The sequence below is a fragment of the Dokdonia sp. Asnod2-E02 genome, from assembly GCF_045063915.1.
In the GTDB taxonomy this organism is placed as follows: domain Bacteria; phylum Bacteroidota; class Bacteroidia; order Flavobacteriales; family Flavobacteriaceae; genus Dokdonia.
The window spans coordinates 1,770,757-1,886,099 of record NZ_JBEFNX010000005.1 but is presented as its reverse complement, the minus strand read 5'-3'; the positions used below and the strand labels follow the sequence as shown (position 1 = coordinate 1,886,099).

General features: G+C 39.0%; 98 protein-coding genes (2 of these 98 only partly in view). 48 read left to right on the top strand and 50 right to left on the bottom strand.

All coding sequences use genetic code 11. The features are described from left to right. Positions 1-721, bottom strand: the 5' portion of a protein-coding gene (locus tag ACJJVM_RS08565; RefSeq protein ID WP_405211416.1) for a DUF1501 domain-containing protein. The gene continues 932 nt to the left of window position 1, outside the view; the window shows 721 of its 1,653 coding nt (coding positions 1-721); its start codon is at positions 719-721; its stop codon lies beyond the left edge, outside the window. A 9-nt stretch (positions 722-730) separates the two neighbouring features. Further along, complete coding sequence (locus tag ACJJVM_RS08560; protein ID WP_405211415.1) at positions 731-2,188, bottom strand: DUF1800 family protein; 1,458 nt, start codon at positions 2,186-2,188, stop codon at positions 731-733. A 113-nt stretch (positions 2,189-2,301) separates the two neighbouring features. Between ACJJVM_RS08560 and ACJJVM_RS08555 the strand changes: the two genes are divergently transcribed. Together ACJJVM_RS08555 and ACJJVM_RS08550 are read left to right on the top strand one after the other, a co-directional pair. Further along, entirely contained in the window at positions 2,302-3,201 is a 900-nt protein-coding gene (locus ACJJVM_RS08555) for an LD-carboxypeptidase (protein WP_405211414.1), read from the top strand. A gap of 7 nt (positions 3,202-3,208) precedes the next feature. After that, positions 3,209-3,568 (top strand): YraN family protein, encoded by a 360-nt coding sequence (locus ACJJVM_RS08550; RefSeq protein WP_405211413.1) that lies wholly within the window; start codon positions 3,209-3,211, stop codon positions 3,566-3,568. Between the two features lie 14 nt (positions 3,569-3,582). On the opposite strand, the gene ACJJVM_RS08545 is transcribed toward ACJJVM_RS08550, so the two are convergent. Together ACJJVM_RS08545 and ACJJVM_RS08540 are read right to left on the bottom strand one after the other, a co-directional pair. After that, complete coding sequence (locus tag ACJJVM_RS08545) at positions 3,583-4,407, bottom strand: helix-turn-helix domain-containing protein (protein ID WP_405211412.1); 825 nt, start codon at positions 4,405-4,407, stop codon at positions 3,583-3,585. Between the two features lie 174 nt (positions 4,408-4,581). Then, complete coding sequence (locus ACJJVM_RS08540) at positions 4,582-5,505, bottom strand: LysR family transcriptional regulator (protein ID WP_013750505.1); 924 nt, start codon at positions 5,503-5,505, stop codon at positions 4,582-4,584. 89 nt (positions 5,506-5,594) lie between these two features. On the opposite strand from ACJJVM_RS08540, the gene ACJJVM_RS08535 reads away from it, so the two are divergent. The 5 genes from ACJJVM_RS08535 to ACJJVM_RS08515 are packed head-to-tail and all read left to right on the top strand — an operon-like array spanning position 5,595 to position 8,445. After that, the gene (locus ACJJVM_RS08535) at positions 5,595-5,843 is read left to right on the top strand and encodes a hypothetical protein (RefSeq protein ID WP_013750506.1); all 249 of its coding nucleotides are present in this window, start codon (positions 5,595-5,597) and stop codon (positions 5,841-5,843) included. A 30-nt stretch (positions 5,844-5,873) separates the two neighbouring features. Further along, the gene (locus tag ACJJVM_RS08530; protein ID WP_405211410.1) at positions 5,874-6,182 is read left to right on the top strand and encodes a hypothetical protein; all 309 of its coding nucleotides are present in this window, start codon (positions 5,874-5,876) and stop codon (positions 6,180-6,182) included. A gap of 30 nt (positions 6,183-6,212) precedes the next feature. After that, positions 6,213-7,175 carry a sodium-dependent bicarbonate transport family permease gene (locus ACJJVM_RS08525; protein ID WP_298349417.1) on the top strand — a complete coding sequence of 321 codons (963 nt, stop codon included), beginning with the start codon at positions 6,213-6,215 and terminating at the stop codon, positions 7,173-7,175. 48 nt (positions 7,176-7,223) lie between these two features. Continuing rightward, positions 7,224-7,535 carry a hypothetical protein gene (locus ACJJVM_RS08520; RefSeq protein ID WP_405211409.1) on the top strand — a complete coding sequence of 104 codons (312 nt, stop codon included), beginning with the start codon at positions 7,224-7,226 and terminating at the stop codon, positions 7,533-7,535. Between the two features lie 25 nt (positions 7,536-7,560). Beyond that, complete coding sequence (locus tag ACJJVM_RS08515; protein ID WP_298349422.1) at positions 7,561-8,445, top strand: YitT family protein; 885 nt, start codon at positions 7,561-7,563, stop codon at positions 8,443-8,445. A 51-nt stretch (positions 8,446-8,496) separates the two neighbouring features. Here ACJJVM_RS08515 and ACJJVM_RS08510 read toward each other — a convergent pair whose 3' ends face one another. From ACJJVM_RS08510 to mfd, 4 genes are read right to left on the bottom strand one after another with little or no spacing between them, the layout of a single operon-like run. Then, entirely contained in the window at positions 8,497-9,177 is a 681-nt protein-coding gene (locus ACJJVM_RS08510) for a DUF2490 domain-containing protein (protein ID WP_405211408.1), read from the bottom strand. A 2-nt stretch (positions 9,178-9,179) separates the two neighbouring features. Further along, positions 9,180-9,722, bottom strand: a complete 543-nt coding sequence (locus tag ACJJVM_RS08505) for a hypothetical protein (protein ID WP_405211407.1) — start codon at positions 9,720-9,722, stop codon at positions 9,180-9,182. 46 nt (positions 9,723-9,768) lie between these two features. Next, the gene (locus ACJJVM_RS08500; protein ID WP_298349430.1) at positions 9,769-9,915 is read right to left on the bottom strand and encodes a hypothetical protein; all 147 of its coding nucleotides are present in this window, start codon (positions 9,913-9,915) and stop codon (positions 9,769-9,771) included. Next, the gene (gene mfd / locus ACJJVM_RS08495; RefSeq protein WP_405211406.1) at positions 9,908-13,306 is read right to left on the bottom strand and encodes a transcription-repair coupling factor; all 3,399 of its coding nucleotides are present in this window, start codon (positions 13,304-13,306) and stop codon (positions 9,908-9,910) included. Before mfd ends, ACJJVM_RS08500 begins: the two co-directional genes overlap by 8 nt. A 120-nt stretch (positions 13,307-13,426) precedes the next feature. Between mfd and ACJJVM_RS08490 the strand changes: the two genes are divergently transcribed. The 3 genes from ACJJVM_RS08490 to ACJJVM_RS08480 all read left to right on the top strand — a co-directional run bounded on the left by ACJJVM_RS08490 (position 13,427) and on the right by ACJJVM_RS08480 (position 16,816). Beyond that, on the top strand, positions 13,427-14,635 hold the full coding sequence (locus ACJJVM_RS08490; protein ID WP_405211405.1) for a hypothetical protein: 1,209 nt from the start codon (positions 13,427-13,429) through the stop codon (positions 14,633-14,635). Positions 14,636-14,907: 272 nt separating this feature from the next. Next, a complete protein-coding gene (locus tag ACJJVM_RS08485) occupies positions 14,908-15,342 on the top strand; it encodes a DoxX family protein (protein ID WP_405211403.1) in 435 nt (144 codons plus the stop codon). Between the two features lie 124 nt (positions 15,343-15,466). Beyond that, complete coding sequence (locus ACJJVM_RS08480; RefSeq protein ID WP_405211402.1) at positions 15,467-16,816, top strand: dihydrolipoyl dehydrogenase family protein; 1,350 nt, start codon at positions 15,467-15,469, stop codon at positions 16,814-16,816. Here ACJJVM_RS08480 and ACJJVM_RS08475 read toward each other — a convergent pair. Next, positions 16,813-17,613, bottom strand: coding sequence for a tryptophan-rich sensory protein (locus ACJJVM_RS08475; protein WP_405211401.1), 801 nt, complete (start codon positions 17,611-17,613; stop codon positions 16,813-16,815). The genes ACJJVM_RS08480 and ACJJVM_RS08475 overlap by 4 nt on opposite strands. Positions 17,614-17,677: 64 nt before the next feature. Then, a complete protein-coding gene (gene pdeM, locus ACJJVM_RS08470) occupies positions 17,678-18,256 on the bottom strand; it encodes a ligase-associated DNA damage response endonuclease PdeM (RefSeq protein ID WP_405211399.1) in 579 nt (192 codons plus the stop codon). 33 nt (positions 18,257-18,289) lie between these two features. Between pdeM and ACJJVM_RS08465 the strand changes: the two genes are divergently transcribed. After that, the gene (locus tag ACJJVM_RS08465) at positions 18,290-19,501 is read left to right on the top strand and encodes a lycopene cyclase family protein (RefSeq protein ID WP_405211398.1); all 1,212 of its coding nucleotides are present in this window, start codon (positions 18,290-18,292) and stop codon (positions 19,499-19,501) included. 4 nt (positions 19,502-19,505) lie between these two features. On the opposite strand, the gene ACJJVM_RS08460 is transcribed toward ACJJVM_RS08465, so the two are convergent. Continuing rightward, positions 19,506-20,177, bottom strand: coding sequence for a haloacid dehalogenase type II (locus ACJJVM_RS08460; RefSeq protein WP_405211397.1), 672 nt, complete (start codon positions 20,175-20,177; stop codon positions 19,506-19,508). 62 nt (positions 20,178-20,239) lie between these two features. After that, the gene (locus ACJJVM_RS08455) at positions 20,240-21,007 is read right to left on the bottom strand and encodes a TerB family tellurite resistance protein (RefSeq protein ID WP_405211396.1); all 768 of its coding nucleotides are present in this window, start codon (positions 21,005-21,007) and stop codon (positions 20,240-20,242) included. 197 nt (positions 21,008-21,204) lie between these two features. Between ACJJVM_RS08455 and ACJJVM_RS08450 the strand changes: the two genes are divergently transcribed. After that, positions 21,205-21,618 carry a BrxA/BrxB family bacilliredoxin gene (locus ACJJVM_RS08450; protein WP_298349456.1) on the top strand — a complete coding sequence of 138 codons (414 nt, stop codon included), beginning with the start codon at positions 21,205-21,207 and terminating at the stop codon, positions 21,616-21,618. Between the two features lie 140 nt (positions 21,619-21,758). Next, positions 21,759-22,415, top strand: coding sequence for an HD domain-containing protein (locus ACJJVM_RS08445; RefSeq protein WP_405211395.1), 657 nt, complete (start codon positions 21,759-21,761; stop codon positions 22,413-22,415). 73 nt (positions 22,416-22,488) lie between these two features. Here the strand turns inward: ACJJVM_RS08445 and ACJJVM_RS08440 are convergent, their stop codons facing one another. The 4 genes from ACJJVM_RS08440 to ACJJVM_RS08425 form a co-directional block, all read right to left on the bottom strand. Continuing rightward, positions 22,489-24,417: a prolyl oligopeptidase family serine peptidase gene (locus ACJJVM_RS08440; RefSeq protein WP_405211394.1), complete on the bottom strand. Its 1,929-nt coding sequence runs from the start codon at positions 24,415-24,417 to the stop codon at positions 22,489-22,491. Between the two features lie 196 nt (positions 24,418-24,613). After that, positions 24,614-28,519, bottom strand: coding sequence for a carboxypeptidase-like regulatory domain-containing protein (locus ACJJVM_RS08435; RefSeq protein WP_405211392.1), 3,906 nt, complete (start codon positions 28,517-28,519; stop codon positions 24,614-24,616). After that, positions 28,509-31,562: a carboxypeptidase-like regulatory domain-containing protein gene (locus ACJJVM_RS08430; protein WP_405211391.1), complete on the bottom strand. Its 3,054-nt coding sequence runs from the start codon at positions 31,560-31,562 to the stop codon at positions 28,509-28,511. Before ACJJVM_RS08430 ends, ACJJVM_RS08435 begins: the two co-directional genes overlap by 11 nt. 141 nt (positions 31,563-31,703) lie before the next feature. Further along, the gene (locus tag ACJJVM_RS08425; protein ID WP_405211390.1) at positions 31,704-34,157 is read right to left on the bottom strand and encodes a TonB-dependent receptor plug domain-containing protein; all 2,454 of its coding nucleotides are present in this window, start codon (positions 34,155-34,157) and stop codon (positions 31,704-31,706) included. A 208-nt stretch (positions 34,158-34,365) separates the two neighbouring features. On the opposite strand from ACJJVM_RS08425, the gene ACJJVM_RS08420 reads away from it, so the two are divergent. Continuing rightward, entirely contained in the window at positions 34,366-35,778 is a 1,413-nt protein-coding gene (locus ACJJVM_RS08420) for a Gfo/Idh/MocA family protein (protein ID WP_405211389.1), read from the top strand. 64 nt (positions 35,779-35,842) lie between these two features. Here ACJJVM_RS08420 and ACJJVM_RS08415 read toward each other — a convergent pair whose 3' ends face one another. The 7 genes from ACJJVM_RS08415 to ACJJVM_RS08385 form a co-directional block, all read right to left on the bottom strand. After that, positions 35,843-36,613, bottom strand: a complete 771-nt coding sequence (locus ACJJVM_RS08415; protein ID WP_298349476.1) for an enoyl-CoA hydratase/isomerase family protein — start codon at positions 36,611-36,613, stop codon at positions 35,843-35,845. Between the two features lie 62 nt (positions 36,614-36,675). Then, positions 36,676-38,076, bottom strand: a complete 1,401-nt coding sequence (locus tag ACJJVM_RS08410) for a PAS domain-containing sensor histidine kinase (protein ID WP_298572858.1) — start codon at positions 38,074-38,076, stop codon at positions 36,676-36,678. Positions 38,077-38,123: 47 nt separating this feature from the next. Next, positions 38,124-38,675, bottom strand: coding sequence for a CopD family protein (locus tag ACJJVM_RS08405; protein WP_298349483.1), 552 nt, complete (start codon positions 38,673-38,675; stop codon positions 38,124-38,126). Positions 38,676-38,756: 81 nt separating this feature from the next. Then, on the bottom strand, positions 38,757-39,425 hold the full coding sequence (locus ACJJVM_RS08400; protein WP_299148684.1) for an outer membrane beta-barrel protein: 669 nt from the start codon (positions 39,423-39,425) through the stop codon (positions 38,757-38,759). A gap of 128 nt (positions 39,426-39,553) precedes the next feature. Further along, positions 39,554-42,655, bottom strand: coding sequence for a WD40/YVTN/BNR-like repeat-containing protein (locus tag ACJJVM_RS08395; RefSeq protein ID WP_405211387.1), 3,102 nt, complete (start codon positions 42,653-42,655; stop codon positions 39,554-39,556). A 107-nt stretch (positions 42,656-42,762) separates the two neighbouring features. Beyond that, positions 42,763-43,812 carry a T9SS type A sorting domain-containing protein gene (locus ACJJVM_RS08390; protein ID WP_298349491.1) on the bottom strand — a complete coding sequence of 350 codons (1,050 nt, stop codon included), beginning with the start codon at positions 43,810-43,812 and terminating at the stop codon, positions 42,763-42,765. Between the two features lie 112 nt (positions 43,813-43,924). Continuing rightward, on the bottom strand, positions 43,925-45,310 hold the full coding sequence (locus ACJJVM_RS08385; protein WP_405211385.1) for an MATE family efflux transporter: 1,386 nt from the start codon (positions 45,308-45,310) through the stop codon (positions 43,925-43,927). A 209-nt stretch (positions 45,311-45,519) separates the two neighbouring features. Between ACJJVM_RS08385 and ACJJVM_RS08380 the strand changes: the two genes are divergently transcribed. Continuing rightward, on the top strand, positions 45,520-45,891 hold the full coding sequence (locus tag ACJJVM_RS08380) for a hypothetical protein (RefSeq protein WP_405211384.1): 372 nt from the start codon (positions 45,520-45,522) through the stop codon (positions 45,889-45,891). Positions 45,892-45,900: 9 nt separating this feature from the next. Here the strand turns inward: ACJJVM_RS08380 and hemH are convergent, their stop codons facing one another. Together hemH and ACJJVM_RS08370 are read right to left on the bottom strand one after the other, a co-directional pair. Further along, positions 45,901-46,941, bottom strand: coding sequence for a ferrochelatase (gene hemH, locus ACJJVM_RS08375; protein WP_038597988.1), 1,041 nt, complete (start codon positions 46,939-46,941; stop codon positions 45,901-45,903). A gap of 113 nt (positions 46,942-47,054) precedes the next feature. Beyond that, entirely contained in the window at positions 47,055-47,945 is an 891-nt protein-coding gene (locus ACJJVM_RS08370) for a helix-turn-helix transcriptional regulator (RefSeq protein WP_405211383.1), read from the bottom strand. A gap of 217 nt (positions 47,946-48,162) precedes the next feature. Between ACJJVM_RS08370 and hemA the strand changes: the two genes are divergently transcribed. The 8 genes from hemA to hemF all read left to right on the top strand — a co-directional run bounded on the left by hemA (position 48,163) and on the right by hemF (position 55,712). Continuing rightward, positions 48,163-49,404, top strand: coding sequence for a glutamyl-tRNA reductase (gene hemA, locus ACJJVM_RS08365; RefSeq protein WP_225969333.1), 1,242 nt, complete (start codon positions 48,163-48,165; stop codon positions 49,402-49,404). Next, a complete protein-coding gene (gene hemC, locus ACJJVM_RS08360; RefSeq protein ID WP_035334965.1) occupies positions 49,397-50,311 on the top strand; it encodes a hydroxymethylbilane synthase in 915 nt (304 codons plus the stop codon). Before hemA ends, hemC begins: the two co-directional genes overlap by 8 nt. Next, complete coding sequence (locus tag ACJJVM_RS08355; RefSeq protein ID WP_405211382.1) at positions 50,308-50,988, top strand: uroporphyrinogen-III synthase; 681 nt, start codon at positions 50,308-50,310, stop codon at positions 50,986-50,988. The genes hemC and ACJJVM_RS08355 overlap by 4 nt, the downstream gene beginning before the upstream one ends. Before the next feature lie 100 nt (positions 50,989-51,088). Then, positions 51,089-52,117 (top strand): uroporphyrinogen decarboxylase, encoded by a 1,029-nt coding sequence (gene hemE, locus ACJJVM_RS08350; protein WP_035334967.1) that lies wholly within the window; start codon positions 51,089-51,091, stop codon positions 52,115-52,117. Positions 52,118-52,143: 26 nt separating this feature from the next. Then, positions 52,144-52,602: a DUF6973 domain-containing protein gene (locus tag ACJJVM_RS08345; RefSeq protein WP_405211381.1), complete on the top strand. Its 459-nt coding sequence runs from the start codon at positions 52,144-52,146 to the stop codon at positions 52,600-52,602. Positions 52,603-52,668: 66 nt separating this feature from the next. Further along, on the top strand, positions 52,669-54,024 hold the full coding sequence (locus ACJJVM_RS08340) for a TrkH family potassium uptake protein (protein WP_405211379.1): 1,356 nt from the start codon (positions 52,669-52,671) through the stop codon (positions 54,022-54,024). 1 nt (position 54,025) lies between these two features. Further along, the gene (locus ACJJVM_RS08335; RefSeq protein ID WP_013750544.1) at positions 54,026-54,784 is read left to right on the top strand and encodes an EI24 domain-containing protein; all 759 of its coding nucleotides are present in this window, start codon (positions 54,026-54,028) and stop codon (positions 54,782-54,784) included. Positions 54,785-54,806: 22 nt separating this feature from the next. After that, positions 54,807-55,712, top strand: coding sequence for an oxygen-dependent coproporphyrinogen oxidase (gene hemF / locus ACJJVM_RS08330; protein ID WP_405211378.1), 906 nt, complete (start codon positions 54,807-54,809; stop codon positions 55,710-55,712). A gap of 4 nt (positions 55,713-55,716) precedes the next feature. On the opposite strand, the gene ACJJVM_RS08325 is transcribed toward hemF, so the two are convergent. Then, on the bottom strand, positions 55,717-58,377 hold the full coding sequence (locus ACJJVM_RS08325; protein WP_405211377.1) for a DEAD/DEAH box helicase family protein: 2,661 nt from the start codon (positions 58,375-58,377) through the stop codon (positions 55,717-55,719). Positions 58,378-58,446: 69 nt separating this feature from the next. On the opposite strand from ACJJVM_RS08325, the gene hemB reads away from it, so the two are divergent. The 3 genes from hemB (at position 58,447) to ACJJVM_RS08310 (ending at position 61,114) form a co-directional block, all read left to right on the top strand. Then, positions 58,447-59,481 carry a porphobilinogen synthase gene (gene hemB, locus ACJJVM_RS08320; protein WP_405211376.1) on the top strand — a complete coding sequence of 345 codons (1,035 nt, stop codon included), beginning with the start codon at positions 58,447-58,449 and terminating at the stop codon, positions 59,479-59,481. Then, complete coding sequence (locus tag ACJJVM_RS08315; RefSeq protein ID WP_405211375.1) at positions 59,481-59,930, top strand: DUF3291 domain-containing protein; 450 nt, start codon at positions 59,481-59,483, stop codon at positions 59,928-59,930. Before hemB ends, ACJJVM_RS08315 begins: the two co-directional genes overlap by 1 nt. An 80-nt stretch (positions 59,931-60,010) precedes the next feature. Continuing rightward, complete coding sequence (locus ACJJVM_RS08310; RefSeq protein ID WP_038598006.1) at positions 60,011-61,114, top strand: CNNM domain-containing protein; 1,104 nt, start codon at positions 60,011-60,013, stop codon at positions 61,112-61,114. 10 nt (positions 61,115-61,124) lie between these two features. Here ACJJVM_RS08310 and ACJJVM_RS08305 read toward each other — a convergent pair whose 3' ends face one another. Next, positions 61,125-63,356 carry a response regulator gene (locus ACJJVM_RS08305; protein ID WP_405211374.1) on the bottom strand — a complete coding sequence of 744 codons (2,232 nt, stop codon included), beginning with the start codon at positions 63,354-63,356 and terminating at the stop codon, positions 61,125-61,127. Positions 63,357-63,432: 76 nt separating this feature from the next. Here ACJJVM_RS08305 and ACJJVM_RS08300 point away from each other — a divergent pair, with 76 nt between their 5' ends. The 5 genes from ACJJVM_RS08300 (at position 63,433) to ACJJVM_RS08280 (ending at position 67,864) form a co-directional block, all read left to right on the top strand. Next, positions 63,433-63,906 carry a methylated-DNA--[protein]-cysteine S-methyltransferase gene (locus ACJJVM_RS08300; RefSeq protein WP_405211372.1) on the top strand — a complete coding sequence of 158 codons (474 nt, stop codon included), beginning with the start codon at positions 63,433-63,435 and terminating at the stop codon, positions 63,904-63,906. Positions 63,907-63,984: 78 nt separating this feature from the next. Then, the gene (locus ACJJVM_RS08295) at positions 63,985-65,133 is read left to right on the top strand and encodes a serine hydrolase domain-containing protein (protein ID WP_405211371.1); all 1,149 of its coding nucleotides are present in this window, start codon (positions 63,985-63,987) and stop codon (positions 65,131-65,133) included. A gap of 52 nt (positions 65,134-65,185) precedes the next feature. Next, positions 65,186-66,940 (top strand): DUF4153 domain-containing protein, encoded by a 1,755-nt coding sequence (locus tag ACJJVM_RS08290; protein ID WP_405211370.1) that lies wholly within the window; start codon positions 65,186-65,188, stop codon positions 66,938-66,940. Next, positions 66,937-67,653, top strand: coding sequence for a 3'-5' exonuclease (locus tag ACJJVM_RS08285; protein WP_405211368.1), 717 nt, complete (start codon positions 66,937-66,939; stop codon positions 67,651-67,653). The genes ACJJVM_RS08290 and ACJJVM_RS08285 overlap by 4 nt, the downstream gene beginning before the upstream one ends. 13 nt (positions 67,654-67,666) lie before the next feature. Then, entirely contained in the window at positions 67,667-67,864 is a 198-nt protein-coding gene (locus ACJJVM_RS08280) for a GldL-related protein (protein ID WP_396597742.1), read from the top strand. Between the two features lie 97 nt (positions 67,865-67,961). Here ACJJVM_RS08280 and ACJJVM_RS08275 read toward each other — a convergent pair whose 3' ends face one another. Continuing rightward, complete coding sequence (locus tag ACJJVM_RS08275) at positions 67,962-71,915, bottom strand: M36 family metallopeptidase (protein ID WP_405211367.1); 3,954 nt, start codon at positions 71,913-71,915, stop codon at positions 67,962-67,964. 298 nt (positions 71,916-72,213) lie between these two features. On the opposite strand from ACJJVM_RS08275, the gene ACJJVM_RS08270 reads away from it, so the two are divergent. Next, entirely contained in the window at positions 72,214-73,902 is a 1,689-nt protein-coding gene (locus ACJJVM_RS08270; RefSeq protein ID WP_405211366.1) for an ABC transporter ATP-binding protein, read from the top strand. 451 nt (positions 73,903-74,353) lie between these two features. On the opposite strand, the gene ACJJVM_RS08265 is transcribed toward ACJJVM_RS08270, so the two are convergent. The 7 genes from ACJJVM_RS08265 to ACJJVM_RS08235 form a co-directional block, all read right to left on the bottom strand. Further along, on the bottom strand, positions 74,354-75,016 hold the full coding sequence (locus ACJJVM_RS08265) for a hypothetical protein (RefSeq protein WP_405211364.1): 663 nt from the start codon (positions 75,014-75,016) through the stop codon (positions 74,354-74,356). Between the two features lie 3 nt (positions 75,017-75,019). Then, positions 75,020-75,676 (bottom strand): CoA transferase subunit B, encoded by a 657-nt coding sequence (locus tag ACJJVM_RS08260; RefSeq protein WP_298349563.1) that lies wholly within the window; start codon positions 75,674-75,676, stop codon positions 75,020-75,022. A gap of 2 nt (positions 75,677-75,678) precedes the next feature. Then, positions 75,679-76,380: a CoA transferase subunit A gene (locus tag ACJJVM_RS08255; RefSeq protein ID WP_405211363.1), complete on the bottom strand. Its 702-nt coding sequence runs from the start codon at positions 76,378-76,380 to the stop codon at positions 75,679-75,681. 142 nt (positions 76,381-76,522) lie between these two features. Next, positions 76,523-78,853: a penicillin-binding protein 1A gene (locus ACJJVM_RS08250; RefSeq protein ID WP_405211362.1), complete on the bottom strand. Its 2,331-nt coding sequence runs from the start codon at positions 78,851-78,853 to the stop codon at positions 76,523-76,525. Between the two features lie 8 nt (positions 78,854-78,861). Beyond that, positions 78,862-79,338 carry a gliding motility lipoprotein GldH gene (locus ACJJVM_RS08245; protein ID WP_038598030.1) on the bottom strand — a complete coding sequence of 159 codons (477 nt, stop codon included), beginning with the start codon at positions 79,336-79,338 and terminating at the stop codon, positions 78,862-78,864. Further along, the gene (locus ACJJVM_RS08240; RefSeq protein ID WP_405211361.1) at positions 79,331-80,647 is read right to left on the bottom strand and encodes a stage 0 sporulation family protein; all 1,317 of its coding nucleotides are present in this window, start codon (positions 80,645-80,647) and stop codon (positions 79,331-79,333) included. The genes ACJJVM_RS08245 and ACJJVM_RS08240 overlap by 8 nt, the downstream gene beginning before the upstream one ends. A gap of 162 nt (positions 80,648-80,809) precedes the next feature. Then, the gene (locus tag ACJJVM_RS08235; RefSeq protein WP_405211360.1) at positions 80,810-81,841 is read right to left on the bottom strand and encodes a rhodanese-related sulfurtransferase; all 1,032 of its coding nucleotides are present in this window, start codon (positions 81,839-81,841) and stop codon (positions 80,810-80,812) included. Positions 81,842-82,447: 606 nt separating this feature from the next. On the opposite strand from ACJJVM_RS08235, the gene recA reads away from it, so the two are divergent. The 3 genes from recA (at position 82,448) to ACJJVM_RS08220 (ending at position 85,670) form a co-directional block, all read left to right on the top strand. After that, complete coding sequence (gene recA / locus ACJJVM_RS08230) at positions 82,448-83,455, top strand: recombinase RecA (RefSeq protein WP_298349576.1); 1,008 nt, start codon at positions 82,448-82,450, stop codon at positions 83,453-83,455. A 221-nt stretch (positions 83,456-83,676) separates the two neighbouring features. After that, entirely contained in the window at positions 83,677-84,225 is a 549-nt protein-coding gene (locus ACJJVM_RS08225; RefSeq protein ID WP_405211359.1) for an RNA polymerase sigma factor, read from the top strand. Then, complete coding sequence (locus ACJJVM_RS08220; RefSeq protein WP_405211358.1) at positions 84,225-85,670, top strand: hypothetical protein; 1,446 nt, start codon at positions 84,225-84,227, stop codon at positions 85,668-85,670. Before ACJJVM_RS08225 ends, ACJJVM_RS08220 begins: the two co-directional genes overlap by 1 nt. A 155-nt stretch (positions 85,671-85,825) precedes the next feature. Here the strand turns inward: ACJJVM_RS08220 and ACJJVM_RS08215 are convergent, their stop codons facing one another. Beyond that, on the bottom strand, positions 85,826-86,560 hold the full coding sequence (locus ACJJVM_RS08215) for a lysophospholipid acyltransferase family protein (protein WP_405211357.1): 735 nt from the start codon (positions 86,558-86,560) through the stop codon (positions 85,826-85,828). Positions 86,561-86,631: 71 nt separating this feature from the next. On the opposite strand from ACJJVM_RS08215, the gene trpS reads away from it, so the two are divergent. The 4 genes from trpS (at position 86,632) to ACJJVM_RS08195 (ending at position 89,982) form a co-directional block, all read left to right on the top strand. Then, positions 86,632-87,603 carry a tryptophan--tRNA ligase gene (gene trpS, locus ACJJVM_RS08210; protein ID WP_405211356.1) on the top strand — a complete coding sequence of 324 codons (972 nt, stop codon included), beginning with the start codon at positions 86,632-86,634 and terminating at the stop codon, positions 87,601-87,603. A 169-nt stretch (positions 87,604-87,772) separates the two neighbouring features. Next, on the top strand, positions 87,773-88,225 hold the full coding sequence (locus ACJJVM_RS08205) for a 6-carboxytetrahydropterin synthase (RefSeq protein WP_035326104.1): 453 nt from the start codon (positions 87,773-87,775) through the stop codon (positions 88,223-88,225). Positions 88,226-88,231: 6 nt separating this feature from the next. Next, on the top strand, positions 88,232-88,993 hold the full coding sequence (locus ACJJVM_RS08200; protein WP_035328878.1) for a UDP-2,3-diacylglucosamine diphosphatase: 762 nt from the start codon (positions 88,232-88,234) through the stop codon (positions 88,991-88,993). 53 nt (positions 88,994-89,046) lie between these two features. Then, positions 89,047-89,982, top strand: a complete 936-nt coding sequence (locus ACJJVM_RS08195) for an alpha/beta fold hydrolase (RefSeq protein WP_405211354.1) — start codon at positions 89,047-89,049, stop codon at positions 89,980-89,982. Between the two features lie 8 nt (positions 89,983-89,990). Here ACJJVM_RS08195 and recJ read toward each other — a convergent pair whose 3' ends face one another. Genes recJ through ACJJVM_RS08180 form a run of 3 tightly spaced genes read right to left on the bottom strand, consistent with a single transcriptional unit; the run spans position 89,991 to position 93,696 of the window. Beyond that, positions 89,991-91,682 carry a single-stranded-DNA-specific exonuclease RecJ gene (recJ, locus tag ACJJVM_RS08190; protein WP_405211353.1) on the bottom strand — a complete coding sequence of 564 codons (1,692 nt, stop codon included), beginning with the start codon at positions 91,680-91,682 and terminating at the stop codon, positions 89,991-89,993. Then, entirely contained in the window at positions 91,682-93,235 is a 1,554-nt protein-coding gene (locus ACJJVM_RS08185; protein WP_405211352.1) for an SPOR domain-containing protein, read from the bottom strand. Before ACJJVM_RS08185 ends, recJ begins: the two co-directional genes overlap by 1 nt. Positions 93,236-93,246: 11 nt before the next feature. After that, the gene (locus ACJJVM_RS08180; RefSeq protein ID WP_035326110.1) at positions 93,247-93,696 is read right to left on the bottom strand and encodes an OsmC family protein; all 450 of its coding nucleotides are present in this window, start codon (positions 93,694-93,696) and stop codon (positions 93,247-93,249) included. Positions 93,697-93,804: 108 nt separating this feature from the next. Between ACJJVM_RS08180 and ACJJVM_RS08175 the strand changes: the two genes are divergently transcribed. The 6 genes from ACJJVM_RS08175 to ACJJVM_RS08150 all read left to right on the top strand — a co-directional run bounded on the left by ACJJVM_RS08175 (position 93,805) and on the right by ACJJVM_RS08150 (position 100,311). After that, on the top strand, positions 93,805-94,395 hold the full coding sequence (locus ACJJVM_RS08175) for a carboxymuconolactone decarboxylase family protein (RefSeq protein WP_035326111.1): 591 nt from the start codon (positions 93,805-93,807) through the stop codon (positions 94,393-94,395). A 28-nt stretch (positions 94,396-94,423) separates the two neighbouring features. Then, positions 94,424-95,059, top strand: coding sequence for a porin family protein (locus tag ACJJVM_RS08170; protein ID WP_405211351.1), 636 nt, complete (start codon positions 94,424-94,426; stop codon positions 95,057-95,059). 96 nt (positions 95,060-95,155) lie between these two features. Beyond that, the gene (gene ileS / locus ACJJVM_RS08165; RefSeq protein WP_405211350.1) at positions 95,156-98,563 is read left to right on the top strand and encodes an isoleucine--tRNA ligase; all 3,408 of its coding nucleotides are present in this window, start codon (positions 95,156-95,158) and stop codon (positions 98,561-98,563) included. A gap of 2 nt (positions 98,564-98,565) precedes the next feature. Next, on the top strand, positions 98,566-98,949 hold the full coding sequence (locus tag ACJJVM_RS08160) for a TraR/DksA C4-type zinc finger protein (protein WP_035326112.1): 384 nt from the start codon (positions 98,566-98,568) through the stop codon (positions 98,947-98,949). A gap of 68 nt (positions 98,950-99,017) precedes the next feature. After that, the gene (locus tag ACJJVM_RS08155; protein ID WP_405211349.1) at positions 99,018-99,644 is read left to right on the top strand and encodes a hypothetical protein; all 627 of its coding nucleotides are present in this window, start codon (positions 99,018-99,020) and stop codon (positions 99,642-99,644) included. A 34-nt stretch (positions 99,645-99,678) separates the two neighbouring features. Continuing rightward, positions 99,679-100,311: a lipoprotein signal peptidase gene (locus ACJJVM_RS08150; RefSeq protein WP_298349615.1), complete on the top strand. Its 633-nt coding sequence runs from the start codon at positions 99,679-99,681 to the stop codon at positions 100,309-100,311. On the opposite strand, the gene ACJJVM_RS08145 is transcribed toward ACJJVM_RS08150, so the two are convergent. The 6 genes from ACJJVM_RS08145 to ACJJVM_RS08120 are packed head-to-tail and all read right to left on the bottom strand — an operon-like array spanning position 100,298 to position 104,792. After that, on the bottom strand, positions 100,298-100,717 hold the full coding sequence (locus ACJJVM_RS08145; RefSeq protein ID WP_038598066.1) for a response regulator: 420 nt from the start codon (positions 100,715-100,717) through the stop codon (positions 100,298-100,300). The two genes, ACJJVM_RS08150 and ACJJVM_RS08145, sit on opposite strands and share 14 nt — an antisense overlap. 28 nt (positions 100,718-100,745) lie before the next feature. Further along, positions 100,746-101,897 carry a PAS domain-containing sensor histidine kinase gene (locus ACJJVM_RS08140; RefSeq protein WP_298349622.1) on the bottom strand — a complete coding sequence of 384 codons (1,152 nt, stop codon included), beginning with the start codon at positions 101,895-101,897 and terminating at the stop codon, positions 100,746-100,748. 45 nt (positions 101,898-101,942) lie between these two features. Further along, positions 101,943-102,503, bottom strand: a complete 561-nt coding sequence (locus ACJJVM_RS08135) for a 5-formyltetrahydrofolate cyclo-ligase (RefSeq protein WP_405211348.1) — start codon at positions 102,501-102,503, stop codon at positions 101,943-101,945. After that, the gene (locus ACJJVM_RS08130; RefSeq protein ID WP_299148620.1) at positions 102,475-103,485 is read right to left on the bottom strand and encodes a succinylglutamate desuccinylase/aspartoacylase family protein; all 1,011 of its coding nucleotides are present in this window, start codon (positions 103,483-103,485) and stop codon (positions 102,475-102,477) included. Before ACJJVM_RS08130 ends, ACJJVM_RS08135 begins: the two co-directional genes overlap by 29 nt. 13 nt (positions 103,486-103,498) lie before the next feature. Further along, positions 103,499-104,371 (bottom strand): 30S ribosomal protein S6--L-glutamate ligase, encoded by an 873-nt coding sequence (gene rimK, locus ACJJVM_RS08125; RefSeq protein ID WP_298349629.1) that lies wholly within the window; start codon positions 104,369-104,371, stop codon positions 103,499-103,501. Beyond that, on the bottom strand, positions 104,346-104,792 hold the full coding sequence (locus ACJJVM_RS08120) for an ATP-dependent zinc protease (RefSeq protein WP_405211346.1): 447 nt from the start codon (positions 104,790-104,792) through the stop codon (positions 104,346-104,348). The genes rimK and ACJJVM_RS08120 overlap by 26 nt, the downstream gene beginning before the upstream one ends. A gap of 102 nt (positions 104,793-104,894) precedes the next feature. Here ACJJVM_RS08120 and uvrC point away from each other — a divergent pair, with 102 nt between their 5' ends. The 3 genes from uvrC to ACJJVM_RS08105 all read left to right on the top strand — a co-directional run bounded on the left by uvrC (position 104,895) and on the right by ACJJVM_RS08105 (position 109,818). Next, the gene (uvrC, locus tag ACJJVM_RS08115) at positions 104,895-106,691 is read left to right on the top strand and encodes an excinuclease ABC subunit UvrC (protein WP_298349634.1); all 1,797 of its coding nucleotides are present in this window, start codon (positions 104,895-104,897) and stop codon (positions 106,689-106,691) included. Further along, positions 106,688-108,919, top strand: coding sequence for a patatin-like phospholipase family protein (locus ACJJVM_RS08110; RefSeq protein ID WP_405211345.1), 2,232 nt, complete (start codon positions 106,688-106,690; stop codon positions 108,917-108,919). Before uvrC ends, ACJJVM_RS08110 begins: the two co-directional genes overlap by 4 nt. A 131-nt stretch (positions 108,920-109,050) precedes the next feature. Continuing rightward, a complete protein-coding gene (locus ACJJVM_RS08105; RefSeq protein WP_405211344.1) occupies positions 109,051-109,818 on the top strand; it encodes a hypothetical protein in 768 nt (255 codons plus the stop codon). A gap of 72 nt (positions 109,819-109,890) precedes the next feature. Here the strand turns inward: ACJJVM_RS08105 and pyk are convergent, their stop codons facing one another. The 5 genes from pyk to fabF all read right to left on the bottom strand — a co-directional run. Continuing rightward, entirely contained in the window at positions 109,891-111,318 is a 1,428-nt protein-coding gene (gene pyk / locus ACJJVM_RS08100; RefSeq protein WP_405211343.1) for a pyruvate kinase, read from the bottom strand. Then, the gene (locus ACJJVM_RS08095; RefSeq protein WP_405211342.1) at positions 111,318-111,800 is read right to left on the bottom strand and encodes an IPExxxVDY family protein; all 483 of its coding nucleotides are present in this window, start codon (positions 111,798-111,800) and stop codon (positions 111,318-111,320) included. The genes pyk and ACJJVM_RS08095 overlap by 1 nt, the downstream gene beginning before the upstream one ends. 99 nt (positions 111,801-111,899) lie before the next feature. Continuing rightward, positions 111,900-113,540 (bottom strand): sensor histidine kinase, encoded by a 1,641-nt coding sequence (locus tag ACJJVM_RS08090; protein ID WP_405211341.1) that lies wholly within the window; start codon positions 113,538-113,540, stop codon positions 111,900-111,902. Positions 113,541-113,629: 89 nt separating this feature from the next. After that, a complete protein-coding gene (gene rnc, locus ACJJVM_RS08085) occupies positions 113,630-114,367 on the bottom strand; it encodes a ribonuclease III (protein ID WP_299148616.1) in 738 nt (245 codons plus the stop codon). Between the two features lie 7 nt (positions 114,368-114,374). Next, positions 114,375-115,343: the 3' portion of a beta-ketoacyl-ACP synthase II gene (gene fabF, locus ACJJVM_RS08080; RefSeq protein ID WP_298349654.1), read on the bottom strand. Its footprint extends 285 nt past the window's final position; only the last 969 of its 1,254 coding nucleotides appear in the window; its start codon lies beyond the right edge, outside the window; it ends in the stop codon at positions 114,375-114,377.

The window sequence follows — 115,343 nt, the reverse complement described above, 5'->3', positions numbered from 1 at the left end:
GTAGTACCCCATTTTCGGCAATGCTAGATAGCTGCGCAGGATTGGCTACAGAAAATGCATAGCTATTATCTACCCCATCAAAAATGAGATTACCCTGGCTCCCTATCTGTATAGCTGCAGGGATTTCTGGAGGATTAATAAGAAAATCTGGATATAAATTTTCAAAATAACGCCCCAGTACGCCCGTCTCCTCATAGTTTACAGCATCTCCAGATGCCCAGATATCTGAACTTCTAAAGTGTGACAGATTTTGATCTGGATAGCCTACACCGTGCACCACACGCATTGCACCATCTCCCCATAATGACTGTAAGTCTGCCATAGATTGTGGTATCCCAAAATCTGCATTGAGATTGTATAAACTGTTTTCTGTGTGTCTTATAGACGGTCTATTATTTGCATAAAAATCATAATCATAAACCGGCACAATTGTATTGAGACCATCATTACCACCTTTAAGACGTACTAGAACGAGTACGCGGTCTTCATTTTCGGCAGTGGTGAGGGCTGTTGTTAATCTTGAGGGTACAGATGCTGTAAGATTTGTACCTCCTAGCATAATGCTTCCGCCGCCTACTAGACCTAGAGCCTGCATAAAACTTCTTCTATTCCAAGTGCTATGCTCATCATCGTGATGTGCGTCTTTAAGACTTGCTGTAGGTCCCGTTGCTGTTCTTTTTTTTGCTTTCGCGAAAGCGTGATTCTTATCGTGGGTACACATAGGGCGGGGTTATTTGAGTTGAAATTCTGGCATTCTGAAAATATGGTGAATAAGCAAGATGGTTTGATATGCCGCTGAATCAAAATTCCAGTTCCATATGCCATCTTCCCAGTAATTTTCTGGTGTTTCCCATTTAAAAATAGCCTCTGCTATCTCATAATCTGCCTCTGTATACAGTGGTCGTGATAAAAAGTAGTCTACTATTGTTTTTGTAATTACTACTGGGTCTGTACTTGAGTTTGTAAGGGCTTGCGCAAAATCTCGATATTGATAACCAGTCTCTAGCCAGAAATTCCAACTTAGGTTCTCAAGGCTTAGCCATCTCCCGGTAAGAGTGCTAGAGTTTATCCAGTCGTGGTTGCGCTGCCAGCCAGCTACATCTATAGGTTGAAATAAGTTTTGACCCAGCATATCTGAGATATAATTTGCATAACTAGCAAAGCCATCATCTGTATCATTATAGCTGAAATCTAGCTCGTTATAAAAGGTCATTATGAGATCATATGGACTTTTTACAATCATCCCTATCGCATCTTGATCAAAAAAATGCTCGCTCTTAAAAAGCATCTCTAGCACTGGCTCAACCTCCCAGTTTTGGTCCATAAATAGCGTTGCCATTTCTGCTACGATAGTATCATTTACGTCTGGACTTACAAAGTATGTATATAATTTAGTACAAATTGTAGTGGCTATAATACCCGCCTTTTGTTCAAAGAGAATATCTATCACATCATCATATCCCCAGGGACCTGTCTGACCAAAAATTGTCTTTTCTGAACTGTCAAAGGTGCTCTCATCAAATGTGATGGCGGCACCGTACTCTACCCAGTGGTTATATCCCGTGAGCGCTCTGGAGGTCTCTTCTATATCTTGCTGTGTGTAGCCATTACCTTCTCCTAGTGTAAAGAGCTCATAAAGTTCACGCGCATAATTTTCGTTTGGGTTTTGGCTAGAGTTTTCAAAACCGTTGAGAAAAAGAAGCATCGCAGGGTTAAGCCCTATCTCTCTTACGAAGGTTTTAAAATTACCTAAGCAATGCGTTTGCAGCATATCCCAGTATTGAAAAGTATAAGGCGCGTAGAAGTAGGTCTCTATTTGCGTCACAAAATGATTGAGCCAGAAAAATGTGAGACGCCCTTTTAAGTTTTTATCTCTTATATCTTTTGCCGCTTGTCTATACCACTGGCTTATAAACTCATTATTTTCTGTATCATAATCATTAAAGTCATTCAAATCCCAATAAGCCCAAGCAGGTGCAGTAGTGTTAGGCGTAGTTTGAGCATCTAGCAACAGTGCATCTACAACTTCTTGAGGCGTTTGTGACAAGGCCGCATCTAGCACTGTAGTCGTGGCACCGTATGCGAGTCTTTTATATAAGTGTTTTACCTTCATAACATCCCAAGGATTACCTGTGCTAGGTACATATGGGGTTATGGAAGCTGTGTTGCAAGAGGAGATAATTTCCATAAGGGGTTGATTTAGAGCACTTCAATATAACAAAAAGTGGGGACTTAGGTATATGATCATTATAAACCCAAAAAGTTTAAATGTTAGTATATTGAGGTGTGAAAAATAAATCAATGGTTACACCTCCATATCTTAAATACGGCGATAAAGTCGGAATAGTTGCCACGGCACGTAAAATTTCTAAAAAAGAACTTGAAGAAGGCATCGCGCTTCTTGAAAACTGGGGCTTAGTTCCCGTGTTAGGAAACACTATAGGCCTCGAGGACAACCAGTATGCTGGCACAGACTTTGAGAGAGCACAAGACTTTCAGCAAATGATGGATAATACGGAGATTAAAGCCATATGGTGCGCTCGTGGCGGCTACGGGACCGTGCGCATAGTAGATGATCTTGATTTTTACAAGTTTGTCAAATATCCTAAATGGGTAGTGGGTTACTCAGATGTGACAGTTTTACATAGTCACATTCATAAAATCGGATTTAAAACGATACACGCTACGATGCCGGTTTCTCTTGATGACAATACCGCTTTCGCGAAAGCGTCATTAAAACAATCGCTTTTTGGCGAGCAACCTAACTTTAGTTACAACACCACAAATAAACTTAATAGACTAGGCACTGCAAAAGGGACGCTTGTGGGCGGAAACCTCTCTATACTTTACAGTCTATGTGGTAGTAGCTCTGATCTAGATACAGCTGGTAAAATCTTATTTATTGAAGACCTCGATGAGTACCTCTATCACATAGATAGAATGGTAGTTAACCTAAAACGCAACGGGATGCTAGATCACTGTGCGGGTATGGTAGTAGGTGGTATGACAAAGATGCACGATAACAGAATCCCTTTTGGAAAAACGGCTCAAGAGATTGTGCTAGATGCTGTAAAGGAATGTGACTTCCCAGTAGCGTTTGACTTCCCAGCAGGTCACGTAGATAATAATAATGCGTTGAAGTTGGGGAGTGAGATTGAACTTGTTGTCACTCAAAATACCACAAAAATAACTTATCTCTAAACAACTGATGACCCCAAAAGAACTAGGAGAATACGGTGAAGAACTAGCAACCCTGCATTTAATAAAGCAGGGGTACACGATTCTTGAACGTAATTGGTTTTTTGGAAAAAATGAAGTCGACATTATCTGCCAGAAGGAGGAAGGCGTCCTGGTAGTGGTAGAAGTAAAAGCGCGTAACTCAGATTTCTTTGGCGATCCGCAAAGTTTTGTGAGTACTGGTAAGCAAAAGTCTATCGTAAAAGTGTCAAATGAATACGTACTAGAAAATGACCTAGATATCGAAGTACGTTTTGACATTATCGCAGTACTCAAAAACTCAAAACAAGAACGCCTTGAGCATTTTGAGGATGCGTTTTACTTTTTTTAAAATGATAGTTCTTATTAACCTACTTGCTTTTTGATCATATCAATCGCTTTTAAAATAATAAGGATATTAAACACTTGTGCCACGATACTTAATGGCAGTGCTACAATGGCCAATATTATGGTGCTAAAGAAAACACCTAGTATAATATACCCGATACCGGTGCCTTGAGATAAGGCTCCTAGCCCTTTAAGCTTATACAACGCATACCCAAAAACGAGAAAAGCTACACCATACAAAACTGAGGTTATAATACCATAAGCGATATCTGAGATATACGTGCCGTGCACATCTATAATGGTAATTAAGTTTGCAATAATCTCTACCGTGATAAAAACTAGTGCAGCCGCTTTTAATATACTCGCCTTAAAGAGGTTTCCTATTAAAATGAAAGCCCTCATATGAAATATGAAAAAGACGATTGCAAAAAGAGCTAGCAGTCTAAAACCTATATCTCCAGCAAAATATACATTTTCAGTCTCGTAGTGATAAGTGTCAAAAATCTGAAATATGAACACAATCATACTCAAAATACCAGCAACCCAGCCAATGTGAAGTTGTTTAAATAGATATGATACATCCTTACTTTCATCTATTTCAAAAAGCATTGCCTGTTTTACTTTGGCCTCAAAAATGGTGTCTTCTTGCAGGTCATCTAGATCTCTATCTAGCGCAGAGAGAATGGTTTTAATCGTATAAACACGTGGCATTGTTTCTCCAGCTTCTATGCGCTGTATGGTGCGCACAGAGATATTACATTGCGCTACAAGTTCTTCCTGCGTTAACCCCTTTTGCTGGCGCAGTTCTAAAATCTTTTGTCCTAATTCTGGTTGTTTCATCATAAATGTTTTGCCTTGTAATGATGCGCATCAAATGTACAAGAAGTTCTACACTGCAATAGTATGGCTCATTTATGATTTGTTTCATTTTTTGAGCAGTATTTAACCCGACATTTGCACGTCACTTCAGTAAAGACAACGTTTTGCACGTTTTACGCTTTCGCGAAAGCGTACCCATTAATACGTATCTAACCACCCAAAGTGCTTCTCATTAAGCGCTGTTTTATGCTCCTCGAGATAACTCACAAAGGCTTGTGCGGTGGGCGAAAGCTGCTTGCTTTTTTGCCAGATGAGATTCCAGTGTGTGGTGATAGGCAATCCTTTGCTCGGGATGATTTGAGCATCACCGCTCGTAAGTGCATTTTTAAGCCCCACTAGCGGGAGTATAGAAATCCCTATTCCAGAAATCACTGCTTGCTTTACCGCCTCGTTTGAGGTAAGCTCTATTTTTTTACGAGTAGGAAGTTGTCTGTCTGCAATATAATTTTCCATAGCTGCTCGTGTTGCAGATCCTTTTTCTCTATACACCACAGGTAGTTTATCAAAATCCTTTTTTGAAATGGTTTTACCTGAGTACGTGTGCTGCCTCCCTCCTACTAAAAATAGTTTGTTAGGTATGAGTCTCACTTTATCTATCGCGATATGATCTGGAACTACAGATACTAGTGCAAAATCTGTTTCGTTTTTTTCAAGATGACGTACCACTCTGGTCTTGTTTGTCACATCCATCTCTAGATCGACACCAGGATGCATATTCATAAAATCTGTGATGTAATAAGGCATCAAATATTTACCCGTAGAGACGATAGATATCTTTAATTTACCCGACAGCTGACCTTGATAAGCCATCGTTTTGTAATTAATTGCATCTACTTCGGCAATAATTTTACGTGCTGCAGCTGCAATTTCTTCACCAAAATCTGTTACAAATAATTGCCTCCCTACAACCTCCGTAAGCGGAATAGGAAACTGATTTTGAAAGTTTTTAATCTGTATCGAGACCGCTGGCTGCGTGAGATGTAGCTCCTCTGCAGCTTTTGTGATGCTCTTAAATTCTGTGACCTTCAGGAAGACTTGAAGCTGGTGCAATGTATAATGCATTAAAATTATTTATGTAATTCATTATAAATATAAATAAAAATATATGAACCCTAGCCCACATCTTTGCACCATCAAAACAATGAGAACCTATGTTACAAAAACTAAAAATTGACTCGTTTAGAAATGACAGGTACACACCTCAAGAGATCAAGACCAGTATAACCATAAACTGGACGGCTCTATTTTTTGTCTTAAAAAATTTGATGCTACTTGCTATCCCTATGGTAGCCATTACACTCTCCATTTTTTCAGACTACCTGTTTCTTACAGAAATTCTATCTGCTAGTTTTTTAATAACCCTTCTAGTGTTTATAAACATTGCTAGTAGAGCATCTTAATCTCTTATTCATTTAAAAAAATCATTTACTATGAAAACATTACAAACAGAAACTGCAACAATGACAGATCAAAAAATCAACCTTATAGATGGAGTATTTACAGCAACCGAAGCTGGAGATATCTTACACGCAATGCTTGATAAGAAGATCAACTTCCACAAATTACAACGCTTAAGCCGCACAGAAGGTAACATAGATGATGCCTGTGAGTATGATAGTGGACGTATTATAAAGTTACTAGATGAGAAAGGAAAATTAAAAAGCTTTTTAAGTGACGTGCGTGCAGATGGAGGTAAACTAGAAATAAAAAGCACTGTAGAGATACGCATCAAAAAGTAATTACCACACTAAGACACCTAACCCTCTTTTATGGACTTACATCTACTGGTTGATAACTTGACCAACCCTGCCCTCTTGTTTTTCTTTTTAGGATTACTAGCGGTACAACTCAAAAGTGACTTAGCCATACCGCCTAGTTCTTCAAAGTTTATTTCTCTTTACCTCCTACTTTCTATAGGTTTTAAAGGAGGACAAGAGCTTGCTCACTCAGCGTTTAATATGGAAATTGTCTGGTCATTAATTTTTGGAGTAGTCCTTGCTCTTTCAGTTCCCCTGTATGCGTTTTTTACGCTCAAAAAGCGCGTCGGAGTTCAAAATGCCGCGGCTATCGCCGCGGCATACGGCTCTGTAAGTGCTGTAACCTTTGTTACCACAGTCGCTTATCTAGATATGGAGCAAATTGCATATAGCGGGTATATGGTTGCAGTTATGGCCATTATGGAAGCGCCGTCTATTATAATAGGAGTGCTTCTTATGATGCTATTTACGGCAAACAGAGATAAGACTATCTCTATGGGCAGTATTATCAAGCACTCTGTGACTAATGGGAGTGTGCTATTAATTATAGGAAGTCTCGTCATAGGTTTTATGGCAAGCGATGCACAAGCACAAGGCATTGCTCCTTTTACCACAGATATTTTTAAAGGTTTTCTAGCTGTCTTTTTACTAGATATGGGAATCTCAAGTGGTAAAAAAATAGGAAGCCTGAAAGAGTATGGCGCTTTTCCTTATGTATTTGCAATTGCCGTCCCTATTGTAAATGGTATTATCGTAAGTTTACTAAGTGGTTTTATAACAGAATCTGTGGGTAACAGGTTGCTGTTTGCCATACTTGCAGCAAGTGCCTCTTATATTGCAGTCCCTGCCGCTATGAAACTCGCTGCGCCTAAAGCAAACGAAGGCCTATACTTACCTATGGCACTTGCCATTACCTTTCCCTTTAATATCACACTGGGAATGCCGCTTTACCTCTGCATTATCAACTGGAGCTAATATATTTTTAATCACGCTTTCGCGAAAGCGTACTCAAAACCTTACTTTATGATTCTCTCACAAAGCAACACCCTAACAGAAGATATAGCAGCAGCGAGAGTCGCAGGTTTTACGTCAGATTTTATGTATAGAGAGGGGCGTTTATTGTGTAGAACTAATAATCGCTGGTATCAAATAGAAGACCTCACACTTATAGAATATTGCAGGCACGAGGGAATGAATGACCCAGGGGATAGTTCGATTTTATTTTTGATAGAGACTAATGATTCAATAAAAGGTTGCCTTACGAGTGCCTATGGTAAAGATGCAGATACAGACCTCATAAATTTTGTAATGAGCTTAGAAAAGAAAGAGAAATAACTATCTTAACATAAAACCAAAAGGTATGGCAAAGATATTAAAATCACTTTCTGAGTATGTACAAATTGCTATAGGTATTGCCCTCGCGAGTATAGGCCTCAAGGCCTTCTTGCTACCTAATGGGTTTCTGGATGGTGGAGCAACGGGTATCGCTATTTTATTAAGTAAAAAGTTAGATCTAGACATCTCCTTACTGCTATTTATTGTGAGTATTCCGTTTCTAGTGTTGGGTTTTTATAAGCTTTCGCGAAATATTCTTTTGAAAAGTACAATGTCCATCTTGATACTAGCAGTCCTTATAGGTGTTGAGTCATTTCCTATTATCACTGAAGACAAATTGCTCATTGCGATTTTTGGCGGTATGTTTTTAGGAGCTGGTATTGGCATCAGTATACGCAACGGTGCGGTACTTGACGGATCTGAAATTCTAGGAATTTATGTCTTTGATCTTTTTGGAATAAGTATAGGTAAGACCATTTTGGCATTCAATATTGTTCTATTTATTATCACTGCATTAGTACTTAGTGTAGAGGTCGCTCTGTATTCCATACTTACCTATATCGTGACAGCAAAATTTATCGATTTTTTTATAGAGGGATTTGAAGACTTTATAGGTATTACTATCATATCACCGTCATCTGAAGAAATAGAACAAAAGATTCTTAACCAACTAGGCACTGGTATCACCGTCTACAAAGCGGCGGCAGGTTACGGCAGTACGGGTCAAAATAATGAACGCCGCGTGATACAAACCGTGATAAATCGTATACACCTGCGTAAAATACACAAGCTCATAGCCTCCTGCGATCCCGATGCTTTTATCGTAGAGTTTGACGTGAATAATGTAAAAGGAGGAGTTTTAAAAAGGTATCTGAATCCTCAAAGTTCAAAAAAGTTGGCTAGTCTTTAGAAGTTGTTTGATGATGCGTTGTGCTATTTACGCTTTCGCGAAAGCGCAACCCTACAAACTCAAGTAATACCCCAGATTTATCCAGAATCTATGATTTGCAGTAGCTTTAAGAAATGAATCCATACGGTAGTCTACGCCAACCTCTAGTTTATTTGCATCGTTTACATAATACCCCAAAGTAGGCACAAACCTGACCTCAAGATCTGTTGCATCTCCTTGAATGGAATATACATACTCGTTCCCTAGTTTTAAATACACTTCTCCTGGGTCTATAAACTCACCATTGAGCGATATATCTGAAGATAGTCTGTATCGCGCTCTAAACTCAACTTTTTGCCTAGCGTTAAATGTTTGATCTGTACGGAAGCGATGCCCCAAACGGAAACCAAAATAAGGTACAGTAAATGAGTACTGTTGTATCGCACGATGTATAAGGTCCTTATCACGAAAACGAGCTAAATATCCTATCCCCACTTTTGCATCTACTCCCACAGTGCGCGTGGCAACGGTGGTGACATCTAGCAAGGAGTAAAATACATCTGTATCATTAGTACCCTTAAAATCGCCTTCACTTACTTCAAAACGTGGCGCAAATTCTATATTGATGTTCCACAGCGCATTGATTTTTGTGCCAATATTTACTTCTGGAAATATACCCACTTCATAAAGCGATTGCCCGTAAAGTAACGTACTCGTAAAAAATATGAGTATAAAGGATGAGAATTTAAACATACTTAAAAGCGTAAAATATTATCACGTCGTATGCTTACTTGAGACCTACTTATGAAGGCTCCTTTCTCGTCAAAAAGAACTTCATAACGCATTGATTTTTTACCAGAATTACGTGTTTTTGCAACGACCTCATAATGCGGAATGAGTGTTGAGGCTACGAGCTTTTTTGCAGTTCTATTTATTATTTCTTTTACCGTATTATTATACTGCGCTTGTATTTTTTCTACCTTAAAATAATCAAATTCTTGGATGAAATAACTGATTATCTCTTGTCTAGTGCCTTCCGGCACATCTCCTATTCCAATGACAATTTCTACATCTTCTAGCACACCATCTGTTGTAAACTCTACACTGTGACGTTGTCCTTTGTATTTAAACTTTGCTTCAATACTAGCGCCATTATCACCTACTTCTTGTAACCATTTTACAGAACGATTTATCTCAAAGGTGGTAATAAAATCTATTGCGTTTTGTGGTACAAGCTCGGGTTTAATTCGGTATTCTCTTTCCGTTTTTTCGGCATCTTGTACTTGCGCACGACTCACTGATGTATGCAGTAAGACACAGATACACAATAAGAAAAAAGAATACTTAGTCCACACGATCTTCCTTTTTTGAGTTAAATAACCATCCCAAGGGTAACCAAATCACAAAGAAGAGAAACTTCCCAGTTACTAAACCTATGATGGTAATAATTGCAGCGATTACCGCAAGCGAATTTTTCCAAGATTTACTCATCACCTCCTGAGATCTTTGCGCTTACTTTTTGAGTACTCGCTGGCATCAATGGTCTTAATAATGCGACAACGTCATTTACAGTTTTTGCATCGTCAGATTTTAAGAGAAGTCTAAGTCCTTTCGACAGTTTCTTTTCTTTGATGCTCACGCGGTATGCGTTTTCTTGTACAAACTTAAGCACACGACCAAAGGTAGGACTCTGGTAAAAAGAGCTCTGCTGGTCTGCTATAAAGAAGCCTGTGAGTTTGCCGTTTTTCATTACTACTTTCTCTAGGCCTATCTTAGTTGCTACCCACTTAATGCGCACAGAGTCCAGCAAGTCTTCGGCCTCATCTGGTAAGGGTCCAAAACGATCTACAAGTTTTGCCTCAAAGGCATCTAGTTGTTCTTCGGTTTTTACATTATTCAGGTCAGTGTATAGACTAAGGCGCTCTGTGATGCTATTTACATAATCATCTGGGAAGAGAAGACTAAAGTCGGTATCAAGTACAGTGTCTTTTACGTATTCTCTTTCTTCTTTCGCGAAAGCGGGATCATCTTTATACAGCTCTGCAAACTCATCTTCTTTGAGTTCATCTATGGCCTCGTTGAGGATTTTTTGATAGGTGTCAAAACCTATTTCATTAATAAAGCCGCTCTGTTCTCCTCCTAATAAATCTCCTGCACCACGTATCTCAAGATCTTTCATCGCGATATTAAAACCGCTTCCTAGTACAGAAAACTGCTCTAGCGCCTGGATACGTTTTCTAGCATCCTCGGTCATAACAGAGTATGGCGGTGTGATAAAATAACAGAAGGCCTTTTTATTACTTCGTCCCACACGACCACGCATCTGGTGTAGGTCTGAGAGTCCAAAGTTATTTGCATTGTTTATAAAAATGGTATTTGCATTAGGGACATCAAGACCACTCTCTATAATGGTGGTTGAGACCAGTACATCAAACTCCCCATTCATAAACGAGAGCATTTTTGCCTCTAGGGCTTTACCTTCCATCTGGCCGTGACCTACGCCTACTTTAGCATCTGGCACAAGGCGCTGTATGAGGCCAGCGACTTCCTTTATATTCTCTATACGATTATGAATAAAAAATACCTGCCCACCACGTTGTATCTCATACGAGACTGCATCTCGTATCACCTCTTCTGAGAAGCGCACAACATTACTTTCTATAGGGTAACGGTTAGGTGGTGGCGTGGTGATGGTACTAAGATCACGAGCCGCCATAAGTGAGAATTGTAAGGTACGAGGTATAGGTGTTGCTGTAAGTGTGAGCGTGTCTACGGTCTCAGATATAGTCTTAAGTTTATCTTTTACGGCTACACCAAACTTCTGCTCTTCGTCAATTACTAGGAGACCTAGGTCTTTAAAAATGACATTTTTACTAGTGAGCTGGTGCGTGCCTATCACAATATCTACCGCGCCACTCTCGAGGCCAGCGAGCACTTCTCTTTTTTCTTTGGCAGTACGGAAACGGTTGAGATACTCTACCGTCACTGGGAAACCTTTAAGGCGTTCTTTAAACGTACGCGCGTGTTGATAGGCAAGTATTGTGGTAGGAACTAGTATTGCTACCTGCTTACCGTTATCTACCGCCTTAAACGCAGCACGTATGGCAACTTCTGTTTTACCAAAACCTACATCACCACACACTAGTCTATCCATAGGGCGATCGCTCTCCATATCGCGTTTTACATCTTCTGTAACGCTGCTTTGATCTGGAGTGTCTTCATATATAAAACTCGCTTCTAGCTCGTGCTGCATATGGGTGTCTGGCCCAAAGGCATATCCCTTTTGCAGGCGGCGTTTTGCATAGAGTTTTATAAGGTTAAAGGCTATGTGTTTTACCTTAGATTTTGTTTTGGCTTTAAGCTTTTTCCAGGCTTGGCTTCCTAGCTTATATACTTGTGGCGGCTTACCATCCTTACCGTTGTACTTGGTGATTTTATGTAATGAGTGTATACTCAGGTATAAGATGTCACGCTCACCATAAATGAGCTTAATGGCTTCTTGCATTTTACCCTCAACGTCTATCTTTTTGAGTCCGCCAAATTTTCCTATACCGTGATCTATGTGCGTGACATAATCACCTACACTTAGGTTAGTAAGCTCCTTGAGCGTGATGGCTTGCTTTTTTGCATAGCCATTTTTGATATTAAACTTATGGTAGCGTTCAAAGATCTGGTGATCTGTATACACCACCATTTTTGTGTCATTATCTACAAAACCTTGATAAAGTGATAGCACAATGGTTTCATAGGACGATACAATAGCATCTGCATCATCAAAAATGTCTTGAAAACGCTTTGCTTGTTGCTCACTACTACAAGTGATAATATTCTTAAAACCACGAGCGTGGTTATCATTTAAGTTTTCTATAAGGAGGTTAAACTGCTTATTAAAAGATGGCTGTGGCGCCACATCAAAGGTGATGCTATGTTCTATCTCACCTACCTCTGCACTACTTCCTAAATCTATAGTGGTAAAAGAGTCAAGTTGTTCTTTTAGATTTTTGCCGTGACAAAAAAGCTCTTCTGGTGAGTTGCGTATTACCTCTTGTGAGAGGTTTTCAAAAGCTTCTTCGGCTTTAGAAAAGTTTTGATCTGTACGGTCGTATAACAACGACCTATTTTTAATAAAAACGACTGTCTTTGCAGATATATATTTTAAGAAACTAGCTCTTGTTTCTTCTAATGCCTTGTTCTCCACATTAGGCATTATTGATATTTTCTTTACTTGGTCTAACGACAGCTGACTCTCAACATCAAAGGTTCTAATACTATCTACCTCATCGCCAAAAAACTCTATACGATACGGCCTGTCGTTCGAAAATGAAAATACATCTACAATACCTCCACGCACCGAAAACTCACCCGGCTCTGTTACAAAATCTACTCTTTTGAAACGATACTCAAAGAGCATCTCATTTATAAAATCTAGCGATAACTTATCGTTTACAGTCACCTTGAGCGTTTGTCTATCTAGCTCCTTACGTGTCACTACTTTTTCAAATAACGCATCTGGATACGTCACGATAAGAGCTGGCTTTTTACGTGAGTTTACACGATTAAGCACCTCTGCACGCAACAAGATATTTGCATTATCTGTCTCCTCAATCTGATAAGGACGCCTGTAACTGCCAGGGTAAAAGAGTACGTTTTCTTCCTTGCGCAAGGCTTCAAGATCATTGAGATAGTAAGCCGCTTCTTCCTTATCATTAAGGATTAATAATACAGGGCGCTCTTGGCCTTCAAAAAGCTGACTTACAGCAAAAGATAATGACGATCCCGTGAGACCTTTTACTTGTATACGTTGAGAATGGGCAATAGCTTCCCCTAGTTTCTGCAGTGGCAGAGACTGTGCAAAGTGCTGTGAGAGTTCTGATTTACTCAAGAAATAAGATTTTTTACAAAGATAGTCTTGAGTACGCTTTCGCGAAAGCAGAGGTGTATAAATTTAACATCTACCCTATACTTTTAATCACTACTTTACGCTCTAACTTTACCTCCAATTATGAAATTTTTTTTAGTACTCATTTTCACATTACTTACACTTAATTCTACTGCACAAAAGGCAAAAAAAGTTAGATTAAATGCCTATGAAAATGAGCTTCCGTCACAATTTTTACCAAAAAAATATACATCATACAGTGCAGTTTTAAACCTTAATGGAGGTGAAAAAAAGATTTTCTTAGATGGTGAATTTCTTCGAAATTCTAATCCTTTAAAATTCAACACCTTTTGGAAGGAAGAAGATGTATTTGCAAAATTAACAATGTTTAAATTGTTGAAATATAACAAAGACGTAAAACTTGAAAGAGACGACAAACTTCTTCTAGTTGTTGATATTGAAAATGCTCGCATAGACGTCAAAATTGAAGAAAATCTAAATCAAACGTTACCATACACCTACAAATACAGCTGGTCTATAGACGTTATAACTACGGTTCAAAATTCAAAAACAAAAGAAATAATATTTCAAGAAAAGGAACATATAGGATATTCTCACAAACCAGATTCTAAGAAAAAAGGATTCAAGCCGGGCTTCAAAACTTATAAAGAAGCAAAAGTATACGTTTCAAAAGACGCAGATAAAAATTTAATAGCAAACGAATTCTATAACAACTTGAACATTACTCAAAACTATTTGCGAGCATTCGATGTGGGATTTGTACAAGGTTTTGGAAATACAATTTACAAAGTTTCTAAGATTAAAAAATTTCCGAAAGCCAAAGCACTAAACGCAGTAGTGGAGAATACAGAAATAAGTATAGATAAACTCAACAAAGAATTTAAAGCAGGAGGACTGGGAAATATATATAAAGCTAAGCAACACTTAAATAATCCTAATTTACGCACTTTTAAAGTGAGTAACGACACTCTAGGTTTAGGATACCGAAAAAGACTTAATGAACTGTTTAAACCTTTAATCGATGAGAGTGATAACCTAATAGCGCAGCTGGATGTAGAAAATAAAAAGGAGAAATCTATTCTATGGGGTTTATACAATAACAAACTAACAGCAGCTTGCCTTACTGGTAAATATGAAAAAGCTAGAGAAATAATAGAAAAACTAAAAACTCTAGATATTAATGAACGTAGGACAAGTGGTCTAGAAAAAAAAATAATTCGTCGCCTAGAATCTTATAACCTCCTTATGTCAGGTAAAACAAAAAAAGGTGAAGAAATGAATCATAAGTACTTTAAGTATAGAGCTAAGTGACTTGTATGTAGTCTCTCACAAAAAAAGTTACCCCATTCATTTATATAGAGGTATATTTCAACAGGACTATCCTTCTTCATTTTCATTAAAAAAGACCTCGCATTATATTTGTACAAAAGACCAAAAACAAAATTGCTAAAGACATAACAAGTCATTAATAATTGCACTTTTACTTGTTGTATAGAATGGATTAAACGCTTTCGCGAAAGCGCTATTTACTTTTTACCATTTTCATAACATTACACCTCTCTTCTATTTTCTACTTTTAAAGTATGAAACATTGGACAGATCATCAGCTAGCATTTGTAATCGCGCGTATTACCATAGGAATCAACTTCTTATTGCACGGGGTAGTGCGACTTCCTAAAATGGAAGGCTTTGCCAGCGGACTATCAAAAGGTTTTGAGGGAACAATGTTACCACCCGCTCTGGTGGAGCCTATCGCTTTTGGACTACCTATTGTCGAGCTTGTGCTTGGCATCTTATTAATTATAGGGTTTAAAACACGTCTTGCCGCAGCACTAAGTTTTGTATTAATCACATTATTAATGGCGGGAACTTCTTTTAAGGAAGACTGGGATCTGGTAGGCTCACAAATGATTTATGTGATTTTCTTCTTCATCTTTATTAAAAATTTACGTCACAATACGTTTGCCATAGACGGTACACCAAAGACTGTAGTAGACGGATTTACAAACCCGCAGTAATATTATTTTTTACAGATTTTGAATGGGTTGTGAGTACGCTTTCGCGAAAGCGTGATTAAGATTTTACAATTTCCATAACACCCAAAGGCAGATTACCGCACTACCTTTATAAAAAAAAGAAGGTATGGGATTTAAACATTATGACGTTTTTGTAATAGGATCGGGCAGCGCAGGTAGACAGGTGGCAACACGTTGTGCCAAAGAAGGAATGAAAGTAGCCATTGCAGATAATCGTGAGTATGGGGGCACCTGCGCAAATAGAGGTTGTGACCCAAAAAAAGTACTTCTTAACGCCAGTGAAATCATTGCTAGAACGAGCGATATGGCAGCGGTAGGCGTGACCGAAATCCCAAAAATAGACTGGCAAGCACTTCTAAAATTCAAAGAAAAGTTTGTCTCTGCAATGCCCATAAAAACGGAAGAATCGCTAGATAAACTAGGGGTTACAATGTACCACCAGTCGCCTCAATTTATAGAGGAAGGTCTTCTAAGCGTTGAGGGTAAAAAAGTAACGGTAGATAAGGTCGTTATTGCCTCTGGTCTTATCCCTAGACCGCTACACTTTGAAGGTGCTGAGTTGTTTAAAACCTCAGACGATTTTCTTGAGCTTCCAGATCTTCCAGAAAGCATCATCTTTGTGGGTGGAGGTTATATCGCTATGGAGTTTGCTCATATCGCGGCACGCTGCGGTGTAGATGTAACAATTATAGAACGTGGCGAGCGTGTTTTAAAAATGTTTGATGCTAGTATCACAGGTCTCTTAGAAGAAGAGTCTAAAAAAATAGGAATCAATTTTATTTTTAATGCAGATGTTATCCGCGCCGAAATGCTTCAAAAAAATACACGCGTTTTTTATACACGTGATGGCAAAGAGCAGAGCGTAAAAGCCGAAATGGTTTTTAATACCTCTGGACGTGTACCCTCTGTAGATATGCTTGCGCTTGACAAAGGAAATGTAGCAACTACACCTAGAGGCATTAAGGTCAATGAGTATTTACAAAGCACTACTAACCCTAATGTATATGCCTGTGGTGATGTAGCAGACTCTGGTTCTCTGCCACTCACACCACTGTCTAGTAAGGAAGGTAGACACGTAGGTGTACAACTGGCTACTGGAACACATACCAAATATGATTTTCCGGCAATACCTACAGCAGTTTATACCACACCACAGCTAGCAATGGTAGGACTCACAGAGGACCAAGCAAAAGAGCAAGGCATTTCTTATAAAGTACTAAGTGAGCACGTTCCAGACTGGTTTAGTGTAAAAAGATTAAACACAAAGAACTATTGCTACAAAACGCTTAAAGGTGAAAATGATGAGATACTTGGCGCTGAGATTCTTGCGCCAGAGGCAAGTGAGATGATCAACTTATTTGCAATGGCAATACAGCAAAAGTTAACCTGTACACAGTTTAGAGAAACGATTTTTGCATATCCTACATTTGCAAGTGATATGCAGAGTATGGTTTAATTATCAAGAAACCGTTCCTTGAATTTTAAATGAGGAGCGGTTTCCTTATTCTTAAAAGCGTGTAGCATTGTAATTATTACTAATACTACTGCTCCTAGTAAAGCGTAGTAAGCGATGCTCTCATATTGATCTTTATGTCTTATGAATATCGCTAAAAGTGCCCACACAGCAACCAGCGCAAACTCTCTCATATTACGTAACCATACCATAAGTACATTTATAAGTACAGCCACAGTAATCATTACCATAGTCCACACAACCTCGTTAAGCTCTGTACCCTTTAGGTCTATACTAGAAAAGAAGGCAGAGAAGTTTGCAATAGTAGCAACGGCTATCCACCCAGAATAAATACAAATAGGCCACCACACAAGTCCAATGACCTCAACGGGAGCATCCCAACGTTCCATATTAGTGCGCCAGATTACGAGTAACAAGCTCGACAAAATTCCTAGCATAATAAGTACAGATAATCCTATGTAATCATACGTAAATGCAACCACCCAAGCTGCGTTAAGAAAATTTGCAATAGCAAACCACCAGCCGGTCTGTATAATAAACAGTGATTCTTTCTTGCTAAAGAAAGCTCGGCGTATTTGAAAAAGCGAATATCCTATGAGCATTAAGAAAATCACACCCCAGATAGAAAATGCATATCCTGCTGGAGTAAATAAATTCTCATATTTATCTGAAGCTTCACCTATCGTAGTATTATTCCAGCGCTGGGCTTGTGAAAGTCCGTTTACTGCTAGGACTAATAACACAGAAAGAAAATTAACAATCGCATAGGTCTTTTTCATAATCACTGATTTTTAGTAAAGTTACAGCCGTGGAAAGACTTGCTGTATTAACATAATCACAAATCTATTCAACAAGAATCACCTCCTCTGGAGTTACGACAAATACCTCATCACCAGCCTCTGGCTCAAGTATGTAGTTACCTGTAAACTCTCCAAAGGCAGGTAAAATAAGTTGGTTCTCTTTTTTAAAGAAACAAGGTAACTTCATTACTTGCCTTCCTAAACCCTTTAGTCTAACCCCAGGGTGTATGTGGCCACAAAAATTAAAATACCCCTCACGCTCCTCAGGGATGTGAGTGAGCAAAAATTTATCAATCACTCGCTCATCAAACATTTTTATACCTAATTGCTCAAAGCGCTCAGGATTTATGATGTCGTGATTACCGGTAACGAGTGTAATCTGAGCTGCTTGAGCATTGACCCATTTTTCAAAATAAAGCCATTCTATATTTATTGCCGAGTGAAAAAGATCTCCCAAAAAACAAACCTCCTTGGGGTCACAGCAAGAAATAGCCTCGTCTAGTAATTCAAAATTCTTGAGTATAGCTTCTTGCGGTACCGCGCTACCGTGTTTTCTAAAATGAGCCACCTTGCCTAAGTGTACATCTGCAATAAAAAGAATCTCTTGTTCCTCCCAGAACATTGTGCCCGTAGGTAAGAGTGTAAATATGTTGTTATGAATGCTCGTTTTTGTCACCTTACAAAGATACAGCACTCCATCTTTTACACGTATCTTTATCACGTGCAAACTCACTACGATTATATCATTCTAGGCGCTGGCCTTTCCGGACTTACTACTGCCTTGCGTATGGCAAGAGATCCCTTTTTTTCAAAAAAGAGTATTGCCATCATAGACCAAGACCTTAATAAAAGTAATGACCGCACTTGGTGCTTCTGGGAGATAAAACCTTCTATCTATGAAGCAATCGTTTCTTATACCTGGCCTTCGGTTTTAATAAAAGGTGAGGGAGTGCATAGTCATATCGACATTGCGCCTTACGCGTATAAAAAGATAGAAAGCGCTGGTTTGTACGCTTTCGCGAAAGCGGAATTATCGCAACATAGCAATATCACGTTTATAGAAGCATCTGTTAGCACTATAACCACACTAGATGGGAAAGTAACAGTAACTACAGACATAGGGGCATTTGAAAGTCCTGCGGTACTTAATAGCATTTATAAACCCAGCCTGCTCAAAGAGCAAACGCAAGCTGTTGTACTACAGCAACATTTTATAGGATGGTTTGTGAAGACCGAAAAACCTGTTTTTGACCCAAAACAGGCTACATATATGGATTTTAGCATTCCTCAGGAGGGAAATTGTAGATTTATATACGTTTTACCTACATCTACTACAGAGGCACTTTTAGAGTACACCCTGTTTTCTGAAAAACTCCTCTCTAAAACGGAATATGAAAATGCTATCAAAACTTATCTCAAAAATCTAGGTGTAGACAACTATGAGATTATAGATCGTGAGCAAGGAAGCATCCCTATGACTACCTATGATTTTACACAGCACAACACACCGCACGTACTATACATAGGAACTGCAGGAGGCTGGACAAAGGCGAGTACAGGGTACACATTTACCCACACGCTCAAAAAATCAAAGGATCTCATCACTTTTTTAAAAACCGACAGCACGTTTACAACCTATAGTCTTAAAAACAGGTGGCGCTTTTATGATGCGGTATTACTAGAAGTACTGGCAAAGCATAACGAGCAAGGTGCCTCAATTTTTACCAGAATGTTTAAAAAGGGAAAAGCTTCTCATATTTTTAGATTTCTAGATGAAGAGTCATCCCTCGCAGATGAATTAAAGGTGGTGTTAAGCGCTCCGAAAATTCCCTTTATCAAAGCAGCTTTAAAGGTTGTTTTTAAATAGTGAATTACTTGATTACACTTGCTAGTTGGCTCAAATCATCTACCACATAATTTGCCTCTGGCACAAGAGGATATTGCTGTTTACCAGGTCTATTTATAAAAGCGGTTTGCATACCTACGCTTTGCGCTCCGGCAATATCCCAGCCGTGTGCAGCAATCATCATTGCATTTTCGGGTAGTACACCCATAGTAGTCATTGCCCAGTTATATACTTCTGGGGCTGGTTTAAATTTTTGAACGGGCTCACAACTAAGCAAGGTGTCAAAACAATCTACAATACCCGCAAATTCTAGTTTTTCTTCAAGGCCTTTTTGTGAAGAGTTAGTGAGCGCTACAAGTCTAAAACCTTGTTCTCTTAATGCTAGCAGCGATGTTCTTACCTCGCTATAAGGCTTAAGCGTTTTAAAGGGTTTTATTACAGCAGCTTCTGCTTGCTGTTTTGTGAGTGTGATATCATTACCAGCAGCTACCATCTGTAGTGCGGCTACGCCTATCTCGCCAAAATCTTTATAAGCCTCAATCGTATTTGCCACGAGTGAGTAATGCAATAAGGTGCTAAACCATAGCGAGACGAGCTCTCCTCTATCATCTAGTGCAGTGGTGATTTTTTCTTTTAAGAAACTAAGATCAAGAAGTGTCTCATTTACATCAAAAAATAGGGTAGATGGCTTTTTCATTATGTCTTTTTAAACAAAGTTAAGCAGCCACAACGCAAAGAACTCTTAAAGAAATAGTAAGATTACATACCGCGTTCCTTCTGGATTTGCTCGTAAGCCTCTTGTACATTACGGAATTTTTCTTCGGCGCCGGCTCTGTAGGCTTCGTCCATATCCATAAGTTTATCTGGGTGGTATTTTTTTACCATTGTTCTAAAGGCTTTCTTTACCTCATCATTACTAACAGATTTATCTATCTCTAAGATTTTATAGGCACTGTCTGCTTTCTTAACAAACATATTTTTTATACTCTCAAAATCTTGATGATTTATTCTAAAATATCCAGCAATAGTACCTAGTACGTTTACCTCTGGCTGGCTCACGTGACCATCTGCTTGTGCAATACCAAATAAGAAGTGTAAAATTTGTAATCGTACCTCATAGCGAGTACGACTATTGAGATAGGTACATATACGCGTGGCAGAGACCTCCCTATCCTTTATTACTGTGTTAAAGGTTCTAAACGTAGCATTTGCACGTTCCTTACCATACGCTCTTACAAAGTATTGTCTAGCGTAGTCTAGCTCGTTCTGACTTACCTTCCCGTCTGCCTTAATGACTATAGAAGCAAGCGACAGCAAGTTGAGCTCAAAATCTCCTGGAGAAACACTTTGCTGTGTAGCTTGTTCAAAAACGGTTTTAAAACGCTGGCCTGTACTACCGCCTTGACCCGTTTTTTTACCCTGGTCCATAAACATATCTACAGCACTACCTAGAAAGTATCCTATTACAGCTCCAAAAAATCCACGTCCCAAAAAGTAACCTACTACAGCACCTATATATTTAATCATACTTACATTCTATTCTTATCCCGCAAATTTACGGGTTCTAACCATTAGACGTGAGGACTATTTAATTGTTACGCCATCCCGCCATACTTACCGCCTCCTCTGTATGTCTATAATCAGACTGTGTAATAATCTGCCATTTTTTCCGTCTTATTATCAAGGTATGCTTTTTGTATATTTGTACTCAAAATAAATTGATTATGTATCCACCAGATTTAGTAAAACCAATGCGTGAAGACCTTACCAGAAATGGCTTCACAGAATTACATACAACAGAAGACGTACAAGCTGCAATGAAAAAAGAAGGTACAACCCTTATGGTTGTAAACTCTGTTTGTGGTTGTGCTGCTCGTAACGCCCGTCCAGCGGCTGTACACGCAGTTCTTAATGGTAAGAAGCCAGATAACATCTATACTGTATTTGCAGGAGTAGATGGAGAGGCTACAGATCTTGCTCGTTCTTTTATGGTACCTTTTCCTCCATCTAGCCCATCTATGGCACTTTTTAAAGACGGAGAGCTAGTACATATGATAGAGCGTCACCACATTGAAGGAAGACCTGCAGAGATGATTGCAGAAAACCTTATGGATGCTTTTGAAGAGCACGCAAGCTAGTACAACACTTCTTGTAACAATACGAAGACCGCTTTTATAGAGCGGTCTTTTTTTATACACGCTTTCGCGAAAGCAGACTTGTTACTCTCCATAAATCTCACGAACTTTAATCCATCTTTATAGCATTATTAAATTATAGTATGAGCCAACAGCAAACTCTTATAGAAAACACCATCACCTTTGTAAAAGCAACCCTAGCAAATGCCGAAGGTGGTCACGACTGGTTTCATATAGAACGTGTTTATAACAATGCAATGCACATTGCAAAAGGTGAGCCTGTAGATGAGCTCGTAGTTGCATTAGGAGCCTTGCTACACGATATTGCAGACTCAAAATTTTTTAACGGAGATGAAACCGTTGCGCCAAAAATGGCAACCGAGTTTCTTATAAGTCAAAACTGTGACAGCGCCGTTATAGAGCACGTGGTACAGATTATAAAAAATATCTCTTTTAAAGGCGGTAATAAGGCCCAAGAGTTTACCTCGCCAGAGCTAGATGTTGTGCAAGATGCAGACAGGCTAGATGCTATAGGTGCCATAGGCATTGCTCGTACGTTTAACTATGGCGGTTTTAAAAACCGCAAACTGTATGACCCAGAGGTCAAACCACAGTTAGATATGACTGTAGATGAGTATAAAAAGAGTACCGCTCCTACTATCAATCATTTTTATGAGAAACTACTCTTACTCAAAGACCGTATGAACACAAAGACCGGAAAAAAAATTGCCCAAAAACGTCACGCTTATATGGAAGGTTTTCTGGAGCAATTCTACCTTGAGTGGGAGGGTTCAAAATAAACCTAGCGAGCATTTAATAAAAAAGCCCTAAGCATTATAAGTGCTTAGGGCTTTTTAACTCTTACTAAAATATTTATTTAAGATGCGTTGCAAAGAAGCCCATCATCGCTTTATACAGCTCTAGAGTGTTTTCTTCTTTACCAAAGCCGTGGCCTTCATCATACTTTACCATATAAGGCACCTCAACCCCTCGTGCTCGTAGCTGTGCTACTATTTGGTCTGCCTCATCTATATTAACCCTAGGGTCATTTGCTCCCTGTACCACAAAAAGAGGTTTTACAATTTTATCTACGTGTAGTGCAGGAGATACCTCATCCATTATTTTCTTCTCATCTGGCTTGTTTGGGTTATACCAGATGGTATGTAGCATATCACGGTACTTCTCCCAGTAAGCCGGTATCGTACCCATAAAGGTGTGCAAATTACTCACCCCTACATAGTCTACACCACAGGCATATTTTTCTGGTGTTTTGGTCATACCACGCAGCACGGCATAGCCACCGTGACTTGCGCCATAAATGGCTACTTTATCTTTATCTATTGCTCCTAGGCTTACCACATAATCTACACCATCTTCTACATCATCCATCGCTTTGCGGCCTATCTGGCCAAAACCAGAGGTATAAAACTCCTTACCATACCCTCCAGAAATTCTAAAGTTTACGTGCAACGTCGCATAGCCACGACTAGCAAAAAGTTGTGCCTCTGCATTAAAACCCCAACTATCACGTATACCCTGAGGCCCACCGTGAGGATTTACAATCATAGGCACTTTTTCTCCCTTTTTGATATCATTAGGCAAGGTGAGATACCCGTGTAAGGTCACACCATCTCTACTGGTAAAAGTGATAGGCTCCATAGCAGCCATATCTTCCTCCTCCAGTTGTGGGAGTATTTTATAAAGTAAGGTAACTGTATCCTTTTCTACATCATATAAATGATACTCACCTATAATGCGGTCACTAGTTACTACGACCATCATTTTATGCTCATCGTCTGTTCTTCCTACTACATAAAAATCTTTGTCGCCAAAATCTTTTTGTAACCGTGCCTGCACTTTTTTATAAGTTTCACTTACAGGCACTATGACTGCCTTCTCACCGTTATGTGAGTAGTAATCAATCTCGTAATTGCGCTTTCGCGAAAGCGTAATCCCGCTCACATCATACGTATCATCTCTATACATTGTCTCGAGCACCTTATTTGCCTTTAAGTCGTAACGTTGTATTTCTGTCTTATCTGTCTCGAAATTTGAGATTACATATGCCGCATCTGGATTATCTGAAGCATAATCAAACCGAATAATACCAAAGGACTCTCCAAAGGGAACTTCCATTATTTTTTTGAACTCGCCTTCTACGTTATAGAAGAGCTCCATATCGACACCGTTTATAATTTTTGAGATGGCTCTTAGGTTTCCATCTTTGTCAAAATCGTATCCAGCCACAGGGTTATCTCCTTCCTTTACGGCATACAGCTTCTCTATAGCACCCGTTTTAATGTTGAGTTTATAAGGCTCTTCTTGCGCAGGATTATCCTTATTCATCTGCACAATAACGTGGTCTTTATCTTCTTTGAGCGTGGCAAGTACGCCTACACGCACATTATCAAAAGGCGTGAGCTCCTCATTACCACTACCATCTAAGTTTACGCCAAAGAGGTGGTAATTTTCATCACCGCCCTTATCTTGAGAATAGACTATTCTATCTGGGCTCGCCCAGAAGTAGCTACGTATTAGATCTTCTTGCTGCTCTACAAGCAATAGCTCCTCTTGAGTGGTTGTGTTTTTTAAAAACAAATCACGTTTACCGCCATCACGACGCTTCATATACGAGAGATAATTTCCGTCTGGAGAAAGTTTAAAAGCGTACGCCTCTGGCGTCTGAAAGTAATCTTCTACTTTGTATTTAAAATCACCATCTTCCTGAGCGATAAGTTTTGCAAGATTTGCTGCGGTAGATGGGAGTGCTGTATTACCTGGTAGTGTTTTTTCTGTCTTCATTAAATCTGTTTGGTATAAGGTATCAAGATATGTAGACACCTAAGATTTGTTCTTCTTTAAGAACAACAAGATACTCGATTTTAAAATGCTTAGCTGTTATAAAAATCTTATTTTCTAGCATTAAGAAGTGTGCTCGTATAAGCATACAAAAAGCCCTCAAAAGAGGGCTTTACAATATAAAATTATGACTTAGGGTTTACATCGTCACTTTACCAAGTGTCACTTTATCCACCTGCTTAAATAGTTTTATAACACGTACCTCCTTTGTTTCTTTTGGAGTCCCATAATTGCGGTATACGGTGTATTTTAAAAATGGAGGTAATACATAATCACCCTCATTGCCTAGATACTGTACATTAATTAACCACTCTCCAGCAGGAGCGTCATCTATAATAAACTCTTCGGTCTGAAAACCTTCCTTTTGTTCGCCTTTAAGGCGGTCTCTGGTTTCTTCTAGCGTGTGTGTCCACTTAAAGAACTTCTTTTGTGGGTTTACAAACTGAAACTCAAAAGGAACCGACTTGTCAGACCAATCTATGGTCATACGCATATCTACCTTAAAGTCTGTGCGTAGCCACTCATTAGGCAATCTACTATAATCTATTTTATCTTTATGTAATGCAACTAGACGGCTCAACTCACTGCGCAGTGGCTTCTCTAAGCCGTTAAAGTTTACGCCCATTATTTGCTCTCCCAGCATATTTATGTACAACTCAAGTGCCTTATCATACTGCTCATCATTTTGATAAGACAGTGCTAGATCTCGATAAGACTGAGACTCACTTGGAGCAATTTTTGCAATGCGCTCATTTACAAGCACGATATTTCCCGTATCATTTACTAGTTCATATAGATATGACAGTGTACGTAGTGCCTTTGTATTATTACGAGCGATATAGGCAAGGTCTGAGCGCACCTCATCTGCAAGTTTTGGGTCTATGGTTTGAAAATACTGTGCGGCATCTACATAATACTCCAGTGGTGACTCTTGGGTACGAGACAACTTCTTGTAAAGTGCAAATTGCTGTTGCGGGGTTCCGCTTTCGCGAAAGCGTAAAATATACGAAGGCAATGCGGTGTCTATACTACCAGTAACATCACCCGTATACTCGTTACCAGAAACTAGAGCGCTCTGTTTATTTTTGGCAGCCTTTGCCTCAAAATTTGCTTCTTTGGTTTTTATAAGAAAAGCCCCTCCTGCTGCAAGCGACCCATAACGAGAGGTTGCGACCACAGATTTAAGTACCGAGATATTGTCTATCTGGTTTACATCCAAAAATGATGGAGGGTCTTGATATGGAGTTCCATTTACAATCCATATAGGAGGTACTTCGTTTGTAATAGATTGCGAGCCGCCACGTATTTTATAAGTAGTTACTTGGCCTGTGAGTAGACCACTGTTTACCGTCACGCCACTTACCTTACCCTTTATGAGCTGGTCTAGGCTGGTGTACCCAGCACTATAATTTCTTGTACTAATCTCTCCTGTGGCATAGCCTATTTTATCACCACTGGTTTTACCATAAGCTGTCTCTACCGTGTTATCTACGCGCTCACGCCCTTCTAGCACGACCTCATCTAGGTCATTGCTTTTTGAAGTTAAGGTAATAGCACCCATATCTTGAGTTTCTATCAACACCTCTTTTGTAAACATAGCCGGTGCACTCACTACAAGGACATCATCTATAGCTGCGGTGATGGTAAAACGGCCATTTGCATCTGTATATACCTCGTTAAAGGTGCCTTTTTTTGTGATTGCAGCTCCCTTTAAAGGTTTTGCTCCTGAGGTTATTACTCCCGTCACTTGTACCGCAGTAGCAGAGCGGTCTTTTACCTCTTCTGTATAATCATTACCGGTTACAAGGGCAGATTTAGGTTTCGGTTGTTGTCTTGCGCCAAAAGAATTAAGAGTTGTAATAACTATAACACCATTTACAGCCTCAGGACCATATTTAATAGACGCCGAAAGCCCCGGAATTACTTCTATCATATCGATAGTATTTGGATCTAAGAAATTGAAAATTTCTTGATCTTTTATTGAACCGTCTACAACGACTGCATAAGGCTTAGCAAACCCTCCACTTCCTGTTCTAGTGTTTAGAATCACTTGATTAGGGTATAACCCGGTAACAAATGTACCTGGGGTCTTACCTCCAATTAATCTAATAACATCTGTATACCCTTTGTTTTCAAATTCTTCTCTTAGTATTAAATGAGACGTATATCCTTTGCCTAACTGCAACGAATCTTTTAAAGCATAAAGTTCACCTCTTTTAGAAACTTTAGTAGATAATACTACTTCATCTAGTGTATCACTATTAGGTAACAACGCTACAGCATACTGCTTCTCATCTGTAACCGCAATCTCCTTTGTAAACATCCCTAGGCTAGAGATAATGAGGATATCTCCGTTTTTTGCTGTGAGCTCAAAAGTGCCATCTGCCTTTGTGTAAGCAATATCTAGGGAGCCCTTACGTACAACTTCTGCGCCTTGTAAGGGGCCGTTGGGACTTGTAACCACACCCGTCACTTGTGCCGCAGTAGTAGAGCGGTCTTTTACCTCTTCTGTATAATTATTACCGGTTACAAGGGCTGTATTTTTAATAGCATCTTTTCTATAACTCTTTGTAGTTACCAGTACTTGTAAGCCTCGGTCTCCTTCTCCTCCATATTTAATATTTGTAGAAAGTGGGTTGTCTTTTATAATTACAGAGAGAATCTCATTATCTGGAATATATAATGGTATAGGTTGTCCTTGTCTCACCATTTTCCCATTTACAATCCAATTAGGTCTCTTACCAAAAATGGTGACTACCTCACCCCTTTCTGTATAACTAACCTGTACACCTTTAAAATTCTTTCTTAATACGCGTTCTAAACTTTGTCCATCTGGTGTGATATCTTTATCTGTAATATAAAAATCTCCTAAGCTCGTTATGCCTCCTGGCATATTAGGCTCATTTGTACCTTCTATAATTTTATCACCTGCAAAAATTTTCTCACGACTTGCAGTAAGCACCACCTCCTCTAGTTGATCACTACTAGGTAGCATTTTTATATCATAATTATTTTGCTCTTGTACCGCTACTGCCTTAGGAAACATCCCTAGCGCTTGTACAAGTAGTATATCTCCAGCTGCTGCTTCTACTTGAAAAACACCATTTGCATCTGTAGTATATTCTTTTAAATCTCCTTTTACTACGATGGTTGCTCCTTGTAATGGTTTCCCCAGGCTTTTTACGGTTCCAGATATTTTTTGAGTAAGTGACGTTATCTCACCAGAATATATGCGGTTTGTGCGATTTACTGTTGGGGTTACATTCTCAACAACTGGTGTTTGAGCAACTGCTTTTTTTACAGTGCCAGAAGTATACTTAGCCAGTGCAGCGAGGTATTGCTGGCCTTCGGTAGTTTGTACTGTGGTATATGGTACAACTGGAATATCTTGATCTGCATTAAATTTACCATAGTTAGGCACTCCATTTGAGAGTAATAAAACGGCATCTGCACCTTCTAGACTTAGTATGCTATAATTAGACGGAGCATTATAGGTTTGCTGGGTTACGCTTTCGCGAAAGCGGTCCATATCTCCATCCCACTTTTTCCAAACCTCCGTTCTTATGATATCCTTATTAAACACCTCAAGGGTAACCTTAGGATAATTAAGAGCTGCCAAATATTGTTTTACAAAAGCAAGTTCTTTATTGAGGTTGCGATCTTGCATACCCTCAGAGATATCCCAAAATATCTTGAGATGTGTAATTGCTGGGGTTTCTTGTGGTGAGCCCTTTTCTAAAACAATAGCGCTAGATCTATTGAGCAAGGCTCTCACATCTGTCGCGTTTAAGTGTATGGTTTCAAAACCTGGTGCAGATACGATGAGCTGATCTGTGTCTGACAGGGTCTCGTGATATTTCTTATAAGAAAAGGCTCCTTGAGCATTGCTCGTGACTCCCACGCCTTGATTTGTGACACCTATTTTTGCATTTTCAATAGGCGTTTTTGACCCCGCGGCGACCACGGTTCCTCTAAAAATGGTTTGTGCATTAAGCGATAAGCTTGCCAGCAATAGGCAGGTAATGATGTATACATTAGTTCTCATAGTTTGATGAATTGATGATGAAATTATCTATTGTCACTTTGCTAGTGATTTGAGCTAGCGGGATGATTTTTACTTTTTTCTTTTCTGTGTCTGTCGCATAATCCTCATAGCTGGTGTAGGTAAGGAAAGGTGTGGTCTTAGTAATCGCTGAGTCTGCAACGTAATTAAGGTTAATTATCCAATTGCCTTGTGATAGATCATCTAGCTCAAACTCTTTTACAAGAGTCCCTGTCCTGAGTTGTGAAGCCATTACTTCTTGATTTTTATACATTGTATGATCCCAAGTAAAAAATTTACCTTCTGGATTTACAAATTGTATTTCAAACTGAGCAGATGGATCTGACCACTCAAACACGAGACGTCTCTTTTTTGAAAAAGAGACATCAAGAAGTGACTGTGGTAAATCTGTAAATGACACCTTAGACTTATGCATTTTTACAAGTCTTCTTAGTTCATTTTCGGCTGTTTCTTGAATGCTTTCAAAGTTGACTCCCTCAAGTTGATTTGCTAGAATAGTTTTATACTCCTCAAAAGCAGCTTGATAATCACCGTTACTATCATATGCTTGTGCAAGATCTAGATATGACTGCACATCACGAGGTGCTATGCTTTTTATATGCTTTACTACAGACACTACTTTATCATCTAGTCCTAACTCTTGAAGTGCAAAAGTAGCCGTACGCAATGCTTGTTTATTTTCTGGTGCAACAGCGATAATACTGGTAACAATGCGCTCTGCAAACTGTGCGTCTAGATCTTTAAAGTAATTATAAGCATCCATATAAAATGAGATGCCAGGGTTAGTACGTCTTTTAAGGAGATTAAAATACACTTCTTTACTACCCTCTAGACTTGACCCTTGCTGTAATGCTTTATAGGTATTAGAAACTACACGAGCGTTTTCAAAAACTGGTACCTGCTCTGTATAGGTATTACCCGTTGCTAGTGCAGATGCCTTTTTCTTTGCCGCCTTTGTGGTTGTGTTACCCGTCTTTGTTTTAATCTCTATAACACCTCCAGCAGCGATACTACCATAAAGTGTTGTTGCAATAAGAGATGAATTTGTATTTATAGATTTTACATTTTGCATATCTAATTGTGGGAGCTCTGTAGCATCTGTTTGATTATAGATAACGCCATCTATAACTATAATAGGTGGTTGTGGTGTTTCGATAGAGTTATAAAATGTTCTCGGAAAGATGTAGACTTCCTTACGGGTAAAAACGTCTAGTCTTACCTCTACGCCTGCCTCTCTTCGTAATACTTGCCCCAGTGTTGTATACTTTGCTGTGATTTCTTTCTCATCTATGAGGTTGTTTTTGTAGCCTACGGCATCTTCATTGCGTAAACCTTGCGTAGTTTGTACTAGCACCTCTTCTTGTTTCTTTGAAGTCAGAATCACCTCATCTAGCACATCATAGGTCGCAATCATTTTTACATTATTCCTGCCTCTTTCTCCTACTTTTATGGCTTGGTTTTCCATACCAGGAAATGAAATTTCTAATATATCTCCAGGGGTTGCAGCAATGCGATATGACCCATTTACGTCTGTCTCTACGGTTCTAAAAGAGTTTTGCAATGTCACTTTTGCGCCCTGTAGTTTTATTTCTCCTTGTTTGCCTTGATAACTTACCCCACCCGAAGCAAAAGAAGTGGGTAACTCCTGTACAGGTCGATCTTCTATAAAGTGCGTATATCTTTTTATAAGGTCTTTCTTATCCTCTAGTGAGGCATCAAGAAAATCGCCATCTGTAAATAGAGCCAGGTCCTCAAGACTCTTTTTATTTGCATCATAGTTACTCGAAATAACAAATACAGGGCAGGGAAAGCTAGGTGTTATTTTAGAAATCACTGTTTGTCCTTGAGTTACTAAAATGACAGCGGCATTCTCTTTTAATTCTGGCCTAGTGAGGTTTTCAAAGTTTGCAGATCCCACGTAGGCCGTGTTTTTAAGATATGATATTATGGGTGCGGCCTTCCCTTTATGCATATAAAAGGTTTTTGTCTCTTCATAACCTTGAGAAAATTTTATCACATCTACCTGAGCTTCTTTTGTCTTTTTGAGGAGATCACTCACTAGTGCTATCTCACTTTCAAGGTTTCTATTTTTATGCACTGTAGATGCGTCCCAGTAGAGTGTAATCATACTTGGAATATCCCTTTTTTCTGGACCACTCCCTTTACGTGCTGGGTTTGAAACGTCAAGTCTAAACGCCATAGCGGTATTCTCTACTGGCTTAAAGTGATCTTGGCTTTTGTAACGTATGAAGGAAGTACCCTTACTCATACTACCCGCTAGTGAGAAGCCTATCTGTCTTCCATATACCTTTAGGAGTTCTATACCCACAATGATATTACTGTGCACATAGATTCCATAATCTTCAAGAGGTATAGAGACTAGACCTTGTTTTGTAGATATGGTGTGTTTTATACTTTGTGATAAGAGATTTTGCCCCACAAGGCCGTAGTGATTTACATCATACACATTTACACGCACAAGGAGACTGTCTGCCCCATTTTCTAAAACCTTAAACTGGAGGTTGTGAAGTTTTGTGTTTTTACGACGTATTTTAATTTTAGTAGTAATCTCTCCTCCTAGTCCTTCTACATCTTTCCAGTACCCTATAATTCGGTCGTCATAATCTAGATCACCTACGGTACTTTTAGTTCGTTTTGTTTCTCCTACTATGACCTCATCTAGGCTATATGGTTTCGCTTTAAGCGAAATAAAAAAATCTTTTCCTACCTGCTTAAGCACATCATTTTTTGAAAATATTTGTGGCTCATAACCTATTACAGACACCTGAAATTTATCTGTAGCCAAAAGTAAACCTGGCGCAAAGCTGAGGCTAAAATTACCGTCAACATCAGATACAGTTCCTATAGCTGCACCCACAAAGCCTATGTTTGCAAACTCTACTGCTCTTTTGGTTTTATTATCTACAATTTTTCCCTTTACGGTAACGCGAGATCCATATTGCGCATAAGAAGTGCTTAAAAATGTAAGAACTAAGAAAATAAAGCAAATGTACTTTTTAATCATCTGTTTGGTTTTTAGATAATTAAAGATACTTAAATGTCGGCGTTGTAGGGTATAACCGATAAAGGCTTACTTTTTTTAAAGCAAGCCTTTTTTGAAAGATATATCTTACAATTTTAAGATATCGGTATATGTGATGTGATTTTATAAGTTTATTCTACCCAGAGACACCTTGTCTCTTTGCTCAAATAGCTTTACAACCTTTACTTCTTTAGTTTCTTTTGAAGTTCCGTAGTTTCTATATACCGTGTACTTTAAGTAAGGAGGTATGGCAAAGGTGGCCTCTTCTCCTAGGTACTGTACGTTTACAATCCACTCACCGGCTTTTGCGTCATCTATAACAAACTCCTCAAACTGGAATCCCATTTTACGCTCCTTAAGTAATCGCTCTTTATTATCAAATAAGGTGTGATCCCACGTGTAAAATTTCTTCTTAGGGTTTACAAACTGGAAAATAAATGGAGCATCTTGCTCAGACCAGTTTATGACTAACCTGATGTCCATTTCAAGATCATTAGTGAGCCACTCGTTAGGTAGCCTGTTAAATTCGATTTTATCTTTATGTAGTGCGACAAGGTGTCTCAACTCGTTACCTAGAGGTCCTTCTATTTCAGAAAAATCTACCCCTAGTATGCGCTCTCCTAGCATATTAATGTATAGCTCTAGCGCTTTATTATAATCACCGCTTAAGGTGTATGCTAGTGCCAGATCACGATATGATTGTGCCTCTCTAGGTACTAGTGCTACGATGCGCTCACTTACTTGTGCATTACGTTTATAAGAGCCAGCGGCTTCATATAAGTAACTAAGTATGCGCAGTGCCTTTACGTTTTCTCCAGCCACCTCTGCAAGTTGAAGACGTATAAGCTCTGCTTTTGCGGGTGCTATTTTTTGAAAATACTCTGCATTATCTGCATAAAATGAAACCGAATTCTTAAAGTTCTTTGAAAGCGCTTGATACTTTTTATACTTTGCAGCTACAGTAGATTCTTTATCAAGTGCTGTAATATAAGGTGAAGTTTCAACCACCATATCTGCTAGTGTCTCACTGTAATCATTTCCTTTTACTAGGGCTTGATCTACATTACCCTTACCTTTTACTGCATCAGGATTTGCAGCCTTTGTTTTTACTAGAAAAGCACCTCCACTAGCAATTGTACCGTATCGTACTGTTGCAATTGCAGATTTTAAAATAGTAATACTTTTAATATTTTGAGGGTCGAGATAATACGGTACGCCAGAAAATGGTGCTCCGTCTATTACCCATAGAGGAGGTAGCTCATTATTAATAGACATATTACCACCACGTATTAAAAACTTCTCGCTACCAGGAGGTCCAAGTACTTGTACGCCTGCAAAATTACCGCGTATTGCATCACCCAGAAATGTTGCACTAGGTCTTATATTTTCTGCCGTAATCGTATTTACTGCATAACCTACAGATTCTTTTGTTTTTGCAACACCGTTTCCTGCGTCTACTTTCTTTTCTTTAGACTTAGCATTACCAGTAAGTAACACCTCATCAAGCATATCTGCTTGTGGTATCATTTCCACCTGTATGACTGGATCTTTTGCAACCAAGACATCTTTAGGATACATTCCTAAATATCTTATTTGAAGTACATCACCCTCTACGGCAGGTATATTAAAAGTCCCATCTGCTTTAGTAAGATACTCGTTAAGCGTACCTCTTAAAGAAACCGCGGCACCTTGTATAGGTCCATTTGTACTAGACACAATTCCTTTTACTGTTGCTTGTGCTTTACTAAAATCTGCCTTCTTAAAAACACCACCTGCATTTATACGTGCTATAGCCTTATCTGGATTTGTAGAAAAAAGAGGAATATAAGACCCATTATAAAATGAGGCATCTGCCATCATACTCTCGTGATTTGCAGTGGCAACCGTATTTACCGTATATAAACGGCTTGTGCGCGGTAACTCAATGTTTCCAAAACTTTGCTCTCCATCAGACACTACAATAGCAACATCAGTATTACTTCCATCTATAAGCGAGTAATCTGTCGCTCCAGTGTACTTAATATTTTTTATTATTTCGCTTAAAGCGAAAGTACCATCTGCCGCGGCTGTGATTTTTTTATCTAAAACAACCTTATCATTAAAAGCTACAAAACGAACGACTGGCGACGAAAGTGTTGCTAGGTAGGCATTAACAAAATCTATAGCCTTATTACTATTTTGGCTCTTTGCCGAAGCAGAAACATCCCAAAAAATAACTATATCCTTTGCTTCATTAAGAGGTTTTACATCTTTAGAAACACCAGGCTTTAAATAAATGGTACTCGTGATATTATATAAATTACGAAGATCATCACCAGAAATACTTACTGACTCATATCCTTTTGCAGAGATAACAAGTTCACTATCTGGAGAAACGACTTGGTCGTATTTTCTGTATAGAAATCTACCATTGGTTCCAGAGGTGACACCGGCACCTTGACCAGACACACCCACTTTTGCCACAATAGGCTTTTTTGAGCCTTCCTCAAGGACTACACCTCTAAAAACCGTTTGAGAATAAGAATAAAAACTTAGTAGTGATACTAAGAGCGTAAAAATTAAACGAAAATGATTCATTTTATTGATTAATTGATGAAGTGCAAATATGACAGTAAATAGTCTTTTATGTAACAACCGAACACGTTAAAAATTAGTTAACAATTAGTCCAAAAACACTATTAACCAATGTCATATAGTAATACCTCATATATAAATGAATCAATTAAGTGGTTTACATCTATTAAAATGATTTTAATATCTTTAGTGAGCATAAAACTTAAACCCTATGAAACGTCGTTCTTTTCTTCAAAAATCTGCTGCAGCAAGTGCGGCTTTTACAATTGTCCCGAGCTTTGTCTTGGGTGGTAATCACGTTGCTCCATCAGACACGTTATACATAGGGGCCATAGGTGTGGGCGGTCGTGGTGGCGGCGTTGTAAACGAGCTTACCCAGTATGGTAAGGTAAAATTTGTTGCCCTATGTGATGTAGATGATAATCGCGGTGCAGCCAGTTATAAGATGCATCCTAAAGCAAAGACGTATAGAGATTTTAGAAAACTCTATGATAACCATATTAAAGATATAGATGCCATAATGGTGGGTACTCCAGATCATACACACGCTACCATATCCATACCCTTTATGCGTGAAAATAAACACGCCTATGTAGAGAAGCCTCTTACTCATAATATTTATGAAGCTAGGCTTATGGCGCAAGTGGCAAAAGAGCAGGGTATTGTGACTCAAATGGGTAATCAAGGCGCCTCAAGCGATGGTATAAGAACCGCACAAGAGTGGATAAACGCAGGGGTTATAGGTACCGTCTCTCGTGTAGATTGCTGGACAAACAGACCTGTGTGGCCACAAGGGTTTAAGCATATTACAGAAGGACAACCTATCCCAAAAAACCTAGATTGGGACTTATGGCTAGGCCCAGCTAGTTACAGACCCTATAATGAAAACTACCTGCCTTTTAAGTGGCGTGGCTTTTGGGATTTTGGTACAGGAGCAATGGGTGATATGGGTTGCCATATTATGGAAACTCCATTTAAAGCACTAGAACTTGGTTTTCCTTATGAAGCAGAGGCTAGTTGTACCACTATATGGTCTGGAGATTTTGTAGAGGCAGATTATCCAGAAGCCTGCCCTCCTAGTTCTATTGTAAGACTTAAGTTTAAGTCACCTACGCAAGGTGATGTGGGTCTTAACTGGTATGATGGCGGTATTATGCCCGATCTACCAAGCGAACTAGGCGAAGGTGAAACACCAGGTAAAGACGGCGGCGGAAGCATCTTTTATGGTAGTGATGGTATTATGATAACAGACACCTATAGCGGCAACCCTCGCTTATTACCTAGCGAGCGTATGAAAGATATGGCGGCAGTGCCGCAAACTATAAAAAGAGTGACCACCGGTCACGCAGGTGAGTGGGTAGAAGCTTGTATAAATGGAGGTAGCACCTCATCACCATTTTCTTATGGCGGGCCACTTACAGAGGCTGTTTTAATGGGGAATCTTGCTATAAAAGCATACCAAAAGAAAGAATTTAAACCTGGCAAAAAGTCTGGGGACTGGGATCCATATAACTACCCTGGGCGTCGCACCATTAAGTGGGATGGAGATAATATGCGCGTTACTAACTATGAAGAGGCAAATGCCTGGGTAAAACGTGAGTATCGAAAAGGATGGGAGATCTAAAAAATAAAAAAGGCTGTAACCAAATGGTTACAGCCTTTTTTATTATCATATAGTTTTACCTGACTTAAAACTCAGCCTTTCTTTTTTCTAGAAATGCCGTGGTTCCTTCGGTGAAGTCTTCTGTGCCAAAACACCCGCCAAATTCTTCTATCTCTGTATCAAACCCATCTACACCATTTTCATAACCTGCATTTACAGCATTAATAGCTGCGGCAATTGCCATAGGTGAGTTACGCATAATCTTTCCGCCTAGTTTATTTGCTAGAGGCACTAATTCTTCTTGTGCTGTGATGTGATTTATAAGTCCGTACTCAAGTGCCGTATTTGCATCTATCATTCCGGCAGTCATAATCATCTCCATCGCACGCCCTTTACCTACTAGTTGCGGTAAGCGTTGTGTACCTCCATAACCTGGTATCACACCTAGACTCACCTCTGGAAGCCCCATACGAGCATTATCACTAGCGATTCTAAAATGTGCTGCCATTGCCAGTTCTAGACCGCCTCCCAGTGCAAAACCGTTTACGGCTGCTATGACTGGGGTACCCATTTCGGCAACGTAGTCAAAAAGTAATTCTTGTCCCTTTCTTGCAAGCTCTGCACCTTGCTCTTCAGAGAAGTTTGCAAATTCAGAAATGTCTGCTCCTGCTACAAATGCCTTCTCTCCAGATCCGGTAATGATCACAACGCGTACTCCTGTATCTTCTTCCGCTTTCGCGAAAGCGGTATGAAGCTCCTCTATAGTCTCCTTGTTAAGAGCGTTAAGTTTTGAAGGTCTATTTATCGTGATAGTCGTGATGCTATCTGAAGTTTCTGAAAGTATGTTATTGTACATAGCTATAAGTTAGTTTATGAAAGTCTTTTTTATACGCCAAAAAATGTGACGCTTATACTTAATTATTTTGGGAAGATGACTCTAAAAACTGTGCCGTCTCCCTCTTGTGTTGTAAAGGTAATTGTTCCTTTATAGGTCTCCACAATATTTTTTACCATTGCGAGACCCAGTCCCATACCACTCGTTTTGGTTGTAAATTTTGGCTCAAAGATCATAGGTAAATTATCTTCAGAAATACCCGTCCCGTTATCTGTCACAGTTATTTCTACTTGTGTATCTAGGTCGTTTACCTCAACTAAAATTTTTGGGTTTTCTGTTGTTTTTGTGGCTTGCACCGCGTTTTTTACCAAGTTTGTTACCACTCTAATAAGTTGTGTACGGTCAAAATTTGCAAAAATCTCCTCTTTCGCAGAAGCGAAATCTATATAACGCTCATTAAAAATATCTACAGAGAGCTTTACGATATTAGGCACATTAAGAATCTCGCTTTGCTGTGCTGGCATATCTGCAAAGTTTGAGAAAGCACTCGCTATGCTGCTCATAGTATCTATTTGCTGTATGAGGGTACTGCTATATTCTTTTATCTTCTGGTTAACTTCGGGATCTTCTGGGTCAAACCTACGCTCAAAGCTCTGTACCGTGAGACGCATAGGCGTGAGTGGATTTTTGATCTCGTGAGCTACTTGCTTTGCCATCTCTCTCCAGGCGGCCTCACGCTCGTTTTGCGCGAGTTTTGCAGCACTGCCCTCAAGTTGGTCTATCATCCCGTTATAAGCGTTTACGAGGGTTGTGAGCTCAGAAGGGAGCTCTGTGGTATCAATTTTCTCGTTGCGCTTATCTAGTTGGGTTTCTTTTATATTATCCTCTACCGTTTTAAGCGTTTTTGTAATATACCTCGCCAGAAAATAAGCGAGTAAAATTGCGGTTAATACCATAAGGATATTTACCACCACCAGACGCCACAATATCTCCCTGAGTTCCTTATTAATAAAAGCCTCACTGTCTTCATACTGAATCTCAAGTATGGCGAGTGGCCTATATTTAGGGTCATTTATATAGCTATAAGAGAGTTGTTGAGACACCTCACCATCCAGCTGATTTACATATCGTTTTTCTTCAGATTTTTCTAAGTTTTCTAAAGTCTCAAGACATAATTTCTTTTGCGCAGGACTATCAAATAATTGATCTGTAGACGAGATAAGAGGCTCCCCATCTAGATCATACATTGTGAGATTCTCACCCTGTATACTTGCGATTTCATATATTTTCTCCTTAAAGATATACGGTATTCTATCTGTCTTGAGCTCCCAGCTGGTATTATCTAATACAAAGTCTATGGTTTTCTTTATAGAAGACTCTTTACGTTCTAATCGTTCCTCATTATAGTCTCTTATTTGCTCTTTGTATTGAAAGTAAGTGACAGCGGCAATCATCAAGAAGGCAATCAATACCAATGCAAGCATTGAGGTAAAGATTTTTGTGCCGAGGGATGTACGATTAAAAGTGAGCATTAGGCATCTGGATTTTTATCTTGTATTTTCTTATACAGTTTTATGCCTAGCATCAATAATACTGCCAGACCTACAAGACCTAACATTCCAAAAATCCAATTGGTTGTGCTTTTTGTGACTGCTAGAAAAACAACCGCAAAAAGTATAAGCGTTGCTCCTTCATTCCAAAGGCGCATTTGTCTAGAAGTATATTTAAAAGTACCTGCTTGAAATGTCTTGTGTATACGCCAGGTTTTCCAATGATATAAAAACAACAACACAATAAAAGCAAGTTTAATATGCATCCACGGGGCACTAAAAAGCCCTGGATTAATATAAAACATCAAACTCCCAAAAATCACCGTGAGCACCATAGAAGGCCCTGTAATTATCTTCCAAAGGCGATGTGCCATTAAGCCCAATTGCTTACCAAGTATCTCTTTATCTGGTGATGGTTTTTCACTAGCTTCTACTTGATATACAAAAAGACGTGGCATATAAAATAAGCCAGCAAACCAAGTGACCACAAAAATGATGTGTAGGGATTTGAAATAAAGGTAGTATTCTGCCATAATGGTAAAGATACGAAGCAAGACAAAACAATAAAGGCGCAGAATTTCTTCTGCGCCTTTTAAAAAATTTACTTCTCTATGTTAGAAAAAGATACTTAGTCCTCCAGTTATACCCAAATTAGATGTGGTAAACTTAGCGTCAAAATCATCATCTGGATCTTTATTTGTTCTATTAGTATAAGCCGTTTCTACGTTAATAGCGATTGTTTTATTTAAGAAAAACGCTACTCCAGCACCCGCAGACCACATAAAGGTGCGATCTTTCTGTTCAAAACTCTGAAATACAATATCTGAATCACCACTACTAATAACTGCACTAGTGCCGTCCAATTTTGAATATCCAATACCGGTACTTGCAGACACGTAAGGTCTTATTTTAGAGTTACCCACGTCAAAGTAATAACTTGCAAAAGGCCCTGCATTAAAACTTGATGATGTGTTTTCATTATTACCATCCTCATCTTCATTTTTAAATCTCGATATACCTGTTTGCACACCAAGCGCTAAGTTGTCAATGATGAAATAACCTACTTTCCCCTCCAGCACAAATGTATTAGTCTTGTCTTCACTTACAGTATCCCCATCAAATTCATAAGAAGTTTTTGAGAAATTAAGGCCTCCGTTTGTAGACCCACCTAATAATAGTCTGCCCTTTCTTGTAAAATTTTCTCCACTATCGGCCTCTTGAGCATTAAGGCTCATTGCAAAGAGGAATAAACAGAGTCCAGTAATTGTTTTAAGTTTTGTCATTTTTTTGATTTATTAATGAATGAATATTTTGATATAGATGACAATTTACAGAATAGGTTGGTTAAGAAAATCACAAAAAAAAGGCGCAGAATTTCTTCTGCGCCTTTCTAATAAGAATATTACTTTATTTACTCCTTTGCATCTTCCACAAAAAGATAATCTAACTTCAAGCTATTAAACTCTTCATTAAATTTTGACACCTCTGCATCTAGCATTGTATCAAAGGCATTGAGTTGTGTATTGATTGCTGCCGTAAGTTCATTTTTTACAGCTACGTCTTGGTCTGTAGGTCCAAAATCTCCCATACCCACAAGGCTGTTTAAATGCCCTAATTTATTAGTTAACTTAATAGGGAAGTTAAGCGGATCTTGACCAGAACGGTTCTTAGTCTGATAGAGTTCTTTCTCAATCTTACCAAACTCTTCCTGCATTGTTTTTGCCTTTTCACGCAGTGCTTCTGTACGTGGGTCGTCTTTATATTGCGCAGTAAATGACTTAAGTTGCTTATTGATTTTTCTAATCTTTTTGATACTCTGGTGCGCTCTGTCTACAGATTTATTTACATCAGAAATAAAGTCGTGTTGCTTCTGCATATCTGCCACTGTCGCCTCTGCATTAGGATTTGCAACAATCTCAAAGGTCTCTGTTTGCACATCACCATTTACGTTAAGTGACACTTTGTAATTACCAGGTACTGCTTGTGGTCCGTCAAGACTTGCCCACCATAATATCATACCATCTAGACGCTCTGCGCCGTCTATTCTAGTATTCCAAGCAAACATATTTCCGCCTTTTTTGGCCTTCAGCTTTTTCTTTTTACTACCTGTACTATATGATTGCAAGGTATCACCCGCCATACTCATATAAGTAAGGGTAACGGTATCCTTTTTCTTGTCAATATCCTTCAGGTTAAAATAAGTCATCACACCACCAGGATGATTAGTTCCAGCTGTAAGGCTCGATCTACCACCACGGCCACCCATTCGGTACGTTTTCTTAGGTTTAAACAATTTATTTGTTCCCGCTTTCGCGAAAGCGGACTGATGCAACATTCCCAGATCATCTATAATCCAAAGGCTACGCCCCTGTGTTGCTACAATGAGGTTATCATCCTTAATCGTAAGATCTGTAATAGGAACGATAGGCAAGTTGAGTTGGAATGATTTCCAGTTTTTACCATCGTCAAAACTGATGTACATACCCGTCTCTGTACCGGCGTATAATAACCCTTTTTGTTTTGGATCCTCACGTACTACGCGTGTAAAATGCTCTGCAGGTATACCACTTGTAATCTTTTTCCACGACTTACCGTAGTCTGTAGTTTTATATAAATAAGGAGCAAAATCACCTAATTTATAACGTGTTCCAGCCACGTAGGCCGTTCCTTCTTCAAAGGCAGATGGCTCCACACTATTAATCATCATATTTTCTGGCATTCCTTTAGGAGTTACGTTTTCCCAAGATTGTCCTCCATTACGAGTAACGTGTACAAGACCATCATCACTACCTACCCAGAGAAGTCCTTCCTTAAGAGGAGACTCTGCTGCTGCAAAAATGGTACAGTAGTACTCTACAGAAGTATTATCTTGTGTGATAGGTCCTCCAGAAGATTTCATTTTTTCTGGATCATTAGTTGTAAGGTCACCACTAATAACTTCCCAGCTTTGACCTTCATTTTCACTCACGTGCACGCTTTGTGAGAATGTATACAACCTGTTAGGATTATGTTTTGAAAAGATGATAGGAAAATTCCACTGGAAACGGTATTTCATATCCTCCACACCGTGACCCATTGGGTTATCTGGCCATACAGATACGCTACGTACCGTGTTTTTCTCGTGGTTTACACGCGTTAAGAATCCGTCGTAACTTCCTCCATACACAATCTCATTATTTTCTGGATCTACAGCTATATGTGCAGACTCACCACCGGCGGTACTCTCCCAGTCATTTTCTGTAATGCTACCACCTTCTGTGCGGTGCGGAATGCGTATTGTGCTATTATCTTGCTGCGCTACATAAATTCTGTATGGAAAGGCATTATCTGTAGTCACACGATAAAACTGAGCCGTAGGCTGGTTCATATACGTACTCCAAGAGCGACCACCATCATAAGACACTTGCGCGCCACCATCATCACCTATAATCATACGGTTAGGGTCTTCTGGAGCTATCCACAAGTCGTGGTGATCTCCGTGTGGTGCATTGTGCGTACTGAAGGTTTTACCTCCATCTGTAGATTTGTGGTAACGCACGTTTAATACATATACCGTATTCTCATCCTTAGTATCTGCATAAAGACGCGTGTAATACCAAGCACGCTGGCGTAGCTTACGCTCATCGTTTATTTTTTTCCAAGTCGTACCTGCGTCTGTAGAGGTATACAAACCTCCTTGCTCTTGGTTTTCTACCATTGCATACAGACGGTTACTGTTTGCTGGAGAAACAGTGATACCCATAATCCCTAGTATACCTTCGGCAAAACCATCATTTGTAGAAATCTCTTTCCAAGTCTCACCGCTGTCTGTACTTTTCCACACGGCCGATCCTTCTCCCCCAGAACTTAAACTGTACGGAGTCCTACGAGCATTCCACGTAGTAGCGTACAGTACTCTTGGATTGTTTGGATCTATAATTAAGTCTACGACACCACTATCTGCGTTAGAAAAGAGTGTTTTTCTCCACGTCTTACCACCGTCTGTACTTTTGTAAACGCCACGCTCTTGTGTAGGTTTATATATGTTACCTAAAACCCCTGCATATACAATATCAGAATTAGTAGGATGTACACGTATTCTTGGCACGTGGCGGCTGTTTTTGAGACCCGACTGTATCCAAGTTTTTCCTGCATCTTCAGACTTCCAAATACCATATCCAGAAGATACGTTACCTCTTAGCGTTTTCTCACCACCACCTACGTAGATAACGTTTGGGTCGCTTTTTGAAACCTCAACGGCTCCTATACTTCCTCCAAAATAACCATCTGAGATATTTTCCCATTCTTTACCACCATCTGTAGTGCGCCACACGCCACCACCTGTACTCCCCATATAAAATAGGTCTGGTTGTCCCGGCACTCCAGTAACGGCAGCACTTCGACCACCACGGAAAGGGCCAATGAGTCTATATTCTAAAGCTTCGTAAGTAGAAGGGTCTGGTGTTTGTGCAAACGTATCAAAAGATAATACTGAGCACACCGCCAGTAATAGGTAGCATAATTTTGTCTTCATTTGGATTGTGTTTGTTATAGCTAAGAAAATTACACAATTCTCTATGAAGTAAGAAGCAAGGATGAATTTTTAACGCTTTCGCGAAAGCGTACAGAAAAAACGGTAGCTTATTTTTTTATGACTTTTATAGTTTGAGTAGAGTTATCCAAGTAAAGTTTTAGAAAATACATTCCAGCTCGATAATTGGATAAATCAAATGTTGAAACATTGAATGTTTCAGATTGAAGGAGAGCTCCTGTAATTGTAAAAACTTCAACTTTATTGATTAGCCCTTTATAGTCAATAAATATTTGAGACGACGTTGGATTAGGGTAAATATCTAAATCTAAAACCTCTGATTTAGGAATATTTAAAGTGAGACTATTTCTAAAGGTGTAAAGATATCCAGGAACAAGCTCCAAATAAAGTGTTTCATTATCATTAGTTACTCTAATTTCTCCATTAGGTTGTAAAAGAAATTCAAAAATATTATCTGTGTTTTCTCCTATACATTCTTGGTTAAATTCCGTAGCCTTCAGGTGCGGGAGATCATCTAAATCTATACTCACGTATTCAAAAACTCCTTCGTATTCCCAACAGTTATTTTCTCCATAAAAAGAAAGATTCTCATTTATTAATAACTTAGGAACGTTCTCTCCTTCATAAAAAGTCGTTTCTCCAAGATCTTCAGTAGATGAATACAAATACCACTGTTGAAATAGATCTTCAGATGGTTGATGTATGGGGTTGAAAACATAATCGGCTATGCTTCCCTCATCGTCTATTAATCTTAATCGCTTATTTATAAACGAGGTTAAATCCACATACTCATAACTGAAAGTCTTTGAACCGCCATTTTGATCGGTTAGAAATTCATTAAAAAGTAACTGCTCAAACTCACAATCTTGATTAGTACAGCTTTCATCAGAAAACACTAGATTAGAAAAGGTAACCTTGCTATTTGGAATATCAAAAATAGCATCTCCAATAAAAATATTAGAAACGCCTGTTCCTGAGACATTATTAGAAAGGTCAATACTAGAAAAATCTAATATAGTTCCTGCATCATACGGAGGAAAGTAAAGAACCCCATCAATTCTAAGACTCCTCAAATACCATTGTTCTTCAATGATTTCATCTATTTGAGCATTACACCAAAGTGGTAATAATACTAACAAAATTATTATGTAGTTTTTCAAGCTTAAATAGTTAATAAGGAACTAATTAGGTAATAGTAAAGCACAAAACATTTTAATTAAAAATATAATGTTCTCGTAAAGTTAAAAAAAATTATCTTTCTGCCAATACCACCAAATTCTCTTTTACATCACGCCTTAAAAAATAACCTGTAACTACTGTAGAAAGTACATCTGCAATAGGAAATGCAATCCATACTCCCCAAACACCAAAAAAGTTAGGTAATATGAGTATCAGTGGGATTAAGAAGAAGCCTTGCTTAGTAAGGCTGAGCAGTAAAGCTGGTATCGCTTTACCTATGGCTTGAAAATACACAGCTCCTATTAACTGTATTACAATCACTGGCGTCGCAGCAAAGACAGTGCGTAGTGCATTAGGCGTACGTTCCATCAATACTTTATTATCTGCTACCGCCTGGGCTTGTGCGTTACTATCGCTTATAAACCAAGACACAAAAAAATCTGGCACCGTCATTATGATTATAAAAATGGCTAGTGCAAGACCGCCTGCATAAAGAATGGACGTCTTGATAGTTTCTCGCACGCGCGCATATTGGTTTGCTCCATAATTATAACTCGCGATAGGCATAAATCCTTGTGTGACCCCTATCACGGGAAACAATGCAAACATTAACATCCTGCTTATAATACCATAACTAGCGACGTCAAGGGCATCTCCATAATTGATAAGTACATTGTTAAGTAATATAGTAAGCACAGAAATTACTCCTTGTCGCGCAAGTGTCACAGAACTCAAACCAGAAATTTCTGAAACAATTTTTCTTGTAAGCACAAGGCATTTAGGTACAATTCTGAGTTCGCTCTTAAAAATGAAAAACCATACGATAAAAGCAAAACACACGGCATAACTCGCAAATGTTGCCCAGGCAGCACCTTCCATCCCATAACCTAGTACATTAATAAGAAGGTAATCCATCCCTATATTACCTATGGCTGGGAGAATCATCGCATACATCGCAAACTTGGGTTTACCCTCTGCTCGTATCACGTTGTTACCCATCATACACATTGCAAGCATTACAATACCGTAAAGTACAATGCGGTAATAGGTGAGCGCCATATCTTTAAAAGAGTCATCTGCTCCAAAAAACTCTATGAGCGTATTTTGAAAAACGAGTCCTAGAATTGCTAGTAATCCAGATACTAAAAATGTGAGTGTTATTTGATTACCAAAAACTCGAAGCGCCTTATCATCATCACCAGAACCTAAGGCTCTAGACAGTACAGAACTACCACCTATACCAACGGCGAGGCCTATAGCTGCTATAAAAAAGGTTACGGGTATAACTACTGTAATGGCACTAATGGCAAGAGGACCTATCCATCTTCCTACAAAGATGGTATCTACTATCATATTGAGCGACATCACGAGTATCCCTATAGATGCGGGTACAGCTTGCTGTACGAGCAACTTTGATATGGGTTGTGTGCCTAGTGCTGTAGATTTTTTATTTGCCAATAGATATTTGCTAGTTTATTATGTGATTAAACGTTATCAAAGTTTTAACGTAAGCTAGGTAATAGATTATTTACTTTTGCCACGTGCAATATGCTGTATAACAGTAAATTAATGTTTCCCAAACATCCTCAGATATGAGTAATTTAATTCAAGTTAAAAAACTTCCTTTTGCAACTATTGAGTTTTATAAAACTTTTATAATATGCAAAATGAAAGAAGGAATCGTATTAGATATTTCAAAAACCGCAGAACTTCACGAGCAATCTCGCGCATTTTATAACGGGCTCAAATACGGTTTCATCTTTGACAGAACAATAGACTTTACAATAGACCCCATAGTCTATATGAAATGTCCGTACTACCCAGACATAAGTGCATTACACATTGTAGCAGATAAAATTACTACAAAGAAAGTAATTCATTTTGAGCAGAATTTTACAAAATATCCTATTAAGCTTTTCAGCACTATCGACGAAGCAATAAGTGCTATGAACGAGGTTCCCTTTGGAGAAAAGTCAACCTTCTCTAAAAAAGAAGGGACTATAAATCCAAGGCAAAATAAACTGCGCTCTAAAGCTTAAACAACTTAACTACGCTATAGCCTTACCAGCTTCTACTAGCGCCCATTCATTTATCCATCCTGCAACAACACCTGCCCAGTCATCACGATCATTGATACAAGGAATGGTATGGAAGTCCTTTCCTCCAGCCTCGTGAAAGATTTCTTCACCCTCCATCGCAATTTCTTCTAGTGTCTCAAGACAGTCTGATACAAATGCTGGTGTTGCAATTGCCATTTTCTTAAATCCTTCTTTACCCATACGTTCTATTGTACGGTCTGTATACGGCTGTAACCACGGGTCAAAACCTAAACGTGATTGAAAGGAGGTAGAATAAGTAAGTGGCTCCATCCCTAAATATTCGCCTACTAACCTTGTAGTCTCATAACACTGGTGACGATAGCAAAACTCGTGTGCCTTAGATTGGGACATACAGCAAGAACCATCTATTTTACAGTGCATACTCGTCACATCACTCTTACGTATGTGCCTTTCTGGAACACCGTGATAAGAAAATAATAGATGTTCATAATCTACACCTTTAAGGCTATCTGCAATAGAGTCTCCTAGCACCTTGATATACTCTGGCTTGTTGTAAAATGGCTTTACATCTGTAATCTTCATCTTAGGGAAAAACTCAGCACGTATCTCTTCGGCTAGTACTAAGATGGTTTCTGTAGTTGCCATTGCATACTGAGGATATAATGGTAATAGCATTACCTCATCAATCCCTTGATCGTGTAATTTTTGAAGTCCCTCTTTTATAGAAGGTGTACCATATCGCATTGCGATTTCTACAGGGAGTTTTGTGTGGCTTTGCACTTTTTTCTGCAAGCGTTCTGTAAGAACAATTAATGGTGATCCTTCATCCCACCATATCTTACTATAGGCCTCTGCACTCTTTTTAGGGCGTGTATTTAAGATGATACCTTTTACTAGCAATGCTCTTGCAGCATAAGGAACATCTATTACGCGCTCGTCCATTAAGAACTCGCCTAGGTATTTTTTTACGTCTTTTGGATCTGTACTATCTGGTGATCCCAGATTGACCATTAAAACTCCTTTGTTCATTTGTTGGCAATTTTTCTTTAACAAAAATAAGGCTTAACCTTCTTTTAAATGTTATGATTGTTATAAGACTTTGTGATAATGGTATTAGTTTTTACGCTTTCGCGAAAGCGTACCTACCCCAAGCTCATTAAATACTTTTTTGGGGTGGTACCAAATTTCTTTTTAAAAGCAGCTATAAAGTGACTCGCCGTACTATAGCCTACTTTCAGACCTACCTCATTTACATTATGTGATCCCGTCTCTAGCAACTGGCGTGCGACTTCCATTTTATAGTCAAATAAGAAACTAAACACAGAGTCACCATAAATCTGTTTAAAGCCTTCTTTTAATTTACTGAGTGAGAGACCTATCTCATCTGATAATTCGCTTAGTGTTGGTGGTGCATCCATTCTTGCAATGATTATTTGCTTAGCACGCTTTATTTTTTGCACATTATCCTCATCTACTAGAAAAGGGCATTGCTCTATATCTACATCTGCAGGCCTATTAAAGTACAGGCTTAATAGCTCATAACTTTTTCCCTTAAAATACAATTGCATTATAGATGGGTGCAAGCTATAATTCATTAACTGGTTAAGTACAATCGCCATACTAGGTGAGATGCTACCGTCCTTGTAGTATTTTCTATCTTTATTTTCATCACTTAAGAAGTGCATAAAATTTGCCTCGCTAGAAAATAAGCTATGAAATTTTTTGATAGAAATAATGACACTCACCAGCCAGGTCTCTGGGGCGAGTTCTAGATTCATAGGTAAATCACGCTGCGGATTATATAGTAACAGCGAATTCTCATCTGTAATAGAAAGTTTATAGGCTCCATTATTAAAATTAAACACCGCAGAGCCCTTGATACAAAAATGAAACTGTATAAAGCTACTATCTACCTCTCGCTCCACTTGGCTCACATTAGAATCATTGTTATCAAAACGTAAGACATAAAAACCGTCTTCTATTTTAATCTCTTGAAGCAAACCTTGAGCGTTACTTTTTTTATTTAATTCCATTTTATTGATCTCTTTTTTATTTAGAATCACTCTAAATTAAGACAGACACATTCCTTTGCCACTAGCAGTCATAACGATAGCTTACACAAATTTACGGTTTATTACAGACGTGATAAACCGCTCTCGACACAAATGATTCTTCTAGCGTTATTTTTTAAGGAGAGTGACCTTTATTTTTGCACTCCCTCATATTTGGGATACAAATAGAATTATACTTTTGAATAGAGAGCAACAGTTTTATGCCATAGGTCTGAGTTACAAAAAAGCAGACGCGACCACGCGTGGGCATTTTGCAATATCAGAAACAGCACAAGCCGCCATACTTAATGGCGCTCGCGATGAAGGCGTTACGGCTCTTACCGTAATATCTACTTGTAACCGTACAGAGTTATACGGATTTGCACCAGACGCGATTACACTAGTAAAAATTTTATGCGAGCATACGCACGGAACTATAGAAGAGTTTCTAGACGTAGCATACTTGCACAAGGGAGATGACGCAATTGCCCACCTCTTTAAAGTAGGTACCGGTCTTGATAGCCAGATACTAGGCGATTTTGAAATTATAGGTCAGCTTAAGATAGGTTTTAAGCGTTCTAAAAAACTGCAACTTATTAATCCTTTTATGGAGCGATTAGTAAATGCCGTTATACAAGCCAGTAAGCGCATTAAAAATGAGACCGAGATATCAAGTGGTGCAACTTCGGTGAGTTTTGCAGCCGTACAATATATAATGGCACGTGTGCCTTATATGTCAGAAAAGAATATTCTTCTTTTTGGTACTGGTAAAATAGGTCGCAACACTTGTGAAAATTTAGTGAAGCACACTAAAAATGAGCACATCACCCTCATTAATAGAACTAAAGAAAAGGCAGATAAAATTGCTGGTAAATTTAACTTACTAGTAAAAGAGTATGCCCAGATAGAAAGTGAGATTGCACAAACAGATGTACTCGTTGTAGCCACAGGAGCTCAAAAACCTACGGTAAGCAAAGAGATTATCCATTCTAAAAAGCCGCTTCTTATACTAGATTTATCGATACCTAAAAACGTATCTAATGATGTAGAAGAGCTAGAGAATGTCACACTCATACATCTAGATCAATTATCAAAAATGACAGATGCCACACTTAAGCGTCGTCAAGGATATATCCCACAGGCAGAAGCCATCATAAAGGAAATTACAGATGAGTTTAACGCCTGGTTACAAACCAGAAAGTTTGCTCCTACCGTAAAGGCTCTCAAGGCTAGACTTAAAGAAGTACAAGCTGCAGAGCTAGAAAATGTACGCAAGAAAACTCCAGATTTTAGCGAAGCGACGGCAACAGCTATGAGTGATAAAATCATTCAGAAAATCACAAACCAGGTAGCACATCACCTGCGTCACGCAAATGGAGAAACCGAAGAAAGCATTGCCTTAATTTCCACTATTTTCCAACTAGATCAACATAATGTCTAAAACGATACGAATAGGCACTCGAGACAGTGAGCTCGCTCTCTGGCAGGCAAAAACAGTTCAAAAACAACTAGAAGATCACGGCTATACCACAGAGCTCGTACCTGTAAAATCTACGGGAGACCTCATACTTGACAAGCCGTTATATGAACTAGGTATCACCGGCATTTTTACAAAAACACTAGACGTTGCAATGCTCAATGGTACGGTAGATATTGCCGTGCATAGTATGAAAGACGTCCCTACGGCATTACCTATAGGGATTGTGCAAGCTGCAGTATTACCTAGAGCAGAGACCGAAGATATTTTAGTACACAAAGGCGCGCCAGATTATAAGCAAGCCTGCACCATCGCGACAGGTAGTTTAAGAAGGCAAGCCCAGTGGCTCAATCGCTACCCTAACCACAAAACCACAGATATACGTGGTAATGTAAACACACGCTTACAAAAGCTAGAAGAAAGTGACTGGACGGGCGCCATTTTTGCAAAGGCAGGCCTTAAACGTATTAATGTACTTCCAGAAAATTATGAAGTACTTGACTGGATGATTCCTGCGCCGGCACAAGGAGCAATGCTCGTGGTAGCGATGGAAGAAGATACATTTTCTAAAGAAGCTTGTGCAAAGCTTAACGATCGCACGACAGCATTGTGCACACATATAGAACGCGAGTTCTTACGCACGCTAGAAGGCGGTTGTACCGCACCCATAGGTGCACTAGCACAAGAAATAGATGGAGCCATACGTTTTAAGGGAGTGCTTTTTTCACTAGACGGCGCGACAAAGATTGAAGTGGAGCAAGTAGTCTCAACAGAAAATGCACTAGGATTTGGTACAGACTGTGCGCTAGAGGTTCTTGATAATGGTGGAAGAGCATTAATGAAGGAAATCAAGAGTAGCTTGAAAAAATGACCGTGCTATCCACAAAAAAACTAAAGCCTAACCAGCGAGAGCTACTTCTCAATGCAGGCTTACAATTTGTGGAATATGATGCGATACGCACACAAGAGGTTGCTTTTACGCTTTCGCGAAAGCTAAAAAATATCATTATCACCTCTCAAAATGGAGTACGCGCTTTATGTAACAACCTTTCTAGTGAAGAATTAGAAAGTATAGAAAGTTGTTTTGCTGTTGGCATAAAAACAACAGCACTTCTAGCCGAAAATGGCATAAAAGTGACAAAAACAGCTCAAAATGGAGAAGAATTGGCTCATTTTATAGCCAAAAACCACAAAAACGAATCATTCACTTACTTCTGCGGGAGACAGCGCAGAGATGAGCTACCTACATTACTCAAAGAAAATAATGTAGCGTGTGAAGAAGTGGTGGTTTATGAAACTCATCAAATGACACAGTCCTTTGACCGTACATTTGATGGTATATTATTTTTTAGTCCGAGTGGTGTGAACGCTTTCGCGAAAGCGAACAAAAACACACGAGCAATAGACAGCGTAGCGTTTTGCATAGGCGAGACCACTGCAACAACGGCAAGACTACACTTTAAAAAGGTAATCGTGTCTAATGCAACAACTATAGAAAGCACCATTGCTAAGGCGGTGAAAATATTGAAAGAAGAATCTAGAACATAAGCGTCTAGAAAAACATAAAATTGTCCCCTCGAGCGCAGTCGAGAGGTTCATTATAAGAGTACAATTAAGTTCTCGACTGCGCTCGAACAGACCTAGAGATATGAGCATAAAAAACGACCTATTTTTAAGAGCACTTAAAGGAGAAACTGTAGACCGTCCACCAGTATGGATGATGCGTCAGGCTGGAAGATACCTTCCAGAATTTATGGAAATCAAAGCAAAGTATGACTTCTTTACACGCTGCCAGACGCCTGAGCTTGCGAGTGAGATTACCGTACAACCTATACGTCGTTATGGGATGGATGCTGCTATTTTATTTTCTGACATCTTAGTGATCCCTCAGGCAATGAATATTGATGTAGAAATGAAGCCTAATGTAGGACCGTGGTTGCCTAACCCTATACGATCTGCAAAAGATGTAGAGCAAGTGATTGTTCCAGATATCGATGAGACGCTAGGCTATGTGATGGATGCCATTAAGATGACTAAGGAAAAACTCAATGACGAGATTCCGCTTATAGGTTTTGCAGGATCACCGTGGACGATACTTTGTTACTGTGTACAAGGTCAAGGGTCAAAAAACTTTGACAAGGCAAAGGAGTTTTGTTTTACACAACCACTAGCCGCGCACGCTTTACTTCAAAAAATCACAGATACTACCATTGCTTATCTTAAGAAAAAAGTAGAGGCTGGAGTGAATGCAGTACAAGTTTTTGATAGCTGGGGAGGAATGCTCTCACCGGTAGATTATCAAGAATTCTCGTGGCAATACATACAGCAAATTATAGACGCACTTAAAGACGAGGCTCCCGTAATTGCCTTTGGAAAAGGATGCTGGTTTGCACTTGATAAAATGGCAAAATCTGGAGCATCTGCACTAGGTGTAGACTGGACGTGCTCTGCACGCAACGCTCGCTACCTTACTGGTGGTAATATCACGCTGCAAGGTAACTTTGACCCTACTCGATTATTCTCACCTCCTAGCGAGATCAAGAGAATGGTGCACGAGATGATTAATGAATTTGGCAAAGACAAATACATTGTAAATCTTGGTCACGGTATTTTACCTAACATTCCTATAGAAAATGCAGGTGCATTTATAGAAGCTGTAAAAGAGTACAAAGCCTAATGAACGTCTGGGCTGTTGTCAAATCTATGGATTTTAAACAGCTGTGGAGCCTTTTTTGGCTCAGTGCACGCCATCCTCGATTTGTGATTCCTACCATAAGGGGGACTCGCAAAACGGTTGCTATATGTAATAAACATTATGGCAAAAAACAGCACCTCAACGGCCCAGAAAATGCTTTTAGACACGCCCTGTGGAATATGCTTATCGTGCACCTTAGTGTGCAACGAGGCTTGCCACTGCAGCGCTCGCTAGCGTGGACAAAACGGTTTACAGACTGGCACGAAGATTTTTCTCCTAACGCACCTTTAGAACGTGCGATGGACTTGCATAACAACCGCGTGGGGCGCGACCTCATCACTAGTTTTTGCGGGCAAGACGAAGAGCAACTGGTGACACAACTACTGGAGATGGTCCCGCTTTCGCGAAAGCGTACTACCCTAAAAGAAATCAAGCGTTGTGACACAGTACTGGTTCACTTAGAGTGATAATTTAACCATATGTAAACAGGCTATGGAGGGCAAAACAAATACTTTTGAGTATAATTTCTAGCTATGAGAACATTCTACAATAAGCTGAGTTTACGATACACCGCACTTAAAAGGAGCTGGACGCCACAGCAAAATTTATTTTATGGTTTTCTCACGTATGTTTTAGTAGGAACTTTACTCCTGAGCTTGCCTTGGTTACAAAAGACGAGTGCCTCCATACTAGATCATCTTTTTATTGCAACCTCTGCAGTGAGTACTACGGGGCTGGTTACGATGTCTATTTTTGACTCATATAACATAGGAGGACAATTTGTTATAATGGCACTTTTCCAGCTGGGAGGTATAGGTTACTTGACCTTTACTACATTTATGCTGCTATCTACTACCCATAAAATAACACCCTGGCATAAAAGTATTCTCAATACAGAGTTTACATTACCCGTTACTATACGTATCAAAGACTTTTTAAAATCTGTAGTACTGTATACGGTAATTATGGAAGTTCTAGGTGCCATATTATTCTTTATTGCTTTTAAGTCAGATGGTATGGGAACGGGAGAGGCATTCTGGTCATCTATTTTTCATAGTATAAGTGCTTTTTGTACCGCTGGTTTTAGTCTTTTTAATAGTGGATTTACACCTTACGTAGACAACGGACTCATAAACTTTACCATATCAATGCTCGCTATTTGCGGTTCCCTAGGTTTTATTGTGATTACAGACGTGGGCTTATGGGTAAAAAACAGAACACACTCGCTTAGCTTTACAACAAAGATTGTCACAATAGGTTCGCTTATACTTCTAGCTTTTGGATACTTATTTTTTTACTTCTTAGAGCCGTCCATCTCAAGTTTGAGTGGGTCTGCTCGAGTGAGTGCTGCATTTTTTCAATCTATGACCGCAATGACTACAGTAGGTTTTAATACTGTTGACTTTGGTACTTTTGTATTACCTATGTTACTTGTAACTATATTTTTGATGTACATAGGCGCATCTCCTTCTGGTACAGCTGGAGGTATGAAAATTACGACACTTACTGCCGTATTTGCCATAATGAAAAGCCGACTCAAAGGATCTAAAAACATCACCTTCTTAGGAAAACGCATTCCTTATGAGCGACTATACGTGGCAACATCATCTTTTATATTTTATACAACACTTATTTTTGTAGGGACGTTTATACTCACATTTTCAGAAGATTTTGATTTTGAAAATATTTTATTTGAAGTAGCCTCTGCACTTGGTACTGTGGGTGTGAGCACTGGAATTACTGGAGATTTAAGCAGTATAGGTAAGGTTATTATCATAATCCTTATGTTTATAGGTCGACTAGGTGTACTTACCTTTGGCCTCGCCATTTGGTCAAAAGGAATCACAAAGGAAGACAGAGAAGTTCTCAAAGAAGATATAGCAGTATAATATGATAAAAGGCATCTTAAACGGATTACAGACGTATAAATCATCATTTGGGTTAATCTCAAAGCTTGGGCTTTGGAAGTATTTTGCCATCCCAATGGCTATAAGTCTTATTACTGCCTCAATGATTGCAGCATCTGCCTGGGGTTTTTCTGATAATATAGGTCACTGGGTAGAGCAAATCTGGCCTTGGGAAACGGGAAGACACGCCTTCTTTATATTTGCAGAGATAGTAAGCGCACTACTCATTATCGCCATAGGTCTTATCTTGTATAAACACATTATAATGGCACTGAGCGCTCCATTTATGAGCCCTGTTTCAGAAAAAATAGAAGCTCACCTCAAAGGAGAAAACCACACTCATAGAGACACCTCAAACACCGAACAACTTATACGAGGCATACGCATAAACGTGCGTAACTTGGGTCTAGAATTGCTTATCACACTACCTATCTTACTGCTCAATTTTATCCCAATTATAGGGAGTATTGCTGCCACTATTTTACTATTTCTTACACAAGCTTACTACGCAGGTTTTGGTAATATGGATTACACACTAGAACGTCATTTTAAGTATAGAGAAAGCGTAGATTTTGTAAAAAGAAACAAGGGCCAAGCCATAGGTAACGGTATTGTATTTATGCTGTTTCTTATCATTCCACTTGTGGGAATTATACTCGTTTTACCCATATCTGTAACTGCAGCGACGGTACAAACCATAAAACTGCTTGACAAGGATCATCACACTAGCCTGACTGCATAGGTCACCACCTAAAAAATATATAATGAAAGAACAATTTGTAAACTACATACTCAATCTTCAAGATCAAATTACTAGCACACTAGAGCAACTAGATGGTAAGGCAAGCTTTCAAGAAGACAACTGGAAACGCCCAGAAGGCGGTGGTGGTCGCACACGCGTGATTGAAAACGGAAATATCTTTGAAAAAGGAGGTGTAAACACATCACAAGTGCACGGCGAGCTACCAGAGGCAATGCAAAAATACTTTGGCGTAGAAGATGCAAATTTCTTTGCCTGCGGTCTATCTCTAGTGCTTCACCCTAAGAGTCCTATGGTTCCTACGGTGCACGCAAACTGGCGTTACTTTGAGATGTATGACAAAGAAGGAAACGTTGTAGATCAATGGTTTGGTGGAGGGCAAGACCTCACTCCTTATTACCTTTTTGATGAAGATGCAACACACTTTCACCAAACCTGTAAATCCGCTTGTGATGCACACGATGCCGACTTTTATCCAAAATACAAAGCACGTTGTGATGAGTATTTTTACAACACACACCGCAATGAAGGTCGCGGTATAGGAGGTTTATTTTTTGATTACTGCAAAGCTACCACAGAGCGTTCTATGCAAGACTGGTACAACTTTGTGACCACAGTGGGTGATAGTTTCTTAGAGGCATACGTTCCTATTGTGGAGCGTAGGAAGGATACCGCTTTCGCGAAAGAACAAAAAGACTGGCAAGAGGTACGCCGTGGTCGTTACGTAGAATTTAACCTTGTACACGATAAAGGAACCCTCTTTGGTCTAAAAACCAATGGCCGCATTGAAAGCATCTTAATGAGCCTTCCTCCCGTAGTACAGTGGAAATATGATCACCACCCAGCACCTGGAAGCGAAGAAGAACGATTAATAAAAGTACTGCAGCAACCGAAGGAGTGGGTTTCTTGATAACCTATCTCCATATAGCACTCGTCTTGGTTTTAAATCCGCCTTTGGTATTTAAGTAATGAAAACGTGCTTTTAAGAGTCGTTTTCTACCTTCCTTAGTACGCGTGAATGTGAGCGTTGCATTTTCTGAAATATAAATTCCCCAGAAGTTAAAAAAGAGCGAAGCATCTTTTTTATTACCTGCAAAGAGTTCTGGTACGGGATAATAATTAGCAAAGCCAAACTTGCGCTGCCACCACCCTGACTGCTCAATCATATAGCGTGCATTATCTATAGGCGTAAGAAGTTCTTCCATACACTTTACAAAAAGGATTTCTTCTTTGGCAGTAGCTCCTGTAAGAAAGCAAGAGACGGCACCATTAGGTAGATACTCTACACCTAGTTTTAGGGCTTCTAGCTGCGTGGTGATGTAGTACTCCTCTCGTAGGCTTTTAAGCACTACTTGCCCCATTTTATACACCAGTTTATCTACACGTCCATATTTTAAGTACAATACGAGCGTTTTATATGTCTTAGGCGCAAGTACCATTGCCGCTGTGCCTAGCACTGCATATATAAAAAAGCTCATCCCTCTAGAGAAGTAAGCTCCTGCATTATTAATAATAATCTCCGGTACGGTAATCGTGAGTAAGGCTCCCAGTTGTAGTACTCCATATTTTACAGCATCTTTATAATAAACGCTGTTTTTTTGTAACGGCTTACCCTTAGGTTTAAAGTCTAGTTTCAGTTCGCGCACTAGCAGTTTTCCCGTACCTATAGCTTGCTCCCATCGCTGTTGTATCGCACCTCTATTTCCCGCAAGGGTACACATTTTACTATTTAATACTTCTTTTTCTAAAATAGTGGTAGGTAGAGCAAACCGCTCTGCGCCATTTTCTATAAAGGGAGTTCCCTCTAGTGATACACCACAAAAGGCATCAAAGCGTCTGGTTAATTTTATCACATCCTCACCACCACCATCTATAGTGGGATCTATGCAAGCAAGATGCCATATAGAAGCCACCTTATAAGGATTACTAGGCTGTACTCGTATGGCTCTACCTCGCATCTGGTTAGACATTACAAAAGAACTCACGTAAGAGGCAAGTACTAATGTATTTATAGCTGGCGCATCCCAACCTTCTCCTAGTAATGCTGCTGTGCCTACTAGCACTTCTATATGGCCGTCTGTAAAAAGAGCCGTCATAAGGCTTACCATCTGGCTTTTTACCTTTTCTCTAGGTCGCACTATCACAAAGGCTGTATCACCTAATGCGTCGTGTGTAAAATCATCACTATCTAGGGTCTCTGTAATTTGTGCTACCAGTGTTTTATGTACTATGATAATGGTACCTGTGAGTACGGCAAGTTTTTCTAGTTTATCCTTACCCTGCCACCTATCTGGATGTTGTTCAAGTGAGTAGCGCAGATGGTGAAAGATAGGTATTACTCCCAGCTTATTTATTGTGTCAAGCGCCTCTGTAGGGGTGTCTATAAATTCCTTACGCACGTAATCTGTAAGTATAACAGCGCGTAAGTTTTCACCCATTTGAGTACTTTCAAAATCTATAATCTCTCGTATGCTCTTGAGCTTATTAGGGCTTTGGGCTAGTGATTTATATAATTGCTGCTCGCCTTTAAAGTTTACACGTTTTTTATCAAAAGTACCTACCTTACGAAGTGTCTTCTCAACAGTAGCGAGTACCTCTTCGTCTTCATAATGATCTTCTCGGTCATCTACTAGTAGCGGTTGCAATAACTTTTCTGCCCACTCTTGATTAAAGGTAGGAAGCTTTTCTTGGGTAAGGTCTACACCTAGCAAATCTATTTTTACCTTAGGGATTTTATACCCACGTGCATTAAGATAGACAAGAGAAGCTATATAAAAGTTAGGGTCTTTATAAATGATCTCAAGATGTTTTCCTGGTGTTTTATATACTGGGAGACTTATAATAAAACTGCCAAACTCACTATTTTCAACCAGCTCATCTATAACTGCTTTTGCCTTAACACGATAGTCTAAAATGTATTCTATTTGTGCAGCATCTGGCTCAGAAAAATAAATATAATCTTGGTGTGCACAGAGGTTTCCTTCTTTAACCAGCTCTGGCACGCTTATCTCAATATCTATAGGTCCACAAAGCTGAAAATACTTTGCTATCTCTGCTTGATCACTATCATATGGCGGTGTTGCCGTAAGTGCGGTAATGGTGCACTCTGGCAGTTCTTTAAGTGCAAAAAGTGGTTTCCACCACTCGTTTTTAAGGTGATGAGCTTCGTCTAGTACGATGTTTTTTATTCCCGCTTGCGCGAAAAAATTAAGCACACGTTCCGTATCGCCTTCCATTTCATTTTTGGCAAATGCGTGTAATGATTGATAGGTTGCAAAGGTGATGTGTGCAGGTTTTTTTATATTTCGCGAAAGCGGAATAGTACATTTTTCTTGCTCGATAAAGCACTCAAACATACGCTCCTCCCACTGGTTGCGTATCGTGATAGTAGGTGCGAGCACAAGCGTGCACTTATCTACACGGCGCATCATCTCAAGACCAAGCACAGTTTTTCCCGAGCCTGGTGGGGCAACTACGTGCAAGTGATCATCTGCAATGTGATCTTGAAAATCTTTTAAAAATCGCTCCTGATAGGTGCGCCAGGGATAAATAAATTGAAAGGCTTCTTTGAGCAAAGGAAGGCGATGTTTAAATTGGTAAATTTGTAATGCAAAATACGAGGTTTAGATAGATATTGAAACTAGATGTATTTAAAATCACACACCTATTTACCTCAACACATAGAAGATAGAACGATGCTTATAAGAAACCGAAGACTACGTAGCAGTGAGGCTATGCGCTCACTAGTAAGAGAGACCTATATCACTCCAAATGATTTTCTTGTACCGCTTTTTGTGGTAGAAGGAAAAGGGATAAAGCAAGAGATAGACTCTATGCCAGATTACTATCGCTACAGTCTTGACTTACTTACTAAAGAGGTAAAAGAGCTCTGGGCAATGGGACTTAAAGCCGTACTTCTGTTTGTAAAAGTACCAGATAACTTAAAAGACAACTCTGGTACCGAAGCGCTTAATGCAGACGGCCTAATGCAACGTGCTATAAAAACCGTAAAAGACGCCTGTCCAGATATGCTGGTTATGACAGATGTTGCACTAGATCCTTATTCGAAATTTGGCCACGATGGTGTGGTAGGTAATGGTGAGATTGTAAATGATGACACCACAGCCATACTTGCCGAGATGGGATTGAGTCACGCTCGTGCAGGAGCAGATGTACTTGCTCCAAGCGATATGATGGATGGCCGCATTTTTGAAATGCGCACCTTGCTAGAAGACGAAGGTTTTTATAACACCGGTATTATGAGTTATAGCGCAAAGTATGCAAGCTCTTTTTATGGCCCTTTTCGTGATGCTCTAGACAGTGCGCCAGTAGACTTAAAAGATATTCCAAAAGATAAAAAGACATACCAGATGGACTTTGCAAATCGTGACGAAGCGATTAAAGAAACCCTGATGGATATAGAAGAAGGTGCAGATATCGTGATGGTAAAACCAGGACTATGTTACCTAGATATTGTACGTGATTTAAGAGAAGTTGTAAATGTACCGATAGCCGTTTACCAAGTAAGTGGTGAGTATGCAATGCTCAAAGCCGCTGCCGAAAAAGGATGGCTAGATCACGATAGCGTGATGATGGAACAAATCACAGCTATAAAAAGAGCAGGAGCACAAGTAATAGCTAGCTACTTTGCAAAAGATGTGGTAAAGTTACTCGGGTAATGGCATATCACCTTGCACAGCTCAATGTAGCCCGTATGAAGGGTGTCTCTATAGAAGATCCAGAGATGAAGGACTTTAGAGATAATACAGACCGTGTAAATGAGCTAGCCGAAAGTTCGCCAGGTTTTATATGGCGTGACATTATAGATACCGAAGCCGCACCCGCTCCTAATGCGCTTAACGATGAGCAGGTGCTTATTAATTTTTCTGTGTGGGAAGATGTGGCGTCACTAAGAGAATTCACCTATAAAACCTTCCACAGTGCGATTATGAAACGCCAGAAAGAGTGGTTCCAAAAATACGGAACGGCACACTACGTACTCTGGTGGATTAAGGCAGGCACAACACCTACAGCGCAAGAAGGACTAGAGAAGCTCGAGTTCTTACAAAAGCACGGCGCAAGCAAAGAAGCATTTACTTTTAAAGAGGTTTATGAGAAGTATGAGTAAAATTACGCTTTCGCGAAAGCGTAAAAGCACTTCTACTATACTCTCTTTTTCCATACATTTACATAAATAGCAAACTAACTATGGGTCAACTTTTACTTTGGGCAACGATTTCGATATTTTTTTCATTCTTGTGTTCTATACTTGAAGCTGTACTTCTAAGTGTGACACCTACGTTTATAAACATCAAGAAAAACGAAGGAAAAGCCTACGCCGAAACTCTTGAAGAACTTAAAAAAGATGTAGATAAACCGCTTATTGCAATCCTTACCTTAAACACACTTGCACACACCGTAGGTGCAATGATGGTAGGTACTGTAGCTGCAGATTTATACCCAGAGTTTGTTATAAACTTAGGCTTTACAGAGATTAATTTTCTTGGTTTTGTCTCTGCAATAATGACATTACTTATCTTAATTGCTAGTGAGATTATACCTAAAACTATAGGTGCAAAATTTTGGAAATCTCTAGCAAACTTCTCTGCAAAGACACTTAAGATAATGGTGCTACTTTTAAAGTACACAGGAGTATTATGGTTGCTACAACTTTTTACTCGTATGGTAGGTGGCGGTGGTCATCACGAGAGTGTGCTAAGCCGTGAGGACTTTACTGCAATGGCACAAATGGCTGGTGAAGATGGCGTTTTTGAAGAAAGTGAATCTAAAATTCTTAATAACCTTCTTACTTTTAAAGAGGTACTTACTAAGGATATTATGACGCCACGTACAGTCATAAAAATGGCAGATGCAAACACAACCGTTGCAGACTTTTTTGAAGAAAATCAATCGCTACGTTTTTCTAGGATTCCAATTTTTGAAGGAACACGTGATCACATCACTGGTATTGTTTTAAAGAGCGAGGTTTACCGTGAGATGGCACTAGATAATCACACAACAACTCTTAAAGAGATAGAACGTCCTATTTTAATCACAAAACGTAATTTGCCTATTCCAGATCTTTTTGAAGAACTTATTTCTACAAAAAATCACATCGCCCTAGTGGTAGATGAATATGGTACTATGAGTGGTCTTGTCACAATGGAAGATGTGATAGAAACTCTTCTTGGACTAGAAATTATGGATGAAAGTGATAGTGTAGCAGACTTGCAAACGCTAGCCCGTCGCAACTGGCAAAAAAGGGCCAAAGCTCTAGGGCTTTATGATGAGAATAGCCCTAAAAGCGAGTAACCCAGCCACTTTATGCGGTTACAATATGTTTGTTTTTAATATTACGTACTAGCACACTTAAAAACAGCGATACATCATAAGGTTTTACTAGAATGTCATCCATTCCTGCTTTATAAATTTTATGTCTTATCTCTTGTATCTCTACCGCTGTTAAGGCAACTATAGGTGTAGACTTATCAAACGTTCTAATTTCTTTTGTGGCCTGTATACCATCTTTTTTAGGCATATGGATATCCATAAGTATAAGGCTATATTCTTGATTTTTTGCCATCTCTACGGCCTCTACACCATCACTAGCTAGACTACACAATAAACCCTTGCTCTCAAGAAGTTTTTGAGTGATTTTTTGATTAATACGGTTATCATCTACCACAAGAATATGAGCATCTTGTAGTGTGTGTACACTCTCTGTCCCTAACAACTCATTTGATGTAATAACTTGACGAGGTAATGCTGTGCTCTTAGGTTTTTCAAATTCTATAACAAATGAGAAGGTTGCTCCTTGCCCGTCATCACTTTCTAGTATAACCTCACTATTATATAATGCGAGTAGCTTTTTTACTATAGGTAAACCTAAACCGGTACCTTGATAATTATAGTTTTTATTCTCTACCTGAGTAAACTCTTCAAAAATGGTGTCTTGGCTACTTTTTGGTATACCCATACCATCATCTTTTACTACAAACAAGATGCTATGACGCCCTTCATCTGTGTGGGCTTGCTGATGTATGTTTATCCAGATATTTCCATTTTCATTAAATTTTATAGCATTACCTATAAGGTTCATTAGTATTTGAGAAAGTCTTACAGAATCTCCTTGAAGCTCATTAGGCACCTCTGGGTCTATATGTAGATGAAGTTTATTGTTGTTTTGCTCAAGGCTAAACTCAAATGAGCGAGTAATGCTATGTAATAAGGTAGTAAGTTTAAAAGGTGCGTGCTCAAGTGTAATATCTTTTGCCTCCATCTTACTCATAAGGAGCACATCGTTTATAAGAGCAAGTAAATAATCTGCCGAAAACTTAAGCGACTTTAAGTCATCACGATGTGTTTTTATGATTTTATCTTCAAGTAAAATGGTAGCAATACCTATTACCCCATAAAGTGGCGTGCGTAACTCGTGACTTATGGTAGAGAAAAATTGCGTCTTCAGCTTTGAGAGTTGTTCGGCTTCATTTTTGGCCTTTGTGAGTTCTATGTTTTTTTCGCGTAAGCGATCACTATAGTTTTTACGAGATTTATACATCGTGTAGATGATAAATAAACCTATAAGCAAGAGTAATGATGCAACTATAAGCACGGTATTTGCTCTACGTGAGCTCGCCGCTAGTATATCTGTAAGGCTTTTTTCTTTCTTGGTAATTTCTAGTTCGCGCTTATTTGCTCTATAATCAAACTGTGCGCTAGCAAGTCTTACTTCTTGTTGGGTTTCATTTTTATATAGTTGGTTTGCAAGTAATAGCTGTCGCTGCGAGTGATAATATGCCTCTTCAAATTTTTTCTCTTGCTCATAGAGTCTCGCTATCTGTTGCTGTGCTTGCTCTTCTTGGGCAATGAGTTCTTGTTCAAAAGAAATATCTATAGCTTCTAGTAAGGCTTCTTCGGCTAGAGTGCTTTTATCTTTTTTAATATAATATTTACCTAATAGTGTAAGGATCTGTGCCCTTGGTTTAAAATTAAGTGTATCCCTTAAGCTCATCATTTTTGCCTCCATAAGGGCAGGGTAAGCCATTGCAATATTATCTCGTGTGAGATACATACGGCTTAACTCTATATATGACTGGAGGGCATCATCTCTAAGGTTAAGCTTAGTATAAGTGTCTATACTCTTTTTAAACAGTGTAGTAGCCCTTTCTTCAAACTCAGGATATACGCTATATGTTTTACCTAGATTACTGTATGATATGGCGAGTAGTGTATCATTTTTAGACTTTTGTGCCATTTTTAAGGCACGCTCAAATGCCTCGTGAGCTTTAGGTGTATCCTTAAGCATTAGGTAGATGTCACCTAGTAATGTAAATCCTTGGAATTGCTTTTTTGAATCTTCTTCTATTGCTGAGGAGTTAAGTAACTCATCTAGTGTATGTATAGCGCTAGTGTATTCTTTACTTTGGAATTGCCCTTTTGCAATATCTAAGGTGTAAATTCTACCCTCATCATAGGTCTGAGCATTTTCTTGCCCAGAGACCTTATGACTAGATAAAAGTATAATAGGGATTATAAATACTAATAATAGACGCATATGCCTGCCTTAAAACCATCAAATGTACTGACTTACAGTACAATATACAACACACTTAATTCCTATATTTGAAACTATGGAAGCAGCTATTATATCAACACCTCTAGGTCTATTATTATTAGAAGGAAGCCAAGAAGGACTCTGTGCTGCTACGTTTATTGAAAAAGAACAAGCGATTACAAAAGCAATTCCAGACGCTCTTCAAGAGGCTGTAAAACAACTTAAAGAATACTTTGCAGGAGAGCGAAGTCATTTTGACCTCTCTCTTACCCCTAAGGGAACGACTTTTCAGCAAAAGGTCTGGATGGAACTTTGCACCATCCCTCACGGCGAGACTACAACCTACCTCACAATGGCAAAACAACTGGGTGACCCAAAGGTAATACGTGCAGCAGCCAGTGCAAATGGTAAAAATCCTATTTCTATCATCATCCCTTGTCATCGCGTGATAGGTAGTGATGGCTCTCTCACGGGCTACGCTGGTGGACTACATCGCAAGAAGTGGCTCTTAGAACACGAGAGCCCAGTGACGCAAGGTTCTTTATTTTAGATTAGGCTTTTATTAAAGGTGAGTAACGCTTTCGCGAAAGCAAAAAAATAATACTTTTAAAATATCAATCTTTACAAAATGAGGTATCTGAAAAATTTTTTTAAAGGCTTACTTTTTTTTATTGCTATCATTATAGCGGCTCTTTACATCACAGACTATGACTACATTTTAAAAGGTGTGCGCGTGGTATATATGACTGGTCATACTACGGCTTTTATAGACGACTATGATTATTTTGATAACGCGACTATTGAAACTACCACCCCACAGACCTGGCCAAAGCATAAGCAATATAACAACGTCGTACCTACAGAGCGTCTATCTTCTGTTAATAGTGAGCTTGAGACCATTGCCTTTTTAATCATTAAAAACGATAGTATTTTATATGAGGATTATGCAACGAGTTATAGCGAGAAAAGCAAGACTAACTCGTTCTCTATGGCAAAGAGCATTACCAGCGCGTTGCTAGGTAAGGCCATACAAGACGGCTATATAAAATCACTAGATCAACCCGTGAGTGATTTTTTTATAGAATTTGCTGGTTCTGGTATGACTGTGGGAGATCTCTCCTCTATGGCTTCTGGTCTTAACTGGGATGAGAGTTACTCTAGCCCCTTTAGCCTTACAGCACGTTCTTATTATGATGATGACCTTGCCGAAACTATATTAAATCTCAAGGTTACAGAGCAACCCGGTCAAACTTTTAAATATCTCTCTGGCAACACACAATTGCTAGGTATGGTGATACAGAAAGCTAGTGGCATACCGCTACCGCAATACCTATCAGACAGCTTCTGGAAACCTATGGGTATGGAGCAAGAAGCATTATGGCAGCTAGATGATGATGATAACAAGCTGGCAAAAACCTATTGCTGTATAGCAAGTAATGCTAGAGATTTTGCCCGTTTTGGAAAACTCTATAAAGATGGTGGCTCTTGGAATGGCAAAAGATTACTTCCAAAAGATTTTGTAACAACCAGCATAAACCCACGCTTTGCTCAAGATACGGAGTATGGATACGGCTTCTGGCTAAGTAACTATCGCGATAAAAAAATATTTGCAATGAGAGGTATACTAGGGCAATACGTCATTACCATACCAGAAGACAATCTTATCATTGTAAGACTAGGGCACCATCGTGGTGACTGGGTAGAAGGAAAACCATTTACTCAAGACTTTTATGATTACATAGACGCAGGGTATGAAATGACTCAAAACACTGATTAGCATAGAGTTCTATTAATTTATTGTATTTTTCAATACATTCAATCATCAATCAATGCGATTATTTTCCCCTTCAGAATTCATCATCAAGGCGCTTGCTGCCTTTAAGAGATTTCCTGTGACACTCATCTGGGTTATATTATTTACACTACTGCTGGTAGTACTTACCGAAAGAGATGTAGACGACATATTTGAAACCTATAACAACATTTCACTCACAGCAATATTAGGTGTGAGCTGGCTTATAGGAACTCAGTTTTACATCGAGCAGTTTAAAAGAAAAGGACTCTGGTGGATTAAGGTTATTATCATATTACTCCTTGTTGCATTCTATTTTACATTACCTGACTATGACTTTCAAAATAATAATGAGACCCCATATATAAGGTGGTTTGTACTACTTATAGTAGGGCATCTAGCGCTACTCTTTGCTCCTTTTATTACTGTATGGCACCCTAAAGCCTACTGGAATTATCTGGCAGATATGCTTATGGCAATCGCCAGGAGTGCCTTGTTTTCTGGAGTGTTTTATCTAGGTATCGTACTTGCATTGCTAGCCATAGAGTATCTTTTTGGTGTAAAAATAAATGGTAGGCGCTACTTCCAGTTATTCTTGCTGTGTTTAGGAATCATAAATACGTGGGTATACCTATCAGATTTTCCTAAAGAGGTACAACATAACATACACCTGCACTTTCATAAAGCTATTGAAGTCTTTGTAAAGTTTATACTCATACCGCTTGCCGCACTCTACATCACAATACTGTATGCCTATGCTCTTAAAATCTGTATACAGTGGGAATTACCTAAGGGCTGGGTGAGCTACCTCATTATCGCACTTGCTGGGCTTCTATTTATCATTCAGTTTATTATTCATCCCTTAAAAGCAACTCATACCTCTAGGGTTTTTAAAAACTTTCAGCCGCTTGCATACTGGTTATTACTACCCTTGCTCATCTTGTTTTATGCCGCGATTTATAAAAGAGTATCAGATTACGGCATCACAGAGGCGCGATATTTTCTTATTGTAATTGCGATTTTTATAACAGGCGCTACGCTTTACTTGCTCTTCAGTCGCAAGCAGCAGCTTCGGTTTTTACCTATAGCTCTTGCGGTTATGGGTTTATTGAGCACTTTTGGGTTTTGGGGAGCCTTCTCTGTGAGTAAACGCAGCCAGATGGATGAATTTGAAAAGATGTATACCGCTTTCGCGAAAGCAGAAAATAAAAAAAACTCAGACCCCGAATCTTATAGAAGATTTTCATCTATCACAAGGTACCTCGTAGAACACGATGCCGCAGAAGATCTTAAACCCATCATAGGTTACAACCCGGTAGAAAAACATACTGATGTTGCTACCTGGAAGTTGTCTAACTATATTTTAAAAGACTTAGGGTATAAAATGACGGCTAGTGATATAGAGAAAAAACGCGTACACTTTAACAACGCCTCTAGTGCAGCATATGATATACGTGGCTATGACTGGAAGCAAGACTTTCACTTTAACCTCAACGGTCAGTCAGAATATATAGAAGAAGGCTTTTCTATGTTGCTTAATGGGAAAGAAATTCTTATCACAACACAAGACAGCACAGCACTCACGATACCCACACAGGCATTTTTAAAACAACTAGAAGGTGAGGATATAAATAAACCCATTAACGACCGAGATAAACTTACACTCCGTAAAACAAATGATCTTGTGGATGTAAAAATAATATTCAACTCCATAAATTTAAAGGTTGATGGTGGTGGTCAACGTGTTATAAATTATGCGAGTGGTAGTGTACTTTTAAAAGTAAAAAAATGATACAAAGGCTTCAACTAGAACATATCCTTTTTTTGGATATTGAGACGGTACCTCAACATCCAGATTTTTCTGATCTAGACGATGTAGAAAAGGCACTTTATGCAGATAAAACAAGATACCTGCGCAAGGATGAGTTTACACCAGAAGACTATTATGAGCGTGCCGGCATCTGGGCAGAATTTGGAAAAATAGTGTGTATCTCTGTGGGCTATTTTAATACCAGTACAGATGGAAAACGCTTTAGAACCACCTCCTTTTTTGGTAATGATGAGACCAAGCTACTTAATGAGTTTAAAAATCTACTTGAAGATCATTTTAACCGCCGCGAGCACTTACTCTGTGCACATAATGGTAAAGAATTTGACTTCCCATATATCGCGCGACGTATGATTATAAATGGAGTTACGCTACCACAAAAGCTCAATCTTTTTGGAAAAAAACCTTGGGAGATACCTCATATAGACACCCTTGATTTATGGAAGTTTGGAGACTATAAACACTACACCTCTCTCAAGCTTATGACCAAAATTTTGGGAATCCCTTCTCCAAAAGATGATATAGACGGCAGCCAGGTGCGCCAGGTATATTATGAAGAAAATGACATAGATCGCATAGTCGTATATTGTGAGAAAGACACCGTTGCCGTGGCTCAAATTTTACTCAAACTACGCAACGAGCGCTTGCTTGATGAAGATGAAATAATATCGGTTTAAAAAATCCATAGTTATGAAAGTAAAACATATACTCGCTCTTTTTATTTTAGGGTTAATCTGTACTGTTCTGGGTGCATTATTTAAAATTATGCACTGGCCAGGAGCTCCAGAATTATTAACCGGTGGGACCTTCTTACAAGTTATCGCTGGCTTTTTGGGCATCTGGAAACTCTTTACTAATAAAGAGTTTAAGAACTTCTTAAATAAATAGTATTGCTTTATTTACGCTTTCGCGAAAGCGTAATAACAACAAAAAAATCCCGACCTCATCTGAAGTCGGGATTTCTTATGTTTATAAATGACTGGCCTTACTTTTTGATAAAGCGCTTAATCATTTTTGAACCTTCAGTCTCTACTTGAATGACATAAACGCCAGCTTCAAGTCTCGACACATCAATTGTGTTTTCAAAATTACCTTTATGAACCGCTTGACCTAGAAGGTTAAATATAGTTACAGAGGTTGCTTCTGCTCCTTGTAAGCTTATATTTAATTCCCCACGAGTAACCGGGTTAGGAAAGATTGAGAAGTCTCCTTTTCCAAAGTCTGTAAATGCCGTATCACCTTCTGTATCTCCACCAAAGGCTGCACTACTTGATACATTTACAATGTAGTCTTCTACCTCTCCATAATTAAAGCTTCCACAAGCAGCTGGCACAGCGTTATATCTCATAACCACTCTCATACGAGTAGCTCCTTGAGCCGCTCCAGATGGTACTGTGATAGTACCACTTACCGGTGTAGCCTGCGTTGCAGAAATGGTAAGAGCCGTTTCTCCAGCATCTGCAAAGTCACCATCACGATTCCAGTCTACAAAAACAGCATAACCTTCACTGTAAGTGCTTCCTGGCCACTCTGGTGTTATAGTGATTGTTGCACTACCACTTAAGGCTGTTGAGATATTTGTAAAGTCTTGGTATCCGGCAGCATTTCTACCTGAGGCGTTATCTATGCTTCCTAACTGCACACGTGCGATATACTCTTCTGTACTGTTATTGCCGTTTGCTGCACAGTATCCTGTAGGTGGAGTTGTGGTGTCATCTCCTCCGCCTCCAGCAGTAAGAGCAACATTATCTATTGCAACATCAGACTGCCACGTACTACCTGTAATACGGTTAAAACGTAACTGAACTGTACCTCCCGTATAAGCATCTAAGCTCACGGTAACTGCATTCCACTGGTTACCTTGGTTTCCTGTCTGGTTCCATAGGCTTGTCCAGGTAGTACCACCGTCTGCACTCGCTTCTAGATCTACCTGACCTCCATTTGTAGAACCATACATATGATAATCAAATGTAAAGTTTGCCTCTGTCTCTGTAGATAGATCAAAACAAGGAGAGTTTAATATCGCTCTCTTGTTTGGGTATCCTGTACCGTTACCAGATGCTTCTACAAACATATAGAAAGATCCTTGTGATCCAGAAGATGGTCCTGTACCACTAGAAGGTGTTCCAGATGCATCACGTGTCCAGTTTATATCATCACTGCTATCTTGAGTCCATTGACCAAGTCCAGCTTCAAAACTTTCACTATATCCTGCTCCAGCGGTTGCTGTACAACCCGATGGAACTGTAGTAGTCTCTGTAGTGGCTGTTGCCGTATTACTCGCTCCAGAAACATTACCTGCTTCGTCTTTTGCTCGTACAGTAAACTGGTAAGTAGTTCCCTCTGCAAGACCAGTAACATTTGCGGTAGTCACTGTAACTTCTCCTAGGTTATTAGACCCTTGGTATACATCATAAGCTACCACACCTATATTATCTGTAGAAGCGTTCCAAGATAATGCAACACTAGAGGTTGTTACATCTGTAACAACAAGACTTGTAGGAGCTGTAGGAGCTTGTGTATCTGCCGGAGCAGTACCTTCTATAGCAAATCCATCTATAGCAATATCACCTTGCCAAGAGGCAGATGTAGTTGCTCTAAATCTTAATTGTGTAGAGGCATCATATGCCGCAAGACTTACCGTTGCATCTTGCCAGGCAGCTCCTTGATCTCCACTTTGAGACCATAACTCTGTCCACGTTTGTGAGCTATCATCTCTAGCTTCTAGTCTCACTGTACCTACTGAGTTACCTGTCATCTGGTAACTAAAAGTAGCCTCTGCAGCATTTACTCCTGCAAGATTAAAACAAGGTGAGTTTATTGTAGTAGTCTTACTTCCAAAGTTAGGGCTAGATGCTTCTACATAAATATAATATGACCCTTCATTCGCACCAGAAGGTCCTGTACTGTTAGAAGGTGTACCTCCTATACGAACTGTCCAGTCAAAATCATCTGATGTGTCTTGTGACCAAGCTCCTAAAGTATTTTCAAACCCTTCAGAATATGGGAAAGAACTCACAGTAGAGTTACAAGATGCTGGTGGTGGTGGTCCAGAACAACCACTTGTAAATGAAGCGACTTGATCTGTATTTGTATTTGTACCACCGTTACTATTTTCTACAGCATCTACACCTACACCTCTTCTTGCAAAAGCGTCCCATATTAAACAGTTATACTGTCCTCCATAAAGATCTTGATCTGCTTGTAATATTCCATCACGTCCAGAAACATACCCAGGATTATTTGCCGTATTCTTAAGACCTTCTATAACAAGAGCCATTGCGATGTTGTTACCACCTGTACCATTATACTGGTCATTATCATATCCTTCTAGATCTATAAGATCCCAAGTCATATCCCATAGTATCGTTGCAAAACCATACCCAACACCGTGAGGTACTACAAGGCTACTTACGTCATTATAAGTAGTACCATTTACAGCAAGATCTGTAGCATATCTCGTAGGTCTAATACCCGCTCCTGTAGTAGGCTGTCCTATAGCATATGTACCTACCCCTCTAGCAGTATCTCTAGTATCTCCTGGGCGTATAGTCATCACTAGACCTAACCAGTCTGACCATCCTTCACCCATTTGCTCACTACCTCCTAAAGCATTTGTACCAGGACCTCCTACAAGACGTGTAGAAATACCGTGACCGTACTCGTGGGCAATAATCACGTTGTCAAAATCTCCATCACGAGTAGGATTTGTAAATAAGAACATTTGCATTCTCGGGTTACTTCCATCTGGTGGTGTTGCAAAGTTTGCGTTATTTGTACCACTACCATCTTGGGCATCTGCATTTACAGAATCGCTTCCTATACCACCTTTACCATAGTTGTTTTCTTGAAAATTACCTGCTGCCTCTGTAAACCCATACTGGTACCACACATCGTGCATAATATTATTCCAGTAAAATAAATTTGTAGTTGCTGCTGGTAAAAATGTAGATGGGGTATTATTTAAATTAAGTGCAAAGTCAAAGTTAAGAGCGCTCCCACCATTAGGACTTGTTCCAGAACCGTTGTTACCATTTGTATCATCTTGAGCTAGAACGTTATTTCCTCTTGTAGTAGTAAACTCTGCTCCTGCAGAACCATTTGTATCGTGCCACCCGTATGGTGAAGCATTTGCCACAGCTGGATCTGTTACTATCGCGCGGTTACCGTGACTAGGGCTTTCTATACCTAGCGGGTACACATTATAAGAGCCTCCACCTACTACTGCAGCTGCAGAGCTAGCTTTTACCGGACCGTAAATAGCATCTTCTTTTGCATTAGAACTAGTATGATTGTGCTCGCTGTGGTTTGGATCTTCCCAAGAGCAAGACACTACCCAATCTTCGGTTTTTAATATCTCACCTGTAGCGGCATCTACATTTACATTCCACCAGTGTTGAGCATCTAGTTGATAGATTGATACATTCCAAGTAAGGTGTAATTTGTTTCCTACAGATAGGTATCGCTTTTCTACTTTAATAGGCTCTATACTTATACCTGAGTTTGCATACTCAAAAGTATTACCGCTAGATTTTGTTGCCGAAAGATTGCGAGGTGCTTGCATCTTATGATGCTGTACCACTTTTTGTATCGCATTTTCTGGAGATAAGCTAGCAGCAACTCCAGCACTCTTTGTTGCTACATCTTTAATAAACTGGTTAATCTCATAAGTAACCTGTCCATTTTTTACGGTAAGTTTATATGTTCCGTTTTGGATAGGGATTCCTTGATACTGCTGTTGCACATAGACGTGCTGTATTTCGGGGTTGAGTGATGGGACAATATCTGTAACTGTCCATTGTGCAACGTCTGTAGTTTTTAAGCCTACTTCTTCTGCGTTTCCGCTCAAATATTTCTGGACAATGCCATCTACACTTTGAGCAATTGCTGTCGATCCTGCTAGGAGTACCAGTAGGACAAAAGAGTACAATTTCTTCATAATTTGATTATTAGATTAATGTTGGAGAATTTTAATTAAAAATGGATTGTTTGTAATTTTTTAATTAAAAAATGGTATTTGAATCGTAAATAACGCCAATTCTTTGATTAAATCGTAATCTTTTCGATGAACTACACATTTTTTTTTAACAAAACATTAATAAATACCTAATGTTTACGCAAGTACCCCATATGCTAAACAAGAATTGTAGTTCCTTAATTAATTAGAATAAAAATAGACCAGGCTAGAGCATTTTTATAGTTTACCATCTGGCATATAAAAAACGTATTTTTGAGTAATGCAATCGCGAGAACTTCTTTCTGTAAAACAGCTTCATATATCTTTCCGGCAGCAAGGAGAGGTAAATGAAGTGATACACGGTATCTCTTTTGATTTATACCGTAATGAGATACTTGCTATTGTAGGAGAATCTGGTTCCGGAAAAAGTGTATCATCCCTCGCGGTGCTGGGTTTACTTCCTAAAAAAAACACACTTATAGAAGGTAATATCATTTTTGATGATGAGTCCCTAGTTCATCTGTCTGAGAAAAAGTTTCAAACCATAAGAGGTAATGAGATTTCTATGATTTTTCAAGAGCCTATGAGCAGTCTTAATCCTTCTATGCGATGTGGAGAACAAGTAGCAGAGATTTTGAGAAGGCATACTACGCTTTCGCGAAAGCGTATAAAAAACGAAGTACTAGCTTTATTTGAAAAAGTAAAACTCCCTACTGCCTCAAAAATTTATGAGGCTTATCCTCACGAAATTTCTGGAGGTCAAAAACAACGAGTAATGATTGCAATGGCCATTGCTTGTAAGCCTAAAATTCTCATTGCAGATGAGCCTACGACGGCACTAGATGTTACGGTTCAAAAAGAAATTATATTACTACTTAAACAATTACAACAAGAAACCGAGATGAGTGTGATTTTTATATCTCACGACTTATCGCTGGTAAGTGATATTGCAGATCGCGTTCTTGTAATGTACAAAGGTGATATAGTAGAAACTGCAGAAGCTGAACAACTCTTTAAATCACCTCAACACGAATACACAAAAGCACTACTAAGCGCAAGACCGTCGCTAGATGAGCGACTCAAAAAGCTCCCTACTATACAAGATTACCTAGACAACACAACTGCTTCTGAGGTGCAGTCTAAAACAGAGCGCGCTGCACATCTTAAAAAACTATACGACCAACCAGCATTACTAGAGGTTCATAATGTAGAGAAAACATACTTTTCTAACAGTGGCATTTTTAGCAAAGACAAAGGTTTTAAAGCGGTAGATGATGTTTCTTTTAAAATTTATGAGGGAGAAACGCTAGGTCTGGTAGGTGAATCTGGATGTGGTAAGTCTACGCTAGGGAATGCCATATTACAGCTAGATCGAGCAACAGCCGGACATATTTTATATAAAGGGACAGATATTACACGTTTAAGAGGTAAAGCGCTACGTAGCTTACGTAAAGAGGTACAAATCATTTTTCAAGATCCGTTTGCTTCTCTAAACCCTAGACTAACCGTGGGCCAGGCTATTATTGAACCTATGGAAGTGCATAAACTATATGACTCTACAAAGGAGCGTAAAGAACGTGTATTGCAATTACTAGAACGTGTAGGTCTGGAGAAAGAACATTATAATCGATACCCGCACGAGTTTTCTGGAGGACAGCGCCAGCGCATAGGTATTGCACGCACTATAGCTGTAAACCCAAAACTTATTGTGTGTGATGAGTCTGTAAGCGCGTTAGATATCTCTGTACAAGCACAAGTACTTAATTTACTTAATGAGCTTAAGTTAGACTTTGGGTTTACTTATATTTTTATATCTCACGATCTCGCAGTAGTAAAATATATGTCTGATCAACTTGTGGTGATGAACAAAGGTATGATAGAAGAAATGGGGGATGCAGATGCTATTTACGAACAACCTCAACAAGCATATACTAAACGACTTATAGGAGCTATACCTAAAGGCATCTAGTCACTATAGTTATATCATAAATACTTTTCTTGCTAGTTTTATACAGTTTGTTGTAAAGTAGAAACTATTTTGAACTCCAGTTGCGAGTTGTCTGGCTGAGTTTGTAATTTTTTTCATTCTTGCGTCAAATAGGGATTAAAACAAAATCCGCAGGGCTCCCCCCGCGGATTTCTAACAAATCATAACTCAAAACACTCTTATACGTTTAAGCTATACTATATGATGAAGCGAAATGTAGATTATCGAACTTACCTTGCACTTCATCGGAATCAATTACTTGATTTGGGAATGTAAATGTAAGATAATATTATAAATAGACAACGACCAAAAGTGTAGAAATAACCATCAAATGTTAATATTTTGTGTATTTCATCGAATAATTTAGTTTTTAGTCGATATTTTATCTCAATCTTTAAAATTAATGCAGGTGCATTTTCATAAAAAAACCACTCTAAGAGTGGTTAAATATTTGTGAGATTCTTCCGTTTTTCCGTTTTCCTTTCTTTCTAGGGTGGATAACTTCTTCTACTTCGTAATAACTACGCCCATAATTAGACCTTTTATCTTCTCCAAGTCTTTTGGCAACTTGGTTTGTCATACGTATTACAAATTCCTCCTCTTTATTAGGATAAGAAATATCATTACCGGCGCTATCTATTTTCTTTTTACGCGAAGTATGGTTTAATTTTCTAGCTTTATAATCTTCTGTTTCAAACAGCTCATTATAACAGTGTATTAACTCGTGAGCGAGCACTGCCATAGGAGAATTGTACCCCTTATTTTTTGAAAACCATCGCTTACGATGATTCTTTCTAAAAACAATACCGTGTGTGTCATAAAACCCCACCGTATTTGTAGACGGCCTGTAATAGTTCTTGCGCTCTGAGTACACGATATTAATACCATTTACCACATCTGCTACTAATACATCTATGATATCTAGCGTTTTCTTTTCTCCCTCGTCTATATATGTAATCGTAAGAGCATTAGTTCTATATAAATAATCTAATGCCATAAAGGTATTACTCAAAAAACGATCACCTAGTTGCTCATAGTCTCTCCCGTCTACATATGTATAAACGTGTGGTGTATTATTTAAATCATAGATAATCATACCTTAGAATTGCATCTCTGGTATATCTCCCTCCACAAGTAATGTGCCCTCTGTGGCCGCCTGTATCTCTTCTACAGAAACTCCAGGTGCACGTTCTAATAATTTAAACCCATCTGGTGTCACCTCTAGTACCGCAAGGTTACTTACTATCTTCTTTACACAACCTACGCCTGTGAGTGGTAAGCTACATTTTTTAAGAAGTTTAGAAGCCCCTGCTCTGTTGGTATGCATCATTGCCACGATAATATTTTCTGCACTTGCTACAAGATCCATAGCACCGCCCATACCCTTTACCATTTTACCTGGTATCTTCCAGTTTGCTATGTCACCATTTTCGGCAACTTCCATAGCTCCTAGTATGGTTAAGTCTACGTGCTTACCACGTATCATACTAAAACTGGTAGCACTGTCAAAAAAGCTAGCGCCAGGCAGTGTTGTGATGGTTTGTTTTCCGGCATTTATAATATCTGCATCCTCTTCTCCATCATAAGGAAAAGGCCCCATACCTAACACTCCGTTCTCACTTTGAAACTCTACTTCTATATCATCGCGTACATAGTTTGCAACTAGTGTAGGTATACCTATACCTAGGTTTACGTAGTATCCATTTTGCACCTCTTTTGCGATGCGCTGTGCGATTTGATTTTTATCTAATGCCATAATTAATCTCTTGTTCTTACCGTGCGTTGCTCTATTCTCTTCTCGTACCTCTCTCCCTTAAAGATGCGCTGTACAAAAATACCTGGTATATGGATCTGGTTAGGATCTAGCTCACCTACGGGTACAAGTTCTTCAACTTCGGCCACAGTGATGGTTGCTGCTCCACACATATTAGGGTTAAAATTACGTGCCGTTCCTTTAAAAATAAGATTACCCGCTGCATCACCTTTCCAAGCTTTTACAAAAGCAAAGTCTGCCTTAAATGCGTGCTCTAGCACATACATCTTCCCATCAAACTCTCTTGTCTCTTTACCCTCTGCTACTTCTGTACCGTAACCCGCTGGTGTATATATTGCTGGAAAGCCTGCTTGAGCCGCTCTACAGCGCTCTGCAAGTGTACCTTGAGGTATTAACTCTACATCAAGCTCACCACTAAGCATCTGGCGTTCAAACTCGGCGTTTTCTCCCACGTAGCTAGAGATCATTTTTTTAACCTGCTTCTTCTGCAATAACAATCCTAGGCCAAAATCATCTACTCCCGCATTATTAGATATACAGGTGAGATTATCTATATTAAGTTCTACTAGCTTTGCAATAGCGTTTTCTGGAATACCACTCAGGCCAAACCCTCCTAGCATCATCGTCATACCACTGGTTACACCTTCAAGAGCCGCATCTACTCCGGCAACTTTTTTTGTTATCATATTCTTGGTTTTGAATGATTAAAAATACGAATTTTGTAATTGATTACGCTTTCGCGAAAGCGTACTTATCATATTGATAGGTATAAAAAAAGAGTGTGATAGACTACCACACTCTTTTGAAACTTTATTGATACTACGTTTATTAAAAATCTAGCTCATCTGGAAGCTCATCGTTTACGCCTTCACTTTTATAATTATCACAATCTATGGTAATAGAAAGATCTTTAGGCTTATCAAACTCACTTTTTGAGATTTTTAAATCCTTGTTTTCATAAACGTCTTTCATATACATACCCCAGATAGGTAGTGCCATTGTAGCTCCCTGACCGTAATTAATGCCTGGGAAGTGTACCGCACGATCATCTCCTCCTACCCACACACCGGTAACCAGGTTTGGAACAATACCCATAAACCATCCATCACTTTGGTTTTGAGTTGTACCCGTTTTACCAGCAATTGCGTTTGTAAATCCATAAGGATATCCTGTTACTGCTTTTCTATACACAGGGTCTTTGCCTCTCCAAGTATGACGTAATCTTGATCCAGAACCAGATCGAGTTACTCCCTCCATCATCTGTAAAGTTACATAAGCAGACTCTGCACTTAGTACATCACGTGTTTCTGGCACGTGCTGGTAAAGAATAGTCCCGTTTTTATCTTGTATAGTACTTACTATTTGTGGTTTTACATACACCCCTTGATTTGCAAAAGCCCCGTATGCAGAGACCATCTCATAAAGACTTAAATCTGCAGTTCCTAAAGCAATAGATGGTACCGCAGGAATTTTACTAGTGTCTACCCCTAGCTTGCTTACTAAGTCAATTACTGGCTCTGGGCCTACTTTATCCATTAGTCTAGCAGATACTGTGTTTACAGATTCAGCAAGTGCTTTTTTCATTGTGATCATTCCACCCATCTCGCCTCCAGAGTTTTCTGGACACCAGTCTTTAGTATTACCGTGACTTCCTGCCGCAATACAATAAATAGTATTAGGCAAGGTATCACAAGGAGAGATTTTGAGTTGGTCTACCGCGGTGGCATATAAAAATGGCTTAAAGGTAGATCCCACTTGTCTCTTTCCTAACTGTACGTGATCGTACTGAAAGTGTGTCATATTATTACCTCCTACCCAGGCACGTACTTCACCGGTTTGTGGCACCATAGACATCATACCGGTACGTAAAAACTTTTTGTAATAACGTATAGAGTCACGAGGAGTCATTACTGTATCTATCTCCCCTCCCCAAGAGAAGATGGTCATATCTGTCTTTATATCAAAAGACTTTCTTATTGCATCTTCAGACTTTCCTTGGGCTTTCATTTTACGCCATCTAGAAGAACTTTTTATAGCGTTGTTAAAAATTCTGTCTACATCCTCTTCTTCTATATCTCTAAAAGGCGCCGTTTTATTTTTTTCGTTTTGTCTATCAAACTCTTTTTGCAATCTAGGCATATGGGCTGCAACAGCATCCTCTGCAATTTTTTGCATACGCGAGTCTATGGTAGTGGTAATGGTAAGACCATCTCTATAAATATTGTAATAAGTAAGATTACCTTCTAAATCCTCACCCTTTGGGTTTTCTTTTATCCAAGAGGCCATAAACTTCTTTAGGTTTTCTCTAAAGTAGGTAGCAATACCATCTGCGTGGCCTTCTGGTGTAAACTTCACCTCCATAGGTAGCGCTTGCAGGGAGTCTTTTTCGGCAGTGGTGATCATACCGTTTTTCTCCATCTGCTTGAATACCTGATTACGTCTTCCTAGAGATTTTTCTCTAGAAATTTTACGATAAGGGTTGTACTGACGAGGATTTTTAAGCATCGCAACAATTACTGCGCTCTCGTGTAGCTCAAGGTCTTCTACATCCTTATTAAAATAAATACGTGCGGCAGAGCTTACCCCTATGGCATTAAACAAGAAGTCTTGTTTATTGAGATACATTGCAATAATTTCTTGCTTTGTGTACTGTCTCTCAAGACGAGTTGCGATAACATACTCCTTGATTTTTTGAGCATAGCGCTTCCATCCTCTAGCCGCTTGACCTGTAAATAAAAGCTTTGCAAGTTGTTGTGTGACTGTACTTGCTCCACCCTTTTGACCTAAATAAGCAAAGGCTCTTGTAGTCCCTCTAAAGTCTATACCAGAGTGATCATAATAACGCTCATCTTCTGTGGCAACGAGCGCATCTACTAGGTTTTGTGGTAGTTGCTCATACTTGATAGGTGTTCTATTTTCATTATAGTAAGTTCCTAACTGCTTTCCATCTACAGAGATGATTTTTGTAGCAAGATTACTCTCAGGGTTTTCTAACTCTTCAAAAGTAGGAAGCTCTCCAAAGGCGTTCCAGCTAGCAAGTAAGAACACTAGTATCACTAGTGCTAGACCTCCTACAAATAGTCTCCAGAACCAAGAAATGTATTTACTGTAATCTCCACTACTCTCGGCAGTTTTTTTTGGAGCTTTTTTTGTTGCCATAGGTGTTTTTATTCTTGTTTTTCTATGCGTAAGCCTACTTCGGTAAGTCCTTCAAGATTTGCATCTCCATCTATATTACCGTTTTTTCTTACTGCGTGTTTTATGGTAAAGGTGTAGGTTCCGCTTTCGCGAAAGCGTACTCCTTCTCTATATATTAATTTACTTTCTTTTATATCTCCGAAACCGTCTCCCATCCAGGTGCCATCTGGGTTTGCCATCTCATACTCTAGCGTATCTGTAATGGTTCTTCCACGCGGAAACTGCATTTCTGTTATTAAAAACAGGTTGCTGTACGGGTATTCATTATTGTTGCGCACAGTGATAAATGTATCGTATACCTGCATACTATCTAGCTCTGTAACTTCTAGCACAACAGGCTCGTCTATCTTCCAAGAGTCACCTAGCGAAATGTAACTATGGTACTCCTGCTTTGAATCGCAAGAGGCACAAAGTATGATGAGTATACCTAGTAATACGTTACGCATTAGGTTTTGGTTTATGAGGGCGCTTTTTATTTCTGTTATTTGGTTTTGTACCACCTTGTTTTTGTCCTTCTTTTTGAGGTTTTTGAGAAGTTTTACCCTTCTGGCCGCCTTGCTTAGGTTTTTTAGGACCTTTAGGTTGTGAGCGCTTTGCTTGTGGTTTATTATCACTATTGCTACGCTTTTTCTTGCGATTGTTGCGGCGCTTGTTTGTTGTTTTTGGCTTATCAAAACGGGTGAGACTGTCTTGCCCTACCACGTTGCCAAAATCTACAGTAGTCTCTACAATAAGCTCTGATGCAAATTCTTCTAGACTTGCAACAGGTTCTTTTTTTCTGTTTGCAGTGATAATCTCATTTGCGTGATCTGTGGTGAGCTCGTGCCAGTTCATCCACTCGCCTTCATAAGCATACCATAGTCTGCCCTGAAAGATGTCTATCTTCTGGCATACTGCTGTACCCTTCTTAGTATAAAGTTTTGTTTCTGTTTTTGGAAAACTCTTTAAGGCATCCATATAAGCATCAAGCTCATAATTGAGACAACACTTTAATTTACCACATTGCCCTGCAAGTTTTTGAGGGTTAAGTGAAAGTTGCTGGTATCTCGCGGCACTGGTTGTTACAGATCTAAAATCTGTTAACCACGTAGAGCAACATAACTCACGACCACAAGACCCTATACCTCCCAGACGAGCTGCCTCCTGGCGTAAACCTATCTGGCGCATCTCTATACGAGTACGGAACTCTTGTGCAAATTCTTTTATGAGCTGTCTAAAGTCTACACGATCTTCTGCCGTGTAGTAAAAAGTAGCTTTTGAGGCATCTCCTTGAAACTCTATGTCTGAGATTTTCATCTGCAGTTGTAGGCGTATTGCGATTTGTCTCGCACGTACCTTCATAGGTTCTTCCTTCTCACGAGCAGTAGTCCAGATATCTATATCACGCTGTGATGCTTTACGGTAAATTTTAAGAGTGTCTGGTGTATCTTGTTTTATTTTCTTGCGTTTCATTTGCACGCGCACAAGTTCTCCCGTAAGGGTTACCATCCCTATATCGTGACCAGACTCTGCCTGTGTCGCTACAATATCACCTATACTCAGGGTGATTTTGTCATCATTTTTATAGTAGTTCTTACGTCCGTTTTTAAACCGTACTTCTACATAGTTAAAAGCTTCTTGTCCCTCTGGAAGAGACATATTAGAAAGCCAGTCAAACACCGTAAGTTTATTACATCCATCTGTCCCGCAGGTTCCGTTGTTTTTACAACCTTTAGGAGATCCGTCTGCACCTGTGCCACAATTGCCACACGCCATATTATTTTATATTTAGAAGGTTTATCACTCTATATCAATCACTGCGACTGCAACAGTAGTGTAAACACGTTATTTTTTTGTTCAAAACTGAACTATGGATAAAGATAGGTAATCTCAAGCGCCTTTGCCAAACAGAAAATTGTAAGTTCTACTTCTACAGTCCTACTTCTTAAAAGCCAGCTTCTCAGATCTTCCTTTCTTAAATATCTTATTACTATTTCCTTTACCAGAACGTAATTTCTTTTGCTCTTCGTATGGTAGTGCGTTTATCTCTGCACACTCTCTAGAGCAGCAATTTTGGTTTGCTTTTGCACACTCTTCACATTGTATAAATAGAAGGTGGCAAGCCTCATTTGCACAGTTTACGTGCTCATCACAAGGCTTTCCACACTGGTGACAGTTAGAAATCACATCGTCAGAGATGCGCTCGCCACGACGATGGTCAAAAACAAAGTTCTTACCCTTAAATTTATTATCAAGCTTCTCTGCCTCTACCTGGCGAGCATATTCTATAATACCTCCCTCAAGCTGAAACACGTTTTTAAAACCTTTATGTTTAAAATAAGCACTAGCCTTCTCGCATCTTATCCCACCGGTACAATACATTACTAGTTTTTTATCTTCTTTGTGGTCTTTGAGATCTTCTTCTATAATATCAAGACTATCTCTAAAGGTATCTACATCTGGAGTGACTGCATTTTTAAAGTGACCTATCTCACTCTCATAGTGATTGCGCATATCTACAAGCACCGTATTATCATCTTCTATGAGCTCATTAAAGGTAGATGCATTTACGTGCACACCTTTATTAGTCACATCAAAACTTTCATCTTCTAGACCATCTGCCACAATCTTGTGACGCACCTTTACCTTGAGCTTTAAAAAAGATTTATTGTCCTGCTCTCTAGCTATATTAAGGCGTACATTTTCTAAGAAGTTTATACCATCTAGGTGTTCCTTAAACTCTGTAAATCGCTTTGCCGGCACAGACATCTGGGCATTAATCCCTTCGTGAGCGACGTATATTCTACCTAAAGCCTCCATCGCGTCCCAGGCAATGAAAAGGTGATTTCTAAAAAGTTCTGGATTACCAATTTTATGGTACTGATAAAAAGAGAGTGTAAGACGTTCTTCTCCGGCTTGTTCTATAAGCTCTGCTCTCTCTTTTGCGCTTAGTTTATTGTACAGGTGCATACTATACTTTGTTTAAGTTAAAAGAAAAATAATTCCGGCAAAGGTACATTTTCTAATCTCAAGGCACAAAAAATGCCTCTACATCGATATAAAGGCATTTTTTGTGAATTGTGGCTAATTCAGATTTTTACTTATTAATAATTCTCATAAGTACTATTTTATATCACTATCTCGCTTTGGGCCTTCCTCTTCATACGTGCGCGCATCATTTTAAAAACGGACATATGTTAAGGGAATTATTGTTTTATTAAGGGTTAATAATTCAACTTACAATACTACTTCATAGTAAAGACGTAAGAATTCCAAATGGTTGCGTTGTGACTTATATTTTATCACAGTTGTCTGGTAACAAACTCCTTAATTGGCCCTTCAAAATGATTATTGCTTCTAAAATAGTAGTCTTACCGCGCCATTAGGAATAATTCCTTTATAAATTAGTAAAGATTCCAAATTTTAGTATCTTCGCCATATCAATTTAATATTGGGCGCTATAATTCTGAGTAATTAGACACTTAGAAATGATGTTAAAAAGTATTACGCTTTCGCGAAAGCGAACCTTGCTTAAGCCTCTATTAAAAGTTATTTTTACAAGACAAAAAAGAAGATATGAGCAGCGAAAAAGATGCAAAATTAAAAGCCTTAAAGCTTACCCTTGATAAACTAGACAAAACGTATGGTAAGGGTGCCGTAATGAAAATGGGCGACCAAGCCATAGTAGATGTAGAGTCTATACCTACTGGATCTTTAGGTCTTGATGTAGCACTTGGTGTAGGAGGATATCCTCGCGGTCGTGTTATAGAAATTTATGGACCAGAATCTTCTGGTAAAACCACCTTAACACTACACGCTATAGCAGAGGCACAAAAAGCTGGAGGTATTGCAGCATTTATTGATGCAGAGCACGCTTTTGATCGTTTTTATGCAGAAAAGCTCAATGTAGATATAGATAACCTTATTATATCGCAACCAGATAACGGAGAGCAAGCTCTTGAGATAGCAGATAACTTGATACGCTCAGGCGCTATTGATATCGTAGTAATTGACTCTGTAGCCGCACTTACACCTAAAAGTGAGATAGAAGGCGAGATGGGAGACTCAAAAATGGGACTTCACGCTCGATTAATGTCACAAGCACTTCGTAAACTCACTGGATCTATAAGCAAGACTAACTGTACAGTAATCTTTATTAACCAACTTCGTGAGAAGATTGGGGTAATGTTTGGAAACCCAGAAACCACTACGGGTGGTAATGCTCTTAAGTTTTATGCTTCTGTACGTTTAGACATACGTCGTTCTACGCAAATAAAGGATAGCAATGCAAACGTAATGGGTAATAAAACTCGTGTTAAGATTGTTAAAAATAAAGTAGCACCACCTTTCCGTATGGCAGAGTTTGACATTATGTATGGAGAAGGAGTTTCTAAAGTAGGAGAGATTATAGATATAGGTGTTAACTATGAGATTATCAAAAAAGCTGGTTCTTGGTTTAGCTATCAAGATACTAAGCTAGGGCAAGGTAGAGATGCTGTAAAAGCATTACTACTAGATAATCCAGACCTTATGGAAGAACTAGAGACAAAAATACACGCTGCCATAAAGGTGAGCAACGAATAAAAACTCAATATGTTTTATTTAAAAACCTCCTACTCAGGAGGTTTTTTTTGTTACTACGCAACCTTTATAGACATTTTGCATCTACTTAGTGCAAACTAGAATAAAAAAACCCTGTTATACGAAGAGACGTGATTATACGATATCACAAAGTGGAAGAAAGAACCCTTTAAAAAGATATCTGTTCTTATATTTAAAGAGAACATAAACAAAACCAACAACAGTTGAGTCAAGACCAACTCATAAAAAACTGTAAAAAGAAGCAACCTAAGGCACAGGCCGATTTATACAAGCGATATGCGAGTGTACTTTTTTCTGTTTGTCTCAAATATGCTCCTAATTACGCCGAAGCGGAAGACATTCTGCAAGATGCGTTTATAATCATATTTGATAAGATTACCCAGTATAAAAATAAAGGATCTTTTGAAGGTTGGTTAAAAAGAGTAGCTATAAATACTGCGTTACAACGGTACCGTAAACCAGGAGTTTATAGCCTTGTAAATGAAGAAAATATAAAAGAAGTAGAAGTCGAGGTAGAAGAAGAGGCTATCCCGCTAGATTACTTACTTAGCATTATACAAGAGTTGCCAGATCGTTATAGAATGGTTTTTAACCTATATGTAATGGATGGCTACTCACATAGAGAAATATCAGAATTGCTTACTATTTCTCAAGGCACCTCAAAGTCAAACCTTGCGCGTGCTAGAATGATATTAAAAGAAAAAATTGAGACGAGCCAGCATAGCTTGCAGAGCAAATCTCACCTACAATAATGAAGGAGAAGAAGAACATAGACAGACTTTTTCAAGAAAAGTTTAAAAACTTTGAAGCACACCCTAGTGATCGTGTGTGGGCTGGTATTGCCCAAAATCAAAAGAAAGATAATCGTACCATCATACCACTATGGTGGAAGGTAGGTGGTATTGCCGCAGGACTTTTGTTACTCTTTGGACTTGGCACCTTGTTTATTCCTTCTAGCACCAACGGGGTAACACCTATTGTAAACCAAGATACCATCACAACAGAGTCTAGCACAAATCAATCTGTAGTTAAAGCCTCTTCAGATAGTAAAGAACAACAAGCATCAGATCAAACAACTATTACTAGCAAAGAGCAGGTTATCGCTGCGAGCAACTCATCTCAAAGAAATTCTCAAACAAAGAGCAACTTAACTACTACTAGTAATGCTAGTGGATTAAATAGTGGTAAGACATCTAGAAGTAATTCTAAAATTAATACATCGCCCCTTAGTAATGAATCAAATGGACTTATTGCGCACAGCGATGTAAATAATATGACTACATCTTCTACAGAAAAGAAGGCAACTACCACAAATCAAGTAACAAAAGATCAAAAAACAACAATAGGAAAAGAAGATAACCCTACTACTATCGCAGCAAATGAGGCAGTTGCCACAAAAGAGAAAGACCTCGTAGAAGAAGCAAAACAAATTGAACTTAACAAAGAAGAAAGCACAGTTGCGCTAAAAGAAGAAAACACAAATAGCTCTAGATGGGATGTAGGCGCTGTAGCAGCACCTGTATACTACGGAGATTTTGGAGGGTCTGGACTCGATAAGCAATTTGCAGATAATGATAAGTCTGGCGATGTAAACCTGAGTTATGGAGTTCAAGTAAGTTATGCCATAAGTCCTAAATTAAAAATACGCACCGGTGTAAATAACGTAGATTTAAGTTATAATACTAACGAGATTTCATTTTCTACTAACAGCTTGGGGCGTACATTAAGAGGTGTTAATTATTCTGATAACGCAAAGACAATTGCTATTGCAGATAACAGTACAGCTCAAAATAATTTTAATACAGACGGCGCTATACCAAATATAGGGGTCACTGCAAATGGATCGCTGCAACAACAACTTAGCTATCTAGAAGTACCTCTAGAGGCAATCTATGTTATTACAGATAAGCGCGTGGGAGTATCACTAGTGGGAGGAGTAAGCACATTATTTCTAAGTGATAACGAGGTTATACTTAAGTCTAATGAACTAAGTACCAACCTAGGTACAGCAAGCGGAGTAAATGACGTGAGCTTTACCACAAATATTGGAATAGGATTAGATTATAAAATGACAGATAAGGTCATATTTAATATAGAACCATCACTTAAATATCAACTCAACAGTTTTGATAATACAGTGGTAGACTTTCAGCCGTATTACATAGGTGTGTATACAGGTGTAAGTTATAAGTTCTAGTAAAGAAGCTATGCCAAGTGTAGTTTACTTGGTATTAGGTTAGTTTTTTAGTTGGTTAGGTAATCATTGCGCTTGCAGTGGTAACAAAAAAGGCTCCGCTGGTTACGGAGCCTTTTATTTTTTATGGTGGTTATTACGCTTTCGCGAAAGCGTACTTAATCCCCTTTCAATTCTTCTAAAATTATAGCTCTTGTTTGCTCCCTAAGCGGCTTTTTATCGTCTTGAGTCATTCCTTCTGTAGGTATAAATGAATGTACTTTTGCACGCATCACACCAGGTTCACCCTCAAAAAATGAATAAGGAAATCTCTTCTTATTGTCATAAAACGTCATAGGCACGATAGGCAGCTTATGATCTATAGCAAGTCTAAAAGCACCATCCTTAAAAGTGTCTAGCACGATAGAAGTATCATCTGGCACGCCACCTTCTGGAAAAATACAGATACTAAACCCCTGACTGAGCCTGCGCTGTGCTTGATCAAAAACCTGCTTGCGGCTACGCGCGTTACCTCTATCTACAAGAATACACGTACGTTTATAGAAAAACCCAAAAAGCGGGAGCTTTGCAAGCTCTGCTTTCCCCACAAATACAAAAGGACTTTTTGCAAGGTGCAACATAAGCAAGATATCCATCATAGAGGTGTGGTTACTCACCAGCATATATCCTTTGCCACGCACAAACTTTTCTTCACGAGTCACTTTTGGAAATAATCCCATAAGCAACATAATTGTACGTGCCCATATTTGAGCAAGTCTAAAAAACATACCATACCAAGTCTCCTTAAGGATACTTATAATAAGTAATGGAGATAATATGAGGATGACCACGAGCATTAAAAAGTAAAACCATACTTTCCAAAGTGCGACCGCTATTTTTATTAATATGTGCATTCTTCCAAAAATAGGTAATTCAGCCTATGCAATGAACAGAAAAAGTTAACTTTGCTTTTTACTCAAATTTTATGTCAAGAATACTTACCGGAGTGCAAAGTACAGGCACACCACACTTAGGAAATTTACTAGGAGCTATTATACCAGCGATTGAGATGGCAAATAACCCTGCAAATGAGTCTTTCCTATTTATTGCAGATATGCACTCGCTCACGCAAATAAAAGATGGAGCACAGCTACGTCACAACACCTACAGTACAGCAGCTACGTGGCTGGCCTTTGGTCTTGACATTAATAAAACGGTTTTTTACAGACAGAGCGACGTACCACAAACGGCAGAGCTTACTTGGTATTTGAGCTGTTTCTTCCCGTACCAGCGACTTACACTTGCTCACAGTTTTAAGGATAAAGCAGACCGTCTAGAAGATGTAAACGCAGGTTTATTTACCTACCCTATGCTTATGGCGGCAGATATCTTGCTGTACGATGCAGAGGTTGTACCCGTGGGTAAAGATCAAGCGCAGCATATTGAGATGACGCGCGACGTGGCAAGCCGTTTTCACGCAGCTACAAAAACAGAAGTTTTTGTACTGCCAGAAGCAAGCCACAATGAGGAGACAATGTATATACCAGGCACAGACGGCGCAAAGATGTCTAAGTCTAAAGGTAATATTATTGATATCTTTTTACCAGACAAGAAGCTACGTAAGCAAATTATGGGGATAAAAACAGACAGTACTCCTATGGAGGAACCTATGGAAACAGAGGGCTGTAATGTGTTTAACCTTTATAAATTACTAGCAACTCCAGAACAAGTAGACCGCTTATGCGAAAATTATAAACGTACAGATTTTGGCTACGGTCACGCAAAGCAAGCTGTTTATGAGGTAATTATCGAGAAGTATGCTGCACAACGCGAGAAGTATGCGTACTATATGGATAACCTCAACGAGATAGATGCTGCATTAAAAGTAGGAGCAGAAAAAGCGACCAAGGTTGCAAATGGAGTGATTGATCGTGTGCGTAAAGTAGTTGGGTATTAATAAACTAAAATAGAAATAGTATGGACATTATGAGCTTTTTAAGCGGTAACGGTTTGTTCCTCATCTTGGGACTTGTATTGATTATCGTAGTTTTGTACAACAAATTTAGAAACAGACGTTAAGTCGTATAGGTTTCAATTTTCGCGAAAGCGAAAACCAATAATACAGTATGTCAAAAATTAGAATTACAAAACAGTTTACCTTTGAGACAGGTCACGCGCTTTATGGCTATGACGGCAAGTGCAAGAATGTACACGGGCACAGTTACAAACTTAGCGTTACCGTAATAGGAGAACCTATTACAGATATGGGCAACGCAAAGCTGGGAATGGTTATCGACTTTGGTGACTTAAAGAAAATTGTAAATAGAGAGATTGTAAACGTTTTTGATCACGCTACCGTTTTTAATAAAAACACACCGCACGTAGAGCTTGCAAAAGAACTATCTGATCGTGGTCACGATGTACTACTTGTAGATTACCAGCCTACGAGTGAGATGATGGTGATAGACTTTGCTGCAAAGATTCAATCATTTTTACCAGATACAATAAAATTACACTCACTACGCCTTTCTGAAACAGCAACAAGCTATGCAGAGTGGCACGCGGCAGATCAACTCTAGATGACTATTAACCTCCCAAAAGGAAAGAAAATATACTTCTCAAGTGATAACCACTTGGGTGCTCCCACTATGGAGGAAAGTAGACCGCGAGAGCGCATATTCTTGCAGTGGCTAGAGATGGCTCGCAAGGATGCACAGGCTATTTTCTTAATGGGTGATCTTTTTGACTTTTGGTTTGAGTATAAAACGGTAGTTCCTAAAGGTTTTGTGCGCACACTAGGCAAACTTGCCGAGATGCGTGATGAGGGCATCGAGATTTATTTTTTTGTAGGGAATCACGACCTCTGGATGAACGGCTATTTTGAAGAAGAGCTGGGCATTCCCGTATATCACGACCCTAAAGTGTTTACTATAGATGATAAGAAGTTCTTTTTAGGTCACGGAGACGGCTTAGGTCCTGGAGATAATGGCTATAAGCGTATGAAGAAAGTCTTCCGTGGTAAGTTTTTTCAGTGGTTATTTCGCTGGGGACATCCAGATATTGGGATGAAAATTGCTCAGTATATGTCTGTAAAAAACAAACTCATCTCTGGTGATGATGATCACGTGTTTCTTGGAGAAGAAAATGAGTGGCTTGCAGCTTATGCAAAGCGCAAACTTGAGACTGCTCACTATGATTATTTTGTTTTTGGGCACCGTCATTTACCTATGACCATACAAGTGGGAGAAAACAGCACCTATTACAATATAGGTGACTGGATTGCGCACTACACCTATGGAGTGTATGATGAGAATGGCTTTAAACTCGAGGAGTTTCTCAAGAAATAAGGCCTCACAAACCAATTCATCATAGACTTCGCTATCTTTAGAAAAACTTTTTGATGCGATTTCTAGTTCTTACTCTCTGTGCTATTGCACTTTTTTCTTGCAAACCATACCAATCTACTACTGCTCGCAAAGGGCAAATAACATATGACGGCTTTCGCCAAAATCAGAAAACTTTCAACACTAGTGATGGCGCTATCGCTTATATAGATAAGGGTAAAAGCGATAAAGTGATTGTGCTCTTACACGGCGTACCTACGTCTGGGTGGCTTTATCGAAAAATGATAGACCCACTTGTAGATGCAGGCTACCGAGTGATTATTCCAGATATGCTGGGTTACGGAAGCAGTGACAACCCAAAAGGCTACGACATCTATTCTGAAGAAAATCACGCACAGCGATTACTAGAGTTGCTAGATAGTCTTAATATCACAACCTGGTCTCACGTGATGCACGACGCCGGCGGGCTATGGACGTGGGAGTTGCTCAAAAAACAACCACAGCGCATTAATAATCTCATACTCCTCAATACCATTATTTACGAAGAAGGTTTTGATCCTCCCGTACGATTTAAGAAAGGGTTTATGGCTCGCACGGCAATGTGGGGTTACCGTAATGGCATTACCACAAATGTGATGCTCAAAAATTTATTTAAATCTGGAATGTTACAAAACAACCTCAACGAGATAGACGTAACAGGATATAAAACACCATTACGAGAAGGCAAAACTAGAGGGATGTATTACTTCTTTACGCAAACGTGCAACACCTTACCAGATTACACATCACTCACTAAAAGTCTGGATATACCAACCGCAGTGATTTGGGGAAAAGAAGACACCTTTTTACTCATAGAACCTCAAAAAACCCAACTACAATCTTCTCTAAATATAAAAGAAGAAAATATACACCTACTAGAAGCCAAGCACTTTATTCAAGAAGAAAAAACAGAGGAGATAGTCACTATTATTTCGGCCTTTTTAAAAGAGTAATGACCGCTTTACTTAATATCTTTTAGTCTAAGCTGGAGGCTTACATTACCATTCCACTCATTTTCATCTATGGCGTAGGCTGCCATAAATGGCTTTTTATTTGTAATTAAATCATACTTATCGCCTAGATTAAAACCTATACACCCTATCTGTGAACCTCTGCTGTTTTGAACAACAGCCGCTTTAAGATGTGTTTGATCTGCTCCTACTTTTTTACCATAACCAGTATCTGTCAAGTTTTTAGTCATAAACGTAGGTGACATATTACGTGGCCCAAACGGTGCAAACTGCTTTATAATACGGTGAAACTTAGGCGTAATATCTGCAAGGTTTATCTCACTGTCTATAGAAATTTCTGGCACTAGCAAGCGCTCATCGCAACTAGCGGCAACCACCTCCTCAAACTTTGCTTTAAAAGCCTCATATTGTTCTGGTAACAAAGTAAGTCCTGCAGCATATTTATGTCCACCAAACTGCTCTATATGCTCTGCACACTCGTGTAGGGCGTTATATACATCAAAACCTTTTACAGATCTCGCAGAGGCTGCATACTTATCACCGCTTCTTGTAAAAACAAGCGTAGGTCTGTAATATGTCTCAATAAGCCTAGAAGCCACAATCCCTATCACCCCTTTATGCCAGTCTTCTTGAAAAACAACGGTGGTTTTATTTCCCTCCTCTTGATTCTCTATAATTTGATCTAAGGCTTGCTGAGTAATACTCTTATCTGCTTCCTTTCGGTCGGAGTTATATTGCTCTATCTCTGATGCAAACTTGGTTGCTGTCTCTAGGTTTGTCTCTCGTAATAAGGTCACCGCGTGGTTACCGTGCACCATTCTCCCCGCAGCATTTATACGTGGTCCTATGATAAAAACAACATCTGTGATGGTAAGGGTTTCCTTTTTGACTTGCTTTATAATAGCTTCAAAACCTGCTCGAGGTGCTTGGTTTATCACATTAAGTCCGTGATAGGCAAGTATTCTGTTTTCTCCTGTGATAGGTACAATATCTGCGCCTATTGCGGTGGCAACAAGATCTAGGTAAGGAAGAAGCTCTTCAAAATTTTGCTTTCGCGAAAGCGCAATTGCACTTATAAGTTTAAAACCTACACCACACCCGCATAACTCATCATAAGGATACGAGCAATCTTCTCTTTTTGGGTCTAAAATAGCAACCGCATCTGGCAGGTCATCACCGGGTCTGTGGTGATCACAAATAATAAAGTCGATTCCTTTTTCTTTTGCATAAGCCACTTTCTCAATCGCTTTAACACCACAATCTAGTGCGATAATCAGTGCCATATCATTATCTGCAGCAAAGTCTATACCCATATAAGAAACACCATAACCCTCTGCATAGCGATCTGGAATATAGGTTGCCACCTGCGGGTGAATGGTATCGAGATAAGAACTCATCAAGGCAACACTCGTGGTACCATCTACGTCATAATCACCAAAGACTAGTATGTTTTCGCCTTGAGCTATTGCCTGCTCGATACGTGCTACAGCTTTATCCATATCTTTCATCAAGAATGGATCGTGCAAAGCATCTAGCGAGGGTCTAAAAAAGTTTTTTGCTTTCTCAAACGTGTCAATATCTCGCTGTATGAGGAGTGTTGCAATAGGAGCTTCTACTCCCAGCTCTTGTGCTAGTTTTGCTACTTTTTGTGCTTCTGGTTTTGGTTTTAAAGTCCAGCGCATTAATTAAGGTTCGTTTTAAGCATCCACGTTTTTTCTAAACCTGGTATTTGTTTAATCACTTTAAGTTTATCGTACATAGAGGCCGCATCCTTACCTGCCTCTGTAAATACATAAAAGAGCTCATTATCTGGGCGGTAAAACATTTGTGGCTGTAGATCTTTTTGTTGCAACGTTTCCATCCATCGTTCTGCATTTGCAGCGTTAGAAAATGCGTTTGTAATGATGTAATACCCCGGCGCTATACCTTCTATAGTAATTGACGGCTTTTCTAATAAAGCGGCTAGGTCTTTATTTACCACCGCTGGTGGCTCATATTTTTTCTCTTCGTTTACGGTAACATCTGGCACCGCAATTGCTACTTTTTGGTTTACAATAACTTTTTTAGGCTTAGGCACATTCGGCTCTTTTACAATAGCAACGGTAGCAGTCTCTGCGGTAGGCGAGCCTACACGTTTCTCATTATAATAGCGCTCACTTATGGTGGTTTGGAAAGCTGTAAAAAATAAAAAGAAACGATCTGAGCGTGTTTTAAATCTCATTTTTACACCACCCGTGCTGTTTGCAATAATCTTATTTTGAGCTGTAGGGATTTTAATTTTCGCAAGGTCAAAACCTAACGTATTAAGACTGCTAGGCACTCTTTTTGTAAACCGCTTGTCGTTTATAGTAATCGTACTGTTAAAGAAGTTGCTCGAAGCTCTCACCTCATTATCTAGTGTGACAAATATTTTAGTTTGTGGGTCAAAAATACTTATCTCATCACGACCTAAGTTACCATCACCCTCCAGTGCTCCTATAGTTACAGCTGTCTCTAGCTCACCATTTTCTGACGATTGAAAATTTCCAAAATCAATTTCTACGGCTTTTTTATTTACAAATTCAAGTCCATTAAACGTAGTGATATATTGTAGTGGCTCACTATCGTCTTCATACACTACATATAATAACCATCCAGCAGAGCTTCCTCCTATAATTTCACCTTGAGTAGCACTTACATTTGCGACTGTAATCTCCCCATCTACAAAAGCCTGCATTTGTTCTGTTACATCTGCCACACACGCATATGGTGCTCTAGATTTTACAGAAACGTTGGTTGCATTTTCTCCATCATAAACTAGGGAACCACGCACGTGTTGATAAGCTCCGTTAGGTAATTTAAGTAGCACTTCTTGTATGTCGTGAGCACGCTCATCAAGCATTTTATGATAGACCTTACCATCTTTCATACGTTTGCCACTGCGCTCACCATTATAGGTGCCAGACCAGTGCAAACCAGCATAAACTATGTTAACATCTTTCTTGAGATTAAGATATGCGCTACTAGAGCTCCAGGTACTAGCATCGTTATCTATGTCTACATACTTCATCTTAAACTCATCGTTCACCTTTTCTAAGTCATTAAAAGGCTTTTCGGCGTTTTTGCTCAAGATATTATTGCCTATTACAGCAGTATTACCGCGCACATAAAATTCTTTGTCACGTGTAAAAGCTTGTGAATCTTGGGCAATTGCAATGACAGGTAATGTGCAGAGTATGAGTAACCATTTTCTCATTACTTGCTGTGTTATGAGTTGCTAGTTTCTAAGGCGGCTTCTGGGTGGTAGTGGACCGCTATTTCTAGCTTACAGAATTTTCTAAACATTTCCATAACCCCACAGTATTGCTCTTCAGAGAGTGTTACTGCTTTTTGGATTTTTTCTTCGTTTAAGTCATCACCATAAAAGTGATAATCTAGCCATACGGTGTGATATGTTTTAGGGTGCTCCTCTGTAAGTTCTCCTTTTACGACCATTTTAAATTTAGGTACATCTACCCTCATCTTGTTGAGTACAAATACCACATCAAGACCAGTACATCCCGCAAGACCAGAAAGCATCATTGCCTTAGGACCCATCCCGTCGTTATTACCTCCATTTTCTGGAGAAGTATCTATGAGTACTTTATAACCCGTAGGGCTATCTGTCTCAAATTGCATTCCTTGTTTATAGATTGTAGTTACTGTATGTCCAGCCATTTTATGTGTTTGTTTTGCTTGAAATATGAAGGTACAAAATTGGTAGATAAAATGCCTATATTGCTTTCGCGAAAGCGTAAATAAGAACATTAATTTAAAATATATACGATGCCATTAGTAACACCACTCTCTGCCGAACACGACGAAACAACTAAAGAACTTGCCCTATTTTTTAATGAGACACTAGGCTTTTGTCCCAACTCGGTACTTACTATGCAGCGTCGTCCAGATATCTCGCGCGCATTTATAAACCTCAACAAAGCCGTGATGGCAAACCAAGGCCGAGTGACTTCTGCCTTAAAACGTATGATTGCGTGGGTGTCTAGTAATGCTACTGGATGTCGCTATTGCCAGGCGCACGCTATACGTGCTGCAGAGCGTTATGGCGCAGAGCAAGAGCAACTTGATAACATCTGGGAGTATCGCACACACGATGCCTTTTCTGATGCTGAGCGTGCTGCGCTTGATTTCTCTCTGGCAGCAAGCCAAGTACCTAATGCCGTAGATGCAAAAATCAAGGAGGAATTATATAAATACTGGGATGAAGGTGAGATTGTAGAGATGCTGGGAGTGATTTCACTATTTGGATACCTCAACCGTTGGAACGACTCTATGGGAACTACCCTAGAGGAAGATGCCATAGATTCTGGAAATCAATATCTCGGAAAGCACGGATTTGAAGTAGGAAAACACGTGTAAGTTTATATTTGAAATTTAATTTAAAAGAATGAAAAAAATAATTTTCTCATTGACAATTTGCCTTCTTATAGCGACAGTTTCTTTTGCTCAAAGCGATATAACTTATGGCATTAAAGGTGGACTCAATTACGCTAATCTCGTTTATGAATTTGAAGATTCAAACAATGATTTTTTAGATTTTAATGCTAAAGTTGGCTTTTATGCGGGTGGTTTTATAAACATTAGCCTCAGTGATAAGTTTGCACTACAACCAGAATTACTCTATAGTAGTCAAGGAGCTAAACTAGACATAGATTATAGTCAAGTTTTAATTTTTGATCAAAACGACCCTACATTTCTTGAAAATGAAGAAGATGTAAATGTAAAACAGAGTAAGCTGCTGCTTCCTATACTTTTACAGTATAAGATTGGTAGTGACTTTAGCTTATTTCTTGGTCCACAAATAACCTACACCCTAAACTTCGAAACAGAAGTAGATAGTGATGATGAGTTAGTAGTTTCTCGATTTCAAGATGATGACAAAATTGGGATTGATGTAAGCGCAAGATTAGGCTATAAAGTTTCAGAAAATATGATGGTTGAACTTGGCTATTTTAGAGGTCTTACTAATCAAAATTCTGTTAAGTCTTCAGTCTTTCAGCTAGGCTTAGCACACAAGCTTTAATTCACTATAAAATATTCTTTACGAGCGCCCTAATGGGGCGCTTCTTTATTGCCTAAAAATCTCGTAAATTCGCGCACAACATTTAAAGACTACAAAATGAGCGCTAAGTTCACTGAATATAAAGGATTAGACCTTCCTAACATCGCTAGCGAGGTACTTGCCTACTGGAAAGAAAATGACGTTTTTGAGAAGTCGGTTACTTCTCGAGAAGGAGCAAAACCGTATGTATTTTTTGAAGGACCACCTTCGGCAAACGGACTACCGGGTGTACACCACGTACTAGCGCGTGCGATTAAAGATATTTTTCCTCGTTACAAAACGATGAAAGGCTTTCAGGTTAAGCGTAAAGCGGGATGGGATACGCACGGACTTCCTGTAGAACTTGGTGTTGAAAAAGAACTTGGTATTACCAAAGAAGATATCGGCACAAAAATCACTGTAGAAGAGTATAACGAAGCTTGTAAAAAAGCCGTGATGCGCTACACAGATATCTGGAATGACCTTACAGAAAAGATGGGGTACTGGGTAGATATGGAAGATCCATACATCACCTATAAGGCCAAGTATATGGAAACCGTATGGTGGCTACTTAAGCAAATCTATAACAAAGATTTACTATACAAAGGGTACACCATCCAGCCGTATTCTCCTAAGGCGGGAACGGGATTAAGCTCTCACGAACTTAACCAGCCAGGCTGTTACCGCGATGTGACAGATACTACGGTGGTTGCACAATTTAAAATCACAGATCAAGGTGAAAACCCACTTGCAAAAGAACTTGCAGACGGGAATACTTACTTTATCGCCTGGACGACGACTCCTTGGACACTACCTTCAAACACGGCACTTACCGTTGGGAAAAAGATAGATTATGTACTCGTTGAGACATTTAACCAGTACACTTTTGAGCCAGTAAAGGTTATCCTTGCAAAGAATTTAATCTCTAAGCAGTTTGACAAGAAATTTGTTTCCGCTTCCGCGAAAGAAGAGCTGGACGCATACAATGCTGGAGATAAGAAAATACCATATCTCGTAACCGAAGAATTTAAAGGAGCAGACCTTCTTGAACTTCGCTACGAGCAACTATTTGACTTTGTACAGCCTAATGATAATCCTCAAGATGCTTTCCGAGTAATTGCAGGAGACTTTGTAACGACAGAGGATGGTACGGGTATCGTACACACAGCACCTACTTTTGGTGCAGATGATGCTTTGGTTGCAAAACTAGCTTCACCAGAAATTCCGCCACTTCTTATTAAAAATGAAGATGGTAACCTTGTGCCGCTTGTGGATCTTCAGGGGAAATTTCGCCCTGAGCTCAAAGAGTTTGGAAACAAGTACATTAAGAATGAATATTATGCAGATGGTGAGGCTCCAGAACGTTCTATGGACGTGGAACTTGCGATACGCTTAAAAGAAGAAAACAAAGCCTTTAAGGTGGAAAAGTACGTGCACAGTTACCCACATTGCTGGCGTACAGATAAGCCGGTACTTTACTACCCGCTCGATTCTTGGTTTATAAAAGTGACCGATTTTAAAGATCGTATGCACGAGCTTAACCTTGGCGTAAACTGGAAACCTAAGTCTACAGGAGAAGGACGTTTTGGAAACTGGCTTGCAAATGCAAACGACTGGAACTTATCACGTAGCCGTTTCTGGGGAATACCGCTTCCTATATGGCGTACCGAAGATGGAAAAGAAGAAATACTCATAGGCTCTATAGCCGAACTTAAGGCCGAAATCCAAAAGGCACTTGACAAAGGTGTGATGGACACAGATCCTTTTGAAGGGTTTAAAGTGGGCGATATGAGTGAGGAAAATTACGAGCTTGTAGATCTCCATAAAAACATTGTAGATAAAATTACGCTAGTCTCAGACAGCGGGCAGCCTATGATGCGTGAGGCAGACCTTATTGATGTATGGTTTGACTCTGGATCTATGCCTTATGCACAGTGGCACTACCCTTTTGAAAATAAAGAACTCGTAGAAGACACTTGGCGTAAAGCAGATTTTATAGCCGAAGGTGTAGACCAAACTCGTGGATGGTTTTACACACTCCACGCGATTGCTACTATGATCTTTGACGATGTAGCCTATAAAAATGTAGTATCTAACGGACTTGTACTTGACAAGAATGGGCAGAAGATGTCTAAGCGTCTTGGTAATGCAACAGATCCTTTTGAGACCTTAGAAAAATACGGGCCAGATGCAACGCGCTGGTATATGATTTCTAACGCAAACCCTTGGGATAACCTCAAGTTTGATTTGGAAGGCATAGAAGAAGTAAAACGTAAGTTCTTTGGAACACTTTACAACACGTATAACTTCTTTGCGCTGTATGCAAATCTTGATAATTTCGCTTTCGCGGAAGCGGAAATAGAACTTTCTCAACGTCCAGAAATAGACAGATGGATACTATCAGAACTTCACAGTCTTATAGCAGAAGTAGATAATTTTTATGCCGAATATGAGCCTACCAAAGCAACAAGGGCGATAGACACCTTTGTACAAGAAAACCTGTCTAACTGGTTTGTACGATTAAGTAGAAGACGTTTCTGGAAAGGTGAATATGCTACCGATAAAATCTCTGCATACCAAACATTATATACCTGTCTTGAGACGGTAGCAAAGCTTAGTGCTCCTGTAGCGCCATTCTTTATGGAAAAACTCTATAAAGACCTCAACGCTGCTACTGGAAAAGAAGATTTTGAGAGCATACACCTCGCAGAATTCCCTGTGAGCGATGCCGCTTATATAGACACTGCGCTTGAGCACAAAATGCAAAAGGCACAGATAGTAAGCTCACTAACACTCTCATTAAGAGCAAAAGAAAAGATCAAAGTACGCCAACCTTTACAGCGTATTATGATCCCTGTGCTTAATGAAAATGACAAAAATGAGATCCTAGCCGTAGCAGATTTGATTAAATCTGAGGTAAACGTCAAGGAGATTGAGCTCATTTCTGACGATTCTGGGATCTTAGTGAAGCAAATCAAGCCTAATTTTAAGGTATTAGGACCTCGTTTTGGAAAAGATATGAAGCTGGTTGCCAGCAAGATAAATTCTTTACAAGCTGAGGATATCGCAAAAATTGAGCAAGATGGAGAATTAACCGTTGAAATTAATGGGGAAAATACTATTTTGCAAGCCGGCGACGTTGAGATAACATCGCAAGATATTGAAGGCTGGCTAGTTGCGAGCAACGCTGGAGTAACTGTTGCACTAGATGTAACGATAAGTGATGAGCTTAAAAAAGAAGGTGTGGCACGAGAATTGGTTAACCGTATACAGAACCTGCGTAAGGACTCTGGATTTGAAGTGACAGATCGCATACACATACAGTTACAAGATGAGCCGGCAATTGCTCAAACGGTAGCTGCAAATGCAGACTATATTAAAGCAGAAACACTAGCAGATACTCTAGAAATTGTACCTACACTAAGTGAAGGGCTAGAGATTGCTTTTGACGATATAACAACATTTTTAACCATTTCAAAACACTAGTAATGGCAAACGACACACAAGAAAGATTTGGCGATGCACAGCTCGCTGAGTTTAGAGAATTAATAGAAAAGAAGATTGAGAAAGCACAACACGATCTCGAGCTTATCAAAAGTGCATACCTCAACGATGGTAACAACGGTACAGATGATACGTCACCGCAGTTTAAATCTTTTGACGAAGGTAGCGCCACAATGAGTAAAGAGGCAAACAGTGCACTTGCTATACGTCAAGAGAAGTTTATACGTGATCTTAAAAATGCGATTACTCGTATTAATAACAAGACGTACGGTATATGCCGTGTGACTGGGAAGCTTATCAACCCAGAACGCTTAAAGCTCGTACCACACGCTACATTGAGCATTGAGGCAAAGAATATGCAGTCATAATAGTTGTTATATATCAATAAATAAAAGCGTTCTTATGAGCGCTTTTTTTGTAACTATTCATTAGATTTTTGAATTTACGTTTATCCATATTGTCTATACTAGTCACGATGAGTTTATATGCTCAAAAACGACTTACGCAAACCTATGATGCAACAGCTATAAAGGAGTTGTATATAAATAGCAATGAAATTTTTAAGATTAAGATTACTACTGGAGAGGTAAGAGAGATTACAGTAGCGACCATTATAGATGGGGAGACTTTTGCAAGTACATTACTTAATACTTCTACAAACGATGGCGTACTTAAAATCACTACGGGAAAGACTCCAGATTACATCCCTTTTAATGATAAACTCGCTGCTCATAAGGTGCTGGCTATTGAGCTTGAGATTACAATTCCCAGAGGCTTAGATGTTTCTATTTACTCAACTTTGGCAAGTGTAGACACTTATGGAAAGCTTGGCCAAGTACGCATAGATCTAGGTCGCGGGCATTTTAAGGGGGAAGAATTCCGCTTTCGCGAAAGCGCAAAAATAAACACTATATCTGGTAGTATTTATGTCTCAAGCAATCTGGTTAATGTCACCGCACAATCTAGAAATGGAAAGATTAACATCCCTCCTTTTCAAGCGGATGGCCCACTGCTAGAAATCAAAAGTATACACGGTGATGTGACGGTAGTAAAATCGTTGTGAATACCCTATTTTTGTCACGTTTCAAAACTATATTATGTCGTTAAAAAAAGTTGCTCTTATTGTGTTTTTGATACTTCTAGTAGATCAAGTACTTAAGGTATATATTAAAACTAATTTTTACCTACGTGAGAGTATACAGGTTTTTGGTCTAGACTGGTTTCAGATTTTCTTTGTAGAAAATCAAGGAGCTGCTTGGGGCGTAGAGTTACCAGGTAAATATGGTAAAATCACGCTCTCACTCTTTAGACTTATTATAGCCCCAGTGATAGGGTATTACTTATATAAGTCTGTAAAAAACAATGCGCCAAAACTGCTGGTTATCGCATTATCACTGGTCTTTGCTGGTGCAGTAGGTAATATTATAGATTCTCTTATTTATGGATCTATTTTTAGCGCGAGCACGCCTAGCCAGATTGCGACATTTATGCCAGAAGGTGGTGGTTATGCAGATCCTCTCTTTGGAAAAGTGGTAGATATGCTCTACTTCCCTTTTATACAAGATGCTATGTGGCCAGAATGGGTTCCTTTTTTAGGAGGTAAAACCTTTACATTTTTTAATGCCATATTTAATATAGCAGATATGGCGATAAGTACGGGCGTAGGTATCCTACTTGTATTTAACAAGCGCGTGTTTCCTCAAGAGGAAAAAGTAACTACGGCGCAGTAGGTGCTTCTGAAAATATCTCTATCAGCTCGTTAGGACCTATAGGTTTTACAATAAAGTCTTTTACGAGGTTAAAGTGCTTAGAGCGCTCTATATCTACGGGGTTTATAGAGCTACTCACAATATACAGTGTACAGTTGTTAAGTGCAGGAAAGTCGTGCTTGCTTAATTCTTCAAGAAATCCCCATCCATCCATTATAGGCATATTGAGGTCTAGTAAAATTATTTGTGGTACAGGCTGTCCTTGAGGGTCTTTAAAGCTGCTTACGAAGTGATTTAAAGCCTCTTCACCGTTTTTGAATACAAGTATTTCTTCTGCTAGTTTACGTATGTCTATGAGCTTTGTAAGTAGGCTCACGTACATATCATCGTCATCTATGAGACAAGCTAGTTTTATAGGGTAGTTCATATGTCTATTTGGGGGAGTTAACTATAATCTACTGTAATGTAACAATAAATTTTGAACCTTTACCTAGTTTGCTTTCTACCGTGATATCACCGCCCATTGCTTGGACTTCATTACGTGTGAGAAATAGCCCTAAGCCCAAGGCATCCTTATTACCGTGGAAGGTTTTATATAATTTAAAAAGATCTTTACCGTGCTTGTCTAGATCTATACCTAAACCATTATCGCGTACCATAAGGTATTTCTTGCCATTTTCTTCATAAGCAAAGACGGTTATCTCTGGATCACGGTCTGGGTGTTTATATCGCAGTGCATTAGTTATCAAGTTTTGTAATATACTCTCTAAGTAAGCCTCTATATACATCACCTCTTCTACTTCAGAAAATTCTGTATACATAATAGCTCTACTAGACCTTATGTCTTGACTAAGACCTGCGACTACACGGTCATACACTTCTTTTATTACTACTGGCTCCAGCTTTGTACTTGAGATATTATGAACACTTACAATCTTATTGAGGTGCTGTAGTGTTACGTCTAGGCTGTTACCTATTTTTTCAAAATTATCTACAAGCTCTATTTGCTCATTGGTAAGATTACTTTTATCCATTAAGGCAGAGCACATTTGTAAATTGCTTACCTGTGACCTTAAGTTATGAGATATAATATGTGCAAAATCATAGAGTCTAGAGTTATGTCCCTCTATGAGCTTAAGGGATTGTTTGAGTTGTTGCTCTCTTTTCTTTTGTTCATCTATTTTTCTAAAAACGCCTCGTATCCCTATAATCTCTCCAGATTCATCTCTAAGCGGTTTTCCTTTTGCAATCGCCCAGAAAATCTCTCCGTTATAAGTTTGCATTTTTATTTCTGTAGAGAATGGTTTCCCCTCTGCACAGCCAAAAAAGAACTCTGTTGCTCGATCTAGATGCTCTTCTGCATAAAATGTATATCCAGATCTTAGCGTGGGTACATAATCTTTAGGAACATCAAGAATAATGCGAGCTTGATGGTCAAAATGACTTGTTTTGTTTTTAAAATCTACACTCCAGCCTCCAGCCTCAGTTAAGGCAGAAATTTCTTGATAGTAAAATTTATCAATAGAAAACTGATCAGACTTTTCCATAGGTGATGAGTGGGTGTGAGAATCTCTCCTTCTCTTCATTGTAAAGGCAGTTATATTCATAAATATGATTTGGGATTATGAATATAACAAATAAATCAAAAAGGCCTAAAAATGATACACCTTTTTCGGTGTAATACAGCTATTTAGCGCAATGTCTTGACTGTTTTTTGCGATTATCTCTTCTTCTGGCTCAAAAAAACTAAGTCCCACTTTTACCACATCACTCTTACATTGAGATAAAAAGCGATCATAAAATCCCTTGCCGTAGCCCACCCTATTACCTTCTTGGTCATAAGCTAGTAGAGGTATAAAAACAACGTCTATATTTTTTACAGGTATTTCAATACCGCCAGCTGGTTCTGGAATACCATACTTATTTACAACAAGCTTTGTGTTATCTGTAAGCAAATAATGCTTCATCGTATTGTCGTTAAAATTTGATGACGAGAGTACAATATTCTTGTCTTTACCTCCTAAAATGGATAATAGAAACTCTGTGTTAATTTCGCGTAAGCGTTCTATAGGTAAAAAGATGTGATAAAAGTCGTGATTCCATATATCAAGACTCAAAGCTTGGTTTGCAATTTTAAGACTGAGCTCATCCTGCTCGTCTGTAGTTAAGGTATTGCGTAAATCTTTATACTTCTTCCTCAGCTCCTGCTTCATCTTGGTCTTCATTGTGGTCTCTAGAGATATTAAAAATAGCATCACCTTGGTAAACGAGCGAAGCCTCGTTTACATTTATGACATAGCCCTCATTTTTTGCTTTCACCACGTGCCTAAATTTCCCATAGGGATCTGTAATGGTTGCAATGTGTTGCCCTTCTTCAAGTCGCTCGCCGCAAATAACTTTTGTATGTAGTAAGCCTGAGTACTTTGCTCGCATCCAGCGAGTGCTCTCTACGAGTACTGATGGTTCTGGTGCTTCTGGCACTGTAAACATATCACCAAGCATCTCTAGATGGCTTAAAACTCGCATTGTACCATATACTCCCTCGCGGGCTATTTCCTTATCGCTTACTTTAGATTTTCCTCCCTCAAAGAGAATGGTAGATTTATTCATTCTTGAGCACGTAGCGCGATATGACTTTGAGATTACTTTAGAATGTAAGGTAAATGGCGCATTAAAGATAGTTGCATACTTCATAGAGTTTACATCTAGGGGATCTATACGCACCTGTGCTACGTTAAAACGAGAGGCACCTCCAGTATGGAAGTCAAGACAAAGATCTGCTACGGGTAAAATTTTCTTTACAAACTGGTAAGCAAACCTACTAGCAAGTGACCCTCTAGGGTTACCAGGAAACACTCTATTGAGGTCTCTCCCATCTGGAAAAGCCCGTTTCATATCTAAAAAACCAAAGATATTTACGACAGGCACGCAGATTATAGTCCCTATTTTAGGCCTATTGATTTTCTTTGCGATAAGCTGGCGCACTATCTCTACTCCATTTATCTCGTCACCGTGTATCCCCGAGGTGATTAATATGACGGGGCCAGGCTCTACCGCCCTTTCTATTATAATAGGCACCTCAACAGAGGATGCCGTGTACAACTTTGCAATATTAAAATTTACCGTTGCGCTCTTACCTGGTAAGATTTGCTCACCTAGTATGGTGAGAACGTTATGTTCATCTATTTGTGCCAAATGCTTCTGTTAATTATATACTACGCTCTATGTAGCGTATGATTGTCTTTGCAATATCTTTTCCTGTTGCTTTCTCTATGCCCTCAAGGCCTGGTGATGAGTTTACCTCTAATATGAGTGGGCCTCGCTCACTTTGTAGCATATCTACCCCGGCAACTCCTAGTCCCATAGCTTTTGCTGCCTTTATGGCTGCGTTTTCTTCTTCGTCAGAAAGGGTAATAATCTCTGCCGTACCGCCACGATGTAGGTTAGATCTAAACTCTCCTTCTTTACCCTGTCGCTTCATAGCACCTACTATCTGGCCATCTACTACAAAGGCTCTAATATCTGCTCCTTTTGCTTCTTTTATAAATTCTTGCACAATCACTCGGGCCTCAAGTCCATTAAAAGCTTCTATCACAGACTCGGCAGCATTTTTAGTCTCTGCAAGTACAACACCTAGCCCTTGGGTTCCTTCTAGTAATTTTATAATAAGGGGTGCTCCACCTACGTGAGCAATCATCTCCTCTACATCACGAGAGTAGTTTGTAAAAACAGTTTTAGGTAAACCTAGTTTTGATCTAGATAATATCTGTAAGCTACGCAGCTTGTCTCTACTGCGCACCAAGGCTTGTGATGTGGTGGTGGTAAAAGTATTCATCATCTCAAATTGTCTCACAACGGCAGTACCATAAAAGGTAATTGACGCCCCTATGCGTGGTATGACAGCATCTGCTGTCTCAAGGGTTCTATTTTTATAGAATACCGTAGGGTTTTTCTTCTCTATAATAAGATCACACTTAAGAGGGTCTATGACCTCTACACTATGACCTCTTTTGAGACCAGCTTCTTGTAGCCTAGCCGTACTGTATAAATTAGGATTACGAGATAAAATCTTTAGATTCATTTTTTTTGAGATTATAAGATACGTCTGTAAGTGAAGTATCTACTATGAATTTATTGGTAAGGAACTTACGACCTAAAAGTACAGGAAAACGCATATCTTCCCTAGAGGTTAAGGTAAGTGATATTTTATACGTTTTACCATATATGGTAATCTGGCTTTGCACCTCATAGCGATACTGTATCTCGCCATTACTACTGCGCACTGCAGCAATATCATAATCGCTAAAGGTCATTACCTGCCCGTTGTATAATGGATGCTTTTTATCAAAAAAAGTGCAAATAAGACTATCCTTTGCCTCTACAATGTTGTGACAGTGTATGGATGAGGTATAGGCTCCCGTATCAATTTTTACATCGATATCTTGAAGCCCTAATAATGGGAAGTCTACTTTGTCTGTGCGACCTATAATACGTTTTGGCATACGATAGCAAGGTATAAAATATGCGCTTTCTTTAAGTAGAATTTAACGTGATTTTTTACGCTTTCGCGAAAGCGTAATCCCCATCATATACTATCTTTGGGTATGCCTGCTGCTCCAATAGAACTTCAACTCAAAACACTCCCTACCAGTCCGGGGATTTACCAGTATTACGACAAGAACGAAAAACTACTATACGTAGGTAAGGCAAAAAACCTCAAAAAACGTGTGTTATCTTACTTTAACAAAACACACGATAACGGGCGTATACGCACAATGGTCAAGAAAATTTACGAGATGAAACACATCGTCGTAGAGACCGAAACAGATGCGCTCCTTCTGGAAAACAGCCTTATAAAAGAGTACCAGCCGCGGTATAATGTCTTGCTTAAAGATGATAAAAGCTACCCGTGGATATGTATTAAAAATGAGCGCTTCCCAAGAGTGTTTCCTACGCGTAGATTAATTAAGGATGGTAGTGAGTACTTTGGCCCATACACGAGTATGAAAACCGTGCGCACGCTACTAGATTTGATAAAAAGTCTTTATAAACTACGCACTTGTAATTACGACCTCTCTAAAGAAAAAGTAGACGCAGGTAAATTTAAGGTCTGTCTTGAGTATCATCTAGGTAATTGCGAGGGGCCTTGTGAGGCAAAGCAGTCTGAGCAAGAATATCACGAGCATATAGAACATATACGTCAGATTGTAAAAGGAGATTTTAAAGACTCGTTAACACGCTTTCGCGAAAAAATGAAAGCCCACGCCGCAGCTATGGAGTTTGAAGATGCACAGCGCATTAAAGAAAAACTAGACATACTGGAAGGCTATCAATCTAAGAGTACGGTTGTAAACCCAAAAATTAGTAATGTAGATGTGTTCTCAATCATAAGCGATGAGGGATATGGGTATGTAAACTTCTTACAGATAAGCCACGGTGCCATCATAAAATCCCACACCTTAGAACTCAAAAAACAACTAGACGAAACAGATAAAGAATTACTAGAACTGGGTATTATAGAAATACAACAGCGCTTTGATCATAACTCAAGAGAGATATATGTTCCTTTTGAGGTAAACCTAGGTGATAGATTTAAAATCACCGTACCCAAGCTAGGTGACAAAAAGCGCATACTAGAACTCTCTGAGCGCAACGCAAAATACTACCGTATGGAGCGTTTTAAACAAACTAAGATTGTAGATCCAGATCGCCATACTAATAGAATTATGGCACAAATGAAGGCAGACTTACGTCTTAATGTAGAGCCTAGACACATAGAGTGTTTTGACAACTCAAACATACAAGGTACAAATCCCGTAGCCGCTTGCGTGGTGTTCAAAAACGGTAAGCCCAGTAAGAGTGACTACCGTAAGTTTAATATAAAAACCGTTGAGGGTCCAGATGATTTTGCAAGTATGGAAGAGGTGGTCTTTAGAAGGTATAAACGCTTGCTCAATGAAGGAGAGCCTTTACCTCAACTCATTATAGTAGATGGTGGTAAAGGACAACTATCAAGCGGTGTAAAAGCACTTGACGACTTAGGTTTGCGTGGTAAAATAGCCATTATAGGTATTGCAAAAAGGCTAGAAGAATTATTTTATCCGGGAGATAGTATACCTTTATATCTAGACAAGAAGAGTGAAACACTTAAAATCATACAGCACCTACGTAACGAGGCACACCGTTTTGGCATCACCTTTCATCGCAACCAGCGTAGTAATGCTGCTCTAGGGACAGAACTAGATACCATAAGAGGTATAGGCGAAAAAACCATTGTAGATTTACTCAAGCACTATAGATCTGTATCAAAGGTAAAGGCGGCTTCAAAAAAGAGTCTTACCGAGGTAATAGGCCCAGCAAAAGCAACTATTATCTATAATCACTATCACGTAAAACAATGAGAAAACTCCTCCTCATCGCAATAACGCTACTAGCCATACCTATCTATGCGCAAGATATAGCAAAAGAGGATGTAAAGGTAGGTCTTGTATTAAGTGGTGGTGGAGCAAAAGGACTTGCCCATATAGGCGTTCTTAAAGCTATAGAAGATGCAGGTGTGCGTGTAGATTATATTGCTGGCACAAGTATGGGAGCCATAGTAGGAGGTCTTTATGCATCTGGTTATAATGCCCAGCAACTAGACTCAATTTTTACTGCGGTAAACTTTGATAATATCATACAAGATAATTTACCTCGCCGTGCAAAAACCCCTTATGAACGTCACGATGATGAGCGATATGCAATCACACTCCCTTTTGACAATTTTAAGGTCTCTCTACCTAGCTCGCTCAGTAAGGGACAAAATACCTATAACCTTCTCGTTAAGAACCTTGATCACGTATCTGACTTGACAGATTTTAGAAAATTACCTATCCCCTTTTTATGCATCGCTACAGATGTAGAAAATGGTGAGCAGGTTGTACTAGCAAATGGTTATCTACCAGAAGCACTAAGCGCAAGTGGTGCACTGCCTTCTCTTTTTAGCCCAGTGTTATTAAACGATAAACTATTAATAGATGGTGGGGTGACAAATAATTACCCTATTGAAGAACTACGTGCAAAAGGTATGGAAGTGATTATAGGCGTGGATGTACAAGACACTTTAAAATCAAGAGAGAACCTTACATCTGCTACAGAGGTACTGTTACAAATAAATAACTATCGTACCGCAAAAGCGATGGAAACTAAAAGAAAAGAAACAGACCTTTACATTAGACCTGCGATAGACAAGTACTCTGTTGTTTCTTTTGATGAAGGTAGCACCATAATAGACTTAGGTGAGAATAAGGCAAAGGAGCAGTTTCCAGCCCTACAAAAACTAGCAATGAGGCAAAGACCGCTTTCGCGAAAGCGTATAAAACCCTCTCCACAAGACTCGATACAAATTGCCGCAGTTACTATTTCTGGAAATGAAAAATACACAAGAGCATATGTTTTAGGAAAACTTAAACTCACACCACCGGTAAAGCTATCTTATGAAGATTTTTATAACGGGCTTAATAACCTCTCTGCCACCGAAAATTTTGAAAAAATAGGGCATCGTTTACAAAAGGTAGAAGATGGAAGAGTATTACATCTAGAACTACAAGAATCAAAAAGCACACAATCACTACGTCTCGCTTTACATTATGATGATCTATATCGTACGGCAGGTCTAGTAAATTTTACAAAAAAGAAAGTGCTATTTAAAAATGATGTGGCGTCTTTTGATCTTATTCTTGGTGATAATATTAGATACAATTTTGATTATTATATAGACAAAGGTTTTTACTGGAGTGTAGGTCTTAAGTCTTCATATACCTCTTTTGAAAAGGGGGTAAACGCACGGCTTTTTGACGCGACAGATGGTGTTTCATTAGAGGGCATTAACCGAGTTAACCTAGGTTATCAAGATGTTTCAAATAAAATATATTTACAGACCATTCTTGCAAAACAGTTCTCTTTTAATATAGGCTTACAACATAAATTTCTTGATATAGAGACAGAGACTGTGCTTCCTACTACAGATGGCGAGACGGCAGTAATTTTTGATAAAAGTCATATGGGTGGTGCCTATTCTCAACTCAAGTATGACTCACTAGACAACAAGTATTTTCCTAACTCTGGAATTCTATTTGATGCAGATTTTGATGTATACTTATTCTCTTCAGACTACAATAATAATTTTAGTGAGTTTGGGATTGCAAATGCAAGATTTATGTATGCCGCAAGTATTACAGATCGCATAACCACAACTATAGAAACCGCTGGCGGGTTTAAAGTAGGTGGCACAGATAACAGATCGCTAGATTTTGCGCTAGGAGGTTATGGTGCAAAACGAATAAATAACATTATCCCTTTCTTAGGATATGATTACTTAAGCATACTAGGCGACAGTTATGTTAAGGCCACTTTTGATATAGATTATGAAGTTTTCCCAAAAAATCACATCAATGCCTCTGCAAATTTTGCAAATGTAGGGTATGACCTTTTTGACAGTACTAAGTCGTGGTTACCTCCACCAGAGTATTCTGGATACTCCTTAGGTTATGGCGCAGAGACGCTACTAGGACCTATAATTATAAAGTATACTTACAGTCCAGAAATAAAGAGTAGTGAGTGGTTTATTAATCTTGGTTTTGAATTTTAAATCGTGTTAAGACAATAATAGCAAGGGCTAAGCGTTGTCACACATTTATCATTTTTTTAACGATAGTGCGGTAATTTGTGGCACGTATCGTGGTTTCTCTTGATACATTGTTTAACTTAAAATCATCAATTATGAAAAACCACATCATCGCACTTTTCCTTATTCTTGTTGCATCATTCTCTAGCTGTAATTCTAAAACAGACATAGAAGAAGCACAAACTAATAGTGATCTCGCCGCAATTATAAACCCCAGTGAAAAGGCTACTGAAACTTATTATTATGTAACTGCAAGCTCTGGTTTATCTCTGCGCTCTGGTACTAATCTCAATTCAAAAAAGCTGCTTGTGCTTCCCTATGGCGCTCAAGTAAAGCATCTAAGTTCTCCAGATCATACAGCTATGACACTAAGTGGCATAACTGGAGAAATGATTGAAATAAGTTATCAAGGAGCTACTGGCTTTGCCTTTAACGGGTATCTCACTACACTAGCACCACCACAACCTAGTGAGACTATAAAAGATTATGCAAAACGCATAAGCACAACTGAGCACAAGGTAGATGTAATTACAAAAGCCCATAATAAAGGAGAAGATTACGGTATGACTACCTCAATAGAACTTCCAGCAAGAGACTGGAAAGAAACATATAAGATAGCACAGCGCCTCTTTAACTTACCAAAAAGTATTCAGCCCGATTTTAACGCCAAGGGTACAGTAACAATTTTAAATAAAGAAAAGAGAGAACGAACACTTACAGATGAACTTACACTTAATGTAAGCTCAAAAGGAGAATTACAGAACCTATCTTATGCATATAATCTTAAAAACTATAAGCGCACAGTGATGATAACTAAAACAAAAAATGGCTTTCTCATTACTGAGGTAGAAGAGTCAAAGTAAAATCTTGTTGTCTATATTGATAAAAAAAGGAGCTTTTAAAGCTCCTTTTTTAATTCTATAATTTCAATTGTTTTACACTTCAGAAACTCGTAGTGTGTTTACCATTCCTTTTTCTAGTAGTGGCATTGCTACAAGATTAATGAGCATATCTCCCTTATCTACTAGTTCTGTGTTTAAGGCAAGTTGTCTTATATCTTCTACAGTTTCATCTGTACTTACAAACTTGTCATAAAATAATGCTTTTACTCCCCAAAGCAAGTTGAGTTGTGTAAGTATGCGCTTGTTAGATGTAAAAACAAGTATATGTGAAGATGGTCTCCACGCCGAAATTTGGAAAGCAGTATACCCACTGTTAGTAAGTGTTGTAATCGCTTTTGCATCTATCTCATCTGCCATATGAGCAGCGTGATAACATATTGCTTTTGTAATGTAACGTTTAGTCTTAATGTGTGGTGGTGCTTGTGGCACTTTTATTAAGTCTGAATCTTCTACATTACGACATATAGACGCCATTTTTTCTATTACTTGTACTGGGTACTTCCCTACAGATGTCTCTCCAGATAGCATCACTGCATCTGCTCCATCCATTACAGAGTTTGCTACATCATTTACTTCTGCACGAGTAGGTGTGAGACTAGAGATCATAGTTTCCATCATTTGGGTTGCTATGATTACTGGTATTCTTGCCTTTTTTGCTCTTAGTACTAATTGCTTTTGTACAAGTGGTACTTCGTGTGCTGGTATCTCTACTCCTAGATCGCCACGAGCCACCATAAGAGCATCACAGTAAGCCACAATCTTGTCTATATTTTCTACAGCCTCTGGCTTCTCTATTTTTGCAATAATAGGCACTTTATGATCTGAGTGCTCTTTAATAAGTTTTTGTAATTGCTGTAAATCTTCGGCGTGGCGTACAAAAGAAAGTGCCATCCAGTCTACTTTAAGCCCTAGTGCAAAAATGGCATCTTTTACATCCTTTTTTGTAAGTGCTGGTAGTGATATATCTGTATTAGGTAGGTTCACTCCTTTTTTAGAACGTAGCGGTCCTCCTTGTATAACTTTTGCTTCGACCTCAGTTTTTCCATCTGTCTTTACAACTTCAAACATTAGTTTTCCATCATCAAGCAGTATGCGTTCACCAGGTTTAACATCTCTAGGGAACTGCTTATAGTTCATATAAACGCGCTCCTTTGTTCCTTCAAATTCTTTTTCGGTAGAGAAGGTAATGATGTCTCCCGGGTTTACGATTACCTCTTCTTTCATTTTACCTACCCTAAGCTTAGGTCCCTGTAAATCTGCAAGGATAGAGGTGTTAAAACCTGTCTCTTCACTGAGCTCACGTATCATTGCAACGCGCTCCTTAACGTCTTCATAATCTGCGTGCGAAAAATTGATACGGAAAACATCTACCCCGGCATTCATCATATCGAGTAAAACTTCTCTCTTGCTAGTTGCTGGCCCTAAGGTTGCAACAATTTTGGTTTTTTTTCTTTTCGACATTATTCAAAAATTAAGTGTTCTTTATTTTTTAGTGTGCTTACGTCTACGTCATATGCCGTAACGATTTGCGGTATTTGGTTTAAGGTTTTTAAGGTTTTTGCTTTCGCGAAAGCGTTACCATCCTCAATTACTTTTATAAAATAGTCTACTTGTGGCAGCTCTGGTATAAAATAAGCCGTTTTAAGGCTCTGTTGTGACTCAAATAAGCCTTGAGAAAGGTTTTGACTTACCGCGACCTTAGACTTGTTTGAGAGCACATAGTAGTCTATATACTGTTGCTTATCACTAAATTCAAAACAAGGATATCTTGCTGTACTTTCATATTGTGTTAATAAGAGGTCTTCACAAGTTCTTGCTAGACGAACATCTAAGTTTTTATTAAGTAAATATGCTAAGTAATATGGCTCTAATGAACCGTGTATGGCTATGAGCGTAAAGTCATAACCAATGGAATCTTCTAAAAGAATTTTATACATTCCCATAGTAATAAAGCAAGTGAGAAAGATACAAAGAAGCATCTAAAGCTAAGGGGGAGGTATGTAAAACTTACGTAAACGTTTTCGTTAGATTAAGGTATTTTTTTATGTTGTTAAAGGTAGCGTAAACATTGCGATGGTTCCTTTACCCTGCTCAGATTCTATACTTAAGTACCCATTATGTGTTTTGATAAACTCATTACAAAGTATGAGCCCAAGTCCGGATCCTTTTTCATTACGGGTTCCTTTTTGAATGGTAGTTTCTGTGAGGCTAAATAATTTTTTACGATAGACATCTGTCATACCTACTCCATTATCTTCTATACTAAATATAAAATCTTTTTCTGTTTTTGAAAACTCTATTACAATAATATCATTGTCTTTTGAAAATTTGATCGCATTAGATAATAGATTTCTTATTACAGTTGCAATCATATTTTTATCACCCGTAACTTTACCCTTAAAACTAGATTCTAAGCGCACGTTTATTCCTTTTTGCTGGAGATTATTGCTGTAAACTTTTATTTGATCTTTAGTGATAGCAAGTATGTCTAGTGGTATGGGTTCAAACTTTATTTGACCTGTTTCTAGCCTTGACCATTTGAGCAAGTTATCTAATAAAGATATGCTGTTGCGACTAGAATCTTCTAGTGAGTCTATAATCGCTGCGGTTTGCTTGCTTTTAAACTCTTCTTCTTTTAAAACATCTAAAAAGTTTATCACAGAAGAAAGTGGACTTCTTAAATCGTGCGCGACTATAGAGAAAAACTTGTTCTTTGTAGCAACTAACTCTGAGAGACGTTTATTTTGAGCTGCAATCATTTTATCCTTACGCTCATAGACGTAAAACTGTATAATTAAAAACAACATAAAGCCTAATAAGGCTAAGTACCATATTAAAGAGGTTACAAACATTGTCATACTAGCCTCTTGTGGACGTTTATATGCTGTACTTACTATAAAGTTTTTATTGTAAAAATTTACTGTGGTTGACACATATGACTCATCTGGAATATTAAAGTTTTTAAAATATTCTGGATCTTCTGTCTTTGCATAGCATTTCTGTCCGTTATAAGATTTTGCTCTGTCAAAGTAATTTCCATTTCCGGCTTGAAATCTATAAACAAAGTCAGCCTTATTTACGTTTTTATAGACACGATCTACAATAGGTGCAAACTCTGCTACGGTTGTAATATACCCTATGGGTTTATTAGTATTATCTAGAATACCAAAACCTAGTGGTAAACCCACAAAACCTTCAATTAAATTTGTTGGATTAGATGCATAAAAGTTACGACTACGCATCAAGGTATCCATTCTAGTTATGCCTGATTTTCCTATAATTTTTTCTAATGACGTTCCCTCTAGGTTCTTTAGAGCAGTCTCTCTCATTGTAAAATCAAACTGAAAAATATGATTTGTGTCTAAGTATGAGATGCTAAAAGGTGGTGGAATAGATAGATCCCTAAGCTGCATATCTAAGAGGTACTTAATGTCATCCTCTTTTAGATATTGACCATCTGTTATCTCTACATACGTCTTGATTCCCGAAACGAGGGCTGCGTAGGTGTTTAAGGAGCTTTGTAGCTCAAAGGCTGCTCTTTTATTTGCTCGATCTAGTTGTATGTAGCGTGTTTCTTCTCTTTGCCTGGTAATGCTTGAGGTAACCCAGTATAGGGCAAGTGCTGTTACCAGCGCAAGTATTGTAAAAACAAGATAATATTTCTTAGGAAACTTCACTGACATAACTATGAGCATTACTGCCCTACAACTTAATCTACTAACACAAAGATGATTACGGTGCTAATGTAGTGAAATGATTTAGGAATTATACCTTACAGAGATTGAATTTCTCGTTGATATGCATAAAATGCACGTTTAGAGGCAATTTCTTCGGCTTTTTTCTTACTTGTAGCTCGTGCTTTTGCTACAACGTCTCCATCTATACGTAAACGCACTCCAAAGTGTTTTACAGCATCTTGACCTGTGTCTTCAAAAGTTTCAAACTTAAATGTGTGCTTTTCTTTCTGGCACCATTCTATAAGAACGCTCTTATAACTTATAATTCGCCCTTCTAGCTTTTCGATATCGACATAAGGTTCTACTACCCGCTTTGCTATAAACTTCTCACAATAGCGATAACCTCTATCTAGATATATAGCCCCTACTAATGCTTCAAAAAGGTTGCCGTGTATATTTGCCCCAAAATTTTCTATGGGTATACTGGCTTTTACATATCTCACCAAGTTAAGATCACGACCTAGCTCATTGAGATGTTTACGACTTACTACTTTAGATCGCATTTTTGTGAGATAACCTTCATTACCTCCTTGTACTTCATTAAAAAGATGCGCGGCTATGACAGAACCTAGCATAGCATCTCCTAAAAACTCTAGTCTCTCATAGTTGAGAGGATTTCCATCCTCCTTTTTTAAGCCAAGGGATCTATGTGTAAAGGCTTTTTCATAAAACGCTATATTTTTAGGTTTAAAACCTATAATAGATTGCATACGCATAAAAAAACTCCCGTCCTTTTCAGAACGAGAGTTAAATATTTTTTTAAACGCACTCATCTATATATTAAGCGTCTAGTTTTTTAAATAGTACACAAGCATTGTGACCTCCAAAACCGAAGGTATTGCTCATTGCAACATTTACTTCTTTTTCTTGCGCTTTGTTAAGCGTAAGATTAAAAGATGGATCTATATTTTCATCTACTGTAGTATGATTAATGGTAGGAGGCACAAGGCTATGTTGCATCGCAAGGATAGCAGCAATAGACTCTATAGCTCCTGCTGCACCTAGAAGGTGACCAGTCATAGACTTTGTAGAGTTAATATTAATATGTGCGGCGTGCTCACCAAAAACTTTAGAAATAGCCTTAAGCTCTGCAACATCTCCAAGAGGTGTTGATGTACCGTGGGTGTTAATATGGTCTACATCTTGAGGACTTAGTCCTGCATCGCGTAAACAATTAAGCATCACTCGCTCTACACCTATACCGTCTGGATGTGGTGCTGTCATATGATAAGCATCACTAGACATACCTCCACCTAGAACCTCTGCATAAATTTTTGCGCCACGTGCTTTTGCGTGTTCATATTCTTCTAGTATTAATGCGCCTGCTCCTTCACCTAGTACAAAACCATCTCTGGTCGCATCAAAGGGTCTAGAAGCCGTCTCCATATCTTCATTTCTTGTAGATAGGGCGTGCATCGCATTAAAACCTCCCATACCTGCTGGTGTTACAGCAGCTTCACTTCCTCCAGTTACGATAACATCACAATGACCTAAACGTATATAGTTTAGAGCATCTATCATCGCATTTGCAGAAGATGCACAGGCAGAGACCGTCGTATAATTAGGTCCCATAAAACCGTGCTTGATAGAGATATTACCAGGAGCAATATCTGCAATCATTTTTGGGATAAAGAATGGGTTAAACCTAGGGGTACCGTCTCCAGCGCCAAAATTAAGCACTTCGTTCTGAAAAGTTTCCAGACCACCTATACCGGCTCCCCATATAACCCCAACTCTAAATTTATCAAC

Bases quoted from the DNA above. Each gene is read 5' to 3' on its own strand.
- recJ (WP_405211353.1), bottom strand. From the start codon at position 91,682: ATGCGCTGGACTTTAAAACCAAAACCAGAAGCACAAAAAGTAGCAAAA.
- ACJJVM_RS08250 (WP_405211362.1), bottom strand. From the start codon at position 78,853: ATGGCAACAAAAAAAGCTCCAAAAAAAACTGCCGAGAGTAGTGGAGAT.
- ACJJVM_RS08180 (WP_035326110.1), bottom strand. From the start codon at position 93,696: ATGGCTGGACATACAGTAACTACAATCTATAAACAAGGAATGCAATTT.
- ACJJVM_RS08450 (WP_298349456.1), top strand. From the start codon at position 21,205: ATGTATCCACCAGATTTAGTAAAACCAATGCGTGAAGACCTTACCAGA.
- ACJJVM_RS08525 (WP_298349417.1), top strand. From the start codon at position 6,213: ATGGACTTACATCTACTGGTTGATAACTTGACCAACCCTGCCCTCTTG.
- ACJJVM_RS08485 (WP_405211403.1), top strand. From the start codon at position 14,908: ATGAAACATTGGACAGATCATCAGCTAGCATTTGTAATCGCGCGTATT.
- ACJJVM_RS08215 (WP_405211357.1), bottom strand. From the start codon at position 86,560: ATGCACATATTAATAAAAATAGCGGTCGCACTTTGGAAAGTATGGTTT.
- hemB (WP_405211376.1), top strand. From the start codon at position 58,447: ATGTATTTAAAATCACACACCTATTTACCTCAACACATAGAAGATAGA.
- ACJJVM_RS08540 (WP_013750505.1), bottom strand. From the start codon at position 5,505: ATGCATTATACATTGCACCAGCTTCAAGTCTTCCTGAAGGTCACAGAA.
- rnc (WP_299148616.1), bottom strand. From the start codon at position 114,367: ATGAGTGCGTTTAAAAAAATATTTAACTCTCGTTCTGAAAAGGACGGG.
- ACJJVM_RS08220 (WP_405211358.1), top strand. From the start codon at position 84,225: ATGAAGGAGAAGAAGAACATAGACAGACTTTTTCAAGAAAAGTTTAAA.
- ACJJVM_RS08445 (WP_405211395.1), top strand. From the start codon at position 21,759: ATGAGCCAACAGCAAACTCTTATAGAAAACACCATCACCTTTGTAAAA.
- ACJJVM_RS08500 (WP_298349430.1), bottom strand. From the start codon at position 9,915: ATGAGTAAATCTTGGAAAAATTCGCTTGCGGTAATCGCTGCAATTATT.
- ACJJVM_RS08530 (WP_405211410.1), top strand. From the start codon at position 5,874: ATGAAAACATTACAAACAGAAACTGCAACAATGACAGATCAAAAAATC.
- ACJJVM_RS08265 (WP_405211364.1), bottom strand. From the start codon at position 75,016: ATGATTATCTATGATTTAAATAATACACCACACGTTTATACATATGTA.
- ACJJVM_RS08475 (WP_405211401.1), bottom strand. From the start codon at position 17,613: ATGAAAAAGACCTATGCGATTGTTAATTTTCTTTCTGTGTTATTAGTC.
- ACJJVM_RS08415 (WP_298349476.1), bottom strand. From the start codon at position 36,613: ATGTACAATAACATACTTTCAGAAACTTCAGATAGCATCACGACTATC.
- ACJJVM_RS08465 (WP_405211398.1), top strand. From the start codon at position 18,290: ATGAATGCTCGTTTTTGTCACCTTACAAAGATACAGCACTCCATCTTT.
- ACJJVM_RS08335 (WP_013750544.1), top strand. From the start codon at position 54,026: ATGATAAAAGGCATCTTAAACGGATTACAGACGTATAAATCATCATTT.
- ileS (WP_405211350.1), top strand. From the start codon at position 95,156: ATGAGCGCTAAGTTCACTGAATATAAAGGATTAGACCTTCCTAACATC.
- ACJJVM_RS08270 (WP_405211366.1), top strand. From the start codon at position 72,214: ATGCAATCGCGAGAACTTCTTTCTGTAAAACAGCTTCATATATCTTTC.
- ACJJVM_RS08545 (WP_405211412.1), bottom strand. From the start codon at position 4,407: ATGATGAAACAACCAGAATTAGGACAAAAGATTTTAGAACTGCGCCAG.
- ACJJVM_RS08440 (WP_405211394.1), bottom strand. From the start codon at position 24,417: ATGAAGACAGAAAAAACACTACCAGGTAATACAGCACTCCCATCTACC.
- trpS (WP_405211356.1), top strand. From the start codon at position 86,632: ATGTCAAGAATACTTACCGGAGTGCAAAGTACAGGCACACCACACTTA.
- ACJJVM_RS08520 (WP_405211409.1), top strand. From the start codon at position 7,224: ATGATTCTCTCACAAAGCAACACCCTAACAGAAGATATAGCAGCAGCG.
- ACJJVM_RS08110 (WP_405211345.1), top strand. From the start codon at position 106,688: ATGAGAAAACTCCTCCTCATCGCAATAACGCTACTAGCCATACCTATC.
- ACJJVM_RS08175 (WP_035326111.1), top strand. From the start codon at position 93,805: ATGCCATTAGTAACACCACTCTCTGCCGAACACGACGAAACAACTAAA.
- ACJJVM_RS08235 (WP_405211360.1), bottom strand. From the start codon at position 81,841: ATGCACCTGTACAATAAACTAAGCGCAAAAGAGAGAGCAGAGCTTATA.
- ACJJVM_RS08160 (WP_035326112.1), top strand. From the start codon at position 98,566: ATGGCAAACGACACACAAGAAAGATTTGGCGATGCACAGCTCGCTGAG.
- ACJJVM_RS08185 (WP_405211352.1), bottom strand. From the start codon at position 93,235: ATGAGAAAATGGTTACTCATACTCTGCACATTACCTGTCATTGCAATT.
- ACJJVM_RS08300 (WP_405211372.1), top strand. From the start codon at position 63,433: ATGGAAGCAGCTATTATATCAACACCTCTAGGTCTATTATTATTAGAA.
- ACJJVM_RS08550 (WP_405211413.1), top strand. From the start codon at position 3,209: ATGACCCCAAAAGAACTAGGAGAATACGGTGAAGAACTAGCAACCCTG.
- ACJJVM_RS08435 (WP_405211392.1), bottom strand. From the start codon at position 28,519: ATGAGAACTAATGTATACATCATTACCTGCCTATTGCTGGCAAGCTTA.
- ACJJVM_RS08560 (WP_405211415.1), bottom strand. From the start codon at position 2,188: ATGGAAATTATCTCCTCTTGCAACACAGCTTCCATAACCCCATATGTA.
- recA (WP_298349576.1), top strand. From the start codon at position 82,448: ATGAGCAGCGAAAAAGATGCAAAATTAAAAGCCTTAAAGCTTACCCTT.
- ACJJVM_RS08140 (WP_298349622.1), bottom strand. From the start codon at position 101,897: ATGAATATAACTGCCTTTACAATGAAGAGAAGGAGAGATTCTCACACC.
- ACJJVM_RS08105 (WP_405211344.1), top strand. From the start codon at position 109,051: ATGAAAAACCACATCATCGCACTTTTCCTTATTCTTGTTGCATCATTC.
- ACJJVM_RS08275 (WP_405211367.1), bottom strand. From the start codon at position 71,915: ATGAAGAAATTGTACTCTTTTGTCCTACTGGTACTCCTAGCAGGATCG.
- ACJJVM_RS08395 (WP_405211387.1), bottom strand. From the start codon at position 42,655: ATGAAGACAAAATTATGCTACCTATTACTGGCGGTGTGCTCAGTATTA.
- ACJJVM_RS08410 (WP_298572858.1), bottom strand. From the start codon at position 38,076: ATGCTTGCATTGGTATTGATTGCCTTCTTGATGATTGCCGCTGTCACT.
- ACJJVM_RS08425 (WP_405211390.1), bottom strand. From the start codon at position 34,157: ATGAATCATTTTCGTTTAATTTTTACGCTCTTAGTATCACTACTAAGT.
- ACJJVM_RS08260 (WP_298349563.1), bottom strand. From the start codon at position 75,676: ATGGCATTAGATAAAAATCAAATCGCACAGCGCATCGCAAAAGAGGTG.
- ACJJVM_RS08290 (WP_405211370.1), top strand. From the start codon at position 65,186: ATGCGATTATTTTCCCCTTCAGAATTCATCATCAAGGCGCTTGCTGCC.
- ACJJVM_RS08255 (WP_405211363.1), bottom strand. From the start codon at position 76,380: ATGATAACAAAAAAAGTTGCCGGAGTAGATGCGGCTCTTGAAGGTGTA.
- ACJJVM_RS08405 (WP_298349483.1), bottom strand. From the start codon at position 38,675: ATGGCAGAATACTACCTTTATTTCAAATCCCTACACATCATTTTTGTG.
- ACJJVM_RS08420 (WP_405211389.1), top strand. From the start codon at position 34,366: ATGAAACGTCGTTCTTTTCTTCAAAAATCTGCTGCAGCAAGTGCGGCT.
- hemC (WP_035334965.1), top strand. From the start codon at position 49,397: ATGTCTAAAACGATACGAATAGGCACTCGAGACAGTGAGCTCGCTCTC.
- ACJJVM_RS08480 (WP_405211402.1), top strand. From the start codon at position 15,467: ATGGGATTTAAACATTATGACGTTTTTGTAATAGGATCGGGCAGCGCA.
- ACJJVM_RS08380 (WP_405211384.1), top strand. From the start codon at position 45,520: ATGAAAGAAGGAATCGTATTAGATATTTCAAAAACCGCAGAACTTCAC.
- ACJJVM_RS08295 (WP_405211371.1), top strand. From the start codon at position 63,985: ATGAGGTATCTGAAAAATTTTTTTAAAGGCTTACTTTTTTTTATTGCT.
- ACJJVM_RS08285 (WP_405211368.1), top strand. From the start codon at position 66,937: ATGATACAAAGGCTTCAACTAGAACATATCCTTTTTTTGGATATTGAG.
- ACJJVM_RS08170 (WP_405211351.1), top strand. From the start codon at position 94,424: ATGAAAAAAATAATTTTCTCATTGACAATTTGCCTTCTTATAGCGACA.
- ACJJVM_RS08240 (WP_405211361.1), bottom strand. From the start codon at position 80,647: ATGGCGTGTGGCAATTGTGGCACAGGTGCAGACGGATCTCCTAAAGGT.
- ACJJVM_RS08120 (WP_405211346.1), bottom strand. From the start codon at position 104,792: ATGCCAAAACGTATTATAGGTCGCACAGACAAAGTAGACTTCCCATTA.
- ACJJVM_RS08515 (WP_298349422.1), top strand. From the start codon at position 7,561: ATGGCAAAGATATTAAAATCACTTTCTGAGTATGTACAAATTGCTATA.
- ACJJVM_RS08135 (WP_405211348.1), bottom strand. From the start codon at position 102,503: ATGAAGCAGGAGCTGAGGAAGAAGTATAAAGATTTACGCAATACCTTA.
- ACJJVM_RS08555 (WP_405211414.1), top strand. From the start codon at position 2,302: ATGGTTACACCTCCATATCTTAAATACGGCGATAAAGTCGGAATAGTT.
- pyk (WP_405211343.1), bottom strand. From the start codon at position 111,318: ATGTCGAAAAGAAAAAAAACCAAAATTGTTGCAACCTTAGGGCCAGCA.
- ACJJVM_RS08460 (WP_405211397.1), bottom strand. From the start codon at position 20,177: ATGAAAAAGCCATCTACCCTATTTTTTGATGTAAATGAGACACTTCTT.
- ACJJVM_RS08490 (WP_405211405.1), top strand. From the start codon at position 13,427: ATGAAATTTTTTTTAGTACTCATTTTCACATTACTTACACTTAATTCT.
- hemF (WP_405211378.1), top strand. From the start codon at position 54,807: ATGAAAGAACAATTTGTAAACTACATACTCAATCTTCAAGATCAAATT.
- ACJJVM_RS08430 (WP_405211391.1), bottom strand. From the start codon at position 31,562: ATGATTAAAAAGTACATTTGCTTTATTTTCTTAGTTCTTACATTTTTA.
- ACJJVM_RS08345 (WP_405211381.1), top strand. From the start codon at position 52,144: ATGGATTTTAAACAGCTGTGGAGCCTTTTTTGGCTCAGTGCACGCCAT.
- ACJJVM_RS08090 (WP_405211341.1), bottom strand. From the start codon at position 113,540: ATGTCAGTGAAGTTTCCTAAGAAATATTATCTTGTTTTTACAATACTT.
- pdeM (WP_405211399.1), bottom strand. From the start codon at position 18,256: ATGTTCTGGGAGGAACAAGAGATTCTTTTTATTGCAGATGTACACTTA.
- hemE (WP_035334967.1), top strand. From the start codon at position 51,089: ATGAGCATAAAAAACGACCTATTTTTAAGAGCACTTAAAGGAGAAACT.
- ACJJVM_RS08310 (WP_038598006.1), top strand. From the start codon at position 60,011: ATGGGTCAACTTTTACTTTGGGCAACGATTTCGATATTTTTTTCATTC.
- ACJJVM_RS08400 (WP_299148684.1), bottom strand. From the start codon at position 39,425: ATGACAAAACTTAAAACAATTACTGGACTCTGTTTATTCCTCTTTGCA.
- ACJJVM_RS08535 (WP_013750506.1), top strand. From the start codon at position 5,595: ATGTTACAAAAACTAAAAATTGACTCGTTTAGAAATGACAGGTACACA.
- ACJJVM_RS08305 (WP_405211374.1), bottom strand. From the start codon at position 63,356: ATGCGTCTATTATTAGTATTTATAATCCCTATTATACTTTTATCTAGT.
- ACJJVM_RS08280 (WP_396597742.1), top strand. From the start codon at position 67,667: ATGAAAGTAAAACATATACTCGCTCTTTTTATTTTAGGGTTAATCTGT.
- ACJJVM_RS08150 (WP_298349615.1), top strand. From the start codon at position 99,679: ATGTCGTTAAAAAAAGTTGCTCTTATTGTGTTTTTGATACTTCTAGTA.
- ACJJVM_RS08455 (WP_405211396.1), bottom strand. From the start codon at position 21,007: ATGATTAAATATATAGGTGCTGTAGTAGGTTACTTTTTGGGACGTGGA.
- ACJJVM_RS08145 (WP_038598066.1), bottom strand. From the start codon at position 100,717: ATGAACTACCCTATAAAACTAGCTTGTCTCATAGATGACGATGATATG.
- ACJJVM_RS08370 (WP_405211383.1), bottom strand. From the start codon at position 47,945: ATGGAATTAAATAAAAAAAGTAACGCTCAAGGTTTGCTTCAAGAGATT.
- ACJJVM_RS08340 (WP_405211379.1), top strand. From the start codon at position 52,669: ATGAGAACATTCTACAATAAGCTGAGTTTACGATACACCGCACTTAAA.
- ACJJVM_RS08315 (WP_405211375.1), top strand. From the start codon at position 59,481: ATGGCATATCACCTTGCACAGCTCAATGTAGCCCGTATGAAGGGTGTC.
- ACJJVM_RS08205 (WP_035326104.1), top strand. From the start codon at position 87,773: ATGTCAAAAATTAGAATTACAAAACAGTTTACCTTTGAGACAGGTCAC.
- ACJJVM_RS08245 (WP_038598030.1), bottom strand. From the start codon at position 79,338: ATGCGTAACGTATTACTAGGTATACTCATCATACTTTGTGCCTCTTGC.
- hemH (WP_038597988.1), bottom strand. From the start codon at position 46,941: ATGAACAAAGGAGTTTTAATGGTCAATCTGGGATCACCAGATAGTACA.
- ACJJVM_RS08510 (WP_405211408.1), bottom strand. From the start codon at position 9,177: ATGTTTAAATTCTCATCCTTTATACTCATATTTTTTACGAGTACGTTA.
- rimK (WP_298349629.1), bottom strand. From the start codon at position 104,371: ATGAATCTAAAGATTTTATCTCGTAATCCTAATTTATACAGTACGGCT.
- ACJJVM_RS08355 (WP_405211382.1), top strand. From the start codon at position 50,308: ATGACCGTGCTATCCACAAAAAAACTAAAGCCTAACCAGCGAGAGCTA.
- uvrC (WP_298349634.1), top strand. From the start codon at position 104,895: ATGCCTGCTGCTCCAATAGAACTTCAACTCAAAACACTCCCTACCAGT.
- ACJJVM_RS08195 (WP_405211354.1), top strand. From the start codon at position 89,047: ATGCGATTTCTAGTTCTTACTCTCTGTGCTATTGCACTTTTTTCTTGC.
- ACJJVM_RS08095 (WP_405211342.1), bottom strand. From the start codon at position 111,800: ATGGGAATGTATAAAATTCTTTTAGAAGATTCCATTGGTTATGACTTT.